Here is an 82,728-nt window from a genome sequence, read left to right on the forward strand (position 1 = left end):
ACAGTTCCACGGACTTCCTGAAGGAAATGGACCGGGCCGGGGTGAGACCCGTCGAGGGCGTCGACCGCGTGGCGGAGGAGGCCGTGATCACCGGCCCGCTCGTTCCGGCGTCCAAGAACGACCGCGACGGACGCCACCTCGACCCCGACCGCCTCCGTATCGGCGCTGCGGCAGGAGTCAACCGCAGTCAGGCTGATCGGCTGCGCCAAGGCAGGTTGATGATCGAGGCCCGGCTCGACCTCCACTCCCACTCCCGTCGCGATGCAGGTGCCCGCGTGGCCGGCTTCCTGAATCAGGCCGCCTCCCGGGGCCAGCGCGTGGTGCTGATCATAACCGGCCAAAAACGCCGGGATCCGCTGAGCAGGCCGGAGGGCGTCCTTCGCCGGGACCTCGAGAACTGGCTAAACGCACCCGGCACGCGGGATCGCGTGCTGGCCTGCGAACCGGCGCAGCCCAAGGACGGAGGCAAGGGAGCGTTTTACGTCCTTCTGAAGCGCTAGCGACGGCCGGTGCGCTCGCGAGATTTTCCGCAGGCTGCCGGGGGCCTCATCTCTGGCGAATCGCCCCGCACGTGTGTTATGATGCAATCATGCCCGAAAAACGCGTGTGCAGAACCGGCGGCTCATGAGAGTCGCACGCGTGTGCCTGTCCGAAAGGAGAGCGCATGTTCGTTTGCGTGGCTGGAAACAGCATCGATGCGTACGACCGACAGAACCTGGAGCTGCTGCGTACCGTAAGCTTCGATCTAGACATGATCGAAGTCGTGGTCGTACCGCAGGATCCCGCAGAATTGACCGCACCGAAGTCCACCTGTCGCAAACCAACCAACCACCGAGATCAGCCATGAATGCAATCCTGTCGCGCCGCTCCTTCTCGTTCGCCGCCGCAGCCGCCCTGGTTGTTCTGAGCATCGGCTGCTCACCCCCGGTTCCCGCTGAACCTCCGCCTCCACCGCCTCCGCCTCCGCTCGATCCCACCGGCGTCTTCGACGTCGCTCTTGAACTCCTGGGAGACGTCGTCGAAGGTGTGATGACGGTGGAGGGGAGCGCGGAAGAAGGCTACACCGGCCACATGGAAGTCATGGGCGAGGGAGTCGATATCCTCGAGATGTCGGTAAACGACGACGTGGTCGCGTTCGCCGTCGACGCCCAAGGTATGTACGTGGCCTTCGAGCTGGCCTTCGAGGCGGATGCCAGCGGATTCAGCGGGGTCTTCGACAGCGACATGGGAGGTGGCACGATAATCGGCACCAGGCGGTGACGCATCCATCGACCCGCACCTCCGACGGGTGCTCTTCAGGATCAAGTACCAGAAAACCACGGGCCAAGGGAACGACCATTCCGAGACGCGCTATGCGACCCTGCTGGCTGGTCATCTTCGCGGCTCTCCCGCTCTCCGCATGCGAATGCGAATGCAATGGGCCGCCTGACGCACCTATTCCCGAATCGCAAGCTCAGGCGAGTAACGAACCGACTATGGACGCGGGACCCCGCCGTCCGTCAGGAGACAGCCTTGCCTATTGCATCGCAACGGCTGTCTCCCCTGATCTTGATCGCATAGCGGAACCCGGCCTTTCCGCAGAGGCGATGTTGCAGAGCATGTTTGCCGCTAGGGATTCCTGCGAGGCCGAGTGGGGTCGGTAACGATTACCCGGGAAGCGTCAAGATCAATGACCGCCTGATCCACTTCGACCTGGTGGATTCGACGCTCCTCGCTCTCGTCGAACGCCGGCAACCGGCACGAAGGATCCCGCAGTGCCGACGCTACACCTCGTCTGGTAGGACGTGAGCGAGTTCTAACGACCGCGAAGGCCAAGGGTATGGCAACCCCGACCTCGACCGGCTCGCCGTCGAGGAGCGCCGGTGAAAACTCGAAGATCCACGCCACCCTGAGAGCGGCTTCATCCATGGCCTGGTGCCCGGAGCTCTCGAGTACGGAAGCTCTTATGACCCGCCCCTCCTCGTTGACCTTTAATTCGACCGTGACTGTGCCTTCGATGCAGGCATCCTTCAGAGGTGCCGGATACTCCGCCGATAGTGCAGCCCGGACTCTGTTGAGGTTCACCAAGAGGGGCGGGACTGTGGTGGCCGGAGCGGTCCCTACCGCCATGTCGTTGGGAGGGCTTGTGGCGCACCCTAAAGCGAGCGCCGCCACAACGACCGGTGCGAGCCTCAAGGACGGATCCGGTCAGCTCCGGGGCCGACTTCGCCTGCGGCAGCGGGTCTCTGGATCGCTGCGGTCAATCGTCTAGGTCGCCTAGCGAACCGCGAAGGTCACGGGTATGGCAAGCCGGGTACCGACCGGCTCGTCGCCACTGAACGCCGGTGAAAACTCGTAGATCGGCGCCACCCGGTAAGCGGCTTCGTCAAGGGCTCGGTGGCCGGAACTCTCGAGAAGGCAAACTTCGGCGACACGCCCTTCCGCGTCGATCTCGAAACCGACCGTGACCGTGCCGTCGATGCCACGCTCCTTCGCCGACGCCGGAAACTCCCGTGCCAATGCAGTCGCGACTTCGCTTTGGTTCACCACACGGGGCGGAATTTCGACGGCATCGGGAGCCTGCCCCGACTGCGGATACTCGCCCTCGCACGGCGGAGCGCCCGCGCCCTGTGGGGTTGTGGAGCACCCGAAAGCGAACGCGGCTAGCGCGATCGGTGCCAGCCTCATCGCCACCTCTTGGCACCGTGATACGTGTGCGACGGTGTCATGTCGACCATCCTGTTACTCGAGTGCGTTACTGGACTCTTCTTCCATTGGGTGGCTCTCAAGGGGAGAGACTCCCTTCAAGAGGTACTCTCCACCACCCGGAACCGTTCCCGACGATCCGCCGGGAGAGAAACGGACTCGCTACCCTCAGTCGTCCAGCACCTGGATCAGTTCGATCTCGAAGACCAGTGTCGCGTTCGGCCCGATACTGCCGCCGCCCGAGGGGCCGTAAGCGAGCTCCGGCGGCATGACCACCCGGAAGGTGCTCCCAGGGCGCATGAGCTGGAGCGCCTCGCTGAACCCGGGGATCACTCCGCCGAGCGAGAACTGCGCCGGTGGTCCACCCCGGGAGCTGTCGAACTCGGTCCCGTCGACGAGCGTGCCCGTGTAGTGGATTTCCACACGGTCGTCCGCTGCGGGAGCGTCCCCCTCCCCTAGGACCAGGACCTCGTACATGAGGCCGCTGGCCGTCGTGGAAACGCCCTCGGAGGCCGCGAAGTCGGCCCGGAAGGCGTCGCCGGTCTCGACGTTGGCGGCGGATTCCGCATCCCGCTCGGCCCGACGTTCCTCCTCCATCGCGGCGTTCACTACATCCATCGCCGTTTGGAGCTCTTCCTCGGAAATCGGAGGCTCGACGCCCTCCACCCCGTCGGTGAGGCCGCGCATCAAAGCCGGATAGTCGATCCGGGAGTCCATCTCGGCGATCTGGGCTCCGATGTTGCGACCGATCGAGTAGGAGGCCTTCTGCTCGTCGGTCTCGAGTTCGGCGCCACCCATGTCCCCGGTGCAACCCGAAACGGTCAGGACCGCGGGAAGGGTGAGCGCGAGAAGGCGAGGAACAGGCCTGGCAAACCGTGGACAAAGCCTCCCACGGCGTTCGAGCGAGTTTCGCCACGGGCTGCTGGAGTCTGGGCGTGTCATGGTATTTCCGGAACGAGTGGTGTACGAGTTCGAGGTGAGGACTACGGTCAACGGGCGCGCGACCCGGGAGTCGGCGTTCGGGACGCGGTCCGGGCTCCGCCTCCCATGCCCGACATCTCCGACATGTGGAACTGAACCACCTTCCACGCGCCGTCGACGAGAACACGGGTCTCCGAGTATCGCCAGACCCCCTCGACGACGATGCCGCCGGGAAGGGTCACGGAGCCTTCAAGATAAGCCACCGAGACCGCTGCGTCGCCGTGGACTGCTGAGTCGAGGTCGTCGAGTTCGACATCGACACCCGCCCCGGCCTGAGCCGCTAAGTTGAGTTGCTGAGCGCTGAAGCCGGTGGAGAGCAGGGATCCGCCGTCGAGGAAAAATCCCCGAGCCGAGGGTAGAAAGTGAGAGAGGAAGTCTTCATACCGCCCCTCGCTCAAGGCCTCGAGCGTGGCTTGCACCGCATCTTCGACTTCGCGCTCCTGCGCATCAAGACCCGGGGTCCAGATCATCAGCGCGGCCGCAAGTGCCCCAATCCAACGCATTTCACCCTCCAGCATCAAGACTATGGTCAAGCGCCACGCGGTGACGCGCATTCGAACAAAAGATAGCTACATGGCGTTTGGGACGAGGTTCCGGGCCGAGACCGCCTATGGCTAGGGTCGCCCTCGCCTTCTGGGCCGGCCGCCTGGCCGCACCGCTCGTTCTGGCGGTGGCAGGGGTCGGGGTGATACTCACCTGGAGGGTCGCCGATCTCTCGCCCAGGGTCGAGCCCGAGTTCTTCTTCGCCGAGGACGATCCCCGAGTGCGGGAGTCGCTGGGAAGATCCGGCCCCAGGGACGGCCTGGGCAGCCAGCCGATAATCGTGCGCGTGGAGGATCTCGGTGGCGACGAAGATGCCTACGAAGACCGGGTCGAAGCGCTCGCGGAAACGCTCGCGGAGCTCGAGAGCGTCACCGCCGCCTACAGCATCGCCGACCAGGACGTCAGGCGGAGCCCGATGTTCGCCGCTCTCCTGCTCACGGACGACCCTGCGGCCACGAACGTGGTCCTCGAAACCCGGAACCCCGATCCCGAGTCGTTCGTGGCGGCCCTCGAGGAGGCGATGGCGGCGTACAGAGGCAACGAACTCGACATCCAGGCCTCGGGCGTGCCGGTGCTGATGGAGCTGATTCGCCGCAACCTGCTTCGGGACCTCATCGTCTTCAGTGCAGCCGCGGCGATCATATTCGGACTCCTGATCACCCTTCTCTATCGCGACTTCGCTATCTCCGTCGGCGCTCTGGTCACCTGCGCACTCTCGGTAAGCGCGACCTTGCTGCTGGTGAACGTCCTCGGGGGAGCGATCGGATTGCTGACCGCCAACATCGTCACCATCACCTTCGTTCTCACGCTCTCCCACGTGGTCTTCATGACGGCGAACTGGCGACGCGCCCGCCGCGAGACCGACGAGGATGCGGACGATGCCCGTCGAAGCGCCCTCGGGCGCGGGATGCGGAGCACCTTCGAGGGTTCGTTTTGGGCGATGGCGACCACGGGCGCGGGCTTCCTTTCGCTCCTGTTCGCCTCGGCCCAGCCGCTTCAGGAGCTCGGTGCCGCCGGGGCGATCGCCGCGGTAACCGCTCTCGCTGTCGCCTACCTCGTCTACCCGGCCTTCCTGGGCAGGTGGGCCGGAGCGGGGCGGACCGACAGGAAGCGGGGTCAGGCAGGAGCCGGCGGCCCGGCCGGGCGGAGGATGGGCCGGCTTCTAGCCGACCGCGTGCTGGCGAGAGGCGGACGGGCATCACGGCTCCTTCTACCCGCGACGGCGGCTGTCACCGTCATCGGTGCGCTCGGACTTCCGAGGCTCGACACCGACCCCGGCCTTCTCGCCTACTTCGACCGCGACGGCCCCATCCGTGCCGGGCTGGAGCAGATCGACCGCGACGGAGGCAGCAGCACTCTCGACTTCACCGTGAGGAGCGGCGACGGCTCCCGGCTCGACAACGACGAATCCTTCGCGCGGCTCGGCGCCCTTCAGGAAGCGTTGGAAGCGGACAGCGTGGTAGGAGTCATCCTCTCGCCGGTGACGCTCGTGGGTCACGCGCGCACCTTTCCGCTGGCCGGCTTCGCTCCTCTCTCCGTCATCATCGATATCTCCCTCGGACCTTTGGCCGGTCGCATCGGCCGGGCCCACTTCAGCGACGACCGCCTGAGCGGCCACTTCAACCTGCGCATGCGGGAGAGCATGGCGGGGGAGGGTCGCGACCGAGTGATGGAACGGGTGCGCCGCTACGCCGCCGAAACAGGCTTCGACGTCACGCGCATGGGCGGCGTCTACCACTTGCAAGCCGAGCTTGGCGGCCTGATACGTGAGAGTCTCGTCAGCGGGATCGCCGCGCTGCTGGCCTTCTTCCTCCTTGTCGGTGCAGCGGTATCTCGCAACCTTCCGACCATGGTGCGCATGTGGGCCTGCCTCGCGGCGGTGCCGGCGATCGTGCTCGGCGGATTCGGCCATCTGGGCATGGCTGTCGACATAATCACCTCGCCCGCAGCCAACGTGGCTCTGGCGATCGGCGTTGACGCCATGATCCACCTGGTGGTGCGCGTGCGCAAGCTCGCTCGCACCGAAGAGCTGCCCTGGCGCGAGGCTCTGATCCAGATCGGTCCTCCGGTGATGGGAGCCACCCTGCTGGTGTGCGTCGGCTTCGGCATCTTCGCGCTCTCGACCTTCCCGCCGACCGCCCGCTTCGGGATTGCGGTCACCTTCGGGACGCTGGTGGCGGCCACGATGGCGCTGGTGGTTCTGCCGAGGTGGGCGGTCGGTTCGCGGCCGGGTGGGAATCTCCGTGGGACAGGGCTCGACGCTGCGACGGCGACGGTCTCGAATGTGCGAGGCACGGTGCCATGAGCGCCGGGGACGGCGGACCGGGAACGCCCCGTCTCTCCCGCGACCTCGGTCTCGCGGCGTTGACCGCGACCGGCGTGTGCGCGATGCTGGGCGCGGGCATCAACATCGTCCCCTTCATGATCCAGCGCAACGTGCCCGGCATCGGACCGCACGTGCCCACCGCCTTCCTGGCGGCCGCGCTGCCGGCGGTTCTGGCGGCGCTCGCCTACGCCGCGCTCTCCTCGGCCATGCCCCGGGCCGGCGGCAGCTACGTATTCGCCAGCCGCGGCCTGAACCCCTACCTGGGGTTCGTCGCCTCCTTCTCGCAGTGGTTCGGCCTATCGGTGGTAATGGGAGTGGTGGCCTACGTGCTCATCCCCTTCGTGCGCGACGTGGCCGCAGAGCTCGGACCCGGGGGTGAGACGGTCGCCGAACTGCTTGAACGCGGTTGGATTCGGGTCGGGCTCGCGCTCGCGTTCCTCTGGGGCTCGGTGGCACTCAACTTGCGCGGACTCAAAATCTACTCCGGCGTGCTGGTACCCATGATGATCGTGATGTTCGTTCTGGGCGGCATCGTCATCGTCGCCGGCTTCTCCTTCGATCATGCGGACTTCGCCGACGCCCTGCTCGCAGCCGAAGGCGTTCCGGTCCCGGCCGGGAGCGCTGCCGGAATCGGAATCGGAGGTTGGCTCGCCGCGACGGCCATCCTTTTCGCGAGCTTCATCGGCTTCGACGCCATCGCCCAGGCCGGGGGCGAGGCCCGCGATCCGGGACGTTCGCTGCCCAGAGCGATCGGCCTGGCGGTCGCCGCAGTCGGGGCCTTCTACCTCCTCTTCACCGCCGCCGTCTATCACGCCGTGCCCTGGCAGTTCATCGCGGAACGCGCTCAGAACACCGACCTGACCGCTCCGGGACTGCTCGGATACCATCTCGATCCCGTCTGGACGGTGCTGATCGTGGCCGGGGCCGCCATCGCCCTCGTCAACGACCTGCCCGCCATGCTGCTCGCGGTCTCCCGGCTGTGCTTCGCCTGGGCGGCCGACGGAGTCTTCCCGGCAGCCGTCGCCAAGGTGAGCTCGGGCGGACGGGCTCCTCACGTCGCCATCGTGCTCTCGGCGGGGGTGGCGTCGCTCAGCGTGATCGGGTGCCATCTCGCCGGCGACTTCTTCCTGGGCGTCGACATTCTCGTCACCTCAATGCTCGTCAACTTCGCGCTCATGTGCGCCACAGCGCTCGTTATCCCTTGTCGAAATCCCAGGCTCGCCCGCGGAATGAAGCTGCTCGGGACGCCGCGGACCCGCTACGCCGCAGCCGGCCTGGGGCTGATTCTGCTCCTGGTCCTGCTCGGCGTCCACACTTGGCGCGACCTGGAGGGCGCTGATCCGTGGTACCTCGGCTCGACCTTGCTCTGGATATGGGTTATGCTCGGAGCGTCGATCATCTACCTCGTCCATCGGCTGACGATGAGGCGGCGGGGCTTCGACCCGGACCGGGTGTTCGCGGAGCTGCCGGAATGAGTTCGCGTGGCTCGGGCGGCTCGGAAGGGAACCCGGGCCGCCGCGTCTCGCTCGCCCCCGATCTCGAGATCTCCCCGATTGTGACCGGACTCTGGCAGATCGCCGATGCGGAACGGGACGGCGAGGCCGGAGGAGAGCGGATCGCCTCCTGGACCCGGGTCCTGGGAGAATACGCCGACCGCGGTCTCACCACCTTCGACATGGCCGATCACTACGGATCCGCCGAACTGATCGCCGGTCGCTTCGAGGCGACGGATCCCGGTCGCGCGCAGTTCCTGACCAAGTGGGTGCCGTCCCCGGGAACGACGGTGCCGGGAGCTGCAAGAGAAGCCGTCGAACGGGCGCTGGAACGGATGGGAGGGCGGATCGACCTCCTTCAATACCACGCCTGGAGCTACGACGACCCGGTCTGGCTCGATCACGTCTTCGACCTCGACGAACTCCGAAACGAGGGACTGATCGGCCATCTCGGCGTCACCAATATGGACGCGATCCACCTGCGCATGCTACTGGCCAGCGGCGTGAAGGTCGCGACCAACCAGGTGTCGCTCTCCCTGCTCGACCGACGCGCCTGCGGCGCTCTGACCGAGCTCTGCCTCGAGAGCGGCGTCGGGCTCCTCGCCCACGGCACTCTGGCGGGCGGACTGCTGACGAGGCGAGCGCTCGATATGAAGGAGGCGCCGGCATCAGAGATGCCCACCTGGTCGCTGATGAAGTACCGCCGGTTCGTGGATGCCGCCGGGGGTTGGAGTCGCTTCAGGAAGGCTCTCGACACACTCGTGGTCGTCGCGGAACGGATTGGTGCCGACCCTGCCCCGGTCGCGATGCGCTGGGCGCTCGATTCACCGGCCGTGGCCGCCGTCATCGTGGGTTCTCGGCTGAGCGCGAGCGACCCCGACAATCGCGGCGTCTTCGACGTGGAGCTCGGAAAGGAAGACCGCCGCGAACTGGATGCGGCTTTCGGCGAGCTCGACCCAATCCCCGGAGACTGCGGCGACGAGTACCGGCGTCCGCCCTTCCTGACCGCCGCCGGCGACCTGAGCCATCACTTCGACCGCCTGCCGAATCCATACGAGGTGCGCAGGGCGGCAGAGCATTTCGAGAACCCCGCCGACATCCCCTCCGGTGCGGGGGGGAAGCGGACGTGCGACCTCGGGCCAGGCGACTCGAACGGCTCGCGCACGACGGACGCGGAACGGCTCTTCGTATCGAGCGGGACCGTCTGGGAGGACATGGCGGGCTACTCACGGGCGATTGGGGAGGGTCGGCGGGTCTGGGTGTCCGGAACGACCGCCACCCATGCGAACCGGCTGATCGGCGGAAACTGCGCGGCCTCTCAGACCCACTTCTGCATCGATAAGATCGCCGGCGCGCTCCGCTCGCTCGGCGCCTCGCTGGAGGACGTCGTCCGCACCCGGCTCTTCGTCGCCGACATGTCGCGCTGGGAGGAGGTGGCCCGGGCGCACGGCCGGCGCTTCGGCAAGATCCGACCGGCCAACACGCTGGTCGGCGCCGAGCTCGTCGGCGAGGGCTACCTCGTGGAGATCGAGGCGGAGGCGGTCGTTCGGTCGACCGAAGCTGAACTGGACGACGCGAAATCGTAGAGGCTTCAACCGGGGCTGGCGCGACCGATCAGAACAAGCCTCCAAGATCCGGTATACTGATGTCGCGGAAAACGACCGAACTACCTACCTGAACCGCCACGGGGGCAGGACCGCACCATGAGAAAAGCTCTTTCCTATCTCGTCGACATCTGCTCGGTAGGACACCACCTCACCCGTCGTACCCAGTCTCTCGCCGTCGCCCTGATCGTCGCGCAGTTCGCGGAGGCTCATGGACAGCTCCTGGTGGACGACGACGCTTGGCAGGTCGGTCCGGAACCTCGCCTCGAAATCGGCACCCCTGTCGACGGCCGCTTCGCACTCTATCGGGTTGCCGGAGCATCCTTCCTGGCAGACGGACGAATCGTCGTGGCGAACGATTTTTCCGAACTTCTGCTCTTCGGTCCGGACGGGGATTTCCAAAGGTCGTTCGGCCGGGAAGGCGACGGTCCGGGCGAATTCAAGCGGATCGGCGCCATTGGTGTCGGCAATAGCGACACGCTGCTGGTGTTCGACCGATTTCACAGCCGCATCTCGGTTTTCGATTCCGACGGAGAGCTGGCTGGAACGACCGCTTTGGATGCTGGAGCACCGGTTGGGGCGAGGATGCAGGCCGGACCTCTCGCCGGCGGTTGGACCGCACAAGGGAGGTTCGTGGCCTCGCGCTCCATCTATGAACTACCTAGACTAGCGGCTAACAGTCCTCGCCAGGTGACGCCGATGGATACGATCTACACGAGCCGCCCTACCGCTGCTGAGTTGTTCTTCTTCGATGCGGCGGGCACGGTCGTGCGAAAGGTGAGCGATTTGATGGGCACGGAGAAAGCACGACTCCTGGAGTGGGAGACGAATGTCAGTTCCATATCGCTTTCCAGCATCCAAGTCGATGTCTCGTTCCTGAAGACTCTTGAGGTGGCGGTAGCTTCCAATGTCGTCGCCTTCGGCAATACGGCGAAATACGAAATCCGCCTCCTGAACTCCGAAGGTCAGGAGGTGGCCACCATTCGCCGTCCCGGCGAGCCGTCCGAGGTCACGGAAACCGATCGTGAGCGTTGGATCGAAGACAGGTTAACGGGAATCGGGGATCCCAAAACCCGCAGGAGCAGACGTTCGCTTCTTGAAACCTTGGAACTTCCCACAACCGTTCCCCAATTTCGGTCGCTGGCCATCCAGGAAGGAGGCAGGATCTGGGTGGAGGAGTTTCGCATACCGGCGGAGGCGAATGGACCTTCGACCTGGCAGGTCTACGACTCGGCCGGAGCGCACCTCGGCGAGGCCGTCCTGCCCGCCGGTTTTCGCCCGTTCTCGATCACCCGGGACGAGGTGATGGGCTTATGGCGGGACGAACTCGACGTCGAGTTCATACGGGTGTACGAGCTGGAGGGCGCGGCCATAGGTTGAAGGGGTCTCCCGGCACCACAAGCGCCGGACCCCCGCCGAAGGTTATCTTGCGACCATCGGACCGGACCCGGGCCCGAACTTGGTAGTACTGCGCCGGCTCTCCGGTTCGACCGGCGAACCTATCTCGAGGCCACCTGAATGACCTTCGACGCGATCTACGTGCTGGCCGTGGTCGCGGCCGCTCTCGTCCTTTTCGCGATGGACCGGATCCGGCTCGACCAGTTGTGCATGTCGGTGCCGGTCGTGCTGCTGCTCGGTGGAGTGCTGACGCCGAAGGAGGCCTTCTCGGGGCTGGCGAGCGAAGCCACGGTGACCGTGGCGGCCATGCTCGTGCTCGGCCTCGGGCTCAAGAAGACCGGCCTCGTCGACGAGATCGGGCATTGGGCGCAAACGGCTCGGCTGGGCGGTCAGCGCACCAGACTCTTCGTGCTCTGCCTGGTCGTGGCGGCGCTCTCGCCGTTCCTCAACAACACGGCTGTGGTCATCGTCTTCATTCCGGTCTTCATCGCGCTCGCGAAGCAGGCCGGCGAGCCGCCCTCCGTCTACCTGATGCCTCTCTCGTTCGTCGCGATCATGGGGGGGACGGTCACGCTGATCGGCACCGCCACCAACCTGATCGTGGTGGGAACCACCTCGGACATGATGGCCGACGCGGCCGCGAGAGGCGAATCGCTCTTCAATGCGGAATACGAGCCGCTGGGCATGTTTTCCATCGCGCCGCTCGGACTCATCTGTCTGGGAGTGGGCATGCTCTACATGTTCACTCTCGGCAGGCGGCTCCTTCCCCGGCGCGAACAACCGCCCGACCTTTCGAGCAAGTACGGCGTGCGTCGCTTCGTCACCGAGCTCTCGGTAACCTCCGATTCCCTCGCCTGCGACAAATCGCTCGCCGACCTCCGCTGGGGAGAACGCTACGGGGTGAACATCGTGGGCATCCAGCGGGACGGTCGCTCCATCGAGGATCCCTCGGGGCCGCAGGTCGTCGAGGCCGGTGACGTGCTCCTCGCGCAGGGCGGCGCCTCGGAGCTTCTCGGTCTCGCAGAGAGGGAGCGTCTGGACAACCCGGGAACGGCCGCCCCGACGGCTGCCGCCCCGGTCCGCGAAGGACAGATGGTCGAGGTCATCGTCGGTCCCGGTTCCGCTCTCGTCGGACGCACCCTGGCCGAACTCTCCTTCGCGCAGAGGTACGACGCCACGGTGCTTGGGGTCCAGCACCAGGGCGCCAGCGTCACCGACGCTCTGGCCACACGCAGGTTCGAGGTCGGCGACATCCTCCTCCTCAAGGGAGAGTCGTTCGCGCTCCAGCGGATGGCCGACGAGCCGGGGCTGATCCCCATGTCGGAGGTGGAATCGGATCAGACCGGACGCCCGGGCGGGAAACTGGCCGGGGCGATAATGCTCGCGGTCGTGGCTGCGGCGGGCTTCGGTCTGGCGCCCATCTCGACCGCCGCGATGGCGGGGGTGGCGCTCATGATCTTCACCCGCTGCGTGCGCGTAACCGAGATCTACGATGAAATGGACTGGCTGGTCGTCTTCGTCATGGCCGGACTGATTCCTCTCGGTCTCGCCATGGAACAGACCGGTGCGGCCGCCTGGATCGCGGGCGGGGTGGTGAACGCGACCTCCGGTCTCGGCGAGGCGGGAATGATCGCCGCCTTCTACGTTCTTACCGCCACGATGACCGCAGTGGTGGCCAACACGGCGACGGCGGTCATGCTGACCCCGGTGGCGATATCGGTCGCCGCGAGCGCAGGCCTCAACCCAAACGCGCTCCTGGTCGCGGTGATGTTCGCGGCGTCGGCCTCCTTCGTCACGCCCTTCGGGTACAAGACGAACGTGATGATCTACTCGCCGGGCGGTTACAGCTTCTCGGACTTCATCAAGGTGGGCGGCCCGCTCAACCTCTTGCTTGCGGCGGTAGCCGCGCTGCTGATTCCATTCTTCTGGCCGAGCCCGTGAACGGTTCCGGCCTTGAATTCGGGCGACGGCGTCTTGACAATCACCAGATCGACGGAAAAACGATGCACAAGCTTCGACCGATGACCGGCAGAACCTTCACCCGCCGCGAATTCGCCGCCACCGCAGCGCTCGGAGCGAGCGGATTCGCTCTCCTGGGTGGCTGCGCCGAGCCGGCTCCCGCCCCGCGACCTCTCCGCATCCTGATTCTGGGGGGGACGGGCTTCGTGGGCCCCAACCAGGTCCGCACGGCGCTCGCGCACGGACACGAGATCACCCTCTTCAATCGCGGCCGGACCAACCCGGAACTCTTCCCGGATCTCGAGACCCTCATCGGCGACCGGAACGACGACCTTTCGGCTCTGGAAGGGGATCGCGAGTGGGACGTGGTGATCGACAACCCGGCCAACCTGCCCAGATGGGTGCGCACCGCGACCGAGGTTCTTGCCGGACGGGTCGGCAAGTACGCCTACGTCTCCTCCACCGGCGTCTACGTTCCCTACCTCACTACCGACATCACCGAGGATGCCCCGACCGACACCATCGAGGATCCCGAGACCGAAGTGGTCGACGGGCGCACGTTCGGAGCTCTCAAGGCTCTGTGCGAGGACGCGACCCGGGAGGCCTTCCCCGAAAACCACCTAGTCTTCCGTCCCACCTACATTGTCGGCCCCGGCGATCCCACCGACCGCTTCACCTACTGGCCGGTCCGCCTTGGCCGCGGCGGCGAGACGCTTGCGCCCGGGGATCCCGCCGACCCGATGCAGCACGTCGACGTCCGCGATCTGTCTGCATTCATGATTGATGCGATCGAGAACGACCTCACCGGCACCCTGAACGTCGTCGGACCGCGTGAGCCTCTGACCATGGGCGGTCTGCTCGAGCGGACTCGGGCGGCCGTCGAATCCGACGCCACGCTCGTCTGGGTCGACGCCGAGTTCCTCAGGGAGCACGGCCACTTCGCGGTGACCTACTGGACCAAGCCCGAGGGGGACTACTTGGGGATGATGCAGGTGAACGGCGACCGCTCGTTCGCGGCCGGCTTCGATCCGCGTCCTTTGGAGGAGACTGCTCGGGACACGCTCGCCTGGTTCTCGCTGGAGGAGCCTAGGGAGCTTCGGTCCGGATTCGCGCCCGAAGAGGAGGCCGAGCTTCTCGCCGCCTTCCCTTCCGCAGGCTAACCCGTCCGCCATGTTCATCAACTGCGACATGGGCGAGAGCTACGGCCCTTGGGAGAAGGGAGCCGACGCGACCGTCATGCCCCTGATCGACTGGGCGAACATCGCCTGCGGCGCGCACGCCGGCGACCCCGACACGATGGCGCGAACCCTGGAGCTCGCGGTGGAGCACCACGTGACTCCCGGTGCGCACCCCGGATATCCGGACAGGCGCAACTTCGGGCGGCTGCGCCTCGACTGGCCGACCGACTCGATGGTGCGCGAGGTTCAGGCGCAGATCGGCGGCCTTGCGGCGGTCGCCAGGGCCGTGGGCGTGCCGATCCGCCACGTCAAGCCTCACGGGGCGCTCTATCTTGCGATGATGCTCGACGACAACCTTCTGGTGGCGTTGGCCGACGGTGTGGCGGCAGTGGACGACTCGCTCGTCTTCGTGCTTCAGGCGACGCCGGACCGGGAGCGACACGCCGAAATGCTCGCCCACACCGGCCTCGCGCTCGCCTTCGAAGCCTTCGCCGACCGCGCCTACGGTCATACCGGGCACCTGGTGCCGCGCTCGGTCGAGGGGGCCCTGCTCACCGACCCTGAGCGGATTGCGTCGCAGGCGCTGGGGCTCGTGGAAGGATGGGTGGAGACGACCGAGGGCGAGCTCGCCGTCGACGCGGACACGACCTGCATCCACGGCGACAACCCCGCGGCGCCGGAGGCTCTCCGGCTGATCAGGGAGAAGCTGCCGGCCGGGTGAGATCCGCCGGATGATCGCGGTCGTGTTCAGGACCCACCGGGCCCCGCAATGAGCATCCGGATCTTCTTCCCGGCTCCGACGAGTGCGCTCATGGTTTTGCCGATTCCCGCCGACAGGGACGGCGTCCTTCGCGTTCTGACGGCGGAACGCGAACTCCTGGAGCTCCCGGGTGTCCGCTCCACCGTGCCCGTCTACAACAAGCTTCTTGTGGAGGGTTCACCGGAGAGCTGGGATGAGAACGAGATGCGCGCCAGGCTCATGCGGGCCGGTGAGAATGCGCTCGCGGGAGTCCCGCCCGAGCCCGAGGTCGAGCCGGTGGAGCTGCCGGTGTGCTACGATCCCGAGCTCGGACCCGATCTGGAGGAGGTCGCGAGGCGGGCCGGGATGACGACGACGGAGGTGATAGAGCTCCACTCGGCCTCGACCTACACCGTGATGGCCACCGGTTTCGCGCCCGGATTCGCATACCTCGGGGAGATCGACGCGAGACTGGCCGCGCCGCGGCGGAGTTCACCCAGAATCCGAGTCCCGCAAGGAACGCTCGGCATCGCCGACCGGCGAACAGGCGTGTATCCCGTCGACGGCCCCGGCGGCTGGCGTCTTCTGGGACGGGTTCCTCCCAGTCTCTTCGCCGACGTCCACCGGAGAGTGCGCCGCTTCTCGCCGGGGGGACTGGTTCGCTTTCGCCCCATATCGCGGAAGGCGTATGAGGAGATGGAGAAGTGCGAGGAGAGAGCGGAAACCGGTGCCGCCTCGGGCGGCGAGACCTCGGACGCCGCCGGGCGGACGGCGGTGAGCGTCGTCGATCAAGCTCCCCATCTGGTGGTCGAGCGAACCGGCCCCCTCGCCACCGTTCAGGATCCGGGCCGGATCGGCGGACGCAGACTCGGTTTTGGGCCGGGCGGAGCGATGGACCAGTCCTCCTGTCTCTGGGCGAACCGCCTTCTCGACAACGCTCCGCACGACGCGCTCATCGAGGTGTCGATCGGAGGCCTCGCGCTCCGCTTCCGGACCGGCATGGTCATAGCGCTCGCCGGCGCCGACCTCTCGACCACGCTCGACGGGGCGCCGGTCGCGCCCTGGCGCACGACGAAAGTCGAGGCGGGACAGCGGCTTCACTTCGGCTACGCCCCCGACGGGATGCGGGCCTACGTCGCCTTTCCGGGCGGGCTCTCCGCCGCACGGGTGTACGGCTCGGCCTCGACGGTCCTCCGAGAAGGCCTGGACGGTCTGCTCGGACATCCGCTCAGACCCGGAGACGAACTCCGCTCTCTCGATCCGGCGCGAAAGCTCCCCCGCCGGAGGCTTCCTGCCGCTGCGGTTCCCGACCATCTGAGGCGGAGCGGAACGGGGGATGCCGTTCAACCGAAGGGGGATGGCGCACGCGCACCGGCGCTCACGCTGCCCTTGGTGACAGGGTTCGAGTGGCACGAATTCGAGGCCTCGGATCGAGCCCGTTTCCTGGCCTCCGATTGGAAGATCGACCCGGCCAGCGGCCGTACCGCGATACGTCTTGCCGGACCCACGCTCGCATCCGGCCCCAAGGTCCTCGATTCCACTCCCGTCGTCGACGGCACGGTTCAGGTGACAGGCGACGGACAACCGCTCGTCTTCATGCGGGATCGTCCCACCGCCGGCGGTTACGCCAAGCTGGGCGCGGTCGTCGCCGACGCCTTGGACGCTCTCGCGCAAGCCCGACCCGGCGCCGTCGCTCGTTTCGTTCTCGCCGACCCGGCGGAAGCGCGGCGGGCGATGGTCGAGAGGGAAGCGTTCTTCGGAATCGGGGCTGGCAGGGATCGGCTTTCTTGAATATTATGATTGTGCGGCATTGGGGGGCGAATCGTGCGGTGATGGGGACGCATCGCCCCTGATCGGTACCACCCAGCTTTCGGCACGACAGCATGAAGCAGGCCTTGGCGTTCATCTTCAGCGTGGGAATCGCGCTGGTCGTATCGGCCGAACGCCGTGCGGAGTCGACCGGCGACGGAGCAACCGGGCAGGTTGCGGTCCTCGTTCCGGCCAGTACGTCCGAGATACCGGGATCGGCGGGCGCATCCGGTGGGCGGGATCCGGCGAGCGCCGACGCCGGCGCCAAGGTCGGCGCACCAGATGCCGACATGGCCGAAACCCGTCCCGCCGCTCGATCCGACGAGCGGACGGGCACCGGCAATCCTCCCACCGAAGACTCCTACCCTGCCGCCTTCTTCCCGCCGGTTGAGCCGGAGATCGATCCGCCGGCGGTCGTGCAGCGCTACTGCACCCGCTGTCACTCCGAAACCAACCCGCGCGGCAGTCTGAGCCTGGTTGCGTTCGACGACGAGAGCGCACTCGCGGAGCCCGAGCGAACCGAGCGGATGATCCGCAAGCTCCGAGCGGGCATGATGCCGCCTCCCGGTGCGCGCAGACCTCGCGGAGACACTCTGACCCAGGTCGCGCTCCAGCTCGAGACCATGCTCGACGGGGCGGCCGAGGGTGCCATCAATCCGGGAACGCGCTCGTTCCAGCGGCTGAACCGCGCCGAATACGAACGGGTCGTCCTCGATCTGCTCGATCTCGAGGTTGACGCCGCCGACTGGCTCCCGCTCGATCAGATGAGCGCCAACTTCGACAATCACGCCGACGCCCAGTCGCTCTCGCCCACCCTGCTTGAAGCCTACCTGAACGCCGCCGGAGACATCAGCCGCATGGCCGTCGGCGATCCGGGAGCGCCTGCGGTGGCCGCGACCTACAAGAATTCCGAATACGTCTCGCAGCATCCGTGGGACCACGTGCCCGGAACCCCCATCGGGACCCGGGGCGGCCTCGCGGCGGATCACGTCTTCCCCGCCGACGCGGATTACGAGTTCGTGCTCACCTTCTCCGGCGGTTCCAACTCGCGCATGGAGGACGTGGACGTCTCCATCGACGGCCGGAGAGTGGCGCTCGTTCCCTTCACCCGGGTCGGCGCCGGAGCCGACGGACGAGGCGCGGACGGACTGGCCACGGAGCCGATCTTCGTGCGCGCCGGGCAGCGCCGTGTGGCCGCAGCCTTCGTGCGCAGAGCCGAGGGACCGTACGAGGACCTGATTCGGCCCCACAACTGGTCGATGGCGGGCGGCGGATCCGGAGGCGCGGGGATCACTACCCTGCCCCACCTTCGCGACCTCTTGATTCGGGGACCGATCAACGCCACCGGCATCTCGGAGACCCCGAGCCGGAAGCGGATCTTCACGTGTCGTCCGACGAGCGCCGAGACCGCGCCGGATTGCGCTCGATCCATCATCGGACGTATCGCCGAGCGAGCCTATCGCCGGCCCCTCCGAACCGGCGAACTGGACGGCCTGCTGCGCTTCTATCGCGACGGCGCGGCCGACGGCTTCGAGACCGGCATTCGCAGTGCGCTGGAAGCGATCCTGGCCTCCCCGCACTTCGTGCTTCGGGTCGAACGCGAACCCGCGGACGCCTCGCCGGGCGAGAGCTACCGCGTCGGACAGCTCGCACTCGCATCCCGACTTTCGTTCTTCCTCTGGGGCACCCTCCCCGACGACGCACTCCGCGACGCCGCCGTACGCGGAGAGCTGGATCGCGCCGGGCTTTCACGCCAGGCGGAGCGCATGCTCGAGGATCCCCGGGCCGAAGCGCTCGCGACCAGGTTCGCCGCCCAATGGCTCAGGCTTCAGGATCTGGAGAAGATCCGCCCCGACCCCAACTTCTATCCCAACTTCGACGAAGGTCTCTCCCTCGACATGCGCAGGGAGACCGAGCTCTTCTTCTCCGACCTGGTTCGGCGCGACGCCTCGGTCCTCGAAGTGCTCAGCGCAGGCCACACCTTCCTGAACGAGCGGCTGGCGGCGCATTACGGCATCCCCGGAGTCTCGGGCGACCGCTTCCGGCGCGTGGAGTATCCCGAGGGGACTCCACGGGTGGGGCTTCTCGGCCACGGCAGCGTACTGGTCCAGACCTCGATGGCCAACCGCACCTCGCCGGTTCTGCGCGGCAAGTGGGTCATGGAGGTTCTGATGGGCGCTCCCCCTCCGCCTCCGCCTCCGGACGTTCCCGATCTCGAAGACACCGAGGCCGCCGTCGACGGCAAGTTCCTGACCACCCGGGAACGCCTGGAAATCCATCGTCGTGACCCGACCTGCAACTCGTGTCACCGCATGATGGACCCGATCGGACTCGCGCTCGACGGCTTCGACGTCACCGGCAAGCTCCGCAGGCTGGAACAGGGACGCCCGGTCGACACCCGCGGCGACTTTTACGACGGCACGCCCATCGCCAACGCCAACGAACTGGCCGCGGTTCTCGCCAAGCGTCCGATCCCGCTGGTCCGCAACTTCGCCGAGAACCTGATGTCGTACGCGCTCGGACGACGCGTGCAGTACTTCGATCAACCGACCATCCGCAAGATCACCGGCGAAGCCGAGGCCGACGGCTACCCGATTCGCTCGCTCATACTCGGCGTCGTCGCCAGCGACGCCTTTCAAATGAAGGTCGCCGGCCCTTCGCGGCAGACCGATACCGAACCCGAGAACGAACGATGAAGCTCATCACCGGAAAAAGCCTTCCCCGCCGGACCTTCCTGAAGGGCGTGGGCGCCACCGTCGCGCTGCCCTTCCTCGACGCGATGATCCCCGCCGGGGGCGCGTTCGCCAGACGGCGACTCAAGGCGCACCCGACCCGCCTCGTCTGCATCGAGGAGGTTCACGGCCTCGCCGGCTGCAACGAGTGGGCCGCCACCCGGCACCTCTTCGCTCCCGAGACCACCGGTAGCGGCTTTGAGATCATCGACGAGAGCGCCCTCGCTCCCCTGCGTCCGTTTCAGGACCACCTGACCGTCGTCAGCAACACCGACGTGCGCATGGCCGAGGCCTTCACTCCTCCCGAGATCGGAGGGGACCACTTCCGCTCCAGCGCCGTCTTCCTGACCCAGTCGCATCCCAAGCAGACCCAGGGATCGGACATCTGGTGCGGAACCTCGATCGACCAGATCTACGCCCAGCACTTCGGCGGCGACTCGCCGATGCCTTCCATGCAGCTCTGCATCGAGAAGCTCGACCAGGCGGGCGGCTGCACCTACAACTACTCCTGCGCCTACACCGACTCGATCTCGTGGGCCTCCCCCAATGAGCCGCTCCCGATGATCCGCGACCCCAGGGTGGCGTTCGACATGCTCTTCGGGAGCGGAGGTTCGCCCGAGGAGCGCGACGCCAGACGGCGGGCCCGCGGCAGCGTTCTCGACTGGATCGCCGAGGAGGCGGCGGCTCTCGGGAAGGAGCTCGGCATGGAGGACCAGAGGCGCATGGACCGCTACCTCCAGCACGTGCGCGAGCTGGAACGGCGCATCCAGCGCATCGAGACTCGCAACTCCAGCGGCGAGGAGCGGGCTCTGCCCGAAGCTCCGGCAGGGGTCCCGGACTCCTTCACCGAGCACATGCAGGCGATGTTCGATCTCCAGATCCTCGCCCTCCAGAGCGACATGACCCGGGTCATTTCCTTCAAGACCGGACGCGACGCGCAGAACCGCGTCTTCCCGGAGAGCGGCTCGGATCGTCCCTTCCACCCCGCGTCGCACCACGGCGGGCGCGAAGAGAACGTGCTTGAATTCAACAAGATCTGTCAGTACCGGGTCGGGCAGCTTCCGTACTTCCTGAACAAGCTCAAGGAGACGATGGAGGAGGACGAGAGCCTGCTCGACCGCACGGCCGTCATCTGGGGATCCCCCATGGCCGACGCCAACCTGCACAATCACCGACGCTGCCCCCTGGTCCTGCTCGGGCGCGGCAACGGCGTGCTCACCGGCGATCGGCACATCAAGGCGCCCGACGGTACGCCCATGGCCAACGCCATGCTCGCGCTGGTTCGCGAGATGGGCCTTCCGATCGACCAGTTCGGGGACTCGACGGGCGAGCTCTCGCTGACTCAGGCGGGAGTCACGGGTTGACGGGGGTGCGGGACTCGATCTCGGCTGGAACGCGGCTGCAGCCGGCCAGGCTGGGCAGCATCTTCGCCGTCTTGGCGGTGGTCGTCGCCGCTCTCGCCGCCACGGGGATCGATACGCCCGTGGCCGATGCGGCCATGCGGGGAGACATCGAGTCGATTCGCCGGCTTCTGGCCGACGGAGCCGACGTCAACGCGGCTCACGGAGACGGCATGAGCGCGCTGCACTGGGCCGCTCGGCACGGCGATCCCGATATGGCCGCCATGCTGCTGGCCGCCGGGACGCGGATCGACGCCGACACCCGGGTGGGCGGCTACACCCCTCTCCACCTCGCGGCGGAAGGCGGCAACGGCGCGGTCGCGCGCCTGCTGGTCGAGGAGGGGGCGGACGTGAGCGCGACCACCACCCCGGGTGGGACCCAGCCCATCCACTTGGCCGCCGGTGCGGGCGATGTCGCCTCCATCGAAGCGCTGCTCGCAGGCGGGGCCGACCCCGATGCCCGGGAGCTCGCCGCCGGACAGACTCCGCTCGTCTTCGCCGCCGCGCACGACCGGGCCGAGGCGATCACGGCCCTGCTCGCCGCCGGCGCCGATCCGGAGCTGAGGACGAACCTGGTCGATCTCGAAGCGCTCCGGGAGCTCGACCGGGAGGCATCTCAGCGCCAGCGGGAAGCGCTCGAGGCTCTGACCGGAGGCGAACGCTCGCCGACCGCCGGTGAGCTCCACGCCGCTGTGCGCGCCGGACGCACGGTCTACGCCGCGGCCGCGAAAGCCGATACCGGCAGTTCCGACGACGAGTCCCAGGCGGCCACCCTCGACAGGCGCGGAGGCCTGACCCCGCTGCTGCACGCGGCCCGCCAGGGCAACACCAGAGCGGCCATCGCCCTTCTCGACGGCGGCGCGGACGTCGACGGGACGAGCGCGAGCGACGACACCTCGCCTCTGCTCATGGCGACCATCAACGGCCAGTTCGATCTGGCCGTGCTGCTGGCCGAGAGAGGCGCGGACCCCAATCTGGAGTCGACGCTGAACGGCGTGCGTCCGCTTTGGGCCGCCGTCAACGCCCGCTGGCAACCGCGCACACGGTATCCGCAGCCCCAGGAGATGGGCCTTCAGAAGGCGACCTATCTCGACCTGGCCGAGGTCTTGCTCGAAGCCGGGGCCGACCCCGACGCCCGCCTCTCCATGCACCCCTGGTACATGGTCTACAGCGGTTGCGGCAATCGGAACTGCGGTCTCGTCGACACCAAGGGCTCGACCGCCTTCTGGCGGGCCGCCTACGCCACCGACGTCGACGCGATGAGGCTGCTCGTCGCCTGGGGAGCGGACCCCGAAATACCGACCGCCGCACCGCCGACCCGCCGCAGGCGCACACCCGACGAGTTCCTGCGCGAGCAGGCCAAGGAACGCCTGCGCACCGACACCACGTTCGCATCGCTGGGCGATTCGGCGAGAGCATCCCTCATGATCTCGGTCCGAGCGGAGCTCCCGGACTCGCTCCAGGCCGTCTTCCCCGAGGAAGCTCTTGCGGCCGACCCGGCCGGACAGCGCGACGAGTTCCTACTCGCCGTCGCCTTCGCCGACTCGCTGCGCGCGCTCGAACGCGATCCTTCCGGTCTACCTCCGGTGCCTGCCGGAGGACCGGGAGTTTTCGCCGTACACGCGGTCAGCGGCGTGGGATACGGCGAAGGATTTGCCGGCAACGCCCATCGCCATGCGCCGGACGGCTGGATGCCGGCCCTGCGTTACCTGGTCGAGGAGCTCGGGGCCGACGTCAACCGCCGCGATCACAACGGCTACAACGCCGTCCACCACGCTGCGGCCAGAGGTGACAACGAGATGATCCTCTACCTGCTCGCGGGCGGCGCCGACCTCATGGCGGTGAGCAGACGCGGACAGACCACGGTGGACATGGCGAACGGGCCCGTTCAGCGGGTATCGCCCCACCCGGTCACGGTCGCCCTGCTCGAGGCCCTCGGAGCGAAGAACAACCACCGCTGCGTGACGTGCTGAGCTCCGCCGCAAACCCGTCACCTCCCCGCCTCCCGCCTGAACCCTTGGTAGACCTCGCGCGCCTCGTCGAATTGACCGAAGACGTGCGCCTTCTCGGCGTCCGACCTCCAACCCGGCCAGATCTCGGCCATCGCCTGCAACCGGTCTATCCACTCCAGCGAGTATTCCGCCGCCTCCACCGAACGGACCGGCTCGTCGTCCACTATCACCCAGACCGGGTTGGTGACGGCCTGCGCGTAGTTGATGTCGAGCGGGTAGCGGTCCGCCGGCTCTCCCGCCACGCGCACGTGATACCAGCCTGAGCCGGGCGGCGTCATTCGACCGCTCCACGCAAGCCGCCGGGAATCTTCTTCGGGCACGACCTCCTCCACCACCTCGCCGTTGAAGACGATCTCGGCGCGGACGAGCGGGGTTATGGAGCTCACCTCCAGGCTCAGCGAGACCTCTTCACCGCCCCGGAGATCTACAGTCTCGCCGGAGATCCGGCCCTCCACCGTGAAGTCGACGAGCGGTCCGCTGGTGGCGAAAGCATGGCCCGCCCGCATGGCGTCGAACCATCCCGCCACGGAGAGTTCGCCGTTCGCCGTCTTCACATAGGTGCGATACGACCCAACCGTCAACGACGTGTGCAGATCGCTGATCGCGTCTTCACCGCCGACCAGAGTCACTCGCAGTCCGTTGTTCCACGCTGCGTATACCGGCGGAAAGCCGTCCTGGGCCTGCGACCACTCGATGGCGTCGATGACGCCCAGCGCCGCATCCACCATGAAACCCTTCGCCCCGCCCAGGCCGGTTTCCAGCGGATCGCCCCGAAAGAACGAATGCACATACCCGGTCCACGCTCCCTGCTCTCTGGCCTTCCTGAACATGTCGGTGTTGGAAGGATAGATCGACTCGATCGCCGTGCCCTCGTAACCTGTCGCGTAGGGCGAGATGAGGTGATCCCGCATCCCGAACATGAAGACGTGTCCGTAGAAAGGTGGGCGATACTCCTGACCCACCACCAACGGTAGATCGGGCTCGGAGAGCGGGTGCGCGCCTCCTCCCGGTACGAAGAACCGGTGATCGAGCACCCGGTTGTCCTTGTTGGCGATCTGATTCAGAACGATGTCCTGGTCCTCCGCCCGAGACATCGTCATCATGTTCTCAAGGGTGTTGAAGAAGTTGCCTCCGTAGTTCATGTGCAGATGGGTCGAGCCGTTGTACCAGCCCCTGGCCGTCAAATCGGCTATGCGTTCCAACTCCATCTCGGCCTCCCCCTCCGCTTCCGGCGAAACCGCGACGGTGACCGGCATGTGCTCGAATCCCTTGCTCGCGGTGATGACCGTCTCGCCTAGAGGAAGATCCATCGCGAATTCCCCCTCCGTGTGGAAGTGCCAGGTTCCGCCCCGCTGGCCGATGCGGGCGTAGGCGTCCGAGGGAGCGTAGAAGCGCCCGTCGCTCGCGGTGAGGTGGATTCGGGCCGGGGTCGGTCCGCCTTCAGGACCCAGCACGCGCACGCTCAGACGTTCCGTCGGCCGCGCCCAGCCGAGTTCGGCGATCTCGACATCGACGACCCTGCCCCCGTAGGTGTCCAGCAGCTTCAGCTGCGGAAGGCCGTCGCGGTTGTCGATGTAGGCGATGCGCTCGCCGTCGGGTGAGAAGCGCGGGTGGAACGCGTCGTGCCTGTAGAAGGTCAGCTTGTACGGTTCGCCGCCTTCGGTGGTGGGCTGCACGTAGAGATTGTTGAACTCGTCGGCCGAGCCGCGAGTGGACGAGAATACGAACCTGCGGCCGTCGGGTGAGACGTCCGGACGGGTGCGGTAGAGCGTCTGTTCCCGAAGAACCGTTCTTCGTTCGGCGAAACCGCCCGCGCGTGCCGGCACTCGGAAGACGTTGCCGCTCCCGAGAGCGATGTCGCGATTGGAGACCAGGAGCAGTTCGTCACCGTCAGGGAGCCAGGCCGGCTGGGTGTGGAAGTCCCACCGCGAGAAGTAGAGACGGTTTCGACCGAAGTCGTTGTCGGTCGTGACCGCCTCCGGTTCGCCCGCAAACCCACCGTCCTCGACGCCTCCGACATAGACGTTGAAGTAGCCGCTCGGAGCCGTGGAGACGAATGCGATGCGGGTGCCGTCCGGAGAAAAGCGGGGATCGGCGTGGACTTCGGTACCGGCGGTCAGGGCGCTCCACGCTTCGGTTTCCAGGTCGAGCAGACCGAGATTGACGGAACGTCCGTGGTCGTCGGCGGTGAAGACGAGCCAGCGTCCGTCGGGCGAATAGTCGGGCGAGGAGTAGTAGGCGGGTCCGTGGACGATCTCGCGGGCGCGGCCGTCGGCAAGGTCGATCTCCCAGATCGAGCCCATCATCGAGACGGCCACGCGTTCGCCGTCCGGGTGCCAGGCGGGATACCAGGGGGTCGAGGACGGCGCCGGCGGTATGTAGTAGTTGTGCATGTAATTGCCGCCCGCGCGCGCCGACGGGTAGCCGCCGAAGGTCTCGCCGTGGCTGCGGTAGGCCGGGACGACGCCCGCGAAGTCCCCGTCGGACGGGCCGCTCTCCGAGCATGCTGCGAGGGCGAGGACAAAGGACGCGACGACGGCGGGGGCAAGCGGCGCTCTGAACACGGACGGACTCCTGGTCCCAGAGGTGCGTCGGAAGCCCGGCCGAAGCAGACCGGCAGTTGACCGGGCTCGGAATTCGCTGATTCTAGAACCGCGTCCGGCGTCGTGCCAGTGGACCGCGGTCCCTCGCCTTTCGCCTGGTCCCGCGATCGAATCCCCGCTCCGGGGCGATGCCGGCGGTGCGCTATTCGTAGCTCCAGCGTCCGACGGAGCCACCTGAACCAGCTAAGGGTATTCGACCTCCGCTTGGAAGGATCTTGCCAATCGTCATCGGCTTGTGGTAACATCGTTGATGAGCCGACCACCCGAGAACGAACGAGCTACCTGCCACAGACCACATGCGAGAACTTGAGGATCTCGACCGGGGTCTCCAGGAAGTGATCGTCATGCGTCTCGAAGAGCGAACGCCCGCGCTCGGCATCGATCACGTCACCTTCCGGACCGTCGCCCCGGATTAGATTCGGGTGCCGCCGATCCCTCTCCGCAGACCGCGACAGTCGGCGTTCGGCCAACGCCTGATGAGCTCGTCCATCCTGTGCGTCGCCGCGGCCGCCGCCTGCGCCGGCCCCGAACCTCGCGCGCGCATCTCGGAGGAGACTCGAGTCCTCGACACGTATCCGTTCTCGGATCCGAATCCCGTCCCGGTGCTTGCCACCGACCGCCGGCTGTACCCCTACCACACGTTCGAGGGCTACGCCGCGACGTCGGAGCCCCGGGAGTGGAAGGTCGTGAAAATGGAGAACGACCTCATTGAGGTCTTCGTCCTTCCGGAGGTGGGCGGCAAGGTGTGGGGGGCCGTCGTGAAGGCGACCGGCCACGAGTTCATCTATCGGAACGAGGTGATGAAGTTCCGGGATATCGCGCTGCGCGGTCCGTGGACCTCGGGCGGGATCGAGTTCAACTTCGGCGTCATCGGACACACGCCGGCCACCGCCACCCCCGTCGACTACCTGACAAGAGAGAACGCGGATGGGAGCGTGAGCGCGATCGTCGGCGCCATGGACCTCCCGTCGCGGACGCCGTGGCGCGTCGAGATCCGCCTTCCGGCGGACCGGGCGGCCTTCGAGACGCGCGTCCTTTGGCACAACCCGACCCCGCTGGAGCAGCCCTACTACAACTGGATGACGGCTGCGGCCTTCGCCCGGGACGATCTGGAACTCTTCGTGCCGGGCAACGCCTATCTGGAGCACTCCGGGCGCGCGCGCCCGTGGCCCGAGGACGAGCAGGGACGCTTCCTTCCCCTCTACCGCAACAACGCGTTCGGGGGACACAAGTCCTACCACGTCGTGGGCGCGTTGAACGACTTCTTCGGCGGCTACTACCACGACGACGGCTACGGCTGGGGGCACTGGGCCCGCCACGAGGAGATGCCCGGGCGCAAGATGTGGCTGTGGGCGCTCTCCCGGGCGGGCGGCATCTGGGAGGAGCTGCTCACGGACACGGACGGACAGTACGTGGAGTTCCAGGCGGGGCGGCTGCACGTGCAGTATTCGCCGGGAACGGATCGCAACCCCATATCGCAGGGCGGGTTCGATCCCCTCTCGGCCAGCCGCTGGACGGAAACCTGGTTCCCGCTGGAAGGGACGGGCGGCCTCACCGACGCTTCTCCCCACGGTGCCATGCATGTTGAACGGGAAGGCGGTCGACTGCGGGTTGTGGTACAGGCGTTCGGGACTGCGGCCGACACCGTGATGGCGTGGTCCGGCGGCGAGCGGGTCGCTACGCGGCCGGTGGCGCTGGAAGCGCTCGAACCGGTGACCGTCGATTTCGACGTCGCACCCGAGCGTCCTTGGCGGGTCGCGCTCCCCGGACTCGGGCTGGAAGGCTGCTCGAACACGGACCCCGGTCTTGATGGCGTGTGCGGGTTCGGCGGGGAGCCATCGGTGTCCCGGCCGTTCGCGATCGATCCGGAGGCGTGGGACGCCCTCCCGGAGACGGACCGCCTCGTGTTCGAGGCACGGGAGCTGGCGCGGGGCCGCCGCTACGCGGAAGCGCGGACGCTCTACGAACGGGCGCTGGCGGCCGAACCGTGGAACCGGGAGGCCCTGCTGGGCTTGGGCGGGCTGGCGCTCAGGTCGGCCCGCTACGAAGAGGGCGTCGCCCACGCGCGGCGCGCACTCCAGCTCGACACCTACGATCCGGAGGCCAACTTTCTCGCCGGCAACTTGTATTCGGCCTTGCGGCGGCGCACCGACGCGTTCGACTCGTTCGGCTGGGCCGCTCGGTCGGTGGCCTTCCGGGCTGCGGCGCGCATCCGGATGGCGGAGCTGGCGTTCGAAGACGGGGCTCCGGCCGAGGCCCGCCGCCACGCCGGGCTGGCGCTCGACCACGACGCGGGGAGCATCCCGGCCCGCGAGGCGCTTGCGGTCACGGCGCGCCTGGCCGGGGACGAGACGGGCTGGGCGCGGGTCCTGGCGGAAGTGCTCGAACTCGACCCGCTGAACCATTTCGTGCTCGCCGAGCGGTACCTGGCGGCACGGTCCGTAGGCTCTGCGGGCGAGGAGGACACGGGTGAAGACACCCCCGCCGGAGAAGCAGCGGAGCGTCTCGTCGCGTCAATGCGGAGCGAGTTTCCGGGGCAGACGCTGCTGGAACTGGCCATCGGCTATGCCAACCGGGGGCGGACCGGCGATGCCGCCCGCCTGCTGGAACTGGCGGACGACGTGGGCGGCGGCCCCGTGGCCTCGGCGTGGCTCGCCTTCCTGGCGGATGACGCGGACGCCCTGGGGACGGAGGCCGATCCCCACCTCGCCTTCCCCTACCGCCCCGAGACCCTGCCGGTCCTGCGCTGGGCCTCCGGCGAACACGTACACTGGAGTTGGCGCTATCTGCTCGGCCTCAACCTGTGGGCGCTCGACCGCGACGCCGAGGCGGCCCAAGTGTTCGCTACCCTCGGCGACGAGCCCGACTACGGACCCGCCTACGCGGCGCGGGCGCACCTCGCGGAGGCGATGGGCGGCGACCCGGGGCCCGATTTCCGGCGCGCCGTCGCGGTGGACCCCGACAGCCGTCTCCTCCGCGTATCGCTTCTCCGGCACCTGCAGGGAGCGGGACGATGGGAAGAGGCGCTCGAGGTGTCGGACCGAGGCCGGGAACTCTTCCCGGACGACTTCAACCTCGTTCTCCTCCACGTGCGGGGGCTTATCCAAGCGGATGCCCACCGCGAGGCTGTCCGGATCCTCGAGAACACCCAAGTCCTTCCCTCGGAGAACTCCGGCGAGGCCCACCGCCTGTACGAGTTCGCGCATGTCGGCGCCGCCATGGACGAACTCGACGCCGGGAACCGCACCGCCGCGCGCGCTCACCTGGAGACCGCCCTGCTGTGGCCGGAATCGCTCGGACAGGGCCGCCCGTTCGATCCCGACGAGCGGCTCGTGCGGTTCCTGCTCGGAGTTGTGGGCGGCACCGGGGAGGGGGCCGCGTCGGGGACCGCCGAGGCCGACACCATCGCCGCGCTGCGCGTCCGAGTCGACTCGCTCACCGACGCGGCGTCCCCGACCGCGGTCATCGAGCGGGCGCTCCTGCGCCGGGTCCTCGCCGCGGCCGCTGGCCTCGAACGCTAGCCCGGCGGGCGGCGGCAACACCGCGGGACGAGATCGAGTCGTCCTGTTTTCGCGGTGACCTTTCCATATACACGACGACCTCGCCGCCTGGGCGGGGTTCGTTGGCATCGGTCATGGGGTCGGCTCCGCTCTCGGTTTTCGCGGTTGGCATCGTGTCACCCCCGTTCCTCGCGGTCATTCGCCCCGGTCCGCTCGAAGCCCTGCGGCGCCCCCGGCGTACCGTCTCCCGGCCACCGCTCACCCTGTGATCCGGTCGCAACTTCCCCCGCATGCCCTTCTCCCGGTTGCGTCCCGCTCGACGGCTCGCCAAGTTTACGGAAGCTTCCACTCCCACACCGTCCCGCCATGCCCGACACTATCCGCGCTCTTCGCTTCACGCTCATCCGCGCCACGCTTGCGGTTCTTCTCGCCGCCGTCGCGGCTCCCGTCGCGCTCCATGCCCAGGACGCCGACGTCCAAGACGCGACCGACGGCCCCCAGGCGGTGCTCGCGGCGAAGGACTGGGTCGCGCCCCCCGACGTGATCGCCGACGCCGTGCTCGCTCCGCGTCACCTGAACGTGACCCTCTCCAACATCTCGCCCGACAAGACGCGCTTCCTGGTCCAGCTGTCCGACGGTCCGGTGACCATGGACCGTTTCTCGCTCCCGTTCGACGAGCTCGGCGGCCAGTTCTTCGACTTCCGTGCGAATCGCAACCGCAACCTCACGATTCGGAATTCGGTCGGGATCAGACTCATAGCCGCGGACGACGGCTCGACGACCGAGGTGGAAGTTCCGAACGGCGCGCGGGTCTCGAACGCAAGCTGGTCTCCGGACGGCTCGCAGGTGGCCTTCTTCGTGCACGAGCCGGACGCGACCCACATTCACGTCGCCGACGCCGAAAGCGGCGACTCTCGGCGCGTCACCCGGACTCCGGTGCTCGCGACCTTCGTGACCTCCTTCGAGTGGACCGGCTCGGGCGGCGAGATCGCGACCGTTCTCATCCCGGAGGACCGTTCGCCACGCCCCCTGGCCCCGCAGGTGCCCGCCGGACCACAGGTAAAGCAGACCGAGGAGGGCGACAACGTGCTGCGCACCTACGCTTCGCTCATGGCGACGCCGCACGACGAGCAGCTCCTCGAATGGCACGTCACCGGCCAGCTTGCGGTGATAGACGTCGAGAGCCGGACCGCGACGACCGTCGGCGAACCGGCGATGATCCGCTCCTTCGACTTCTCGCCCGACGGGAGGCACGCCAGGGTGACGACCATGCGGCGTCCGTTCAGCTACATCGTTCCGGTCACGTCGTTCGGACGAGTGGAAGAGGTGTGGGACCGCAACGGCGCCGTACTTGTCGAACTGGACGTCACCGAGCTGAACACCGGGCTCAGGGGCGCGCCCGCCGCGCCCGGAGTGGCCGGCGAAGAGGAAGAGCCCGACCGTCGCCAGCTTGCGTGGCGGGCGGACGGGGCCGGCCTGACCTTCCTGCAAATGGAGCCCGCTCCCGACGAGGAAGACGACGCGGACGACACGGCCGCCGACACCGAGGACGACGAGGAGGACTCGGGTCCGAACCGCCGAATGGATCGGGTCATGCTCTGGAGCCCTCCCTTCGACGACGCGAGCATGAGCACGGTCTTCGAGTCCAGCAACCGGATCTCCAGCCATCGCTTCTCTCCCGACCACGACTGGCTCTTCCTCACCCAGCGTCCCGGCGGTGGCGGCGGCGGCTTCGGAGGTGGAGCCGCCCGAGGCGGCAAGGTGCGCGAATACGCGGTCGATCTGGCCGACCCGGACACCGAACACACCCTCGTCGAATACGATTCCGACGACTTCTACGCCAACCCGGGCTCGCTCGTCATGGAGACGGGAAGAGTCGCGGCTTTCGCCAGATTCGGCGGCGGCGGCGGCTCGGCCAACGTCCTGCTCTCCTCGGACGGCGGCTCGGTCTTCTTCGCCGGCACCCAGTACCACGAAGATCCGCTGGAGGAGGGACCGAAGGCCTTCCTCGACCGCGTGGTCATCGCCACCGGCGACAAGGAGCGCATCTACGAAGGAAGCAACGAGGACGTGTCCGAGCGGCTGAGCGTGGTGCTCGACGCCGACATGCCGACCATGATCGTCAACCGTTCATCGCCCACCGAGATCGGGCAGTCTTTCCTGGTCGGAGCGGACGGGGATGCGGTCCGGCTCACGAACAACGTCGATTACACGCCCGACGTCACCATGGCGCCCCGCGAACGTTTCACGGTAGAGAGGCCAGATGGATTCCGCTTCCTGGTCAACGTCACCCTGCCCCCGGATTACCGCGAGGGCGAGCGCAGACCCGCCATGTTCTGGTTCTATCCTCGCGAGTACGAGGATCAGGAGAGCTACGACGAGCGCGGACGCACCTTCGACAAGAACAGCTTCCCGGGCTTCGGGACCCGTTCGATGGAGTACCTGGTGCGGCTGGGATACGTCGTGGTCGAGCCCGACGCTCCCATCGTGGGAGAGGCGGGTCGGATGAACAACAACTACGAGCACGACCTGCGCAACAACCTCGCCGCAGTGATCGACGAGTTGGACCGGCGCGGCTATATCGACAGGCAGCGCCTGGGGCTCGGCGGCCACTCCTACGGCGCCTTCGGCACCGTCAACGCCATGGTGCATACGCCCTTCTTCAAGGCCGGGATCGCAGGGGACGGCAACTACAACCGCACCTTCACCCCCTTGGGCTTTCAGAGCGAACGCAGACATTTCTGGGATGCGCGCGAGGTCTACCTCGGCATGTCGCCTTTCGTCTACGCGAACAACCTGACCGGCGCCCTGCTCATGTACCACGGCCTGAACGACCAGAACGTGGGCACGGCTCCCGACCACTCGCCGAGGCTCTTCCACGCTCTCAACGGTCTGGGCAAGGACGCCGCGATGTACCTCTACCCGTTCGAGGGCCACGGACCAGCCACCCGCGAGACCATTCTCGATCTCTGGGCGCGCTGGACCGCCTGGCTCGATGTGCACCTCGGGGAGCCTACGCAGCCGATCACCTGACCGGAGCGCCACACACGTTCGACTCCGCTTGGCGAGCCCGTCCGACGCGACGCGCCCGGAACGATCAAACGCTGCGCGCGTATGAACAGGAAAGATCCCACGTGTCGAACAACGTTTCCCGGGAGGATGTGAAATGAGAAGGTTCAGACAGCGAATCGAAGACCAGCGCACCCTCGCGGTTGTCGGGGCTTCCGCCCTGGGAGGGATCGTGATGCTCGTGGCGATCCCGACGCTGATCATGGGGTTCGCGGAGGGCGAGGCGGACTACGTGCAGTTGGTCGAGCTGCGGCCCGAGCCCGATGCTCTCGAGATCGAACCTCTCGCAATCGCCGAGGCCCGCGAGATCGCAATCGCCGAGGCCCGCGAGATGATCGACCGAAAGAACGTCGGCTCGGTGAGTATGGCGTTCGCCGAGGACGGTTCAACCATTACGGTATCCGGTACGGTATCCGGTCCGTCTCATCGAGCACGGGTGACGCGCGAGTTTCTGGTCAAGGACCTGACGGAGATCCTCGCCGCCGAGTCCGTCGAAGTCACCGTCGACTCCGAGACGGGTTCCCTGTCATTCGACCTTGGGGACAGAAAGAAGGTCATCGTGTACAGGCCGCAAGCCGAAGGCAACAGGTAGCTTGCGGAGCCGACCGCTCGCCTCCGCTTGGACGGGCTGTCTTCTCCTACTCGTATCCGCCGACGCGTCAGCCCTTCAGGAAGGCGGCCCGTCCCTTGAGCTCGATGACTCCCAAACCGCCGCGATAGACTCGATCTTCTCGCGCTGGGACAACACCTCGGGCGCGGGCTGTGCGGTCGGTGTCGGCACCATCGGAATCGGCAGCGGTCCGCTAAGCGTCTTCGAGCGCGCCTACGGCATGGCGAATCTGGAATACGCCATCGCCAACACCCCCTCCACCGTCTTCGAGGGCGGATCGGTATCCAAGCAGTTCACAGCAGCGGCCATCGTGCTGCTCGCTCTCGAGGGAGAGCTCTCGCTGGACGGCGACGTGCGCGATCACGTGCCCGAGCTCCCGGACTACGGCGAGACCGTCACCATCCGTCACCTCCTCACACACACCAGCGGGCTGCGCGACTGGGGGTCGGTCGCGGCGATCTCGGGCTGGGGTCGGGAGCGGCGCAGCCACGATCACGACTGGGCGCTCGACATCATGTCCCGCCAGACCGCCCTCAATTTCTCGCCGGGGACCCAGTACTCCTACTCGAACTCCGGCTACAACCTGGCTGCCGTCATCGTCGCCCGCGTTTCGGGTCGGTCGTTCGCCGATTTCTCCCGAGAGAGGATCTTCGAGCCCCTCGGCCTCGGCAGCACCCAGTGGCGGGACGACTATCGGAGGCCGGTTCCCGGAAGAAGCACGGGCTACAGGCCCGCCGGCGGCGGGTGGCTCATCAACCATCCCATCGAGCATGTGCACGGCAACGGCGGCATCCTCACCACGGTCGGCGATCTCATCGCCTGGACCCACGCGCTCGCAACTGGGGAAGGGCTGGGCGGAGCACCCTTCGTCGAGGCCATGCACGAGCGCGGGACTCTGACGGACGGCTCGCGGATCCCCTACGCCAGCGGGATCGTGCACGGCGAGCTGGGCGGCGCGGCTTCCGTGACCCACACGGGTTCCACGGCCGGTTACCGAGCCTTCCTCGGTCGCTATCCCGACCACGACCTGACCGTGGCCATGCTCTGCAACGCCGCCAACGCTCCCACCGGAGGAACCGGCAGCGCGGTGGCGAGAGTCGTTCTGGGCGGGACCGCGGCGAACGCGCAGCGGGCGACGGCGATCGACATGAGCCAGGAATCTCTCGCCGAATACTCGGGACTCTACCGCAACCCGAACACCGGCACGCCCAAGAGGCTGAGGGTATCGGCCGGCGTCCTGCGGGAAGGGCCCGTGGAGCTGGTTCCGGTCGCGGAAGGACGGTTCAGCGTGGGAGGCGGGGCGCGCCACTACGTCTTCATGCCTGCGGATTCCGGCAGACCGACCCTCGTGGTCGACTCCTGGGAGTATACCGACGAGCGGTTCGAGCCGGTCGATGAGTGGCTTCCGAGCGCCGAAGAGCTGGCCGGATTCGCCGGCGTCCACGAAAGCGACGAGGCCGAGACGGTCTTCACGTTCTCGGTCGAGGACGGACGACTCGTTCTCACGCGACGACCCGGCAACGTAACGGCGCTCAATCCGGTCTATGAGGACGCCTTCCAAATGCCCGGGGGGACGCTGCGCTTTCGTCGGGACGCGGACGGCGAGGTCTCGGGTCTCCGTCTGAGCGTCAGCCGCGTCTTCGACATGCGCTTCGAGAGGCGGTAGCGACTGCGATCATCGAGTGCGAGACGGGCGACGAGCTGCTCGCGCAGGTAAGGGAAGTGTCGTAAGTTTTCGTGGGCCCAATATCCCGAGGCCGAGGCGCAGCCGCGGTCTCCGGCGGCGACTGCGGCATCTTATCCGCCGAACGCATCCTCGGCCCCTGACCCGATCAACATCGACCTCACCATGATGAACCAAGCCCCCAGCCCCTTCCCGGCCCTCGCCGCCCTCGTGTTCTTCGCCGCCGCCTGCGCATCCGACGCCGACGAGGGGGAGCCGATGGGCGACGTCGTGGAGGAATCGGCGCCTGCCACCGTGACCATCACCTCGCCCGCCGAGGGCGACACGGTCGATCCCGGACCGTTGACGGTTACCATGACCGTCACCGGCGTCTCGATCGTTCCGGCCGGCGACACCACCTCGGGAACCGGCCATCACCATCTCTATCTCGACGCCGATGTCGATGACGTCACCGTGCCGGTGCCCACCGTGCCGGGAAGCATCGTCCACATGGGCGACGCCAGCTCGCAGTTCACCTTCGAGGAGGTCGGCCCGGGCGAGCACAGGCTGATCGCCATAGTCGCCGACGGTGTCCACGTCCCGCTCCGGCCGCTGGTGGTGGACACGGTGCATTTCGTGGTCACGAACGCCGTCGACGTTCAAATCGCTCCCTTCGGGGTCGACTCGGTTGTGAGGTGATCGCCCACGGTCGTCGCTTGCGCTTCCAGCGATCATATCCTATCGTTGCTTGGGGCGTTCAGGGCTGAACTCAGCACTAACCAGCCCCGCAGGTGTCTCTCCTGAAACGCCTTTAATTACAGCCTCGGGCCTTGACCGTACATGAAAAGATACCTCCCGCTCGCCTTGGCGCTGGGGATTTTCCTGGTTCTCCTCGGGCAGTCGAGCCACCTCGGTAGCGGCGCGAGCCTGCGAGACTCTCTCGATCCGACCGTGGTGGCGGCCACCCCGGACGGTGCGCCGCAGACCGGGGCAGTCGTCCGCGGCGTGTCCGACGAGCCGGGCCTCGGTCCGCAGGGTTCGGCCGGCGTCGTGACGACGCCCGCTGAAGCCGTTCCGACCGGGTCGTCGTCCCCGGCGGCGCATTTCTCGACGCCGCCTTCCGTCGACGAGGCTCTGAACGAGGTCGTTCGGTCGTACTGCGTTCGCTGCCACAGCGATCGAAGGCTTCTCGGCAACATGTCGCTCGAGGAGTTCGACGTCGCGCGCCCCGAACTCGCCGGCGAGCTGGCTGAGAAGATGATCCACAAGCTCCGTGCCGGAATGATGCCCCCGCGGAGTGCGCGCCAGCCGAGCGAAGACACCCTGGTCCTGCTCGCCGACCAACTCGAGAACACCCTCGACGCGATCGCCCGCAGCAACCCCAACCCGGGACGTCGGACCTTCCAACGTCTGGTTCGCGCCGAGTACGAAGCTGCGGTGAACGAGCTCTTCGGACTCGATATCGACGCCTCCGCCTTCCTCCCCACCGAGACCCTCTCGGAGAACTTCGACAACATCGCCGACATGCAGTTGCTCTCGGCGACGCTGATGGAGGGCTACCTGAGGGCGGCGGCCTTCGTGGCCAGGGCGGCGGTCGGAGACCCGGACGCCACCCCGGCCTCGTCGGTCTACAAGGTGGCGAAAACCCTCTCCCAGGTCGGCCACGTCGAAGGCGCGCCGCTCGGCACCAGAGGCGGCACCTCGGTCGTGCACAACTTCCCCGCCGACGGCGACTACGTATTCGAGCTCGACCTGCATCCCGAGCCCACGGGCAATCTCTACGGCCTGACCGCCGGCGACGGCGAACAGCTCGAGGTCTCGATCAACGGCGAACGGGTCGCCCTCTTCGATCTCGATCGCTGGATGTCCGAAGCCGATCCCACCGGTCTGCGCCTGGAGACCCCGCCGATTCACGTGCGCGCCGGTCCCCATAGGGTGTCGGCGGCGTTCGTGCAGCGCTTCGAAGGGCCGGTCGTCGATCTTCTGACGCCGGTCGACTACACCCTCGCGGACTCGCAGATCGGCACCGCCTACGGCATCACCACCGTTCCGCACCTCCGCGACCTCACCATCTCCGGTCCTTTCCGGGTCACGGGCGTCTCGGAGACGCCGGCCCGCCGTCGCATCTTCACCTGTCGCCCCACCTCGCTGGAGGAGGAGCGTCCCTGCGCCGAACGCATAATCGGGAACCTGGCCCGTCGCGCCTACCGCAGACCTCTGGAAGACGGGGAGACGTCCGCTCTGATGGTCTTCTACGATCAGGGCCGGGAGGAAGGCGGTTTCGAGGTCGGCGTTCGCACCGCCCTCCAGGCGATTCTGGCTTCGCCCCACTTCACTTTCCGCATCGAAGAGGTGCCTGCGGGAGTGGCTCCCGGCGAAAAGTACCCGATCGCACCTTACGACATCGCGTCCCGACTCTCGTTCTTCCTCTGGGGTTCGCCTCCCGACGACGTGCTCATCGACGCGGCCGCGAGAGGGAAGCTTTCGGAACCCGACGAACTCGAGGCGCAGGCTCGGCGCATGCTGGCCGACCCCAGGGCCGAAGCGCTGGCCACACGCTTCGCGGCTCAGTGGTTCCGGCTCCAGGACCTTGAGAAGATCCACCCCGACGCCCAGCTCTACCCGTACTACGATCACACCCTCGCGGAGGCGATGGAGCGCGAGACCGAGCTCCTCTTCCACCACATCGTGACCGAGGACCGGAGCATATTCGACGTGATCACGGCGGACTACACCTTCGTGAACGAGCGGCTCGCCGATCACTACGGCTTCCCCGATGTCGTCGGATCGCACTTCCGCCGGGTGCCGGTCGAAGACCCGAACCGACACGGCGTCACGGGTCACGGCTCGGTGCTCATGATGACCTCGCACGCGGACCGAACCTCGCCCGTCCTGCGTGGCAAGTGGGTGCTGGAGGTCCTCCTCGGGAGCCCGCCTCCGCCGCCTCCGCCCGACGTTCCCGCATTCGAGGAGACCGACGCCGCCACCGACGGTCAGGAGCTCTCCACCCGGCTGCGCATGGAGCAGCACCGCGCCAACCCGTCGTGCACGTCGTGCCACAACGTCATCGACCCCATCGGACTCGCCCTCGACAACTTCGACGTGACCGGAGCCTGGCGCATCAAGGAGCACGGAATGCCGATCGACGCGACCGGCATGCTCTACGACGGGACTCCCCTCGCCTCGCCCGTCGATCTGCGGAACGCGATCCTCGCTCGCCCTTCGGTCTACGTGCGCACCTTCACCCGCAACCTCATGGCCTATGCGCTCGGACGACGGGTCGAATACTTCGACATGCCTACCGTCCGGCAGATAGAGCGGGCCGCGAAAGCCAACGACCACCGGGTCACCGACTACATCATCGGCATCATCCGCAGTCCGGCGTTCAGGCTGGCCGTGGCCGAAGACCATACCGACGATCACGAAGACGAATACTGAACGAAGACCGGATCGGGACCCACGCATCCTCACTCTCGAAAATGACATGAAGCACCTCTCCAACATCCACATCCCGCGCCGCACCTTCCTGCGGGGCGTGGGAGCCTCGGTTGCCCTCCCCCTCCTCGACGCCATGGTGCCCGCCCGGGGCGCATGGGCCAGCTTGAGCGGCGAGCTCGGCAAGACCCGGTTCGTCGGCATCGAGATGGTGCACGGCGCTGCGGGCGTCAACGAGTGGGGGGCCACCCGGAACCTCTGGAATCCGGCCGCAACCGGTCGGAATTTCGATCTCGGTCCGACGAGCCTCCAGCCGCTCGAAGGTTTCAGGGACTACCTGACCGTCATCTCCAACACCGATGTGGAGAACGCCGAGGCGAAGACGCCGCGCGAGATCGGCGGCGACCACTTCCGCTCCAGCGCCGTCTTCCTGACACAGGAGCACCCGCGCCAGACCGAGGGCTCCGATGTTCAGGTGGGAACGTCGATGGACCAGCTCTACGCGCAGCGGCTCGGAGACCAGACCCCCATCCCGTCCATGCAGCTCTGTATCGAGAACGTCGATCAGGCGGGCGGATGCGCCTACGGCTACGCGTGCGTCTATACCGACACCATAAGCTGGGCGTCTCCCACCGAACCTCTGCCCATGATCCGCGACCCCCGCATCGCCTTCGACCAGCTCTTCGGCGCGGGCACCACCCCCGAGGACCGGGCTCTGCGCAGGCGGACGGATCGCAGCATCCTCGACTGGATCGCGACCGAAGCGACATCGCTCAAGAGGCAGCTCGGGCCAGAGGATCGGCGGCGCATCGACCGCTATCTCGACAACATTCGCGAGATCGAGGGGCGCATCCAGAGGATCGAGACCCGCAACCGGAGCGGCGAGACCCGGCAGTTGGCCGGAGCCCCCGCCGGCGTGCCCGACGACTTCGAGGAGCACGTCAAGCTTATGTTCGACATTCAGGTGCTCGCCTTCGAGTCGGACATGACCAGGGTCTTCACCTTCAAGATGGGACGGGACGCCTCGGGCCGCGTCTACCCGGGCAGCGGGATCGACGTCGGCTTCCACAACGCGTCGCACCACGGAGGGCAGCCCGAGCGGGTTACCCAGTTCGCCGAGATCAACAGGTACCACGTCTCGCTGCTGCCGTACTTCCTTCAGAAGCTCAAGGACACACCCGTCGGCGACTCGAACCTCCTCGAGCAGACTCTGATCGCCTACGGCTCGCCGATGGGCGACTCCAACCTCCACAACCACAAGCGCTGCCCGCTCTTCCTGATCGGCGGCGCCAACGGTCAGCTTCCGATGGGCGGAGCGCACCTGAAGGCGGCGGACGGCACCCCGATGGCCAACGTCATGCTTTCGATGCTGCACATGTTGGGAGCGGAAGACATCGACAGCTTCGGCAACAGCGACGGTCACTTCTCCTTCAGCGTCTGATCCGGGAGGGCAGCTCGTGAACAAGCGTCTTCACATCGTCATGGCGGCCGTGCTCACCATGACCGCAACAACCGCGTGGGTGGATTCCCCTGTCGCCGACGCCGCCTCCAAGGGAGATCTCTCCGAGGTCAGGGAACTGCTTCGCCGGGGAGCGGACGTCAACGCCGCGCAGGGAGACGGGATGACCGCGCTCCACTGGGCCTCTATGCGAGGTGACGTGGAGATGACCGAGGTGCTGCTCTACGCCGGGGCCGTCACTGGGGTGGCCACCCGGCTGGGGGACAACACCCCGCTTCATCTCGCCGCCCGGAACGGAAACGCGGCCGTTACCCAAATCCTGCTCGAAGCCGGGGCGGATCCTGCAGCGCGAACCTCGACCGGAGTGACCCCGCTGCACCTGGCAGCACGGGCCGGGAACGCGGACGGCGTGGCGCACATTCTCGCCGCCGGGGTGGAAGTGGACGCGGTCGAGAACGGTTTCGGCCAGTCTCCGCTCCACTGGGCCGCCGCCGCCAACCGGGTAGGTGCGATGCGTCACCTCATCGCTGCGGGAGCCGATGTCGAGCTCGCCACCGAGATGATCGACTACCAGCTCATCTCATCTCTCGACGGCGCCGACCGCCGGAGCCGGCAGGAGCTCGCGGTGGCCTCGCGCGAAGCGGCCAAGGCGGCCGAAGAGCGCAGGCGACAGCTCACCGGCGAGACCCCGGCGGAGGATGAGGTCGAACCCGAGCCCGAAGCGACCGGGTCGGGCGAAGCGGACGGCGAGCCGGAGGAGCCGGCCGAGGAGGAGGATGCGGCCGACGAGGATGGAGACGACGAGGACGACCCGGCGGAGGAGGCGGCGGACGATGAGGAGGAAGACGAGGACCAGCCCAACGAGGACGAAGACGACGAGGATTCCCGGAATCAGCAGGGATCGGACCGCATTCCCGGCGGCGCCACCCAGAGCACCGGTGGAACGACCGGAGGCTCGAGGACGGGCACCGCTCAGACGGAACGTCCGCTCTCCTACAACGACCTGGTCGGACGAGAGGGCGGTCTGACCGCGCTCCACTTCGCGGCTCGCGAGGGCCACGTGGAGGCCTCGCAGGCCCTGCTCGAGGCGGGAGCCGACGTCGACCACCCTTCCGGCGACGGCACCACGCCGATTCTGACGGCGATCGTGAACGGAAATTACGATCTGGCCGCCCGTTTCCTCGAATCCGGGGCCGACCCCAACCTGGTGAGCGAGGACGGAGTCGCTCCTCTATTCGCGGCCTTGAACAACCGCTGGGCTCCGAAGGCGTTCTATCCGCAGCCCACCGCCTTCAAGCAGCAGGTCACGTCCTATCTGGATCTGATGGAGCTTCTGCTCGAAGCCGGCGCCGACGTGAATCAGCGGACAGGCCGCCACGTCTGGTACACCTCCTACAACTTCGACATCCTGGGTGTGAAGTTCGATGGCGCGACGGCCTTCTGGCGCGCGGCCTACGCCACCGACATTCCGGCGATGGAGCTCCTGGCGGCGTGGGGAGCCGATCCGCACATTCCCACACGCAAGACTCCTAGCCGGCGCAGGTACGGAGGTGGAGGCGAGCAGGTCGATCCTTCCGGGCTGCCCCCGACGCCCAACGGCGGACCGGCGGTCCATCCCATCCACGCGGCCAGCGGCGTGGGCTACGGGGTTGCCCGCGCGGGCAATTCCCATCGCCACGTCCCCGACGGCTGGCTTCCCGCAGTGCGCTACCTGGTCGAAGTGCACGGCTCCGACGTAAACGTACGCGACCAGGACGGATACTCCGCCGTTCACCACGCCGCGGCGCGGGGCCACAACGAGCTCATCCGCTATTTGGTCGAGAAGGGAGCCGACGTCTCCTTCGTCAGCCGACGCGGGCAGACCTCGGTGGACATGGCTAACGGCCCTCAGCAGCGCGTACAGCCGTTCCCCGAGACGATCGCGCTTCTCGAAGGGCTCGGAGCCCGCAACAACCACAACTGCATGAGCTGCTGATGGCGGTAGTTCGGACCTGCGCCGGAAACGGGGGCGCGTGCCGGTCGCCTCGGGCGATTCGGAAGATGCGCCGTGCTCTCGGAGAGCGTCTCGCCTCGGCGGCGCTCGTCCTCTGCGCCGTCCTCCTCACGCCTGGGACGCTCGCGGCGACCTGGTCGGTCATCGCCATCGACGCCGCGACCGGCAGAGTCGTGGTCGCCTCGGCCACGTGCGTGCCCCAAGGCCGTTTCGCCGGATTCCCCGCGCTTGGACTCATGGATGTCCAGGCCATCGTGGTCCCCGGCATCGGCGTGGCCGCCGCGCAAGCCGGAGTCGACAACACCCGCCGCAACCAATGGCTCATCTTCCGCCAAATGCAGGCGGGCACGCCGCCCTCCGAGATCATCGACCTGCTCAGGGCGGACCCCGGCCTGGAACGTCGCCAGTTCGGCATCGTCGACATGAGGGGCAGATCGGCGGGCTTCAGCGGAAGTCGCAACGGCGCCGCCTCGCTCGACGTGCAGGGCCAGGTGCCCGGCACCGCCGTCCACTACTCCGTCCAAGGCAACATCCTCGCCGCCGACAGCGTGGTACACGACGCCGCGCGGGCGCTGATCGAGGGCGGGCCGACCCTCGCCGACCGGGTCATGGCGGCGATGGAGGCTGCTGATCGGGCCGGTGGAGACAGCCGCTGCACCTGCGAGAGCGAACCCGTCGTTCCGGACGTACCCTGCACGGGGAAGACGTCCCACGTAGCCTACATTCTAGAAGCTCTTCCGTCCGATCCGAACGGGGTTTCGTTCAACGACGGCGACTACCACATGTACATATCCGCCACCGACCAGGACATCGTTCCGGGCGAAGACGCCAACCCCGTCATCACCCTCAGACGTCGGTACGAGACGTGGAAGTCGGATCAGGAGGCCGGAGGCTAAGGCGGCAACCATGACGTCATTCATCGAAATTCCCAACCGAAGAAGGTTCAGGTTCGGGGTCGATGGAAGACTGGACAGGTGGGATCCTGACCGCAGATCGGTGGTCGCGCAGGGCGGACTGGTCAGTTCGCGATCCCTCGTTACGGGCGTTCTTCTCCTGGCGGGGATCTTGCTTCCTGGAACTGTCGTGGCCGGTCTCCTTCACGCCCAGAACCCGCTCGGCATCATCAGCGATCGTGGACTGACGGCGACTCCGGTTTACGAGGGCTGGTATCCGAACCCGGACGGTACGGTGACCCTGTCTTTCGGCTACTACAATCGGAACCGCGCCGAGACGCTCGACATCGAACACGGCCCCGACAACTTCATGGAGCCGGCGGAACTCGACGGCGGCCAGCCAACTCACCTGCGGCCCGGCCGGCACTGGGGCGTGTTCGGCGTGCGGGTGCCTGCGGACTACGAGGGCAAGGTCATCTGGACCATCAAGGTCAGAGGGGACACCTTCTCCATTCCCGGGCATCTCCATGACGACTGGAAGATCGACGCCCTCGAGGGCGAAGCAACTACCGGCAATCGACCGCCGATGCTCGGATTCGGCGGCGAGCGAGGCGCCGGACCCGGCGGCATCTTCGGACCGGAGTTGAGCGGAACCGTGGGCGACCCCCTGACGATGCGGGTCTGGACGAGCGACGACGGGTTGCAGTCGGGCAGCGTGGGAGGGCTCGGCAGGTCCGACGTCCCGGTCACCCTCACCTGGTTCGAACACTCGGGGCCGGGAAACGTCACCTTCGACCCGGTTTCGGCGGAGATCCCCGTCGAGGGGGGCTGGATGGAGACGATGGCGGAATTCGACGCACCCGGAGTCTACGTGCTTCGAGTGCGCGCAAACGACGTGTCCGGCGTCAGAAGCGCAGGTCACGCACAATGTTGTTGGAGCAACGGCTTCGTGAGAGTAACGATCGGCCGTTGATCGCCGGAACCAAGGAGCGAACATGTACCGTACCATAACGACGGCAGCGCTGGCCATTCTGACGCTGGCCGGCGGCGCCGACGCCCAGATCGGAGGACCTACCAACGACGACGCAGACGAAATCACCTACGCCCGCGACGTCGCTCCCATCGTCAACGAGAAGTGCGCGGCCTGCCACCAGGAAGGTTCGATAGCTCCGTTCTCGCTGCTCACCTACGAGGACGCGAAAAGGTACTCCCGCCAGATCAGGCAGCGGGTCGCCGAGCGCATCATGCCGCCGTGGCACATCGACCGGACCGTGGGCATCCAGGAGTTCAAGAACGACCGCGGTCTCACCGACGAGCAGATCGAGACCGTCGTCGGTTGGATCGACAACGGCATGCCTTTCGGCGACGAGGCCGACCTGCCGGAGCCGCCGACGCTGCCGGACCCGGACGCCTGGCAGATGGCGAGCGATTTCGGAGGAGAACCCGACCTGGTAATTCCGAGCGCGAAGTACACCCTCGAAGCCGTCACGCAGGACAAGTGGTACCGGCCCGCCACACCCACCGGACTCACCGAGGCGCGCTGGGCCAAGGCCATCGAGATCCGTCCGGTCGGCAAGCAGGCTCGCCAGGTGATGCACCACGTGCTCACCTACCTGCGCCAGGACGAGGCGAACGACCCCATGGCCGAGGCCCGCACCACCTCGCGCAGAGCCATGGGCGGCCCAGGCCTCTTCATGGAATGGGCGGTCGGAAAGCGCGGCGAGGTTTTCCCGGAGGGTGCGGGCAAGCTCATGCTGCCGGGCTCGACGATCACCTGGGAGCTCCACATGCACGCCATCGGCGAGATCGTGGAGGACGTCCAGGTCGAGCTGGGAGTCTGGTTCTACGACAAGGGGGACGAGCCCCGCAACCGCACGCGGCTGCGCATGTTCGACGGCAGGGGCCGCAACAGCCTGGACATCCCGCCCGGCGAGATCGCGGTCACGCAGCAATACCACACCCTGCGCTGGCCGGCGCGTCTGGAGAATTTCCAGCCCCACATGCACATGCGCGGCAAGGCCATGCGCATGGAAGCGGTCCTGCCAAACGGTCGCACCGAGATCCTAAGCCAGGTGAACGACTTCCAGTGGCAGTGGCACGTCAACTACATCTACGCGGACCACGCCGCGCCGCTCCTGCCCGCCGGAACCATGGTCGTCATCACCGCATGGCACGACAACACTCCCGATAACCCCAACAATCCGGATCCCACCCAGTGGGTCGGCTGGGGTGATCGCACGGTCGACGAGATGGCTCACGCCTGGGTGGACGTGACCTACCTCAGCGAAGAGGAGTTCCAGGCCGAGGTGGCCAAGCGTCAGGCCGAGACCGAGAAGGCTTCCGAGAGGAGGTGAAGGACCGGTACCGGAAGGTCGGAGAGTCTCGACGCGCTCTCGGATCCGGGGCGGAAGCCATGCACTCCGCACTTCGGAAGCCGGTCCTGGCGCTCGCCGCCTTCCCTCTCGCATGCGGAGCCCCCGGCGACGAAGCCCTCCCGGAGGCCGTGACCGATCCGGCGGCGACGTACGCCGAACGCCATTCGGCCGATCCGACGGCGCGCGGCTACACCGAGGCGGATTTTCCGCGCGTCCAGGAGCTTGCCTCGGGAGTCTATTCCTACGAGGCTCTTCGTTCCGCCGGAGAGGAACGGTTCACCACCGTCAGCTTCTTCGTGGTTACCGATGAAGGCGTGCTGGTGGCCGACGGGCAGGGTAGCGTGGACGAGACCGCCCGGCTCGTGGATCGCATCGCCGAAGTCACCAACAAGCCGATCACCCATGTGGTCGTCTGCTCCGACCACGGCGACCACACCGCCGGCAACGCCGCCTTTCCCGAGGGCGTCGAGTTCATCGCCCATTCCTACTCGGCGGGAATGCTCGAGCGCAGGGCGAACGACCCTCTCCGCCCCGACGAAACGCCCCCGATTCCGCTCGCGACTCGGCTCGTGGAGGAGGCGACAACACTGACATTGGGTGGCCGAACCATCGAGATCCTCCACCTCGGACGCGCCCACACGGGCGGCGACCTCGTCGTGCACCTTCCCGTCGAGAGAATTCTCTTCATGAGCGAGGCCTATCTGCACGGAGTCTTTCCCGCGATGCGTTCGGCCTATCCGAGCGAGTGGGTGGCGATGATCGAACGGGCACAGGCTCTGGGAGCGGAGATGATCGTGCCGGGCCACGGATTCGTGGACGACGCCGCGATCCTGGCCGAGGGACTGGAGCAGTTCCGAGGCGCGGTGGCGCAGGTGATCGCCGAGGTCTCTCGCCTCTACCACGACGGATTCAGTCTGGAGAACGCGCAGGCGACGGTCGATTTCGGGGATCTCGCCGAGTGGTCGCTGTACGACAGCCAGGCCGACAGGGCCGTGGCGCAGGTTTATCGGGAGCTGGACGGGGAGCTGGGAAGCGATTAGGAGATGTCAGTGGGTGGTCGGGACTACGACACGGAGTTCTTCCGCGGTCTCCCGTAACGACCGACCTTCCCAGAAGACGGGGCCGGTTCGGAAGCGCATGTCCGGGGTATCCCCGCCCCACACCGCGCCCGGTCGGGCCGACGTGCCCGTGGGCCGGACGCGCTTCGCTTCCTCCCGGTGTCTCGCGCACCCACCCGCAGACGACTAGCCATGCGAGCCGTCACCTTCAACATCACCGTTCCCTCCTTCCTGGTGAGCAAGGCGCTTGGGCGCCTCACCAATTCCGCAGTCTTCGGGGCTCTGAGCGGGCTGCGCTACTGCGAGGTCGACGCCCCCGCGCCACCGGCGGACGACTGGGCGCGCATCGACGTGACCCGTGCGGGCATCTGCGGAACCGATCTTGGCAATCTCGCCCTCAAGGCCAGCCCCATTCTCGAGCCCTTCGGCTCGTTCCCCGCGGTTCTGGGCCACGAGGTGGTCGGCAGGGTGGCGGAGGCCGGGCCCGCTTCAGGGCTCGACCCGGGCGAGCGCGTTGTCGTGGACCCGATGATCTCTTGCGCGGTTCGAGGATTCGAAGAAGCGGAGCGGTGTCCGTCATGCCGGAAGGGATTCCACTGCACCTGCGAACGCGCCGGAGACCCAGGGGCTCTGGAGATCGGGGGCGCACCCATGCGACCCGGTACCACGATCGGATATCACGCCTCGCTGCCCGGGGGCTGGAGCGAGTCCATGGTCGCTCATGCGAGCCAGCTGTTCCGGCTCCCGGACTCGATCGACGACGATGCCGCAGTCATGATCGAACCTCTCGCGGTAGGCATGCACGCAGTCCTCGCTTCCAGACCCCTGGGTGCCGGACCGGTCTTGGTCATCGGCGGCGGTCCCATAGGACTCGGCGTGGTCTGGGCGCTCAGGGGCGCGGGCTACGAGGGCGAGCTGGTGGCACAAGTGAAGCGCGGTCCCGAAGCCGATCTCGCCCGCCGTCTCGGCGCGTCCGACACGGTGACTCCGGGCGATGAGGCGCGCTCGGCCTTGGTCGGCACCGGATCCAGCGCGTACATGCCGCTCGTCGGGGCCGAGGTCTTCGCAGGGGGCGGATTCCCGCTCATCTTCGACTGCGTAGGAAGTCGCCAGACCCTCGACCAGTCGCTTCGCTTCGCGAGTCCCCGCGGGCGGGTCGCGGTTCTGGGTTGCGCGGCCGCGATGCGCAAGATAGACCTGACGCTGGTGTGGGCCCGCGAGATCCGGGTCCGCGGTTTCGTCGGGTACGGCGCCGAGGAGTGGAAGGGAGGAAGGGTGCACACCTTCGACGTCGTCATCGAGATCCTGCAGGCCACCGATTCACCGGTGAGCGATCTCGTGACCCACGTGCTGCCTCTGGCCCGCTACAAGGAGGCGCTCGGTCACGCGTTCGACCGCCGCAGGAGCGGGGCGATCAAGGTCTGCTTCGATCCCAGGGCCGCTTAGCCGGCTTCGTTCCGGCTCTCCATACGGACCGTGCTCCCGGCGGTGTCTCCGCTGGCGCGTCGTCCCTCCAGCTCGAGCAGCCTCACCTTGCTGGGCACGCCGCTCCCGAAACCTGTCAGCCGCCCCCCGGAGCCCACCACCCTGTGGCAGGGCAGCACCAGCGGTAGAGGGTTGGCGCCCATGGCCTGTCCCACCGCCCGCGCCGAACCGGGTCGGTCCACCGCGTTCGCGATCTCGCCATAGGTGGTGAGTTCACCGAATTCCACGTTCGCGAGCCGTTCGTAGACGGCCTGCTGGAAATCCGTAAGCCTGGAGGGGAGTCGCCAGGCGAAACCGAAACGCGTCCGGCGACCCTCGGCGTACTCGGCGATCTGCCTGAGGGCGGCTTCAAGCACCGGAGGGCGCTCCGCAGGCGGTGTATGCTCCACGTCCGGTCGCGCCCGCAGTTCGATGCGGGTCACGCACTCGTCCGTCGACCAGACGGTGACCGGGATGCCCAGCGCTTCGTCAAGCTGGGCGGAATAGGTCGCGAAGGGCATGGCGGAAGGGTGTTTCGTCGGCATGTGGCTCCTGCTAGTCGGTTGCCGGCTCGTGGACATTTCGCGCGAGCGACGACGCGACGCCCCGGTAAGGGCGATGAGGGGTGAATGGTCCGGCTGTTCGGGCGTCAGGGTTTGGTATCCGATCCGATCTCGGCGGCGGGCATCCGGTCGAGCAGCCGCTGCAGCGCCTCGAACGCCAGAAGCGCGCATTTGATCCGGACCGGGAACTTGCTGACTCCCTTCAGGGCTCGCAGGTCTCCCAAGGATCGGTCCTTGGCAGCGGACGAATCGCCGTGCATCATCTCGGTGAAGCGGCCTGCGATCCGGAGCGCATCGTCGAAGGGCAGTCCCGTGACCAATCCGGTCATCATGCTCGCGGACGCCTGCGAGATGGAGCAGCCCTGCCCGGTGAAGCCGGCTTCGCTCACGATGCCGTCGACGAGGCGCAACTGGAGGCTGATCTCGTCTCCGCAGCTCGGGTTGGTGAGGTGTATCTCGACGCAGGGTTCGGCGAGCTTGCGCTTGTTCCGCGGTCGACGGTAGTGATCGAGGATGACCGCCTGGTACAGCGAAGAGAGTCTCGGCTCGGGATGAGAGGCGGACCGGCCGCCGGGAGGGCTCATCCGAAGATCTCCTTGACCTCGTGGAGTCCTTCGACGAGTCGGTCTACGTCTTCGCGGTCGTTGTAGAGGTAGAAGGAGGCCCGGGCCGTGGCGGCGACGCCGAAGTGCTTCATGGCGAGCTGGGCGCAGTGGTGGCCCGCCCGGATCGCCACTCCCCTGAGGTCGAGGATGGTCGAGATGTCGTGCGGGTGCGCGTCCCCGAGCGTGAAGGACACGATGGCCGAGTGGTCGTCGCCTTGCGGACCGTAGATGGTGACGCCGTCGATCTCGCCCACCCTATCGAGGGCGTAGGCCAGGAGCTCGAGTTCATGCTCGATCACCGCCTTACGTCCGATCGCCTCCAGGAAGTCGACCGCCGCACCCATGCCGACCGCGCCGGCGATGTTGGGGGTCCCGGCTTCGAACTTGTGAGGAAGGTCGGCCCAGGTGCTCGCATCGCGCCTCACCACGGCGATCATCTCGCCGCCCCCCTTGTACGGATCCATCGTGTCGAGCAGTTCGCGGCGCGCCCACAGACAACCTATTCCGGTCGGACCGCACATCTTGTGGCCGCTGAAGGCGTAGCAGTCCACGCCCGCGTCCGCCAGCGTTCCCACATCCAGCTCGGCGTGGACCGCTCCTTGCGCTCCGTCGACCACGACGAGCGCACCTACCCCCCTGGCCGCCGCGGCGATCTCCCTCACCGGGTTGATCGTGCCCAAGGCGTTCGAGACGTGGCCGAACGCGACCACCTTGGTTCGCTCGGTCAGCAGGTCGGACAGGCCGTCGAGGGCGAGCCGACCCGCTCCGTCCATCTCGATGTAGCGGATCCGAGCCCCGGTCCGCCTGGCGAGCAGCTGCCAGGGGACGATGTTGGAGTGATGCTCGAGCGTGGTCAGGAGGATCTCGTCGCCCGGTCCGACGTTGTCGAGCCCCCACGCGGTCGCCACCAGGTTGATGGCCTCGGTCGTGCCGCTCGTCCACACCAGTTCGGCGGGTTCGGCGGCGCCAATCCAGCGTGCGACCTTGATCCGCGCGCCTTCGTAGGCGTCGGTCGCGCGTCGGGAGAGCTCGTGGATGCCGCGGTGCACGTTGGCGTTGTCGAGCGCCCAGTATCGGGCCAGCGCCTCCGTGACCGCCGTCGGCTTCTGAGAGGTCGCGGCGCTGTCCAGATAGGTCAACGGATAGCCGTTGATCTCCTGATCGAGCGCGGGGAACTCCCGTCTTGCGTCGACGAGGTCCAAGGGCACACGCACCGCCTCAGCCGACGTCGACGAAGATCTCTCCGTCTCGCACCTCGACGGGATAGGAGGTCACCGGACGCACCGCCGGCAGCGCGGTGTTCTTGCCGGTCGCGCACTCGAAGGCCGCGCCGTGGTAGAGGCAGACGATCTCGTCGCCTTCGATTTCACCGTCGGAGAGCGGGTAGTCCTCGTGAGAGCATTCGTCCCGCAGCGCATAAATGCTACCCTCGACGTTCGCCAGCACGACGGGCACCTTCTCGACGCTCACGCCGCGCAGCTCTCCCTGCTTGACTTTGCGCGCTTCAATCACTCTGACCCAGTTGGCCATGAGCTAATGGTCTCCTTGCCGCAGCTTGGTCGTTATGGCTCGGGTGACCTTCTCGGTGACGCCTCCAAGGGGAAGGCGGGAGAGGACCTCGCCCAGGAAGCCGAGAACCACGAGTCGTTCCGCCCGTCTCTGGGGCAGGCCACGGCTCATCAGATAGAATTTGGCTTCGGAATCCAGCTCGCCCACCGTCGCACCGTGCGAGCAGCGCACGTCGTCCGCCTCGATCTCCAGGTTGGGAAGCGAGTCGGCACGAGCGTCGGGCGAGAGCAGCAGATTGCGGTTGGTCTGGTAGGCGTCGGTGCGCTGAGCCTTCGGGTGGACACGGATGATGCCCCGGAAGACCGAGCGCGAGGCCCCGTCCAACGCCCCCTTGTAGAGCAGATCGCTCGCGGTGTGGGCTACCTCGTGGTCCTGGCTGGTGTTGAAGTCGAAGTGCTGGTCGGCGTCTCCGAAGTAGAGTCCGAGCATGTCCGAGTTGGCGCCTGAGCCGAGCAGCCGGGCGTTGAGGTCGACCCGGGTCACCGAACCGCCGAGCGCGACGTTCAGGGTGTCGAGGGTCGAGTCCCTTTCGGCCAGAGTGCGCTGCGCCGCCTGATAGAAGACCCCCTTGCCGAGCTGTTGAATGGAGACGTATTGGACCCTTGCGTCCTGTTCGGCGAAGAGCTCGATGGCGTCGGATATGAACGTCTGCGAGGAAAAGTTTTCGGAGAGGAGCTCGTCCACCAGGGAGACCTGACTGCCGGGCCGGGCCACGATGAGCGTCCGGCCGAAGCTGGCGGCACCCTCCCGGCTGAACCAGCGGGTGACCCGTACTGGGTCCTCCAACTCCACTCCCCGGGGCACGTGCAGAAAGACCCCGTCGCTCCAAAGCGCGGCGTTCAAGGCCGGAAACTTGCCGTCGCCGGGCGCGACCGCGCGCACCGCCAGGTGTTCGGCGACGAGGTCCGCGTGCTCGGTGGCCGCCTCCCTGAGCGAGCTCAGCACGACGCCCCGGTCGGCGAGTTCGCTGCGCAGCTCGACGTGCGTGACTCGCCCGTCGACGATCACGACCCTGCCCGAGGCGTCCTCCTCCCGAATCGCACGGCGCAGGGCCTCGGGCCAGGCGGTCGTTTCTCCGTCGGCCGGGCCGACGCCGTTGGCGCCGTAGCTCAAAGCGTCGAGATCGAGCTTGGTCTTCAGGTTCGTGTAACGCCACTCCTCGAGCCTGGTAGTAGGCATGGGAGTGCCCTGGAAGACGTCCCAGGCGTCTCGGCGACGCTCACGCAACCAGTCGGGCTCGGCCTCGGCGAACTGCGTCAGGGCGCCCGCATGCGCAAGGGTAGTAATGTCGCTCATATGCGGGTCAGCCGACCGAGCCCTCCATCTCCAGCTCGATCAGACGGTTGAGTTCGACCGCGTATTCGAGAGGCAGCTCCTTCGCCACCGGCTCTATGAAGCCGCGCACGATCATCGCCATGGCCTCCTCCTCGGAGATGCCGCGGCTGGTCAGATAGAAGAGCTGCTCTTCGCCGATCTTCGAAACCGAAGCCTCGTGGCCGATATTGGCGTCGCTCTCCTCGATCTCGATGTAGGGATAGGTGTCGGTGCGGGAGGTGTCGTTGATGAGCAGGGCGTCGCACTCCACGTTGGACCGGGCCCGGTTCGCGCCCTCGTGCACCTTGAGCAGCCCGCGGTAGGACGAGCGTCCCAGTCCCTTCGAGATCGACTTGGACACGATCGACGACGTGGTGCGCGGAGCGGCGTGCACCACCTTGCCGCCGGTGTCCTGATGCTGCCCGTCCCCGGCGTAGGCGATGGAAAGGATCTCGCCGTGCGCCCCCTCGCCCATGAGGTAGCATGACGGATACTTCATGGTCAGTTTGGAGCCGAGATTGCCGTCGAGCCACTCCATGTTGCCGCCCTCCCGAACCAGGGCGCGCTGGGTGACCAGGTTGTACATGTTGTTCGACCAGTTCTGGATGGTCGTGTATCGGAAGCGGGCGTTGCGCGCCACCACGATCTCGATCACCCCCGAGTGGAAGGACTCGGTGGAGTACACCGGCGCGGTACAGCCCTCTATGTAATGCGCGCTCGCGCCCTCGTCGCAGATGATGAGCGTGCGTTCGAACTGGCCCATCCGCTCCTGGTTGACTCGGAAGTAGGCCTGGAGCGGCGTCCCGAGCTTGACATCGGGCGGGATGTAGACGAAGGAGCCGCCGGACCACACCGCCGAGTTCATGGCGGCGAACTTGTTGTCGTGCGAGGGAACCACCGTCGCGAAGTGCTTGCGGAAGAGCTCGGGATGGTTCTTCAGACCGTCTTCGATGGAGTCGAAGATCACCCCCTGCGCCTCCCACTCCTCCTTGAGCGAGTGATAGACCATCTCGGACTCGTACTGGGCGCCCACCCCGGCCAGGATCTTACGCTCCGCCTCCGGAATGCCGAGCTTCTCGAAGGTCTCCTTGATCTGCTCCGGCACGTCGTCCCACGAATGCTCCATCCTATCCTGCGGGCGCACGTAGAAGTGGATGTCGTCGAGCACGCGCTCGAGGTCGCTCAGGTCTCCGCCCCAATCGGGCATCGGCTTGCGTTCGTAGATGCGCAGGGCCTTTAGTCGGAAGTCGAGCATCCACTCCGGCTCCTCCTTGTGAGCGGATATGCGACGAACGATATCCTCGCTCAGACCGGTGGGCGAGCGGTATACCGGGTCCCCCCCGGTGACGAAGTCGTACTGGTACTCATCCAGATTAAGGGCCTGGACGGTCTCGTTACTAGGCATGGCGCTTTCCGTTTTCCCGCCAGCTCGCGTAACCCTCTTTCTCGAGCGCGAGCGCGATTTCCGGGCCTCCCGAGCGCACGATGCGGCCGTTCACCATGACGTGCACGAAGTCCGGCTCGATATAGTTTAGGAGCCGCTGGTAGTGGGTGATAAGCAGGACCGACATCTCCGGGTCCTCGTCGATGAGCGTCCTCACGCCGCCCGCCACAACCTTGAGAGCGTCGATGTCGAGGCCGGAGTCGGTCTCGTCCATGACGGCCAGTTTCGGCTTGAGCACGGCCATCTGGAGGATCTCGTTACGCTTCTTCTCGCCCCCGCTGAAGCCGTCGTTGACGTGGCGCTCGGCGAAGGCCGGATCCATGTCGAGCAGCTCCATGGCCTCGGTGAGTTCGTCGTGGAAGTCGAAAAGATCGAGCTCTTCGCCGTCGGGAAGGTGCGACTGCCGGGCGGTGCGCAGGAAGTTCGCGATGGAGACGCCCGGGATCTCGACGGGATACTGGAAGGCCAGGAAGATCCCGAAGCGGGCACGCTCGTCGGGCTCGAGTTCGAGAATGTCCTCGCCCTGGAATCCGACCGCGCCGCTCGTGGCCTCGTAGCCTGGGTGCCCGGCGAGCACCTTGGCGAGAGTGCTCTTGCCCGAGCCGTTCGGCCCCATGATGGCATGCACCTCGCCCTTGCCGACGGCAAGGTCGACTCCGGTGAGTATGGAGACATCCTCGTCGGCGACCTTGGCTTGAAGGCCGCGCACGTCAAGGACCGGATTTTCTGGCATTTAGCGGAGATTCGAAGGGAAGAACGACCCGGAAGGGAAGATCCGAAAGACAGGTCGGGCTCGTTCCGGGTAGACCGTGAATCTACCGATTCGGGTGGATGCGGTCAAGACTGGATCCGGGCGGATGCCGGATCGGGATTCGCCGCTGTCACCCGACCGCGCCACCGGCGCAACCGTCTGAAGGCCATCGAGAGCCCCGTCCACACCATGAAGCAGGCGCCGAGGCTGAAGATACCGGCGGCGAGCTGTCCGGCCGCACCGAAGTACTCTCCGGTATGCGCATGCTGAAAAATCTCCCGGGCGCGGCGCGCGGGCGCGACGGCCGAGAACGGCGTCCACTCGCGAGGGACGCCGGACGCGGCATCGACAACCAGGACGCCGGTCATCTGCGGCCGGCCACGCCCACCGCCCGCGATCAGCGCCTCGACCGTGCCGTCCCTGCGGACCGGCAGCGCCAGGGTCAGGGTCTGCCAACCGTCCACCCACTCCTCGGCCGACCGCAGGACCGCACCGAGGTCGGGATCGTCCTCGTCCGACGCCGAAGGCGGCGCCTCCGAGGCGCCCTCCGGTCTTTCCACCCTTGCAGGTTCGCTCGCAGTTCCCGGCTCGGCCGGGACCTCGAGCGCCGTTCCCGGCCACCCACCAGCCGGAAGCGCCTGGCCTGCCGCCGGATAAACGCGGTCCGCCAGCTCCGGGTAAGACACGAGAGATCCCGTCAGAACGATCACGCTCAGCGGAAGGATCGACCATACGCCCACCACGCGATGTCGGTTGTTGTCTCTGGCAGCCCTGCCTTCGCAACTTCTGAAAAGGAACCCGGCAAGGAACGCCCGCCGGCCGCCCTGCTTCGGCCACCAGAGTATGGGCCCGGTTACGAGGAGAAGGAAGAAGAGGATGTTCGCCGCGCCGCTCACGGCCCGTCCGTCGCGCACCATTCGGCCGGGTACGTTGAACCAGCGGTGCCACTCCCGGACCTCCTCGTAGAACGCCGTCGGGTTGGCGGTGCCGACCACTTCGCCGCGGTAGGGATCGACGAACACGTGACGGTACCTTCCCGAGCTCACCCTTGCCGGGGCCTGAGGATCGGAGCGGTACCGGAGGTCGGTCGCGACGAATGGGGATTCGAGCTCCGCCGACCACTCCCGGACCACGTTCAGCAGGAATGCGGGAGCGATTTTCCGAGCGGGCGGATCGGACGTGACGGGAGGCGCGACCTGGTGGCGGCGCTCGGCGATGGCGGTGACCATGCCCTCGGTCGAGAGGATCGCTCCGGTCGCCGCCATGACGAGCACGGGCACCCCGGCCGCCGCGCCCACCGTCAGATGGAGGACGAAGACGAAATCGCGGAGAATGCGGCTGCGGCGCACCCTGCCGGTCGAGGTCATTCGAGATGGGTCAGGGTCGAGGGCGGGCGAGTTCGGCAAAAGGGATTCGTTCTCGGGGCTTCCGGGGGCGGTCTCCTCGTTCTAGCTTGACTGAGGCTGGCTGCATCGGCAAGCCCCCGGCCCGAATACCGTCAGACCGCCTCGCTCGGCGGGCACTTCAACACAGACCGTCATGCTCCGCAACCCGACTCGACCGCATCGCGCCGCCACCGCGCTGATCCTCCCCACGGTTCTGCTCACCCAAGCGGTTCCCGGACCGGAGCTGGCGGCCCAGACCCCGTCCACCGACTCGATCCCGCGGCTCACGGTCGAGCCGACTTCGGCGACGATCGAGATCGGCGAGAGCTTCAACCTGACGGTCAACGTCATCGACAGCGACGGCGAGACGACCACCTCCTTCCCGCCGCTGATCCTTCCCAGCGCGAGGGACGCCCTGTCGATCGACGGCATGGAAGTGACGGGACTCAGGGTGGGCGAGTACGCAATTTACGTCACTACGGCCGAGTACACCATTTACGCCGCCGACTTTCTCCGTGACACCGGCGAGGGGCACGTCGTCGAGGTTCCGGTCACCGTAACTCTGCCCCCGGTGGTCTCGGTCGAGGTGAGGCCGGAGCTCGAAACCGTGATCGTCGGTCACACGGTCCCGCACGAGGCGGACGCCTTCCATGAACGCGAAATCATCCGGACGGACGTGACGGCGGTGTGGGTCTCCTCGAATCCCGAGATCGCGACGGTCGATCCCTTCGGAAACGTGCGCGGGTTCGGGATCGGCGAGGCCACGATAACGGCCACGGTCGCGGGAATCTCGGGCAGCGTCACCCACGAGGTCGGGGCTTCGCCGGCCGCTTCGCTGGCGATCGAAGGAGGAGCGCGCGAAGTCAGAACCGGAGACGTCCAGAATTTCACCGTCCTCGCGCTTACGACGGAGGGCCGACCCGTCCCGGAGGTTCCCGTCAGTTGGGCCTACGCTTACCAGCCCGACGACTCGGTGCGGGCCCCCGCCGGTACCGCCCAGATCGAGCACGGCCGCATGGTGGCCGACGTTCCCGGCCTCTTCACCGCCATCGCCACCTCGGGAAACCTCAGGGCCGAATACTCCTTCCGAGTGGTCTCCCGCAACGCGGTGCGCAAGCTCGAGGTGATCGGCCAGGGCCGCGAGAGCCGGGTCTTCACGACCGACATCTGGGTGTGGGAAGGGCTCGACGGGCGCGACTACGCGATGACGGGCTCGAAGATGGGCGACGGCGTCACCTTCGTCTGGGACGTGACCGACCCCGCCGGCATCTTCATGACCGACTCGGTGATGATCGACGCGCGCACGACCAACGACGTCAAGGTCTCGCCCGACGGTCGCTACGGCGCGATCTCGCGGGAGGGGGCGTCGAACCGCCGCAACGGAGTCGTCATCCTCGACCTCGCCGACCCGGCCCATCCCCGCATCGCCTCCACCTACGACGAGGGGCTGACCGGCGGCGTACACAACATGTTCGCCACCGACACGCACCTCTTCGCGCTCTCCGGCGGCGACAAGTACGTCATCCTCGACATGAGCGATCTCGGCGCACCGCGCTACGTTAGCGAGTACAATCATCCGGACTCGCGCGTACACGACGTGTGGGTTCACGACGGACTCGCCTACTCCGCCGAATGGCGCACCGGGGTCGTTGTCGTCGACGTGGGGAACGGGCGCTGGGGCGGGTCGATCGAGGCGCCCAGACTGGTCACCACCTTCTCCACCACGACGGGATCGACTCACGCCGTCTTTCCCTACTACCAGGAGTCCACCGGACGATTTCTGCTGATAGTGGGAGACGAGCGGGTGCAGAGGCGCGGGCTCGCCTGGGAAGGCACCGGGCCGGACCACAGGACGCGGTACGATCCCGAGACCGGAAAGGGCGGATATCCGCGAGCGACCTCCGGCTACACTCAGATCTTCGACTTCACCGACCCGGAAAATCCTGTCCAACTGGCTCGCTACGAGGTGAGCGAGTACGGCACGCACAACATGTGGGTCGAGGACGACATCCTCTACCAGGCCTACTACGAAGGCGGGGTGCGCATGGTGGACATCTCGGGCGATCTCATGGGTAACCTTTACACCCAGGGACGCGAGATCGCCGTGATGAAGGCGCACGATCCGCTGGGATACATCCCGAACTCGCCGGCGGCCTGGAGCGTCATGCCGTGGAAGGGAAACATCCTCTTCAGCGACATCAACTCCGGGGTATGGGCGGTGCGTCTCAGGCCGGTCACGCCGATCTCGTGAGGTGCGCGCATCGACGTACCGCAGTTCAGCGTGCGAGCGGTCTTCGAGGCCGTAGTGAACCAGTTTGGAGTCCGCTCCGAACTGGCGCAAGCTTGCCTCCGCATTCGAGGGAAGGGCCGAGGGTTCGTTCTTCTCACCCCCTCACTCCCCTACCCCGCCAGCGGTCCGCTCTGCCGGCTGCCCGAGCGTGGCCGCGTCCGACGGCCGCTCGACTCGCACCCGCTCGATCTCGGAGCATCGGGCTCGCCATTTCCATCTGTTCTTCGGTGAGGATTTCGCCGATCCGTTCGCGCAGCTCGGCTCCGCCTCCGGCGAGGAGACGTGCCGCCAATCGCTCGCGCACTGCCGTGCCCGCCTGGCTTCTCTCCATTTGACCGGATGCGAGCAAGGACCGCATCTCCGCCATTTCGGTTGCCGCTTCGATGCGCTCGGCGAGCTTCTCCTGTCGAATGGCGTCGAGCGCACCGAACTGCTCGTCGGTAAGGCCGAGGCGCTCGCGAGCCCGCATGACGGCTTCCACGCCGCCGGGGGTCCTGTCCGCTCTCCCCATCCACGCCGTTCCAACACGAGGGGCGGCTCGGCGCGCGCGGTCCATCCCGGCGCCGCGGGCCCGAAGAGCCATGCGGGCGCGAGCTTCGCGGCGGTCGACCTGGGCGGAGAGCTCGGTGTAGGAGCCGACAGGCGCCGGAAGCTCCGGGGCGGTCGCCAAGGCGGCGAAGGTGAGGAGGGCGCGGGAGGTGACTCTTAGGGTCATGTGAAAAAGCTCCGGTGGAGTGTGTGGTGCCGTTCGTTAAGCGAGCCGGAGATCGACCGGCTCTCGGCGGTTCGTTCTCAAGACTGGAAGGGGGTGGGGTTCGTTAGGTGAAGGAGGTTAGGTTCAGTGATGGCGAACGACCTGACCCCGACCGGCGGGACGAACGGATCACCTTCCCGCTACCGCTCGAACGCGGCGAAGCTCGCGGCGAACCCGCAGGTCAGAGAGTCCGTCACCTCGGCGACTCTGAGCTTCGAGGCCCGCCGCGCGTTCGCCTTCGACGAGATCGACGCCGAACGCTGGAGGGACTGGGCTGCAGCGGTGCGGAGCCATGCCATCACGCACCTCGACCGATACCTGGAGCAGGCGGAAGCCGCTCTCACCACCAACGGCGTACAGGTGCACTGGGCGGCCGACGCCCGAGACGCGCTTGCCGTTCTGGGTGACGTCATCGAGGCTCGCGGCGTCCGGTCGGCGGTGAAGGCCAAGAGCATGGTGAGCGAAGAGCTCGGCATGAACGAGTTCCTCGAAGCCGAGGGAATAAGGGTCAGGGAGACCGATCTGGGCGAATACGTGATCCAGCTTCTCGGGGAGCCGCCATCTCACATCGTCGGTCCCGCCATCCACCGGAGCCTCGACGACTGCCGGGCTCTCTTCCACGAGCGGTTGGGAACGCCGGCGGACGCTTCGCCCGACGCGCTCGCGGCGGCCGCGCGCGACACTCTCAGGCGGGAGTTTCTGGAGGCCGATCTCGGCATATCGGGGGGCAATTTCATCGCCGCCGACACCGGCACCGTCGCGCTCATCGAAAACGAAGGCAACATCCGACTGTGCACCTCTCTGCCGAAAACCCACGTCGCCTTTGTGGGCATCGAAAAGGTGGTCCCGCGCTTCGCCGACCTCGCCGGCCTCCTCCAGCTCACCGCTCGAGCCGCGACCGGCCAGCCCATCGGCAACTACGTCTCGCTCCTCCAAGGGCCGCGACGCGATGACGAACCCGACGGACCCGAGGAGCTGCACGTCGTGCTGGTCGACAACGGACGCACCGACGCGCTCGCCGATCGCGAGGCCTGGGAGGCGCTCCGCTGTGTGAGATGCGGAGCCTGCCTGAACTCCTGCCCGGTCTACCGGCAGACCGGCGGCCACGCCTACGGCTGGGTCTACTCCGGTCCCATCGGCGCGATACTGGCGCCCGCCATGCTCGGCCTCGAAGAGGCGATGCCGCTTCCGTTCGCCTCGACCCTCTGCGGCGCGTGCGAAGAGGTCTGTCCGGTACGCATTCCGATCCCGTCTCTTCTCAGATACTGGCGACGCCGGGCTGTGGAGGCGGGCCTGGTGCCCATGAGCGAGAGCCTGGGAATGGCGGCGTTCTCTCGTCTCGCCGAGCATCCTCGGATGTTCAAGGGGGCGGGAGCGGTTCTCACCGGCACCGTCGAAAGGCGGGCACGCGTGCTGAGACAGCTTCCCGTGATCGGCCATTGGCTGGGTGAACGCGAGCTCCCGGAGCGATGAGTACGGCGCGCGATCTCATCCTCGGGCGCGTGCGGGCCGCAGTGGCGGCGCTGGAGCGCGTTGCCCACCCCGGCGACTTCGTGAACGCGCACCCGCACACGGACGCTTCCGTCGATCTCCATCCCAGGCGCTCCAGGGCGGCGCTCTTCCGGAAAAAACTGAAACAGGCTGGTGGCGAAACGGTTTCGATGGCGGACTGGGACGAAACCAGGGACTGGATCGCCGAGCTCGCCGCCGCGCACGCACCGGTGGTTGCGGGAGCCGCGGTTCCGGCCGGGCTGGTGGAGCCGACGCCCGGTTCGACACCGAGTCAGGCGGGTCTCGCGGTGTCGATGGCGGCCTGCGCCGTCGCCGAGACCGGGAGCGTTCTGCTCGACGCCCGCGACGGTCGCCGCACGCAGTTGCTCGCGCCGATCCACGTGGTGCTCGTGCGCGACGACGCCATCTTCGAGACGCTCGCCGAGGCTCTGGCCTGCGCGAGCGCGGACCTGCCCTCCGCGCTGGGGCTCCACTCCGGTCCTTCCAAGTCGGCCGACATCGGCCAGGTCGTGGTCAAAGGCGTTCACGGTCCGGGCCGGCTGATCGTGGGAGTGGTCGCGATTGCCCCCGCATCGAACCCGTCATAAGATCATCTTCATGAACCATCGACCAGACAGACGCGAATTCGTCGGGGCCTCCCTCAAGGCCGGAGCCGTCATCGGGTTGACCGGCGGCCTGGGCCAGATGGGTTGCGCCCCGGCCCCCGAGCCTCTCCGCATACTCATCCTCGGAGGGACGAGCTTTCTCGGTCCTCACCAGGTGAAGTACGCGCTGGACCGCGGTCACGAGGTCTCCATCTTCACCCGCGGCCGGACCGAACCGCCCTTCTTCCACGACTACTTCGAGCGGACCGAACAGCTCGTCGGAGACCGAAACGAAGACCTGGCAGCGCTGGAGGGGCGCGAATGGGACGCGGTGCTCGACAATTCCGCCACTCTTCCCCGCTGGGTGAGAATGACTGCTGAGCTGCTGCGCGACCGGGTCGACCGCTACCTATTCGTGTCGTCGATCTCGGCGTATCGGGACTTCGGAGAGGCCGGCATCGACGAGAACTACCCGGTGGCCGAGCTCTCCGCTCCGGATGTGGAGGAGATGCGCGAGTACGGGGCCCTGAAAGCGGCGGCGGAGGCCGTCGCCAGTTCGGTGTTCGGCGCATCGGCCATCAACGTGCGTCCCGGCCTGATCGTCGGGCCGGGCGACAACACCGATCGCTGGACCTACTGGCCGGTCCGTCTCGATCGCGGAGGCGAGACGCTCGCCCCCAACGTTCCGGAGGATCCGGTACAGAACATCGACGTTCGCGACCTGGCGAGATGGACCGTGGATCTGGTCGAGACGCCGGGCAACGGCGGTACCTACAACGCCGTCGGCGATCCCGGGGCGTTTGGAACGATGCTCGACGAGATCCGCGCGGCGATCAGCTCCGAAGCGACCTTCATCTGGGTCCCGACGGAGTTCATGGCGGAACACGGCGTCCGTCCGTGGGGCCACCTGACCAATTGGGTTCCGGTGGAAGGGGAGACCCTCGGGATGAACCAGGTGGCCAACGACGCCGCAGTGGCCGCCGGACTCGCCTTCCGTCCGATCGGCGAGACCGCGCTGGACACGCTGGAGTGGTGGAAGACCCTATCGGAGGAACGCCGAGCCGCTCCCCGAGCCGGACTTCCCGACGCTCTGGAAGAAGAGGTGCTCGCGGCCTGGGCGGACCGGTCGGCGGGCCTCCAGCCGGGAGAGGATTTCTAGCTGGACGACCAGCGCTCCCGTAGATCCGGTCAGCCGGAACCCGGGTCCAGCCGAAACGCGAGCGCTGCGGCGAAGCGGGTCGTGCCCAGGTCTTCCAGCCTGTACTCGTCGTCCGGAAGGTGCGGGAAACGGAAGCTCGCCGACCGTTCGCCGTCCAGTATCGAGCGCGGCACCTCGAATCGGGCCGGAGAGAGGGCGAATCCGGTGCCGAGAGCCTTGATGAGGGCCTCCTTCAGGCTCCAGAGCCGGTAGAAGACATCCGCCTTCCGGCTGGAGGCGGCCTCTAGCGAACGGCGTTCAGTCGGGCCGTAGACCCTGCTCCCGATTCCGTCGAAATCCCTGGCCGGAGCACGCACCTCGAGGTCCACGCCGAGCCCGTCGTGTTCCGAGAACGCGATCAGACCGTGCTGCCCGGAATGGCTCACATTGAAGCTCACCCGTGACGGGACGCCGTCGACGACGGCGTAAGGCTTGCCGTGCTCTCCGTATCCGAAGGCCAGCTCCCGATTTTCGCACCCGAGCCTCGCGCAAAGGTTAATCCTCAGCGCCGCCCGGCAAAGCGCGAACCTCCGGCCGGACCCATCGACCACGAACCCGCGCCACCGCACTCGCTCCGCTTCGTCCAGGAGCTCCAGGGCGTACTCTTCCCGTTCCGGGTCGGGCCGGAGATCGACGTGGAGGATGGGCGAGCCCCTGGCCGTGCGCCAACCGCTCCACCAGGTCGGTTCGGATGTCATTTTTCGCCAGACCTCCTCCGTGGGCGCGATGGCGATGCAGTCGGTGTTCTCATCTGCCGCGGAATATATCAGGTGCGTCGAAGGTTGGAACCGAGCAGGCGCTTGACGGATGCCGCCCGCAGCCGCCACACCGCTCGCGGTGCTCGTGCGAGTTTCGTCAAGGGCCGCTAGGTTGCGATTCCGGCGCGGCAAATCGAGTTCCGACGCCTGGATCGCCGGGGATGCCCACGAAACCACCGTCCATGAGACACCGACCAGCCCCATCATGCCCGACCTCCGCCACCTGCTCGCCGGCAACCGAGCCTGGGCCGCCCGCATCGCCGAGACCGACCCCGACATCTTTCGCCGCATGGCCAAGGGTCAGAATCCGGAGATCCTGTGGATCGGCTGCTCGGACAGCCGCGTCTCGGCGACGCAGGTGCTCGACCTGCCGCCGGGAAGGGTCTTCGTACACCGGAACATCGCCAACCTGGTCGTTCCCGACGACGAGAACTGCCTCTCGGTCCTGCAGTACGCGGTCGAGGCGCTCGACGTGCGGCACATGGTCGTGTGCGGCCACTACGGCTGCGGCGGCATACGGGCTTCGCTGGGGAACTCGGCTCAGGGACCCATCCGGCAGCGGATCGAACATGTCCGGCGGGTGCGTCGGCTGCACCGCGAAGAACTTGCCGATCTGGAAGGCGTGGCGCTGGAACGCCGTCTCGTCGAACTGAACGTCGTCGAGCAGGTGCGCAACCTGGCCGCCACCCGGGTCCTGCGAGACCGATGGCGGGAAGGAACGGGGCCTGACCTGCACGGATGGGTTTACGAGATCGCGGAAGGGTTGCTCAAACCTCTCTGCCGGCAGTCCGGCGGCGGCGCTCTGGTGCCGGCCTGAGACTCCTTACGACACCACCTTCTTCTCCTTCTTGGGCCGCTCCCACGGCGTCCAGTCGATGCCGAGCGCGTACTTCTGTATCCAGCGGATCTCCTCCACGTCGCGCGTGCGCTGGTGCCGGGGCTCGCGGAAGCCGTGCGGCTCGCGCGGGAAGCGCAGGTAGCGCACGTCCTTGCCCTGATCCTTCAGGGCCTGGAAGAACATCATGCTCTGCTGCTCGGTATCGGTGCGATCCGCCATCCCGTGCAGAATAAGGGTGGGCGTGGTGACGTTGGCGACGTGGGTCAGTGGCGAGCGCTCCCGCCATGCTTCCGGGTTGTCCCAGGGCGTGCCGCCGATGTACCAGAGCCGGACGTCGTGGTTGAAGCCGGGTCCGTACTCCGAGGTCCAGTCCGACACCATGGCGCCCACCGAAGCGGCCTTGAACCGATCGGTCTGCGTTATGGTCCATCCCCCGAGGATGCCCCCGTAGCTCCAGCCTCTCAGCGCGAGACGGTCCGGATCGGCGATGCCTTGCGCCACGAGATCGTCGACGCCGGTCATCAGATCCTGGTAGTCGCCGCCGCCGATATCGTACATGTTGCCGCGCAGCAGCTCGTCGTCGTAGCCCGAGCTCCCGCGCACGTTGGGCGAGAGCTGCGCGTAGCCGAGCCCGGCCCACACCTGGTTGCGTCCTGAAAAGGTGTTGGAGAAGGAGCCCGCCGGACCGCCGTGGATGTGGAGCAGCAGAGGATGGTCGCCGTTCCGCTCCTCGGCATCGAGCGGCAGCATGAGGATCCCCTCGATCTCGGTCCCGTCCGAGCTCGTCCAGGTCACCGTTTCGCCGTCGGCGAGCGAGAAACTCTCCGTCTGCGGATTGGCCCGAGTCAGCCTGACCGCGCCTTCGCCGTCGGTGTCCGAGACCCAGAGGTCCGGCGGAGTGTCGAAGTCCTGGTAGGTGTAGACCATGCGCTCGCGATCGCGAGAGAACGAAGCAGGCGAGAGCGACCCCACGACGCTCGTGAGCTGTTCCACGTTCCCGTTCCGGACTTCGAGACGGTAGAGATTGCGGTTGGTGCGTCGCTGAGCTCCAAAGAGGATCGAGCCGCCGTCGGGCGTCCAGACGAAGCCGCCGATATTCCCGCTGAAGGCGTCGGAGACCGACCTCCTCGTCCCGTCGTCGACATCCGCCACCCAGATCCTCGCCAGGCGCAGCTCCCACTCGTCGTCGCTGACGGCGGTGTAGGCCAGACGTTCGCCGTCGGGCGACCACCGTATGCGCGACTCCGGCACCCGGTTGTCGGTGAGCCGGCGCACCTCGCCGTCCGCGATGCGGAGCAGGTGGATCTCCGAGAGATTGCTCTGGTTGCGCCTGTTCTCGTCGCGAGCGGTGAACGCGACCCGAGAACCGTCGGGCGATACCGCGATCTGGCCGATCCTGTGGTCCTGCTCGGTCAGCCGGGTCGCCTCCCAGGTCGTGTCGGAGTCGGGGAACGCGGCGTCGACGATCCAGAGGTTGGACCAGGAGCCCTCGCCTTGGCCGTTCGGGCCCTCGTCGACCCAGATGGCGTCGGCGCCCTTTTCATGCTCCGCTTCTTCCTCCTCGCTGCGAGGCTCGTTCGCAATGAAAACGATGCGGACGCCGTCCTCGCCCGCCCAGGCGAAGCTGCCGACCGAACTTTCGTGATCGGTGAGCCGGACCGCCTCTCCGCCGTCGGTCCGCATTACGAAGAGCTGCTGCTTGCCGTCGACGTTCCTGCGGAAGGCGATGCGATCGCCGGTCGGGGAGAAGGTGAACGCCGAGCCGCCGTCCTCGCCTATGAAGCGGAAGGGCCGGCCGCCCTCGGCCGGTACCTTCCACCAGGTCGTCTTGCGCTCGTTCTCGTCCCAGGCCAGATCGGAGCGCGAGTAGAGCACCCATTCTCCGTCGGGAGAGATGGTCGCGCCGCCCACCGAAACCATGTCGAGCACGTCGTCCGTGGTCATGGGGCGCTGTTGCTGAAGCCCTGCCGTCGCATCCTGGGCTCCGGGCACGCCGGCTGCCGAGAGCACGCGCGGTTCGTGAACCGGGGCCGCCGAAGCGGAGACCGCGAGCTGCAAGAACACCACGACGGTCGCGGCAGCCGAAAACACCTGGGTTGGGTTGGAACCCATGTCAGTTTCTCCTCTCTTGATGACCGGCCGAGCCGGAAACGGCCGAACCGGCGACGCCCGCGATCACCTCGCAGGCCTTCTCGATACACTCGTCCGAAATGTCTCGGTGCACGACCGCCCGCACCGCGCTTCCCCCGACCGGGAGCATGTGAACCCCGGCCTCGCGGCATCTCCTCACGAACACGGCCGTCGGCATGTCGGTCACGTCGAAGCGCACGATGTTCGACTCGACCGTCTCCAGGTCGATCACCAGCCCGGGACGGACGGCCAGGTCTTCCGCGAGCGTTCGGGCCCGGCGGACGTCTTCTCCGAGCTCCTGCCGATGATGTTCGAGCGCGTGGAGAGCGGCTGCGGCGATCACCCCGGCCTGGCGCATCCCGCCCCCGAACTGCTGCTTGAAACGGCGCGCTCGAGCGATCAGTGGGGCCGAACCCGCGAGAGCCGAACCCACCGGTGCTCCCAGTCCCTTGCTGAAGCAGACGTTCACCGTGTCGAACGGCTCGGCGAAGACCCGCTCGGACACCCCGCTGGCTGCGGAGGCGTGCCAGAGCCGAGCTCCGTCCAGATGGAGGGCCAGGTCGCAGCGCCGGCCCGCGGCGCAGACCTCGCGGAGCCGCTCCAGAGGCCACACCGCTCCGCCGGCCGCGTTGTGGGTGTTCTCCAAGCTGAGCGCGGCGCGAGGAGATGAGAGATGCGGAGGCACGTACTCGTGCAGGACCGGCATGGCGTTCAAGACGTCGTCGGGCGAGAAGACGCCGCGCAACCCGGGGAGCGGCTTGACCGTGGTTCCCGAGAGCGCCGCCGCGCCTCCCGCCTCGTTGTTGACGATGTGGCTGTTTCCGTCGATGAGCAGGAGATCGCCGGGCTCGCAGTGAACCCGCACCGCGATCTGGTTGGACATGGTGCCGGTGGGCACGTAGACGGCGTCCTCCTTGCCCAGCAGCTCCGCCGTCCTGGCCTCGAGCGCGAGAACGCCGGGGTCGTCGCGATACACGTCGTCCCCGACCGGGGCGGCGGCCATTGCGGTGCGCATCGCCTCCGACGGGCGGGTCACGGTGTCCGAACGCAGATCGATCGTTTCCACCTGTTCCATGGTCCTCGCTCTCATGCGCTGCTCGTCCGACATCCGGTTACCAGGCGCCGACTCCTCACCCGCCATGTCTTCGTCTAGACCTCGGGACCCGGAACCGGGCAGGAGGGGTCTCATAAGCTAAACGCTCCACCCACTTCCGACGACACCCATGAACCTTCACCGCCTCGTGCTCACCGGACTCCTCTGCACGCTCTTCGCCCCCGCCGCCTGCTCGCCCGCCGAGGAGGAGAGCGCCGACGAAGCGACCTCCGACCGCAACCCGCTCCTCTTCGCTCGGACCATCCAGCGCTCCGGCCCGGCACCGGACCGATTCCGGGTCCGCTTCGAGACCACCGCAGGCGAGTTCGTCGTCGAGGCTCATCGCGAGTGGTCGCCGCTCGGAGTCGACCGGTTTCACCAATTGGTGCGGGCCGGCTTCTACGACGACACCCGCTTCTACCGGGTCGTGGACGGCTTCATGGCGCAATTCGGGCTCAACGGCGACTGGCAGGTCAACTACGTGTGGAAGGACGAGAATCTCCAGGACGAGCCCGTAGTGGGGTCGAACACCCGGGGACGGCTCGCCTTCGCCAAGGGAGGTCCGCACACGCGCACCACCGAGCTCTACGTGAACTTCGCCGACAACTCCCGGCTCGACGTTCTGGGTTTCTCACCCTTCGCCGAGGTCGTCGAAGGGATGGAGGCGGTCGATCGGATCTATTCGGGCTACGGGGAAGGGCCGCCCGCCGGAGACGGCCCCTACGCAGCCATGATCCACGCCCGGGGGAACGCCTACCTCGACGAGGAGTTCCCCGAGCTGACCAGGATCATCCGAGCTACCGTGATCGAGTGACCGCCCCCGAGCCGGCCGCGTCGGTCCACCGGTCCATGAAGGCGCGGGCTTCGTCGAGTCCGCCGATCCCCTCGCGTCCTTTCCAGATCTCCAGGACTTCGGCGTAAGCCTCAGCCGCCTTGGCATCGTCTCCGACACGAACGTGAGCGCGGGCCAGCCCGAGCAGCGACCGGGGCCTTCTGGGCATGCGCATGAGCGAGGTCTCGAACTTCTCCACAGCCTCCTCGAACATCTCGAGCTCGATCATCATCTCGCCGGCGAGCTCGTGCACCGGCTTTACCGGGTTCGCGGCGCCGCGTGGCGGAGCCATGGCTTCGACCGTCTCTTCGGCATCCTTCATCAGGGCCACGGCACCCTCGTCACCCGTGCTCGCCTTGAGCAAGGCCCCAACCTGACGATGCGCCGCATGTGAGTAGCCCGTGCCACGTGAACGCTCCGCCAGGGCGGCCTCGGCGGCGGCAAGCGCCCCCGTGTCTCCAAGGCGCCATGCGCTGATGCCGATAGCCAGGAGTTCGTTCATGCCCGAGTCTTCCGTGATCCGGCTTCCAGGATCTTCCATCCAGCTCTCGGTCTCGACCACATAACGCGCCTTGAGCAGCGGCAGGGCTCCCATCGCCCGCGCCGTTCCCGCCGATCCGCGAGCTCCCCCGGCGGCGAAGCCTTCGTTGTCCACCATCTCGGTCAGGCGTTCGATCCACAGACGCGCCTTCGCGTAGTCACCCCGCTGGAGGTCGCCGTACTGACCCCAGTCGAGCGAGTGTACGGCATCGCCCAAGGCGTCACCCGGCTCCCAGAGTTCGACCGCCACGTCGTAGGCCGCCTGATTGTGGCCCGAAACCAGCTCCCACATTCCGTGCTGGATGAAGATGTGGGTGGGCATGTGGCGAGCGTGCGATACCGCCGGAGCGATGTCGGCGAACTTGTGGGCCGCCTCGAGCGCGATCGGCGCCATCAGGGGGTTGTCGAAGGCATGGATGGTGTAGTGGGCGGCGCCCGGATGGAGCGGGTTGTCGGCGTGCAGTCCGATGGCGATCGCCCCGGCCCGGACATTCAGCCTCTCGCTCAGATCGCCGGTCGCGCGGGCAGCCCCCAGCAGGGCCAGCGAGTAGAACGCCGCCACCTCTGGATCGTCGGGGTACGCCTCGTGGAGAGCGGCCATCGCTTCCATGTAGCCGACGCGCCGATCAACGTGGTCGCCCTCTCCCCAGAGGATCTCGACCGCGTTCAGAAAGCCCTTCTCGCGCTCGGTGGGCGCCTTGGCCATGCGTTCCGCCCTCGTGGCTCCCAGCCGCAGGAGGGTCTCCCGGGGCTCGGTCGGGTCCATCTGGGTGACCAGCGGGTGGTTGTACGAGAGCGACTCTCCCCAATACGCCATCGTGAAATCGGGATCGACGGCCTGCGCGGCGTGGAACTGCTCGCGCGCCTGCTTCCAGCCAAAGCTGTGCAGGATCGCGACACCCCGAAGGAAATGCTCCTGCGCCTCGCTTGCGGCGGAGGTCGGGAAGGTGATGGCTCCCACGTCCTCGAACTGAGCCCTGCCGGACCCGGGTGCGAGCAGAAGTGCGACGAGGGCGATGGCGAGGGGGGGGCCGAGCCTGAGGGCACGAACGAAATTCTGCATTGGGTTTTCTCCAGATGGTCTCACGATCTTGCTGTTTGCGGTCGTGTCGGGGGATACGAGGTAGGGCGCTGGGCGGCAACGGGCTCCGTCACAGCTCCGTCACAGCGTCGAGACGGCTTCGGCCAAGTTGTCTAGGGCCTTGGCCACCACCGAGCGGGGAGAAGCCAGATTCATGCGCATCCGACCGGCTCCGCCCGTACCGTAGTTGGAACCGGGGTTCAGAAAGACGCGGGCGTTGTTGGCGAACCAGCGCTGGAGAACCTTTTCCGGCGTGACCTCCTCCGTCCCCCGGGCCGTCTCGCGCTCCGCGGTCTCGGCGGCGCCGATGCGGTCGATGAGCTCCGACACCTCCAGCCACGCCAGGTAGGTTCCCTGGCCCTTGCGCAAGTGCGTCATGGGCAGCTCCTTCCGCACGAACTCTTCGGCGTGGTCGTGGTTGGCGCCGAGATATGCGAGAAGCTCGTCGAGCCACTCGTCCCCATCCGTCAACGCGGCGCGCATGGCGACCATGCCCAGCGTGCTCAAGTCGGCCCGGGTATTGTCCTTGACCCGATTCAGGTAGTCCTCGTTGGTGGTGTGATACCAGGCCACCTTCATGGCGGCGAGGGAGAACGACTTGCTGCCCGAAGAGAAGGTCATGCTGTTGGCGACGATCTCCGGGTCGGGCAGGGAGGCGAAGGGGGTGAAGCGGTTGCCTGCGGTGACGAAGTCGCAGTGAATCTCGTCCGAGAGCACGACCACGCGGTGGCGCAGACAGATCTCGCCCAGGCGCATCATGTCCTCCTCCGACCAGCAGTTCCCGGTCGGATTCTGCGGATTGCACAGAATGAAGGAGTTGCAGCGCTGGGCGCGACGTTCGAAGTCGTCGAAGTCGATGGCGTAACGCCCCTCGGAGTCCACGACCAGCGGGCAGTCCTCAGCGACGGTGCGCGTGAACTTGGTGTCGGTGTAGAAGCCCGAGTAGGTTGGAGTGAGGAGCAGCACGCGGGTCCCGGGGGGCGAGAAGGTGTGGAGTGCGGCGATCAGCCCCGGATGCACTCCGGTCGTGAAGACGACCGAACCCGGATCCACCTCGAGTCCGTAGCGGCGCGCGTTCCAGGCCGACACCGCCTCGGAGTACGACGATCCCCGATGCTGGTAGCCCCAGTTCTCGTGAGAGCAGCGATCGGCGAGCGCCTCGGTGACGCACGGGGGCGCCCGAAAATCCATGTCCGCCACGCCCATGCCCGCCTCGATTCCGGGGCCGAAATCCTCCATCGCCTTGTCCCAGCGCACGCTCTCCGTCCCGACTCGCGAGACGACCTCGTCGAAGTCGAACTTCCGGGCGGCGGAACCCGGCACGCCGTTCCCGCCGGCGAGGCCCGTGGGGTCGGCGCGTTCCGATCCGGCCAAGGCGGCCGTCCCGTCGAGCGCCCCGGTTCCCGCTACCGCACCCGCCAGACCGGCGGCGCTCATTCCCTTGACGAAGTCGCGCCTGCCCAGGACTCCCCGGTTCTTCTTCATGTCTTCTACCCGCGTTCGAGCCTACTTCCCGCAATCCCGTCCTACCCTTTCGTTCTAACATTTAATGGGTGGGCAGAAAAAGCAAGCTCGACGCGGTAAACCCTCAGAACCGCAGCCCCGACACGACTCGCGGCGAATAGTCGAACCTCGCCTCGCCGTCCGCGAAGGTGATCGTCACACGGACCCAGCCGACCTGGGGCGAGCCCATCGTCTGGAGTCTCGTGAAGTTATCGAGCGTCCTCCCGGTCCTCCGATCGGCGAGCGGCTGGTCGACGGTGTAGTCGTGATGATCTCCGTGCACGAGCACGACCGGGGCGGAGTAGGCCGCCACCTCCTCCTCGAGCGTCTGCAGATAGGGCTCGAAGGCCTCTCGGTGAGGGGCGGAGTAGGTCGCTTCGTCCGGGAAGGAGTGCGTGAAAATGACGACCGCTTTCGCTTCCGATTCTCTCGCTTCGGCGAACCCTTCGGCGAGCCACGCCGCCGCCGCCTCGGTGCGCCGCCGGGCGGCTTCGTCGTCTGCGGCACTCCTCCCGTCGAACTCGGCGAATCCGTTCCAGCTCCCTACGATGTGGACGGTCATGAAGAGGGCATCGGCCATGGTCCAGCGGGTGTTCTCGACGAACTCGGACCACTCGGGCCGAGAGCCCTGGTATTCCATCTCGAACCCTCCTCCGCTGCCGGTCGTCATCCCGGGCTGGGGGAAGAAGACGCTGCGGAGGGTGTCGAGCCGCTCGAGCGGCTCGTACCCGCCTTCCGCCCTGCCCCAGCAATCGGTCCAGTCGTTGTCGCCGGGAGTGTATAAGACGGGATGCCGCTGGGCTAGCAACCTATTCAGCCGGTTTCGCATCCGGTCGCCCGAGCAAGGTCGCCAGAAGAGGTCGCCGACGTGCACGAGCATGTCCAGGGAATCCCGGTCCAACACCTCCATCAGGTAATCGAACTGACCTTCCTCCCACCAGCGATAAGGCGCGTCGCCCACCACCCCGAAGGTCACGTCTCCCCTGGGGCCGCCCTCTTCCAGAGGAGAGCAGGAGAGAAGAATCGAAATTGCGAGCGCAGGCCAAGCCCGCCGGGCTCCTACCACGGCGTCTCGGGCCCGGGAGGTGCGGGCGACAGGTTTCGGTTGGTCTTCATGATCGGTTCCTTTACTCCCACTGGCTTAAAAGGTTGTCCAGTCGCACTTCACGCGGCCGCCCTCCGAAACCCGGTCGTGTTTCCCATGCTCCTGAAGTTAGGCGCTGATCCCGAGGCGCTCGACCGGGACGGCAGGACGCCCATGGACTACGCTGTTGACAACCTGTGGCTGCAGGGGTGGGACGAAGTAAGATGGTTGCTCGAGGCGAGGGGGAACGAGCCCGGGTAGGAGGCTACCTAAGACCCCGAACGGTGGATGCCGACAATGCGGAACAGGGTCGGTCGGGCCCGGGCGTGGTCATCGCGGACCCTGCAGGTCGGCATGTGAAACTAAGGTGCCGCCGGAGCGACGCCGCGCCGAACCCCGCTACCCTTCCTCGGCCTGGATCCGCCGAGCCACCGCCTGCACCTCGTCGAGCACCCTCAAAAGATTGCCGCCCCAGAGCATGGAGATCTCTTCCTCGGAGTATCCGCGACGCACCAGCTCGAAGGTTACGTTGAAGGTCTCGGAGGCGTCCTCCCAGCCGCCGACGCCGCCGCCGCCGTCGAAGTCCGAGCTGATCCCGACGTGTTCGAGTCCGATACGCTCGACCATGTAGTCGATGTGGTCCACGAAGTCGGCCACGTCCACGTCCGGCGGAACGGAGTCGCCCAGCCGTTCCAAAGCCGCAGCCCGCAGTTCGGCCATGCGCATCCGATACTCTTCCCGCTCGGCGGTGGGAAGCCCTATGACCTCGTTCCGCGGCAAGGTGGAAAACTCCATCTCCTCCGCCAGCTGGGCCTGAACCCGGTTGAGCGCGTCGGTTCGCGCCTGCGTCTTGTCCGTGTGGACGAACCGCCTGAGCGCCACCGCCTGCACCACGCCGCCGTTATCGGCGACCGCGTCGAGAAGTTCGTCGTCGAGATTGCGAGTCACGTCGCTGACGGCACGCGCACCCGAGTGGGAAGCGACCACCGGCGCCCGGCTCAGTTCCAGGGTCTGGAGGATCGACTCCTTGGAAGGGTGCGAAATGTCGATCATGATGCCGAGACGGTTCATCTCGACGACCGCCGCGCGCCCCATCTCGCTCAGACCGTCGTAGACGTACTCGCCGAAGGGCTCGCCCGAGTGGGCGTCCGAAAACTGGCTGGGACCGGTGTGCGCCAGCGACATGTAGCGGGCTCCTCGCGAGTGGAACTCCTCGATCCGCCCGAGATCGGTCCCCAGCGGGTAGGCGTTCTCGACCCCGATCATCGCCACCAGCTTGCCCGACGCCGCGATCCGGCGCACGTCCTCCGAGGTCAGCGCGATCTCGATCTCTTCGGGAGCGAGCTCCTCGGCCATCCAGTGGATGGCGTCGAACTTGTCGACGGCGTTCCGGTAGGCCGCCGCGTATCCCTCCTCGGTGAGCGGTCCTTGACCGGTATAGACCACGAACCAGCCGACGTCGAGTCCTCCAGCCCTCATCTTGGGCAGCGTGACCTGCGTCGGCAGGTCCATCGTGTAGTTGCGCTCGGCGGTGAAGTTGGCGACGCTGATGTCGTCGTGTGTGTCGATGGTGATCACCCGCTCGTGGATCCCCCTGGCCAGCTCGATCAGCTCGTCGCCACCGTCGACCCCGGCTTCGGTGTCGCCGGCGCCGCAACCGGCAAGGCAAAGCGCCAGCACCCCGGCGCGAGGAAAGCCGAAAGCGCGATTGTCCCGAACGTTCATGCCGTCACCCCGAAATGCTGAAGCCGAAAACGATGAAAGAGCGCCCTTTCCCCTCGTGTCCATGTCCTTCACCTTCGTGTCCTTCTTCTTCGCTTTCCAGCTCGGCCCAAGGATTGAGGATGTAGCTGACGCAGGCATGTTTGCTCCGTTTCGGGGGGACGAATCGAGTGGAGCCAGCCGGAATCGAACCGGCGACCTCCTGCGTGCAAAGCAGGCGCTCTCCCATCTGAGCTATGGCCCCGTACGATCCAGCGGGGCGGCCACCCCGACACATGGTCCAATAAGATACCCTCTGTCTCGCGCGTCGGGCAAGCGTGCCGGCGACCTCGCAAAGCCGCGCCCCATCGGCTCGACGGGGGAAGAGTCGGTGTGCCGGGAAACCGGAGTTGTGCGATAATTCAGGCTGGAACTTCCCTCCAGCATCCCGGATCCGCATGAGACGCACACTCTTCGCACTCCTCCTTCTCGTGACCGTCGCCGCAGGCGCCGAGCGCAGCCGCGCGCAGGACACCTCCTCCCTCATCGAGGTCGGCGAGGTGGCGCCCGACTTCGAGCTTGCCGGCGCGACGCGCCACGGAGTCCTCGCCGATCCGGTCAGGCTTTCGGATTACCGGGGCGAAACCGTCGTGCTCGCATTCTTCTTCCGCGTACGAACGCCTGGGTGAACGGTCCAGATGACGGCGTACCGTGATCAGTACGCGAGCATTTTCAACGAGGGCCGCAACGTGGTCCTCATCGGCATCTCCAACGATTCCGTCGAGGCCTTGGGCTCCTGGCTGAAGGACGACGACTTCCCCTTCCTGATGGCGAGCGATCCGACCTCCTCGACCTTCTCGGCGTTCGGCGGAACGCCCCGAGACAACGGCATGGTCGGAAGCCGGGGCGTGATCGTGATCGGTCCCGACGGACGGGTCGCCGACGTGGTAGAGCGGTTCAACCAGAACGACCCGATGGCCTACGAAGCGCTGGCGCAGGTGATCGACCGAGTCACTCCAGAGACCGGGTAGAGCGGACGCTCGGCCGGGCAGCCGGCGGTCGCCCTCGAACCGGCGCACCACCTCGACGGCGGCGAGCGTCTAGCGGCGGTTCATCCTTCGCGAACGGAGTCCGCCTCCCCCCGGTAGGCGACCTGGAAGCTTGAGTCGCTTACGAATCGCTTGAAGTCGGAGGGCGGCTCGCACGGATCTCCGGTCAAGGCCTTGCAGATCAGGCGTTCGAGGCCGCGCACGGTGTGGTCGGTGGGCATGCTGGGAAGGAACAGTAGGCCGACCGATCCCCGGGTGGCGGAAAGAATCGACTCCTGACAACTTACCATGCGGACGCCGGGAAGCGAGGCAAGCGGGATTCGACGCTTACACAGGAAGGGAGACCGGGAGAGGAGGCTGACCGATGACGGCTGAGAAACGGATACCTACCCGTGCGGACCTGCGCTGGCCGACTCTGACGGTGCTGAAGGACCTTGGAGGTTCGGCGTCCATCCAGGAAATCTCGGAACACGTCGCACGGACGATGCAGCTTCCGGATGACGTTTGCGACCTTTCCCATGGCGACGGCCCTCGGTCGGAGGTCGACTACCGTCTCGCATGGGCACGGACCGACCTCAGGTGACCCGTCATTCCAACCGGTCCCGGAAGTTGCACGGCAACCTGCGGCATGTCACATTTGCGACGCTCCCCATCCACTCCGACGGACGAACAAGGACATAGACGAAGTTGGCCATCAAGCAGACCGACAGCGGAGCCACAACCGGCTACGAGGCCGAGTTGTGGGCGATGGCCGACGCGCTCCGCGGCTCGATGGACGCCGCCGAGTACAAACACGTCGTGCTCGGGCTCGTCTTCCTGAAGTACATCTCCGACGCCTTCGAGGAACGCCGTGCGGCGGTGCTGGACGACTGGGGCGAAGAGGCTGCGGAGGACCGGGACGAGTACATCGCCGAGAACGTCTTCTGGGTACCGACGGAGGCCCGCTGGTCGCGGCTGCAGGCCGAGGCGCGGCAACCGACCGTCGGCCAGACCGTGGATCGGGCTATGGCGGCCATCGAGAGGGACAACCCGGTGCTCAAGGAGGTGCTGCCCAAGGACTACGCGCGGCCCGCGCTGGACAAGCAGCGCCTGGGCCAGTTGATCGACATGGTGGGCAACGTTCGCGTCGGGGACGCCGAAGCCCGCTCGAAGGACGTGCTCGGGCGCATCTACGAGTACTTCCTCTCGCAGTTCGCGAGCGCCGAGGGGAAGAGGGGCGGCGAGTTCTACACGCCGCGCTGCGTCGTCAGGCTGCTCGTCGAAATGCTGGAGCCCTATCGGGGACGGGTCTACGATCCCTGCTGCGGCTCTTCCGGCATGTTCGTGCAGTCGGTCGAGTTCATCCGCGCCCACGCCACCGGCAACGCCAACGGCGGTAACGCAAGGGGCGACGTCTCGATCTACGGACAGGAGTCGAACTACACCACGTGGCGGCTAGCCAAGATGAACCTGGCCATCCGGGGGATCGGAGGGCAGATCGCCCACGGCGACACCTTCCACAACGACCGCCACCCGGACCTGAAGGCCGACTACATCCTCGCCAACCCGCCGTTCAACGTCTCGGACTGGGGCGGCGAGCGGCTGGCCGAGGACAAGCGCTGGCGCTACGGCGCGCCGCCGAAGGGGAACGCGAACTTCGCATGGGTGCAGCACATGGTTCACCACCTCGCGCCGAAGGGCGTTGCGGGGTTCGTACTGGCCAACGGATCGATGTCTTCAGGCCAGTCCGGTGAAGGGAAGATCCGAAAGAACCTGATCGAGGCGGAACTTGTGGACTGCATGGTCGCCCTGCCGGGCCAGCTTTTCTACTCGACCCAGATCCCGGCCTGCCTGTGGTTTGTGGCGCGGGACCGCCGGCGGCGCGGTGAGATCCTGTTCATCGACGCGAGGAAGCTCGGCCGGATGGTGGACCGGACGCACCGCGAGCTGACCGGCGAGGACATTGCGTGGATCGTGGACACCTACCACGCGTGGAGGACGCACGAGGACGGCTACTCGGACGTACCCGGCTTCTGCAGGAGCGCGTCGCTTGGCGAGGTCAGGAAGCACGGCCACGTCCTCACGCCGGGCCGGTATGTCGGTGTGGAGCCTCAGGCGGACGATGGCGAGCCGTTTGGGGAGAAGATGGAGCGGTTGGTGGCTGAACTTCGTGAGCAGCAGGGCGAAGGCGCTCGGCTCGATGCCGCGATCACCGCGAACCTGAACGCGCTGGGATTCGGGGGACGGTAACGGCCATGTGTACGACATTCCGGATATCACCCCACTTGAGCGGGCCATCCAACGGCTGGAGGAGGGCCTGGAACGGTACCGGAAGGACACGAGCGACCTCCAGATTCGCGACGGCCTGATGACCTTCCAAGGTCAGATCCGCACGGCGAACGAGCAGGGACTCTTGCTTGGGGCGTGGCCCGAGTGGCGCGACTACCGGAAGATGCGCGGCATGCCGAGTCACACCTACAGCGAGCCCGTCGCGATAAGCGTGGTTGCCGCCATTCCCGGATTCCTCGAAGAGGCGGCCTATCTGCGAGATCGGCTGCGGGACTAGCTGGAATGAGCACCTCTGTACCCGCCGTCGACCTCCGGCCCGATCATTGGGCTATCGTCCGCCGCGCTCTACGGAGCCATGTACCGGATCGCGAGGTGCTCGCCTTCGGATCGCGCGCGACGTGGACCGCGAAGGACTATTCCGACCTCGACCTTGCGGTCATGGGTGAGGAGCCTCTCTCGCTACGCACAGTCTCCGCCTTGGACGAGGCGCTCGGAGACTCCGATCTGCCGTTCAAGGTCGATGTCGTGGATTGGGCGAGGATCGACGATGCGTTCCGTAGAATCATCCGACGACATGGGGTGCCCGTTCAAGAACTGCCGAAGGTCTCGGATCTGACCCGCCTGACGCCGTCAAAGGACTGGGACACCATCTCGTTCGGGGATGCGTTTCTGATGAACCCTCCGGTTCCTATCGAACGCGGCCGCCCAACCCCGTTCGTCGAGATGGCTGCTGTCGATCCAACCCGTCGTGCTGTTCGCTCGACACGGGTCAGAGAGTTTCGAGGGAGCGGTAGCCGGTTCCAGAACGGTGATACTCTGTTCGCCCGGATCACGCCGTGCTTGGAAAACGGCAAGATTGCCCGCTACTACGCGAACTCCAGCATGGGAGATGTCGCCCATGGTTCGACGGAGTTCATTGTGGTTCGCGGTCGACCTGGGGTCACCGATTCCAAGTACGCGTTCTATGCTGCACGATCAGATCTCGTTCGGGAGTACGCGATTGGCCAGATGATCGGTACCTCTGGCCGCCAACGTGTGCCAACGGAAGCATTGGCGCACCTCAATGTGCCGCTGCCCCCGCTCTCCGAGCAACGCGCCATCGCCCACGTCCTGGGCACGTTGGACGACAAGATCGAGTTGAACCGGCGGATGAACGAGACGCTGGAGGCTATGGCACGGGCGCTTTTCAAGTCCTGGTTCGTCGATTTTGATCCGGTGCGCGCCAAGATGGATGGGCGGGACACGGGCCTTCCGCAGGACATCGCCGACCTGTTCCCCGACCGGCTAGTGGATTCCGAGATGGGAGAGATACCGGAGGGGTGGGAGGCAAAGTCGCTGAGAGACTGCATGAAACTAACGATGGGGCAGTCGCCCCCGGGTAGTACCTACAACCACCACGGAGACGGCTTGCCCTTCTTCCAAGGCCGGTCGGAGTTCGGCTTTCGCTATCCTGAGAAACGGAGATTCTGTTCCGCTCCGACTCGCGTTGCGAAACCAGAGGATACGCTGGTCAGCGTCCGGGCTCCCGTAGGGGACATCAACTTGGCTTGGGAACGGTGTTGTATCGGACGGGGCGTGGCGGCACTGAGACACAAGTCGGGCTCAAGCTCATTCACTTACCATTCGGCTTGGGCCTTGCAGCGAGAGTTGAGGGAATACGAGCACACGGGAACCGTGTTCGGCGCGATCAACAAGCGGCAGTTTCAAGCCCTGAAGGTCACCGAGCCCGACCCCGTGGTCGTCAAAGCGTTTGATGCCATGTCCGTGAGTCTGGACGCGCGAATCAGATCGAGCGTTGCGGAATCCCGCACCCTCGCCGCGCTCCTCGACACGCTCCTCCCCAAGCTCATCTCGGGCGAGATCCGCGTACCGGATGCCGAGGGGTTGGTGGAATCCGTCCCGTGACACCCACCTCGTCTTCCTTCACCGAGTCGGAGCTCGAAGCCGCCGCGCTCGAATGGCTTGAAGGCCTCGGCTGGAAGGTAGCCCACGGTCCCGACATCGCCCCGCATGCGGACGGGGCGGAACGGGCGGACTACACCGAAGTCGTTCTGGAACACCGGCTGCGCGACGCCTTGGACCGGTTGAACCCCGACCTACCCGCCGAGGCACTGGACGACGCCTGCCGCAAGATAATGCGCCCCGAAGGCTCCACGCTGGAGGCCCGCAACCGTGCATTCCACCGTCTGTTCGTGGAGGGCGTAACGGTCGAGTACCGGTCCGCCAGGGGTACCGTGCGCGGCGCGCAGGTCTCGGTTCTCGACAACGAGAACCCTACCAACAACGATTGGCTGGCGGTCAACCAGTTCACCGTCGTCGAGGGCGAGTACGAGCGGCGACCGGACGTCGTGCTGTTCGTCAACGGACTTCCGCTGGGCCTGATTGAACTCAAGAATCCGGCGGACGAGAAGGCCACGGTGTGGACGGCCTGGAATCAGATCCAGACCTACAAGGCCGAACTCACGGACCTGTTCGCCTTCAACGCGGTGCTCGTCGCTTCGGACGGGGTCGACGCCCGTCTGGGCACCCTAACCGCCGGGCGCGAGTGGTTCAAACCGTGGCGCACGATCACGGGCGAGACGCTGGCCGGGCCGCATCTGCCCCAGCTGCAGGTGATGCTCGAAGGGATGTGCCAGCGCGGGCGGTTCCTGTCGTTGGTCCGGGACTTCATCGCGTTCGAGGATGACGGCAGCGGCAAGCCGGCCAAGAAGATGGCCGGATATCACCAGTTCCATGCGGTGGAGACGGCGGTACGGGAATCCCTGCGCGCAGCCGCGCTCAGGCGGGAAGCGGATCGGGTCGCCGAGCGGGGAGGTCGGTATGAGTCGGGCAAGAAGCCCGGAGGCGCGCCGGGCGACCGGCGCATCGGAGTCGTCTGGCACACCCAGGGCTCGGGCAAGAGCCTGACCATGGCCTTCTACGCCGGACGGATCGCTCGCGAGCCGGCGATGGAGAACCCGACCATCGTCGTGCTGACGGACCGAAACGACCTCGACGACCAGCTCTTCGGGACGTTCTCTCGCTGCAAGGACCTGCTGCGGCAGCAGCCGACCCAGGCCGGGAGCCGTGCCGACCTGCGTGCCAGGTTGGCGGTCGAGTCGGGCGGCGTGGTCTTCACCACCATCCAGAAGTTCTTCCCCGAAGTGAAGGGCGACCGGATGCCCGAGTTGTCGAGGCGCCGCAACATCGTGGTGATCGCCGACGAGGCGCACCGTAGCCAGTACGACTTCATCGACGGCTACGCGCGCCATATGCGCGACGCGCTTCCCAACGCCTCGTTCATCGGCTTCACCGGCACGCCCATCGAGCTCGAGGACGCCAACACGCGGGCGGTGTTCGGCGACTACATCAGCGTCTACGACATCGAGCGGGCCGTCGAGGACCATGCCACCGTGCCAATCTATTACGAGAGCCGCTTGGCGAAGCTGGCTCTGGACGAGACAGCGCGGCCGATGATCGATCCCGATTTCGAGGAGGCGACCGAGGGCGAGGAGGTCGAGCGCAAGGAGAAGCTCAAGACCAAGTGGGCTCAGCTCGAAGCGGTCGTCGGAGCCCCGCACCGCCTCAAGTTCGTCGCCCGGGACATCGTTTCGCACTTCGACCGGCGGCTCGCAGCCATCGAAGGCAAGGCGATGGTCGTCTGCATGAGTCGCCGTATCTGCATCGACCTCTACCGTGAGTTGACTCGCCTGCGCCCCGAGTGGCACCACGAGGACGACGCCACGGGCGAGATCAAGGTCGTGATGACCGGCAGCGCATCGGACCCTCCCGACTGGCAGCCGCTCATCCGCAACAAGAAGCGCCGCGAGCTTCTGGCGACGCGGTTCCGCGATCCCGGCGATCCCCTTCGGGTGGTGCTTGTGCGGGACATGTGGCTGACCGGCTTCGACGCCCCGAGCCTGCACACCATGTACGTGGACAAGCCGATGCGCGGCCACGGGCTCATGCAAGCCATCGCACGGGTGAACCGTGTGTTCCGGGACAAGCCGGGCGGCCTCGTGGTGGACTACCTCGGGCTCGCCCACGAACTCAAGCGCGCGCTCGCGACCTACACCGAGAGCGGCGGCACTGGCAGAACCACGCTGGATCAGTCCGAGGCGGTCGCCGTGATGTTGGAGAAATACGAGGTATGCCGGAACCTGTTCCACGGCTTCGCCTGTTCCGGGTGGATCGACGGGACCCCATCGGAACGCGTGAGCCTGCTGCCGGCAGCCCAGGAACACATCCTCGCGCAGAGGGACGGCAAGGAGCGCTGTTTGCGGGCGGTGCGCGAACTATCACAGGCGTTCGCGCTCGCCGTGCCGCACGAGGAAGCGATGCGAGTCCGGGACGACGTGGCGTTTTTCCAAGCCGTCCGGTCGGTGCTGGCCAAGCGTGCCGCAGGGGAGGCGCGTACCGAGGAAGAGCTTGACATGGCCATCCGCCAGATCGTCTCGCGGGCCGTGGCCTCGGAAGGCGTCGTCGATATCTTCGCTGCGGCGGGCCTTGAGAAGCCCGACGTGTCGATCCTCTCCGAGGAGTTCCTGGCCGAAGTGCGGGGCATGAAGCGGCGCAACCTCGCGGTCGAATTGCTGCGTAAGCTGCTCAAGGGAGAACTGGCGGTTCGCAGGCGACGAAACGTCGTCCAGGCGCGGTCCTTCGCCGAGATGCTCGACCAGACCGTCCGCCGATACGAGAACCGGGCCGTCGAGGCCGCGCAGGTCATCGAGGAGTTGACTCAGCTGGCCCGCGACATGCGCGAAGCGAACGCCCGCGGCGAGGCGCTGGGGCTCTGCGAGGATGAACTCGCCTTCTACGATGCTCTTGAGACCAACGACAGCGCCGTGCAGGTGCTCGGCGACGAGACGTTGCGGGACATCGCACGCGAGTTGATCGAGACCGTGCGGAACAACGTCAAGATCGACTGGACGCTACGCGAGAACGTGCGCGCCAACCTGCGGCGGCTCGTCAAGCGAATCCTCCGCAAGCACGGCTACCCGCCCGACAAGCGGGAGAAGGCGACAAGGACGGTGCTGGAACAGGCGGAGGCGCTGTCCGCCAACTGGACGGTATGACCGCCGGATCGGTTCTCAGCAGCCGGCTCGGGCACCGGTGAACCATTGGACACAAGGAGAAAAATGCCGACACATCGAAGACCCAAGCCATCCACACCGGGCCAGGCCATTCCCGGCCCTAGATACGCCCACCATGCTCTACTACAGAGCCACTACCTACCTGGCCAGCATCCGGAACGCGACGAACTGCCACCTTGTTTCTCGAGTCAGCTCCTGAGCCCCGAGATCGCTGACAAACTGATTGAGTGCACCGCGCCCGACAAACCCACGAACCCGGACCGAAGCTGTGACTCGATTGCCTTTCGCCTCAACCGACATGCAAATAGCACCCGACTACTAAAGATCCCGCACCCCGAGGCCTACGTCCGCCTGTGCCGTGCGATCATTGATGAGTGGGATAAAATCATGACCCGCATTGGGGAGAACGAAGAAAGCCAGATCGTGCCCAAGATATCTGGCGACAACGACCTGGTTTCTATGGGACGGTACGAAGCGGAAGAAACAGAATCTCACATGAGCATCCTGCGGTATTCCGCCCAACGGCGCCGGGCGACCACTAAACGGTTGGATCGAGCTATTGGGAAGCGCTACCTAGCACGCGCCGATATCGCTGTGTTCTTCCCCTCCGTTTACACGCACGCGATTCCTTGGGCCATCCACACCAAAGAGATAGCCAAGAGGCGCAGGCGCGACAAATGCCTATACGGCAACGTGCTCGACGAACGCTCGCGCAATATGCAACGGGGTGAGACCCTTGGCATTCCGATAGGACCCGCGACATCCTACATTCTCTCCGAATTGCTGCTCAATCCTGTCGATGCCGCGCTACGAGACGAATATACCTTCATGCGATTCATTGACGACTACAGCTGCTACTGTGGCTCCAGGAAAGAAGCCGACGCCTTCATTGGGGCCCTGGAAGATCAATTAGCCGAGTATGGTCTCCAGCTCAACGCCAGCAAGACGAACATCACTCGCCTTCCGGCCACAACGGCCGACCCGTGGATAATCCAGTTGCGCACGCTACTGGATGGCTTCAACCTCTCCCAGTCCTCTACCTTAGGGACCCTTTTTGATCTCGCCATCAATCTGCAGGCCAAGTGGCCGAAAGGAAACGTGGTGAAGTACGCTGCCCGCGCGCTTGCTCGCCATTCTACGACGGATGATCTGCGGCACCGATGTGCACGACACATCTTGGAGATCGCCTTTCACTACCCGTCGGTCATGCCCATTTTGGCCCGCCTCGTTCAAGACGACTCCTCCGTAGTGCGAGCCGATGAACTCGAACGACTGCTGGAAAAACAGTCGGAACAACGGGCACCTACTGATGCCATGTGCTGGACACTGTTCGCTTGGCGGAAGCAAACATCCGGTACCGCGACATTACCGTCTGACTTGGTAAACGCGGTTATAGGGACAGATGACTGCATGGCCATCGCTTCGCTCTGGGCAATAGACCAAGGCGAGGTAGATGTTATCGATTTCGTAAGGACAAAGCTCGCAGGTAGCACGGACGAGAAGTACGATCGCTTCTGGCTATTGGTCCACGAAGTTGGCGACAAAGCCCCGGAGACGAAATCGTATCGGGAAAGGACTGGCCTACAGCTGCTGGCCGACATAGGGGTGTCGTTCATTGATCGCGCCGCATTCACGGGGAAGGACGACGACGAGCCCATATGAAGACGGCTTGTTCATGAGACAGTCGTGAGATGGTCGCGCCCGGCCTCCACTGGGGACTGAAATTCTGAGCGATGATACGACCGATAGAGTGGACCTGCCCCGCTTTCACGGACGGTTGGTTTCTGTGGTTGATGGTGTCTGATGTGGTTTCTTTTCTCGCTCTTCCA

General features: G+C 66.6%; 63 protein-coding genes and 1 tRNA gene. 41 read left to right on the top strand and 23 right to left on the bottom strand.

Annotated elements, in window-relative coordinates; genetic code table 11:
- Positions 1–41: 41 nt before the first annotated feature.
- Together J4G12_00315 and J4G12_00320 are read left to right on the top strand one after the other, a co-directional pair.
- Positions 42–500, top strand: coding sequence for a Smr/MutS family protein (locus J4G12_00315; protein MCE2454251.1), 459 nt, complete (start codon positions 42–44; stop codon positions 498–500).
- Positions 501–843: 343 nt separating this feature from the next.
- The gene (locus J4G12_00320; GenBank protein ID MCE2454252.1) at positions 844–1,260 is read left to right on the top strand and encodes a hypothetical protein; all 417 of its coding nucleotides are present in this window, start codon (positions 844–846) and stop codon (positions 1,258–1,260) included.
- A gap of 348 nt (positions 1,261–1,608) precedes the next feature.
- Here the strand turns inward: J4G12_00320 and J4G12_00325 are convergent, their stop codons facing one another.
- The 4 genes from J4G12_00325 to J4G12_00340 form a co-directional block, all read right to left on the bottom strand.
- Positions 1,609–2,064: an energy transducer TonB gene (locus J4G12_00325; protein ID MCE2454253.1), complete on the bottom strand. Its 456-nt coding sequence runs from the start codon at positions 2,062–2,064 to the stop codon at positions 1,609–1,611.
- Between the two features lie 192 nt (positions 2,065–2,256).
- Positions 2,257–2,526 (bottom strand): energy transducer TonB, encoded by a 270-nt coding sequence (locus J4G12_00330; GenBank protein MCE2454254.1) that lies wholly within the window; start codon positions 2,524–2,526, stop codon positions 2,257–2,259.
- 327 nt (positions 2,527–2,853) lie between these two features.
- On the bottom strand, positions 2,854–3,483 hold the full coding sequence (locus J4G12_00335) for an FKBP-type peptidyl-prolyl cis-trans isomerase (GenBank protein MCE2454255.1): 630 nt from the start codon (positions 3,481–3,483) through the stop codon (positions 2,854–2,856).
- A gap of 191 nt (positions 3,484–3,674) precedes the next feature.
- A complete protein-coding gene (locus tag J4G12_00340; protein MCE2454256.1) occupies positions 3,675–4,220 on the bottom strand; it encodes a nuclear transport factor 2 family protein in 546 nt (181 codons plus the stop codon).
- A 56-nt stretch (positions 4,221–4,276) separates the two neighbouring features.
- Here J4G12_00340 and J4G12_00345 point away from each other — a divergent pair, with 56 nt between their 5' ends.
- The 11 genes from J4G12_00345 (at position 4,277) to J4G12_00395 (ending at position 22,820) form a co-directional block, all read left to right on the top strand.
- A complete protein-coding gene (locus J4G12_00345; GenBank protein MCE2454257.1) occupies positions 4,277–6,514 on the top strand; it encodes an MMPL family transporter in 2,238 nt (745 codons plus the stop codon).
- Positions 6,511–8,010: an APC family permease gene (locus J4G12_00350; protein MCE2454258.1), complete on the top strand. Its 1,500-nt coding sequence runs from the start codon at positions 6,511–6,513 to the stop codon at positions 8,008–8,010. Before J4G12_00345 ends, J4G12_00350 begins: the two co-directional genes overlap by 4 nt.
- On the top strand, positions 8,007–9,614 hold the full coding sequence (locus tag J4G12_00355; GenBank protein MCE2454259.1) for an aldo/keto reductase: 1,608 nt from the start codon (positions 8,007–8,009) through the stop codon (positions 9,612–9,614). The genes J4G12_00350 and J4G12_00355 overlap by 4 nt, the downstream gene beginning before the upstream one ends.
- A gap of 117 nt (positions 9,615–9,731) precedes the next feature.
- Positions 9,732–11,012 (top strand): 6-bladed beta-propeller, encoded by a 1,281-nt coding sequence (locus J4G12_00360; protein MCE2454260.1) that lies wholly within the window; start codon positions 9,732–9,734, stop codon positions 11,010–11,012.
- A gap of 138 nt (positions 11,013–11,150) precedes the next feature.
- Positions 11,151–12,971, top strand: coding sequence for an SLC13 family permease (locus J4G12_00365; protein MCE2454261.1), 1,821 nt, complete (start codon positions 11,151–11,153; stop codon positions 12,969–12,971).
- 152 nt (positions 12,972–13,123) lie between these two features.
- Positions 13,124–14,149, top strand: coding sequence for an NAD-dependent epimerase/dehydratase family protein (locus tag J4G12_00370; protein ID MCE2454262.1), 1,026 nt, complete (start codon positions 13,124–13,126; stop codon positions 14,147–14,149).
- A 10-nt stretch (positions 14,150–14,159) separates the two neighbouring features.
- Positions 14,160–14,888: a LamB/YcsF family protein gene (locus J4G12_00375; protein MCE2454263.1), complete on the top strand. Its 729-nt coding sequence runs from the start codon at positions 14,160–14,162 to the stop codon at positions 14,886–14,888.
- 48 nt (positions 14,889–14,936) lie between these two features.
- The gene (locus J4G12_00380) at positions 14,937–16,697 is read left to right on the top strand and encodes a 5-oxoprolinase/urea amidolyase family protein (protein ID MCE2454264.1); all 1,761 of its coding nucleotides are present in this window, start codon (positions 14,937–14,939) and stop codon (positions 16,695–16,697) included.
- A 92-nt stretch (positions 16,698–16,789) separates the two neighbouring features.
- Positions 16,790–19,411 (top strand): DUF1592 domain-containing protein, encoded by a 2,622-nt coding sequence (locus J4G12_00385; GenBank protein ID MCE2454265.1) that lies wholly within the window; start codon positions 16,790–16,792, stop codon positions 19,409–19,411.
- Positions 19,408–20,811 (top strand): DUF1552 domain-containing protein, encoded by a 1,404-nt coding sequence (locus tag J4G12_00390; protein ID MCE2454266.1) that lies wholly within the window; start codon positions 19,408–19,410, stop codon positions 20,809–20,811. Before J4G12_00385 ends, J4G12_00390 begins: the two co-directional genes overlap by 4 nt.
- Positions 20,808–22,820, top strand: a complete 2,013-nt coding sequence (locus J4G12_00395) for an ankyrin repeat domain-containing protein (GenBank protein MCE2454267.1) — start codon at positions 20,808–20,810, stop codon at positions 22,818–22,820. Before J4G12_00390 ends, J4G12_00395 begins: the two co-directional genes overlap by 4 nt.
- A 17-nt stretch (positions 22,821–22,837) precedes the next feature.
- Here the strand turns inward: J4G12_00395 and J4G12_00400 are convergent, their stop codons facing one another.
- Positions 22,838–25,423: a CehA/McbA family metallohydrolase gene (locus tag J4G12_00400; protein ID MCE2454268.1), complete on the bottom strand. Its 2,586-nt coding sequence runs from the start codon at positions 25,421–25,423 to the stop codon at positions 22,838–22,840.
- Between the two features lie 515 nt (positions 25,424–25,938).
- Between J4G12_00400 and J4G12_00405 the strand changes: the two genes are divergently transcribed.
- The 13 genes from J4G12_00405 (at position 25,939) to J4G12_00465 (ending at position 46,963) form a co-directional block, all read left to right on the top strand.
- Positions 25,939–28,983, top strand: a complete 3,045-nt coding sequence (locus J4G12_00405) for a DUF5107 domain-containing protein (GenBank protein MCE2454269.1) — start codon at positions 25,939–25,941, stop codon at positions 28,981–28,983.
- A gap of 345 nt (positions 28,984–29,328) precedes the next feature.
- A complete protein-coding gene (locus J4G12_00410; GenBank protein MCE2454270.1) occupies positions 29,329–31,995 on the top strand; it encodes a prolyl oligopeptidase family serine peptidase in 2,667 nt (888 codons plus the stop codon).
- 133 nt (positions 31,996–32,128) lie between these two features.
- Complete coding sequence (locus J4G12_00415; GenBank protein ID MCE2454271.1) at positions 32,129–32,623, top strand: hypothetical protein; 495 nt, start codon at positions 32,129–32,131, stop codon at positions 32,621–32,623.
- 1 nt (position 32,624) lies between these two features.
- Positions 32,625–34,307, top strand: coding sequence for a serine hydrolase (locus J4G12_00420; GenBank protein MCE2454272.1), 1,683 nt, complete (start codon positions 32,625–32,627; stop codon positions 34,305–34,307).
- Between the two features lie 183 nt (positions 34,308–34,490).
- On the top strand, positions 34,491–35,003 hold the full coding sequence (locus J4G12_00425) for a DUF4399 domain-containing protein (GenBank protein MCE2454273.1): 513 nt from the start codon (positions 34,491–34,493) through the stop codon (positions 35,001–35,003).
- A gap of 141 nt (positions 35,004–35,144) precedes the next feature.
- Entirely contained in the window at positions 35,145–37,742 is a 2,598-nt protein-coding gene (locus tag J4G12_00430) for a DUF1592 domain-containing protein (GenBank protein MCE2454274.1), read from the top strand.
- Between the two features lie 46 nt (positions 37,743–37,788).
- A complete protein-coding gene (locus tag J4G12_00435) occupies positions 37,789–39,180 on the top strand; it encodes a DUF1552 domain-containing protein (GenBank protein ID MCE2454275.1) in 1,392 nt (463 codons plus the stop codon).
- Positions 39,181–39,196: 16 nt separating this feature from the next.
- Positions 39,197–41,173 (top strand): ankyrin repeat domain-containing protein, encoded by a 1,977-nt coding sequence (locus tag J4G12_00440; protein ID MCE2454276.1) that lies wholly within the window; start codon positions 39,197–39,199, stop codon positions 41,171–41,173.
- A 65-nt stretch (positions 41,174–41,238) separates the two neighbouring features.
- Complete coding sequence (locus J4G12_00445) at positions 41,239–42,087, top strand: DUF1028 domain-containing protein (GenBank protein ID MCE2454277.1); 849 nt, start codon at positions 41,239–41,241, stop codon at positions 42,085–42,087.
- 10 nt (positions 42,088–42,097) lie between these two features.
- Positions 42,098–43,057, top strand: a complete 960-nt coding sequence (locus J4G12_00450; protein MCE2454278.1) for a hypothetical protein — start codon at positions 42,098–42,100, stop codon at positions 43,055–43,057.
- Positions 43,058–43,079: 22 nt separating this feature from the next.
- Complete coding sequence (locus J4G12_00455) at positions 43,080–44,438, top strand: hypothetical protein (GenBank protein MCE2454279.1); 1,359 nt, start codon at positions 43,080–43,082, stop codon at positions 44,436–44,438.
- Between the two features lie 59 nt (positions 44,439–44,497).
- Positions 44,498–45,499, top strand: coding sequence for an MBL fold metallo-hydrolase (locus tag J4G12_00460; protein ID MCE2454280.1), 1,002 nt, complete (start codon positions 44,498–44,500; stop codon positions 45,497–45,499).
- A gap of 210 nt (positions 45,500–45,709) precedes the next feature.
- Entirely contained in the window at positions 45,710–46,963 is a 1,254-nt protein-coding gene (locus tag J4G12_00465; GenBank protein MCE2454281.1) for an alcohol dehydrogenase catalytic domain-containing protein, read from the top strand.
- Here J4G12_00465 and J4G12_00470 read toward each other — a convergent pair.
- From J4G12_00470 to J4G12_00505, 8 genes are all read right to left on the bottom strand, one after another.
- A complete protein-coding gene (locus J4G12_00470) occupies positions 46,960–47,526 on the bottom strand; it encodes a methylated-DNA--[protein]-cysteine S-methyltransferase (protein ID MCE2454282.1) in 567 nt (188 codons plus the stop codon). The genes J4G12_00465 and J4G12_00470 overlap by 4 nt on opposite strands.
- A 104-nt stretch (positions 47,527–47,630) precedes the next feature.
- Positions 47,631–48,128: an SUF system NifU family Fe-S cluster assembly protein gene (locus J4G12_00475; GenBank protein MCE2454283.1), complete on the bottom strand. Its 498-nt coding sequence runs from the start codon at positions 48,126–48,128 to the stop codon at positions 47,631–47,633.
- Positions 48,125–49,351 (bottom strand): cysteine desulfurase, encoded by a 1,227-nt coding sequence (locus J4G12_00480; GenBank protein MCE2454284.1) that lies wholly within the window; start codon positions 49,349–49,351, stop codon positions 48,125–48,127. Before J4G12_00480 ends, J4G12_00475 begins: the two co-directional genes overlap by 4 nt.
- A 16-nt stretch (positions 49,352–49,367) precedes the next feature.
- Positions 49,368–49,679, bottom strand: a complete 312-nt coding sequence (locus J4G12_00485; protein MCE2454285.1) for a non-heme iron oxygenase ferredoxin subunit — start codon at positions 49,677–49,679, stop codon at positions 49,368–49,370.
- 3 nt (positions 49,680–49,682) lie between these two features.
- On the bottom strand, positions 49,683–51,014 hold the full coding sequence (gene sufD, locus J4G12_00490) for a Fe-S cluster assembly protein SufD (GenBank protein ID MCE2454286.1): 1,332 nt from the start codon (positions 51,012–51,014) through the stop codon (positions 49,683–49,685).
- 7 nt (positions 51,015–51,021) lie between these two features.
- Positions 51,022–52,437, bottom strand: a complete 1,416-nt coding sequence (gene sufB / locus J4G12_00495) for a Fe-S cluster assembly protein SufB (protein ID MCE2454287.1) — start codon at positions 52,435–52,437, stop codon at positions 51,022–51,024.
- Positions 52,430–53,209 (bottom strand): Fe-S cluster assembly ATPase SufC, encoded by a 780-nt coding sequence (sufC, locus tag J4G12_00500; GenBank protein ID MCE2454288.1) that lies wholly within the window; start codon positions 53,207–53,209, stop codon positions 52,430–52,432. The genes sufB and sufC overlap by 8 nt, the downstream gene beginning before the upstream one ends.
- A 104-nt stretch (positions 53,210–53,313) precedes the next feature.
- Entirely contained in the window at positions 53,314–54,594 is a 1,281-nt protein-coding gene (locus J4G12_00505) for a PepSY domain-containing protein (GenBank protein MCE2454289.1), read from the bottom strand.
- A gap of 172 nt (positions 54,595–54,766) precedes the next feature.
- Between J4G12_00505 and J4G12_00510 the strand changes: the two genes are divergently transcribed.
- Positions 54,767–56,863 carry an Ig-like domain-containing protein gene (locus J4G12_00510; protein MCE2454290.1) on the top strand — a complete coding sequence of 699 codons (2,097 nt, stop codon included), beginning with the start codon at positions 54,767–54,769 and terminating at the stop codon, positions 56,861–56,863.
- A gap of 133 nt (positions 56,864–56,996) precedes the next feature.
- Here J4G12_00510 and J4G12_00515 read toward each other — a convergent pair whose 3' ends face one another.
- Positions 56,997–57,617 carry a Spy/CpxP family protein refolding chaperone gene (locus tag J4G12_00515; GenBank protein MCE2454291.1) on the bottom strand — a complete coding sequence of 207 codons (621 nt, stop codon included), beginning with the start codon at positions 57,615–57,617 and terminating at the stop codon, positions 56,997–56,999.
- 129 nt (positions 57,618–57,746) lie between these two features.
- On the opposite strand from J4G12_00515, the gene J4G12_00520 reads away from it, so the two are divergent.
- From J4G12_00520 to J4G12_00530, 3 genes are all read left to right on the top strand, one after another.
- Positions 57,747–59,129 carry an iron-sulfur cluster-binding protein gene (locus J4G12_00520; protein ID MCE2454292.1) on the top strand — a complete coding sequence of 461 codons (1,383 nt, stop codon included), beginning with the start codon at positions 57,747–57,749 and terminating at the stop codon, positions 59,127–59,129.
- A gap of 188 nt (positions 59,130–59,317) precedes the next feature.
- On the top strand, positions 59,318–59,755 hold the full coding sequence (locus tag J4G12_00525) for an LUD domain-containing protein (GenBank protein ID MCE2454293.1): 438 nt from the start codon (positions 59,318–59,320) through the stop codon (positions 59,753–59,755).
- 97 nt (positions 59,756–59,852) lie between these two features.
- Entirely contained in the window at positions 59,853–60,911 is a 1,059-nt protein-coding gene (locus J4G12_00530) for an epimerase (GenBank protein ID MCE2454294.1), read from the top strand.
- 29 nt (positions 60,912–60,940) lie between these two features.
- Here the strand turns inward: J4G12_00530 and J4G12_00535 are convergent, their stop codons facing one another.
- The gene (locus tag J4G12_00535; GenBank protein MCE2454295.1) at positions 60,941–61,648 is read right to left on the bottom strand and encodes a 4'-phosphopantetheinyl transferase superfamily protein; all 708 of its coding nucleotides are present in this window, start codon (positions 61,646–61,648) and stop codon (positions 60,941–60,943) included.
- A 265-nt stretch (positions 61,649–61,913) separates the two neighbouring features.
- Here J4G12_00535 and J4G12_00540 point away from each other — a divergent pair, with 265 nt between their 5' ends.
- Positions 61,914–62,525, top strand: a complete 612-nt coding sequence (locus J4G12_00540; protein MCE2454296.1) for a carbonic anhydrase — start codon at positions 61,914–61,916, stop codon at positions 62,523–62,525.
- Between the two features lie 6 nt (positions 62,526–62,531).
- Here J4G12_00540 and J4G12_00545 read toward each other — a convergent pair whose 3' ends face one another.
- Entirely contained in the window at positions 62,532–64,658 is a 2,127-nt protein-coding gene (locus J4G12_00545; GenBank protein MCE2454297.1) for a S9 family peptidase, read from the bottom strand.
- Position 64,659: 1 nt separating this feature from the next.
- Positions 64,660–65,751, bottom strand: a complete 1,092-nt coding sequence (locus J4G12_00550) for a low specificity L-threonine aldolase (GenBank protein ID MCE2454298.1) — start codon at positions 65,749–65,751, stop codon at positions 64,660–64,662.
- A 148-nt stretch (positions 65,752–65,899) separates the two neighbouring features.
- Here J4G12_00550 and J4G12_00555 point away from each other — a divergent pair, with 148 nt between their 5' ends.
- On the top strand, positions 65,900–66,583 hold the full coding sequence (locus J4G12_00555) for a peptidylprolyl isomerase (protein MCE2454299.1): 684 nt from the start codon (positions 65,900–65,902) through the stop codon (positions 66,581–66,583).
- On the opposite strand, the gene J4G12_00560 is transcribed toward J4G12_00555, so the two are convergent.
- From J4G12_00560 to J4G12_00570, 3 genes are all read right to left on the bottom strand, one after another.
- Positions 66,567–68,204: a tetratricopeptide repeat protein gene (locus tag J4G12_00560; protein ID MCE2454300.1), complete on the bottom strand. Its 1,638-nt coding sequence runs from the start codon at positions 68,202–68,204 to the stop codon at positions 66,567–66,569. The two genes, J4G12_00555 and J4G12_00560, sit on opposite strands and share 17 nt — an antisense overlap.
- Positions 68,205–68,303: 99 nt before the next feature.
- The gene (locus J4G12_00565; protein ID MCE2454301.1) at positions 68,304–69,707 is read right to left on the bottom strand and encodes an aminotransferase class I/II-fold pyridoxal phosphate-dependent enzyme; all 1,404 of its coding nucleotides are present in this window, start codon (positions 69,705–69,707) and stop codon (positions 68,304–68,306) included.
- A gap of 103 nt (positions 69,708–69,810) precedes the next feature.
- A complete protein-coding gene (locus J4G12_00570) occupies positions 69,811–70,791 on the bottom strand; it encodes a metallophosphoesterase (GenBank protein ID MCE2454302.1) in 981 nt (326 codons plus the stop codon).
- 126 nt (positions 70,792–70,917) lie between these two features.
- On the opposite strand from J4G12_00570, the gene J4G12_00575 reads away from it, so the two are divergent.
- Complete coding sequence (locus J4G12_00575; protein ID MCE2454303.1) at positions 70,918–71,070, top strand: hypothetical protein; 153 nt, start codon at positions 70,918–70,920, stop codon at positions 71,068–71,070.
- Between the two features lie 138 nt (positions 71,071–71,208).
- On the opposite strand, the gene J4G12_00580 is transcribed toward J4G12_00575, so the two are convergent.
- The gene (locus J4G12_00580; GenBank protein MCE2454304.1) at positions 71,209–72,534 is read right to left on the bottom strand and encodes a dipeptidase; all 1,326 of its coding nucleotides are present in this window, start codon (positions 72,532–72,534) and stop codon (positions 71,209–71,211) included.
- Positions 72,535–72,702: 168 nt separating this feature from the next.
- A tRNA-Ala gene (locus J4G12_00585) sits at positions 72,703–72,775 on the bottom strand.
- A gap of 193 nt (positions 72,776–72,968) precedes the next feature.
- Here J4G12_00585 and J4G12_00590 point away from each other — a divergent pair.
- Together J4G12_00590 and J4G12_00595 are read left to right on the top strand one after the other, a co-directional pair.
- Positions 72,969–73,199 carry a redoxin domain-containing protein gene (locus J4G12_00590; protein ID MCE2454305.1) on the top strand — a complete coding sequence of 77 codons (231 nt, stop codon included), beginning with the start codon at positions 72,969–72,971 and terminating at the stop codon, positions 73,197–73,199.
- 9 nt (positions 73,200–73,208) lie between these two features.
- A complete protein-coding gene (locus J4G12_00595) occupies positions 73,209–73,541 on the top strand; it encodes a redoxin domain-containing protein (GenBank protein MCE2454306.1) in 333 nt (110 codons plus the stop codon).
- 80 nt (positions 73,542–73,621) lie between these two features.
- Here the strand turns inward: J4G12_00595 and J4G12_00600 are convergent, their stop codons facing one another.
- Positions 73,622–73,780: a hypothetical protein gene (locus tag J4G12_00600; protein ID MCE2454307.1), complete on the bottom strand. Its 159-nt coding sequence runs from the start codon at positions 73,778–73,780 to the stop codon at positions 73,622–73,624.
- Positions 73,781–73,923: 143 nt separating this feature from the next.
- On the opposite strand from J4G12_00600, the gene J4G12_00605 reads away from it, so the two are divergent.
- From J4G12_00605 to J4G12_00630, 6 genes are all read left to right on the top strand, one after another.
- Entirely contained in the window at positions 73,924–74,142 is a 219-nt protein-coding gene (locus J4G12_00605; GenBank protein ID MCE2454308.1) for a winged helix-turn-helix domain-containing protein, read from the top strand.
- Between the two features lie 164 nt (positions 74,143–74,306).
- Positions 74,307–75,788 (top strand): SAM-dependent DNA methyltransferase, encoded by a 1,482-nt coding sequence (locus J4G12_00610; GenBank protein ID MCE2454309.1) that lies wholly within the window; start codon positions 74,307–74,309, stop codon positions 75,786–75,788.
- 7 nt (positions 75,789–75,795) lie between these two features.
- Complete coding sequence (locus J4G12_00615) at positions 75,796–76,104, top strand: nucleotidyltransferase substrate binding protein (protein MCE2454310.1); 309 nt, start codon at positions 75,796–75,798, stop codon at positions 76,102–76,104.
- A 5-nt stretch (positions 76,105–76,109) separates the two neighbouring features.
- Entirely contained in the window at positions 76,110–77,732 is a 1,623-nt protein-coding gene (locus J4G12_00620) for a restriction endonuclease subunit S (GenBank protein ID MCE2454311.1), read from the top strand.
- Positions 77,729–80,881 (top strand): type I restriction endonuclease subunit R, encoded by a 3,153-nt coding sequence (locus J4G12_00625; protein ID MCE2454312.1) that lies wholly within the window; start codon positions 77,729–77,731, stop codon positions 80,879–80,881. The genes J4G12_00620 and J4G12_00625 overlap by 4 nt, the downstream gene beginning before the upstream one ends.
- A 405-nt stretch (positions 80,882–81,286) precedes the next feature.
- Complete coding sequence (locus J4G12_00630) at positions 81,287–82,561, top strand: RNA-directed DNA polymerase (GenBank protein MCE2454313.1); 1,275 nt, start codon at positions 81,287–81,289, stop codon at positions 82,559–82,561.
- The last annotated feature ends 167 nt before the right edge of the window (positions 82,562–82,728 follow it).

The sequence above is a fragment of the Gemmatimonadota bacterium genome (assembly GCA_021295815.1).
Classification (GTDB): Bacteria; Gemmatimonadota; Gemmatimonadetes; order Longimicrobiales; family Gaopeijiaceae; genus JAGWBQ01.

What these genes read in the sequence shown, in the direction of transcription:
- J4G12_00320 (MCE2454252.1), top strand. Translation starts at nt 844, where the DNA reads ATGAATGCAATCCTGTCGCGCCGCTCCTTCTCGTTCGCCGCCGCAGCC.
- J4G12_00335 (MCE2454255.1), bottom strand. Translation starts at nt 3,483, where the DNA reads ATGGGTGGCGCCGAACTCGAGACCGACGAGCAGAAGGCCTCCTACTCG.
- J4G12_00340 (MCE2454256.1), bottom strand. Translation starts at nt 4,220, where the DNA reads ATGCGCGTCACCGCGTGGCGCTTGACCATAGTCTTGATGCTGGAGGGT.
- J4G12_00345 (MCE2454257.1), top strand. Translation starts at nt 4,277, where the DNA reads ATGGCTAGGGTCGCCCTCGCCTTCTGGGCCGGCCGCCTGGCCGCACCG.
- J4G12_00350 (MCE2454258.1), top strand. Translation starts at nt 6,511, where the DNA reads ATGAGCGCCGGGGACGGCGGACCGGGAACGCCCCGTCTCTCCCGCGAC.
- J4G12_00355 (MCE2454259.1), top strand. Translation starts at nt 8,007, where the DNA reads ATGAGTTCGCGTGGCTCGGGCGGCTCGGAAGGGAACCCGGGCCGCCGC.
- J4G12_00360 (MCE2454260.1), top strand. Translation starts at nt 9,732, where the DNA reads ATGAGAAAAGCTCTTTCCTATCTCGTCGACATCTGCTCGGTAGGACAC.
- J4G12_00365 (MCE2454261.1), top strand. Translation starts at nt 11,151, where the DNA reads ATGACCTTCGACGCGATCTACGTGCTGGCCGTGGTCGCGGCCGCTCTC.
- J4G12_00375 (MCE2454263.1), top strand. Translation starts at nt 14,160, where the DNA reads ATGTTCATCAACTGCGACATGGGCGAGAGCTACGGCCCTTGGGAGAAG.
- J4G12_00380 (MCE2454264.1), top strand. Translation starts at nt 14,937, where the DNA reads ATGAGCATCCGGATCTTCTTCCCGGCTCCGACGAGTGCGCTCATGGTT.
- J4G12_00385 (MCE2454265.1), top strand. Translation starts at nt 16,790, where the DNA reads ATGAAGCAGGCCTTGGCGTTCATCTTCAGCGTGGGAATCGCGCTGGTC.
- J4G12_00390 (MCE2454266.1), top strand. Translation starts at nt 19,408, where the DNA reads ATGAAGCTCATCACCGGAAAAAGCCTTCCCCGCCGGACCTTCCTGAAG.
- J4G12_00405 (MCE2454269.1), top strand. Translation starts at nt 25,939, where the DNA reads ATGAGCTCGTCCATCCTGTGCGTCGCCGCGGCCGCCGCCTGCGCCGGC.
- J4G12_00410 (MCE2454270.1), top strand. Translation starts at nt 29,329, where the DNA reads ATGCCCGACACTATCCGCGCTCTTCGCTTCACGCTCATCCGCGCCACG.
- J4G12_00415 (MCE2454271.1), top strand. Translation starts at nt 32,129, where the DNA reads ATGAGAAGGTTCAGACAGCGAATCGAAGACCAGCGCACCCTCGCGGTT.
- J4G12_00425 (MCE2454273.1), top strand. Translation starts at nt 34,491, where the DNA reads ATGATGAACCAAGCCCCCAGCCCCTTCCCGGCCCTCGCCGCCCTCGTG.
- J4G12_00430 (MCE2454274.1), top strand. Translation starts at nt 35,145, where the DNA reads ATGAAAAGATACCTCCCGCTCGCCTTGGCGCTGGGGATTTTCCTGGTT.
- J4G12_00435 (MCE2454275.1), top strand. Translation starts at nt 37,789, where the DNA reads ATGAAGCACCTCTCCAACATCCACATCCCGCGCCGCACCTTCCTGCGG.
- J4G12_00445 (MCE2454277.1), top strand. Translation starts at nt 41,239, where the DNA reads ATGCGCCGTGCTCTCGGAGAGCGTCTCGCCTCGGCGGCGCTCGTCCTC.
- J4G12_00450 (MCE2454278.1), top strand. Translation starts at nt 42,098, where the DNA reads ATGACGTCATTCATCGAAATTCCCAACCGAAGAAGGTTCAGGTTCGGG.
- J4G12_00455 (MCE2454279.1), top strand. Translation starts at nt 43,080, where the DNA reads ATGTACCGTACCATAACGACGGCAGCGCTGGCCATTCTGACGCTGGCC.
- J4G12_00460 (MCE2454280.1), top strand. Translation starts at nt 44,498, where the DNA reads ATGCACTCCGCACTTCGGAAGCCGGTCCTGGCGCTCGCCGCCTTCCCT.
- J4G12_00465 (MCE2454281.1), top strand. Translation starts at nt 45,710, where the DNA reads ATGCGAGCCGTCACCTTCAACATCACCGTTCCCTCCTTCCTGGTGAGC.
- J4G12_00470 (MCE2454282.1), bottom strand. Translation starts at nt 47,526, where the DNA reads ATGCCGACGAAACACCCTTCCGCCATGCCCTTCGCGACCTATTCCGCC.
- J4G12_00475 (MCE2454283.1), bottom strand. Translation starts at nt 48,128, where the DNA reads ATGAGCCCTCCCGGCGGCCGGTCCGCCTCTCATCCCGAGCCGAGACTC.
- J4G12_00485 (MCE2454285.1), bottom strand. Translation starts at nt 49,679, where the DNA reads ATGGCCAACTGGGTCAGAGTGATTGAAGCGCGCAAAGTCAAGCAGGGA.
- sufD (MCE2454286.1), bottom strand. Translation starts at nt 51,014, where the DNA reads ATGAGCGACATTACTACCCTTGCGCATGCGGGCGCCCTGACGCAGTTC.
- sufB (MCE2454287.1), bottom strand. Translation starts at nt 52,437, where the DNA reads ATGCCTAGTAACGAGACCGTCCAGGCCCTTAATCTGGATGAGTACCAG.
- sufC (MCE2454288.1), bottom strand. Translation starts at nt 53,209, where the DNA reads ATGCCAGAAAATCCGGTCCTTGACGTGCGCGGCCTTCAAGCCAAGGTC.
- J4G12_00505 (MCE2454289.1), bottom strand. Translation starts at nt 54,594, where the DNA reads ATGACCTCGACCGGCAGGGTGCGCCGCAGCCGCATTCTCCGCGATTTC.
- J4G12_00510 (MCE2454290.1), top strand. Translation starts at nt 54,767, where the DNA reads ATGCTCCGCAACCCGACTCGACCGCATCGCGCCGCCACCGCGCTGATC.
- J4G12_00515 (MCE2454291.1), bottom strand. Translation starts at nt 57,617, where the DNA reads ATGACCCTAAGAGTCACCTCCCGCGCCCTCCTCACCTTCGCCGCCTTG.
- J4G12_00520 (MCE2454292.1), top strand. Translation starts at nt 57,747, where the DNA reads ATGGCGAACGACCTGACCCCGACCGGCGGGACGAACGGATCACCTTCC.
- J4G12_00525 (MCE2454293.1), top strand. Translation starts at nt 59,318, where the DNA reads ATGGCGGACTGGGACGAAACCAGGGACTGGATCGCCGAGCTCGCCGCC.
- J4G12_00530 (MCE2454294.1), top strand. Translation starts at nt 59,853, where the DNA reads ATGGGTTGCGCCCCGGCCCCCGAGCCTCTCCGCATACTCATCCTCGGA.
- J4G12_00535 (MCE2454295.1), bottom strand. Translation starts at nt 61,648, where the DNA reads ATGACATCCGAACCGACCTGGTGGAGCGGTTGGCGCACGGCCAGGGGC.
- J4G12_00540 (MCE2454296.1), top strand. Translation starts at nt 61,914, where the DNA reads ATGCCCGACCTCCGCCACCTGCTCGCCGGCAACCGAGCCTGGGCCGCC.
- J4G12_00545 (MCE2454297.1), bottom strand. Translation starts at nt 64,658, where the DNA reads ATGGGTTCCAACCCAACCCAGGTGTTTTCGGCTGCCGCGACCGTCGTG.
- J4G12_00550 (MCE2454298.1), bottom strand. Translation starts at nt 65,751, where the DNA reads ATGGAACAGGTGGAAACGATCGATCTGCGTTCGGACACCGTGACCCGC.
- J4G12_00555 (MCE2454299.1), top strand. Translation starts at nt 65,900, where the DNA reads ATGAACCTTCACCGCCTCGTGCTCACCGGACTCCTCTGCACGCTCTTC.
- J4G12_00560 (MCE2454300.1), bottom strand. Translation starts at nt 68,204, where the DNA reads ATGCAGAATTTCGTTCGTGCCCTCAGGCTCGGCCCCCCCCTCGCCATC.
- J4G12_00565 (MCE2454301.1), bottom strand. Translation starts at nt 69,707, where the DNA reads ATGAAGAAGAACCGGGGAGTCCTGGGCAGGCGCGACTTCGTCAAGGGA.
- J4G12_00580 (MCE2454304.1), bottom strand. Translation starts at nt 72,534, where the DNA reads ATGAACGTTCGGGACAATCGCGCTTTCGGCTTTCCTCGCGCCGGGGTG.
- J4G12_00590 (MCE2454305.1), top strand. Translation starts at nt 72,969, where the DNA reads ATGAGACGCACACTCTTCGCACTCCTCCTTCTCGTGACCGTCGCCGCA.
- J4G12_00595 (MCE2454306.1), top strand. Translation starts at nt 73,209, where the DNA reads ATGACGGCGTACCGTGATCAGTACGCGAGCATTTTCAACGAGGGCCGC.
- J4G12_00600 (MCE2454307.1), bottom strand. Translation starts at nt 73,780, where the DNA reads ATGCCCACCGACCACACCGTGCGCGGCCTCGAACGCCTGATCTGCAAG.
- J4G12_00605 (MCE2454308.1), top strand. Translation starts at nt 73,924, where the DNA reads ATGACGGCTGAGAAACGGATACCTACCCGTGCGGACCTGCGCTGGCCG.
- J4G12_00610 (MCE2454309.1), top strand. Translation starts at nt 74,307, where the DNA reads ATGGCCGACGCGCTCCGCGGCTCGATGGACGCCGCCGAGTACAAACAC.
- J4G12_00620 (MCE2454311.1), top strand. Translation starts at nt 76,110, where the DNA reads ATGAGCACCTCTGTACCCGCCGTCGACCTCCGGCCCGATCATTGGGCT.
- J4G12_00630 (MCE2454313.1), top strand. Translation starts at nt 81,287, where the DNA reads ATGACCCGCATTGGGGAGAACGAAGAAAGCCAGATCGTGCCCAAGATA.